Annotated in this window: 107 protein-coding genes, 3 tRNA genes, 1 other RNA gene and 1 riboswitch (2 of these 112 only partly in view); of the genes, 57 read left to right on the top strand and 54 right to left on the bottom strand. The window is 67.1% G+C overall.

Annotated features, from left to right (window positions below; all coding sequences use genetic code 11):
* The 3 genes in view from APZ15_RS09275 to APZ15_RS09265 are tightly spaced (at most 11 nt apart) and all read right to left on the bottom strand, a layout consistent with a single transcriptional unit that may run on beyond the window.
* Positions 1 to 280, bottom strand: partial view of a Rieske (2Fe-2S) protein gene (locus APZ15_RS09275; RefSeq protein ID WP_021159704.1) — the 5' portion only. It extends 122 nt beyond the left edge of the window; the window shows 280 of its 402 coding nt (coding positions 1-280); it begins with the start codon at positions 278 to 280; its stop codon lies off the left edge, out of view.
* Entirely contained in the window at positions 277 to 936 is a 660-nt protein-coding gene (locus tag APZ15_RS09270; protein WP_027788016.1) for an HAD-IA family hydrolase, read from the bottom strand. Before APZ15_RS09270 ends, APZ15_RS09275 begins: the two co-directional genes overlap by 4 nt.
* Positions 937 to 947: 11 nt before the next feature.
* On the bottom strand, positions 948 to 1,952 hold the full coding sequence (locus APZ15_RS09265; protein WP_027788017.1) for an RluA family pseudouridine synthase: 1,005 nt from the start codon (positions 1,950 to 1,952) through the stop codon (positions 948 to 950).
* 723 nt (positions 1,953 to 2,675) lie between these two features.
* Here APZ15_RS09265 and APZ15_RS09260 point away from each other — a divergent pair.
* The 6 genes from APZ15_RS09260 (at position 2,676) to APZ15_RS09235 (ending at position 9,893) form a co-directional block, all read left to right on the top strand.
* A complete protein-coding gene (locus APZ15_RS09260) occupies positions 2,676 to 5,804 on the top strand; it encodes an Rne/Rng family ribonuclease (RefSeq protein WP_027788018.1) in 3,129 nt (1,042 codons plus the stop codon).
* 131 nt (positions 5,805 to 5,935) lie between these two features.
* On the top strand, positions 5,936 to 7,048 hold the full coding sequence (gene moaA, locus APZ15_RS09255; RefSeq protein ID WP_021159709.1) for a GTP 3',8-cyclase MoaA: 1,113 nt from the start codon (positions 5,936 to 5,938) through the stop codon (positions 7,046 to 7,048).
* 26 nt (positions 7,049 to 7,074) lie between these two features.
* A complete protein-coding gene (mobA, locus tag APZ15_RS09250) occupies positions 7,075 to 7,692 on the top strand; it encodes a molybdenum cofactor guanylyltransferase MobA (protein WP_027788019.1) in 618 nt (205 codons plus the stop codon).
* 105 nt (positions 7,693 to 7,797) lie between these two features.
* Positions 7,798 to 9,096 (top strand): molybdopterin molybdotransferase MoeA, encoded by a 1,299-nt coding sequence (gene moeA / locus APZ15_RS09245; protein ID WP_027788020.1) that lies wholly within the window; start codon positions 7,798 to 7,800, stop codon positions 9,094 to 9,096.
* Between the two features lie 39 nt (positions 9,097 to 9,135).
* Positions 9,136 to 9,411, top strand: a complete 276-nt coding sequence (locus tag APZ15_RS09240) for a hypothetical protein (protein ID WP_006401288.1) — start codon at positions 9,136 to 9,138, stop codon at positions 9,409 to 9,411.
* Entirely contained in the window at positions 9,408 to 9,893 is a 486-nt protein-coding gene (locus APZ15_RS09235) for a GNAT family N-acetyltransferase (protein ID WP_027788021.1), read from the top strand. Before APZ15_RS09240 ends, APZ15_RS09235 begins: the two co-directional genes overlap by 4 nt.
* 88 nt (positions 9,894 to 9,981) lie before the next feature.
* Here APZ15_RS09235 and APZ15_RS09230 read toward each other — a convergent pair whose 3' ends face one another.
* From APZ15_RS09230 to pncB, 5 genes are all read right to left on the bottom strand, one after another.
* On the bottom strand, positions 9,982 to 11,460 hold the full coding sequence (locus tag APZ15_RS09230) for a DNA recombination protein RmuC (RefSeq protein ID WP_027788022.1): 1,479 nt from the start codon (positions 11,458 to 11,460) through the stop codon (positions 9,982 to 9,984).
* On the bottom strand, positions 11,457 to 12,446 hold the full coding sequence (locus APZ15_RS09225) for a 2-hydroxyacid dehydrogenase (RefSeq protein ID WP_021159714.1): 990 nt from the start codon (positions 12,444 to 12,446) through the stop codon (positions 11,457 to 11,459). The genes APZ15_RS09230 and APZ15_RS09225 overlap by 4 nt, the downstream gene beginning before the upstream one ends.
* Positions 12,447 to 12,527: 81 nt before the next feature.
* Positions 12,528 to 13,958, bottom strand: coding sequence for a sodium:proton antiporter (locus APZ15_RS09220; protein ID WP_027788023.1), 1,431 nt, complete (start codon positions 13,956 to 13,958; stop codon positions 12,528 to 12,530).
* Between the two features lie 43 nt (positions 13,959 to 14,001).
* Positions 14,002 to 14,664 (bottom strand): LutC/YkgG family protein, encoded by a 663-nt coding sequence (locus APZ15_RS09215; protein WP_027788024.1) that lies wholly within the window; start codon positions 14,662 to 14,664, stop codon positions 14,002 to 14,004.
* Between the two features lie 88 nt (positions 14,665 to 14,752).
* Positions 14,753 to 15,952 (bottom strand): nicotinate phosphoribosyltransferase, encoded by a 1,200-nt coding sequence (gene pncB, locus APZ15_RS09210; RefSeq protein WP_021159717.1) that lies wholly within the window; start codon positions 15,950 to 15,952, stop codon positions 14,753 to 14,755.
* A gap of 300 nt (positions 15,953 to 16,252) precedes the next feature.
* Between pncB and fdxA the strand changes: the two genes are divergently transcribed.
* From fdxA to APZ15_RS09170, 8 genes are all read left to right on the top strand, one after another.
* Complete coding sequence (gene fdxA, locus APZ15_RS09205) at positions 16,253 to 16,576, top strand: ferredoxin FdxA (RefSeq protein ID WP_011351384.1); 324 nt, start codon at positions 16,253 to 16,255, stop codon at positions 16,574 to 16,576.
* A 103-nt stretch (positions 16,577 to 16,679) separates the two neighbouring features.
* Positions 16,680 to 16,755 (top strand) — tRNA-Asn (locus APZ15_RS09200).
* 71 nt (positions 16,756 to 16,826) lie between these two features.
* A tRNA-Asn gene (locus APZ15_RS09195) sits at positions 16,827 to 16,902 on the top strand.
* A 119-nt stretch (positions 16,903 to 17,021) separates the two neighbouring features.
* Positions 17,022 to 17,507 (top strand): CreA family protein, encoded by a 486-nt coding sequence (locus APZ15_RS09190; RefSeq protein ID WP_027788025.1) that lies wholly within the window; start codon positions 17,022 to 17,024, stop codon positions 17,505 to 17,507.
* A 61-nt stretch (positions 17,508 to 17,568) separates the two neighbouring features.
* Positions 17,569 to 18,468 carry an AraC family transcriptional regulator gene (locus tag APZ15_RS09185; RefSeq protein WP_027788026.1) on the top strand — a complete coding sequence of 300 codons (900 nt, stop codon included), beginning with the start codon at positions 17,569 to 17,571 and terminating at the stop codon, positions 18,466 to 18,468.
* A gap of 122 nt (positions 18,469 to 18,590) precedes the next feature.
* Complete coding sequence (locus APZ15_RS09180) at positions 18,591 to 19,358, top strand: AzlC family ABC transporter permease (RefSeq protein ID WP_027788027.1); 768 nt, start codon at positions 18,591 to 18,593, stop codon at positions 19,356 to 19,358.
* A complete protein-coding gene (locus APZ15_RS09175; RefSeq protein WP_027788028.1) occupies positions 19,355 to 19,693 on the top strand; it encodes an AzlD domain-containing protein in 339 nt (112 codons plus the stop codon). Before APZ15_RS09180 ends, APZ15_RS09175 begins: the two co-directional genes overlap by 4 nt.
* A gap of 161 nt (positions 19,694 to 19,854) precedes the next feature.
* Positions 19,855 to 20,637 carry a DUF4088 family protein gene (locus tag APZ15_RS09170; RefSeq protein ID WP_027788029.1) on the top strand — a complete coding sequence of 261 codons (783 nt, stop codon included), beginning with the start codon at positions 19,855 to 19,857 and terminating at the stop codon, positions 20,635 to 20,637.
* Positions 20,638 to 20,760: 123 nt separating this feature from the next.
* On the opposite strand, the gene APZ15_RS09165 is transcribed toward APZ15_RS09170, so the two are convergent.
* Positions 20,761 to 21,162, bottom strand: a complete 402-nt coding sequence (locus APZ15_RS09165) for a hypothetical protein (protein WP_027788030.1) — start codon at positions 21,160 to 21,162, stop codon at positions 20,761 to 20,763.
* 269 nt (positions 21,163 to 21,431) lie between these two features.
* Between APZ15_RS09165 and APZ15_RS09160 the strand changes: the two genes are divergently transcribed.
* The 3 genes from APZ15_RS09160 (at position 21,432) to fumC (ending at position 24,723) form a co-directional block, all read left to right on the top strand.
* Positions 21,432 to 21,650: an RNA-binding S4 domain-containing protein gene (locus tag APZ15_RS09160; RefSeq protein WP_021159725.1), complete on the top strand. Its 219-nt coding sequence runs from the start codon at positions 21,432 to 21,434 to the stop codon at positions 21,648 to 21,650.
* Between the two features lie 134 nt (positions 21,651 to 21,784).
* Positions 21,785 to 23,173 (top strand): multidrug efflux MATE transporter NorM, encoded by a 1,389-nt coding sequence (norM, locus tag APZ15_RS09155; RefSeq protein WP_027788031.1) that lies wholly within the window; start codon positions 21,785 to 21,787, stop codon positions 23,171 to 23,173.
* Positions 23,174 to 23,328: 155 nt separating this feature from the next.
* Positions 23,329 to 24,723 carry a class II fumarate hydratase gene (gene fumC / locus APZ15_RS09150; RefSeq protein WP_027788032.1) on the top strand — a complete coding sequence of 465 codons (1,395 nt, stop codon included), beginning with the start codon at positions 23,329 to 23,331 and terminating at the stop codon, positions 24,721 to 24,723.
* Between the two features lie 44 nt (positions 24,724 to 24,767).
* Here fumC and APZ15_RS09145 read toward each other — a convergent pair whose 3' ends face one another.
* Both APZ15_RS09145 and APZ15_RS41705 read right to left on the bottom strand, forming a co-directional pair.
* Entirely contained in the window at positions 24,768 to 25,280 is a 513-nt protein-coding gene (locus APZ15_RS09145; RefSeq protein ID WP_012328135.1) for an acyl-CoA thioesterase, read from the bottom strand.
* A 130-nt stretch (positions 25,281 to 25,410) separates the two neighbouring features.
* Positions 25,411 to 25,551, bottom strand: a complete 141-nt coding sequence (locus tag APZ15_RS41705; protein ID WP_006753078.1) for a hypothetical protein — start codon at positions 25,549 to 25,551, stop codon at positions 25,411 to 25,413.
* A 195-nt stretch (positions 25,552 to 25,746) separates the two neighbouring features.
* On the opposite strand from APZ15_RS41705, the gene APZ15_RS09140 reads away from it, so the two are divergent.
* Both APZ15_RS09140 and APZ15_RS09135 read left to right on the top strand, forming a co-directional pair.
* On the top strand, positions 25,747 to 26,454 hold the full coding sequence (locus APZ15_RS09140) for an ArsR/SmtB family transcription factor (protein ID WP_027788033.1): 708 nt from the start codon (positions 25,747 to 25,749) through the stop codon (positions 26,452 to 26,454).
* Between the two features lie 162 nt (positions 26,455 to 26,616).
* Positions 26,617 to 29,160 (top strand): DUF6600 domain-containing protein, encoded by a 2,544-nt coding sequence (locus tag APZ15_RS09135; RefSeq protein ID WP_027788034.1) that lies wholly within the window; start codon positions 26,617 to 26,619, stop codon positions 29,158 to 29,160.
* Positions 29,161 to 29,262: 102 nt separating this feature from the next.
* Here the strand turns inward: APZ15_RS09135 and APZ15_RS09130 are convergent, their stop codons facing one another.
* Both APZ15_RS09130 and APZ15_RS09125 read right to left on the bottom strand, forming a co-directional pair.
* Positions 29,263 to 30,234 (bottom strand): thymidylate synthase, encoded by a 972-nt coding sequence (locus tag APZ15_RS09130; protein ID WP_027788035.1) that lies wholly within the window; start codon positions 30,232 to 30,234, stop codon positions 29,263 to 29,265.
* A 41-nt stretch (positions 30,235 to 30,275) separates the two neighbouring features.
* A complete protein-coding gene (locus APZ15_RS09125; protein ID WP_027788036.1) occupies positions 30,276 to 31,673 on the bottom strand; it encodes a sigma-54 dependent transcriptional regulator in 1,398 nt (465 codons plus the stop codon).
* Between the two features lie 609 nt (positions 31,674 to 32,282).
* Between APZ15_RS09125 and APZ15_RS09120 the strand changes: the two genes are divergently transcribed.
* A complete protein-coding gene (locus APZ15_RS09120; protein WP_226153262.1) occupies positions 32,283 to 32,501 on the top strand; it encodes a hypothetical protein in 219 nt (72 codons plus the stop codon).
* Between the two features lie 271 nt (positions 32,502 to 32,772).
* Positions 32,773 to 33,273: a dihydrofolate reductase gene (locus APZ15_RS09115; protein WP_027788038.1), complete on the top strand. Its 501-nt coding sequence runs from the start codon at positions 32,773 to 32,775 to the stop codon at positions 33,271 to 33,273.
* 85 nt (positions 33,274 to 33,358) lie between these two features.
* On the opposite strand, the gene pmbA is transcribed toward APZ15_RS09115, so the two are convergent.
* Complete coding sequence (gene pmbA, locus APZ15_RS09110; protein ID WP_027788039.1) at positions 33,359 to 34,729, bottom strand: metalloprotease PmbA; 1,371 nt, start codon at positions 34,727 to 34,729, stop codon at positions 33,359 to 33,361.
* Positions 34,730 to 34,856: 127 nt separating this feature from the next.
* Between pmbA and yjgA the strand changes: the two genes are divergently transcribed.
* On the top strand, positions 34,857 to 35,459 hold the full coding sequence (gene yjgA / locus APZ15_RS09105) for a ribosome biogenesis factor YjgA (protein ID WP_272481468.1): 603 nt from the start codon (positions 34,857 to 34,859) through the stop codon (positions 35,457 to 35,459).
* The gene (mog, locus tag APZ15_RS09100) at positions 35,443 to 36,057 is read left to right on the top strand and encodes a molybdopterin adenylyltransferase (RefSeq protein ID WP_027788041.1); all 615 of its coding nucleotides are present in this window, start codon (positions 35,443 to 35,445) and stop codon (positions 36,055 to 36,057) included. The genes yjgA and mog overlap by 17 nt, the downstream gene beginning before the upstream one ends.
* 34 nt (positions 36,058 to 36,091) lie before the next feature.
* Here the strand turns inward: mog and orn are convergent, their stop codons facing one another.
* On the bottom strand, positions 36,092 to 36,712 hold the full coding sequence (orn, locus tag APZ15_RS09095; protein ID WP_027788042.1) for an oligoribonuclease: 621 nt from the start codon (positions 36,710 to 36,712) through the stop codon (positions 36,092 to 36,094).
* Positions 36,713 to 36,829: 117 nt separating this feature from the next.
* Here orn and APZ15_RS09090 point away from each other — a divergent pair, with 117 nt between their 5' ends.
* From APZ15_RS09090 to APZ15_RS09080, 3 genes are all read left to right on the top strand, one after another.
* Positions 36,830 to 38,089 (top strand): M48 family metallopeptidase, encoded by a 1,260-nt coding sequence (locus tag APZ15_RS09090; RefSeq protein WP_021159737.1) that lies wholly within the window; start codon positions 36,830 to 36,832, stop codon positions 38,087 to 38,089.
* Complete coding sequence (gene rsgA, locus APZ15_RS09085; protein WP_021159738.1) at positions 38,086 to 39,027, top strand: ribosome small subunit-dependent GTPase A; 942 nt, start codon at positions 38,086 to 38,088, stop codon at positions 39,025 to 39,027. Before APZ15_RS09090 ends, rsgA begins: the two co-directional genes overlap by 4 nt.
* Before the next feature lie 67 nt (positions 39,028 to 39,094).
* The gene (locus APZ15_RS09080) at positions 39,095 to 39,412 is read left to right on the top strand and encodes a putative signal transducing protein (RefSeq protein ID WP_027788043.1); all 318 of its coding nucleotides are present in this window, start codon (positions 39,095 to 39,097) and stop codon (positions 39,410 to 39,412) included.
* Positions 39,413 to 39,478: 66 nt separating this feature from the next.
* On the opposite strand, the gene APZ15_RS09075 is transcribed toward APZ15_RS09080, so the two are convergent.
* The 6 genes from APZ15_RS09075 to rpsP form a co-directional block, all read right to left on the bottom strand.
* Positions 39,479 to 40,417, bottom strand: a complete 939-nt coding sequence (locus APZ15_RS09075) for a CobD/CbiB family protein (protein WP_021159740.1) — start codon at positions 40,415 to 40,417, stop codon at positions 39,479 to 39,481.
* Positions 40,418 to 40,537: 120 nt separating this feature from the next.
* Positions 40,538 to 41,224 carry a CoA pyrophosphatase gene (locus APZ15_RS09070; protein WP_021159741.1) on the bottom strand — a complete coding sequence of 229 codons (687 nt, stop codon included), beginning with the start codon at positions 41,222 to 41,224 and terminating at the stop codon, positions 40,538 to 40,540.
* An 87-nt stretch (positions 41,225 to 41,311) separates the two neighbouring features.
* On the bottom strand, positions 41,312 to 41,704 hold the full coding sequence (gene rplS / locus APZ15_RS09065) for a 50S ribosomal protein L19 (protein WP_006753174.1): 393 nt from the start codon (positions 41,702 to 41,704) through the stop codon (positions 41,312 to 41,314).
* Positions 41,705 to 41,837: 133 nt separating this feature from the next.
* Positions 41,838 to 42,632: a tRNA (guanosine(37)-N1)-methyltransferase TrmD gene (gene trmD / locus APZ15_RS09060; RefSeq protein ID WP_027788044.1), complete on the bottom strand. Its 795-nt coding sequence runs from the start codon at positions 42,630 to 42,632 to the stop codon at positions 41,838 to 41,840.
* 1 nt (position 42,633) lies between these two features.
* Complete coding sequence (rimM, locus tag APZ15_RS09055; RefSeq protein ID WP_027788045.1) at positions 42,634 to 43,311, bottom strand: ribosome maturation factor RimM; 678 nt, start codon at positions 43,309 to 43,311, stop codon at positions 42,634 to 42,636.
* Between the two features lie 42 nt (positions 43,312 to 43,353).
* Entirely contained in the window at positions 43,354 to 43,608 is a 255-nt protein-coding gene (gene rpsP / locus APZ15_RS09050; protein ID WP_006476550.1) for a 30S ribosomal protein S16, read from the bottom strand.
* 153 nt (positions 43,609 to 43,761) lie between these two features.
* On the opposite strand from rpsP, the gene APZ15_RS09045 reads away from it, so the two are divergent.
* Together APZ15_RS09045 and APZ15_RS09040 are read left to right on the top strand one after the other, a co-directional pair.
* A complete protein-coding gene (locus tag APZ15_RS09045; RefSeq protein ID WP_027788046.1) occupies positions 43,762 to 44,901 on the top strand; it encodes a PQQ-dependent sugar dehydrogenase in 1,140 nt (379 codons plus the stop codon).
* 109 nt (positions 44,902 to 45,010) lie between these two features.
* Positions 45,011 to 45,478, top strand: a complete 468-nt coding sequence (locus APZ15_RS09040) for an NINE protein (RefSeq protein WP_027788047.1) — start codon at positions 45,011 to 45,013, stop codon at positions 45,476 to 45,478.
* Positions 45,479 to 45,527: 49 nt separating this feature from the next.
* Here the strand turns inward: APZ15_RS09040 and APZ15_RS09035 are convergent, their stop codons facing one another.
* Both APZ15_RS09035 and APZ15_RS09030 read right to left on the bottom strand, forming a co-directional pair.
* Positions 45,528 to 46,715, bottom strand: coding sequence for a PA0069 family radical SAM protein (locus tag APZ15_RS09035; protein ID WP_027788048.1), 1,188 nt, complete (start codon positions 46,713 to 46,715; stop codon positions 45,528 to 45,530).
* Between the two features lie 90 nt (positions 46,716 to 46,805).
* Positions 46,806 to 47,294 (bottom strand): Lrp/AsnC ligand binding domain-containing protein, encoded by a 489-nt coding sequence (locus tag APZ15_RS09030; protein WP_011351353.1) that lies wholly within the window; start codon positions 47,292 to 47,294, stop codon positions 46,806 to 46,808.
* A 145-nt stretch (positions 47,295 to 47,439) separates the two neighbouring features.
* Between APZ15_RS09030 and APZ15_RS09025 the strand changes: the two genes are divergently transcribed.
* Positions 47,440 to 48,726, top strand: coding sequence for a D-amino acid dehydrogenase (locus APZ15_RS09025; RefSeq protein WP_027788049.1), 1,287 nt, complete (start codon positions 47,440 to 47,442; stop codon positions 48,724 to 48,726).
* 99 nt (positions 48,727 to 48,825) lie between these two features.
* Here APZ15_RS09025 and APZ15_RS09020 read toward each other — a convergent pair whose 3' ends face one another.
* The 6 genes from APZ15_RS09020 to APZ15_RS08995 all read right to left on the bottom strand — a co-directional run bounded on the left by APZ15_RS09020 (position 48,826) and on the right by APZ15_RS08995 (position 55,148).
* Positions 48,826 to 50,616: an acyl-CoA dehydrogenase gene (locus APZ15_RS09020; RefSeq protein ID WP_027788050.1), complete on the bottom strand. Its 1,791-nt coding sequence runs from the start codon at positions 50,614 to 50,616 to the stop codon at positions 48,826 to 48,828.
* A gap of 98 nt (positions 50,617 to 50,714) precedes the next feature.
* Positions 50,715 to 51,650, bottom strand: a complete 936-nt coding sequence (locus APZ15_RS09015; protein ID WP_027788051.1) for an electron transfer flavoprotein subunit alpha/FixB family protein — start codon at positions 51,648 to 51,650, stop codon at positions 50,715 to 50,717.
* A gap of 16 nt (positions 51,651 to 51,666) precedes the next feature.
* Positions 51,667 to 52,416: an electron transfer flavoprotein subunit beta/FixA family protein gene (locus APZ15_RS09010; protein WP_021157446.1), complete on the bottom strand. Its 750-nt coding sequence runs from the start codon at positions 52,414 to 52,416 to the stop codon at positions 51,667 to 51,669.
* Between the two features lie 228 nt (positions 52,417 to 52,644).
* On the bottom strand, positions 52,645 to 53,439 hold the full coding sequence (locus tag APZ15_RS09005) for a MetQ/NlpA family ABC transporter substrate-binding protein (RefSeq protein ID WP_027788052.1): 795 nt from the start codon (positions 53,437 to 53,439) through the stop codon (positions 52,645 to 52,647).
* 31 nt (positions 53,440 to 53,470) lie between these two features.
* A complete protein-coding gene (locus APZ15_RS09000; protein ID WP_006486982.1) occupies positions 53,471 to 54,124 on the bottom strand; it encodes a methionine ABC transporter permease in 654 nt (217 codons plus the stop codon).
* A complete protein-coding gene (locus APZ15_RS08995; protein ID WP_027788053.1) occupies positions 54,114 to 55,148 on the bottom strand; it encodes a methionine ABC transporter ATP-binding protein in 1,035 nt (344 codons plus the stop codon). The genes APZ15_RS09000 and APZ15_RS08995 overlap by 11 nt, the downstream gene beginning before the upstream one ends.
* Positions 55,149 to 55,364: 216 nt before the next feature.
* Between APZ15_RS08995 and APZ15_RS08990 the strand changes: the two genes are divergently transcribed.
* Positions 55,365 to 56,285, top strand: coding sequence for an alpha/beta hydrolase (locus APZ15_RS08990; protein ID WP_027788054.1), 921 nt, complete (start codon positions 55,365 to 55,367; stop codon positions 56,283 to 56,285).
* A gap of 27 nt (positions 56,286 to 56,312) precedes the next feature.
* Here APZ15_RS08990 and APZ15_RS08985 read toward each other — a convergent pair whose 3' ends face one another.
* The gene (locus tag APZ15_RS08985) at positions 56,313 to 57,236 is read right to left on the bottom strand and encodes a histone deacetylase family protein (RefSeq protein ID WP_021157450.1); all 924 of its coding nucleotides are present in this window, start codon (positions 57,234 to 57,236) and stop codon (positions 56,313 to 56,315) included.
* Positions 57,237 to 57,279: 43 nt separating this feature from the next.
* Between APZ15_RS08985 and mltB the strand changes: the two genes are divergently transcribed.
* Positions 57,280 to 58,623, top strand: a complete 1,344-nt coding sequence (gene mltB, locus APZ15_RS08980) for a lytic murein transglycosylase B (RefSeq protein WP_080982007.1) — start codon at positions 57,280 to 57,282, stop codon at positions 58,621 to 58,623.
* Positions 58,624 to 58,701: 78 nt separating this feature from the next.
* On the opposite strand, the gene cysM is transcribed toward mltB, so the two are convergent.
* The 16 genes from cysM to gyrA form a co-directional block, all read right to left on the bottom strand.
* Positions 58,702 to 59,604, bottom strand: a complete 903-nt coding sequence (gene cysM / locus APZ15_RS08975) for a cysteine synthase CysM (RefSeq protein WP_027788056.1) — start codon at positions 59,602 to 59,604, stop codon at positions 58,702 to 58,704.
* A 214-nt stretch (positions 59,605 to 59,818) separates the two neighbouring features.
* Positions 59,819 to 60,166 carry a ComEA family DNA-binding protein gene (locus APZ15_RS08970; protein ID WP_021157453.1) on the bottom strand — a complete coding sequence of 116 codons (348 nt, stop codon included), beginning with the start codon at positions 60,164 to 60,166 and terminating at the stop codon, positions 59,819 to 59,821.
* A 73-nt stretch (positions 60,167 to 60,239) separates the two neighbouring features.
* Positions 60,240 to 61,232, bottom strand: coding sequence for an ADP-glyceromanno-heptose 6-epimerase (gene rfaD / locus APZ15_RS08965; RefSeq protein WP_027788057.1), 993 nt, complete (start codon positions 61,230 to 61,232; stop codon positions 60,240 to 60,242).
* Positions 61,233 to 61,295: 63 nt separating this feature from the next.
* Entirely contained in the window at positions 61,296 to 62,246 is a 951-nt protein-coding gene (gene rfaE1 / locus APZ15_RS08960; protein WP_051363294.1) for a D-glycero-beta-D-manno-heptose-7-phosphate kinase, read from the bottom strand.
* Positions 62,247 to 62,253: 7 nt separating this feature from the next.
* Positions 62,254 to 63,654 carry a UDP-glucose dehydrogenase family protein gene (locus APZ15_RS08955; protein ID WP_027788058.1) on the bottom strand — a complete coding sequence of 467 codons (1,401 nt, stop codon included), beginning with the start codon at positions 63,652 to 63,654 and terminating at the stop codon, positions 62,254 to 62,256.
* 90 nt (positions 63,655 to 63,744) lie between these two features.
* Positions 63,745 to 64,917, bottom strand: a complete 1,173-nt coding sequence (lapB, locus tag APZ15_RS08950) for a lipopolysaccharide assembly protein LapB (protein ID WP_027788059.1) — start codon at positions 64,915 to 64,917, stop codon at positions 63,745 to 63,747.
* Between the two features lie 53 nt (positions 64,918 to 64,970).
* Positions 64,971 to 65,264, bottom strand: a complete 294-nt coding sequence (locus tag APZ15_RS08945; RefSeq protein WP_027788060.1) for a lipopolysaccharide assembly protein LapA domain-containing protein — start codon at positions 65,262 to 65,264, stop codon at positions 64,971 to 64,973.
* Positions 65,265 to 65,474: 210 nt separating this feature from the next.
* On the bottom strand, positions 65,475 to 65,798 hold the full coding sequence (locus APZ15_RS08940) for an integration host factor subunit beta (RefSeq protein WP_006486894.1): 324 nt from the start codon (positions 65,796 to 65,798) through the stop codon (positions 65,475 to 65,477).
* Between the two features lie 22 nt (positions 65,799 to 65,820).
* Positions 65,821 to 67,533 (bottom strand): 30S ribosomal protein S1, encoded by a 1,713-nt coding sequence (gene rpsA, locus APZ15_RS08935; protein ID WP_027788061.1) that lies wholly within the window; start codon positions 67,531 to 67,533, stop codon positions 65,821 to 65,823.
* Positions 67,534 to 67,675: 142 nt separating this feature from the next.
* Positions 67,676 to 68,362 carry a (d)CMP kinase gene (gene cmk / locus APZ15_RS08930; protein ID WP_006476573.1) on the bottom strand — a complete coding sequence of 229 codons (687 nt, stop codon included), beginning with the start codon at positions 68,360 to 68,362 and terminating at the stop codon, positions 67,676 to 67,678.
* A gap of 13 nt (positions 68,363 to 68,375) precedes the next feature.
* Entirely contained in the window at positions 68,376 to 69,680 is a 1,305-nt protein-coding gene (gene aroA, locus APZ15_RS08925) for a 3-phosphoshikimate 1-carboxyvinyltransferase (RefSeq protein ID WP_027788062.1), read from the bottom strand.
* Between the two features lie 13 nt (positions 69,681 to 69,693).
* Complete coding sequence (locus APZ15_RS08920; protein ID WP_027788063.1) at positions 69,694 to 70,620, bottom strand: prephenate dehydrogenase/arogenate dehydrogenase family protein; 927 nt, start codon at positions 70,618 to 70,620, stop codon at positions 69,694 to 69,696.
* A gap of 186 nt (positions 70,621 to 70,806) precedes the next feature.
* Positions 70,807 to 71,889, bottom strand: a complete 1,083-nt coding sequence (gene pheA / locus APZ15_RS08915) for a prephenate dehydratase (protein ID WP_027788064.1) — start codon at positions 71,887 to 71,889, stop codon at positions 70,807 to 70,809.
* A gap of 33 nt (positions 71,890 to 71,922) precedes the next feature.
* The gene (gene serC / locus APZ15_RS08910; protein WP_027788065.1) at positions 71,923 to 73,005 is read right to left on the bottom strand and encodes a 3-phosphoserine/phosphohydroxythreonine transaminase; all 1,083 of its coding nucleotides are present in this window, start codon (positions 73,003 to 73,005) and stop codon (positions 71,923 to 71,925) included.
* A 155-nt stretch (positions 73,006 to 73,160) separates the two neighbouring features.
* Entirely contained in the window at positions 73,161 to 73,760 is a 600-nt protein-coding gene (locus APZ15_RS08905) for a DUF2059 domain-containing protein (protein WP_021157463.1), read from the bottom strand.
* Between the two features lie 83 nt (positions 73,761 to 73,843).
* Positions 73,844 to 76,447: a DNA gyrase subunit A gene (gene gyrA / locus APZ15_RS08900; protein WP_027788066.1), complete on the bottom strand. Its 2,604-nt coding sequence runs from the start codon at positions 76,445 to 76,447 to the stop codon at positions 73,844 to 73,846.
* Positions 76,448 to 76,974: 527 nt separating this feature from the next.
* On the opposite strand from gyrA, the gene ompA reads away from it, so the two are divergent.
* The 4 genes from ompA to ssrA all read left to right on the top strand — a co-directional run bounded on the left by ompA (position 76,975) and on the right by ssrA (position 79,613).
* A complete protein-coding gene (gene ompA, locus APZ15_RS08895) occupies positions 76,975 to 77,643 on the top strand; it encodes an outer membrane protein OmpA (protein ID WP_021157465.1) in 669 nt (222 codons plus the stop codon).
* A gap of 154 nt (positions 77,644 to 77,797) precedes the next feature.
* Complete coding sequence (ubiG, locus tag APZ15_RS08890) at positions 77,798 to 78,496, top strand: bifunctional 2-polyprenyl-6-hydroxyphenol methylase/3-demethylubiquinol 3-O-methyltransferase UbiG (protein ID WP_027788067.1); 699 nt, start codon at positions 77,798 to 77,800, stop codon at positions 78,494 to 78,496.
* A 13-nt stretch (positions 78,497 to 78,509) separates the two neighbouring features.
* Complete coding sequence (gene gph / locus APZ15_RS08885; protein ID WP_027788068.1) at positions 78,510 to 79,226, top strand: phosphoglycolate phosphatase; 717 nt, start codon at positions 78,510 to 78,512, stop codon at positions 79,224 to 79,226.
* 17 nt (positions 79,227 to 79,243) lie between these two features.
* Positions 79,244 to 79,613, top strand: a transfer-messenger RNA (tmRNA) gene (gene ssrA / locus APZ15_RS38440).
* 269 nt (positions 79,614 to 79,882) lie between these two features.
* Here ssrA and APZ15_RS08880 read toward each other — a convergent pair.
* The 3 genes from APZ15_RS08880 to APZ15_RS08870 form a co-directional block, all read right to left on the bottom strand.
* Positions 79,883 to 80,236: a DUF4148 domain-containing protein gene (locus APZ15_RS08880; RefSeq protein WP_027788069.1), complete on the bottom strand. Its 354-nt coding sequence runs from the start codon at positions 80,234 to 80,236 to the stop codon at positions 79,883 to 79,885.
* A 379-nt stretch (positions 80,237 to 80,615) separates the two neighbouring features.
* The gene (locus tag APZ15_RS08875) at positions 80,616 to 80,885 is read right to left on the bottom strand and encodes a hypothetical protein (protein WP_027788070.1); all 270 of its coding nucleotides are present in this window, start codon (positions 80,883 to 80,885) and stop codon (positions 80,616 to 80,618) included.
* A 101-nt stretch (positions 80,886 to 80,986) separates the two neighbouring features.
* Positions 80,987 to 82,093 carry a substrate-binding domain-containing protein gene (locus tag APZ15_RS08870; protein ID WP_027788071.1) on the bottom strand — a complete coding sequence of 369 codons (1,107 nt, stop codon included), beginning with the start codon at positions 82,091 to 82,093 and terminating at the stop codon, positions 80,987 to 80,989.
* A 131-nt stretch (positions 82,094 to 82,224) separates the two neighbouring features.
* Here APZ15_RS08870 and APZ15_RS08865 point away from each other — a divergent pair, with 131 nt between their 5' ends.
* From APZ15_RS08865 to APZ15_RS08850, 4 genes are read left to right on the top strand one after another with little or no spacing between them, the layout of a single operon-like run.
* A complete protein-coding gene (locus APZ15_RS08865) occupies positions 82,225 to 82,725 on the top strand; it encodes an NAD(P)H-dependent oxidoreductase subunit E (protein WP_027788072.1) in 501 nt (166 codons plus the stop codon).
* Positions 82,722 to 84,299, top strand: a complete 1,578-nt coding sequence (locus APZ15_RS08860; protein WP_027788073.1) for a formate dehydrogenase beta subunit — start codon at positions 82,722 to 82,724, stop codon at positions 84,297 to 84,299. Before APZ15_RS08865 ends, APZ15_RS08860 begins: the two co-directional genes overlap by 4 nt.
* Positions 84,300 to 84,316: 17 nt before the next feature.
* On the top strand, positions 84,317 to 87,268 hold the full coding sequence (fdhF, locus tag APZ15_RS08855) for a formate dehydrogenase subunit alpha (RefSeq protein ID WP_027788074.1): 2,952 nt from the start codon (positions 84,317 to 84,319) through the stop codon (positions 87,266 to 87,268).
* A 7-nt stretch (positions 87,269 to 87,275) separates the two neighbouring features.
* A complete protein-coding gene (locus APZ15_RS08850; protein WP_027788075.1) occupies positions 87,276 to 87,527 on the top strand; it encodes a formate dehydrogenase subunit delta in 252 nt (83 codons plus the stop codon).
* An 8-nt stretch (positions 87,528 to 87,535) separates the two neighbouring features.
* On the opposite strand, the gene APZ15_RS08845 is transcribed toward APZ15_RS08850, so the two are convergent.
* Positions 87,536 to 89,179: an FAD-dependent monooxygenase gene (locus tag APZ15_RS08845; protein WP_027788076.1), complete on the bottom strand. Its 1,644-nt coding sequence runs from the start codon at positions 89,177 to 89,179 to the stop codon at positions 87,536 to 87,538.
* Between the two features lie 130 nt (positions 89,180 to 89,309).
* Between APZ15_RS08845 and APZ15_RS08840 the strand changes: the two genes are divergently transcribed.
* Positions 89,310 to 91,148 carry a tetratricopeptide repeat protein gene (locus APZ15_RS08840; protein WP_370448712.1) on the top strand — a complete coding sequence of 613 codons (1,839 nt, stop codon included), beginning with the start codon at positions 89,310 to 89,312 and terminating at the stop codon, positions 91,146 to 91,148.
* 90 nt (positions 91,149 to 91,238) lie between these two features.
* Here APZ15_RS08840 and tcuC read toward each other — a convergent pair whose 3' ends face one another.
* Entirely contained in the window at positions 91,239 to 92,534 is a 1,296-nt protein-coding gene (tcuC, locus tag APZ15_RS08835; protein WP_027788078.1) for an MFS transporter, read from the bottom strand.
* On the opposite strand from tcuC, the gene APZ15_RS40810 reads away from it, so the two are divergent.
* Positions 92,533 to 92,787, top strand: a complete 255-nt coding sequence (locus tag APZ15_RS40810) for a hypothetical protein (RefSeq protein ID WP_138143311.1) — start codon at positions 92,533 to 92,535, stop codon at positions 92,785 to 92,787. The two genes, tcuC and APZ15_RS40810, sit on opposite strands and share 2 nt — an antisense overlap.
* A gap of 324 nt (positions 92,788 to 93,111) precedes the next feature.
* Positions 93,112 to 93,834, top strand: a complete 723-nt coding sequence (locus APZ15_RS08830) for a hypothetical protein (RefSeq protein ID WP_226153258.1) — start codon at positions 93,112 to 93,114, stop codon at positions 93,832 to 93,834.
* Between the two features lie 79 nt (positions 93,835 to 93,913).
* Here APZ15_RS08830 and APZ15_RS08825 read toward each other — a convergent pair whose 3' ends face one another.
* Together APZ15_RS08825 and APZ15_RS08820 are read right to left on the bottom strand one after the other, a co-directional pair.
* The gene (locus tag APZ15_RS08825) at positions 93,914 to 94,606 is read right to left on the bottom strand and encodes a DUF2968 domain-containing protein (RefSeq protein WP_027788080.1); all 693 of its coding nucleotides are present in this window, start codon (positions 94,604 to 94,606) and stop codon (positions 93,914 to 93,916) included.
* Between the two features lie 115 nt (positions 94,607 to 94,721).
* Positions 94,722 to 95,909: a gamma-glutamyl-gamma-aminobutyrate hydrolase family protein gene (locus APZ15_RS08820; protein WP_027788081.1), complete on the bottom strand. Its 1,188-nt coding sequence runs from the start codon at positions 95,907 to 95,909 to the stop codon at positions 94,722 to 94,724.
* A 280-nt stretch (positions 95,910 to 96,189) separates the two neighbouring features.
* On the opposite strand from APZ15_RS08820, the gene APZ15_RS08815 reads away from it, so the two are divergent.
* From APZ15_RS08815 to APZ15_RS08785, 8 genes are all read left to right on the top strand, one after another.
* Positions 96,190 to 96,870 (top strand): GntR family transcriptional regulator, encoded by a 681-nt coding sequence (locus tag APZ15_RS08815; protein WP_027788082.1) that lies wholly within the window; start codon positions 96,190 to 96,192, stop codon positions 96,868 to 96,870.
* A 6-nt stretch (positions 96,871 to 96,876) separates the two neighbouring features.
* Positions 96,877 to 98,253 carry an amidase gene (locus APZ15_RS08810; protein ID WP_027788083.1) on the top strand — a complete coding sequence of 459 codons (1,377 nt, stop codon included), beginning with the start codon at positions 96,877 to 96,879 and terminating at the stop codon, positions 98,251 to 98,253.
* A 139-nt stretch (positions 98,254 to 98,392) separates the two neighbouring features.
* A complete protein-coding gene (locus tag APZ15_RS08805; RefSeq protein WP_027788084.1) occupies positions 98,393 to 98,905 on the top strand; it encodes a disulfide bond formation protein B in 513 nt (170 codons plus the stop codon).
* Positions 98,906 to 99,543: 638 nt separating this feature from the next.
* Positions 99,544 to 100,548 carry a xanthine dehydrogenase accessory protein XdhC gene (gene xdhC / locus APZ15_RS08800; RefSeq protein ID WP_027788085.1) on the top strand — a complete coding sequence of 335 codons (1,005 nt, stop codon included), beginning with the start codon at positions 99,544 to 99,546 and terminating at the stop codon, positions 100,546 to 100,548.
* Between the two features lie 18 nt (positions 100,549 to 100,566).
* Positions 100,567 to 101,592, top strand: coding sequence for an adenosine deaminase (locus tag APZ15_RS08795; protein WP_027788086.1), 1,026 nt, complete (start codon positions 100,567 to 100,569; stop codon positions 101,590 to 101,592).
* Between the two features lie 27 nt (positions 101,593 to 101,619).
* Entirely contained in the window at positions 101,620 to 101,967 is a 348-nt protein-coding gene (locus APZ15_RS39005; RefSeq protein ID WP_080982091.1) for a hypothetical protein, read from the top strand.
* Positions 101,964 to 103,280: a guanine deaminase gene (gene guaD / locus APZ15_RS08790; protein ID WP_027788087.1), complete on the top strand. Its 1,317-nt coding sequence runs from the start codon at positions 101,964 to 101,966 to the stop codon at positions 103,278 to 103,280. Before APZ15_RS39005 ends, guaD begins: the two co-directional genes overlap by 4 nt.
* 180 nt (positions 103,281 to 103,460) lie before the next feature.
* Positions 103,461 to 103,598, top strand: a riboswitch (yybP-ykoY riboswitch).
* Between the two features lie 78 nt (positions 103,599 to 103,676).
* The gene (locus APZ15_RS08785) at positions 103,677 to 104,249 is read left to right on the top strand and encodes a TMEM165/GDT1 family protein (protein WP_021163944.1); all 573 of its coding nucleotides are present in this window, start codon (positions 103,677 to 103,679) and stop codon (positions 104,247 to 104,249) included.
* 54 nt (positions 104,250 to 104,303) lie between these two features.
* Here APZ15_RS08785 and APZ15_RS08780 read toward each other — a convergent pair whose 3' ends face one another.
* A complete protein-coding gene (locus tag APZ15_RS08780; RefSeq protein ID WP_027788088.1) occupies positions 104,304 to 105,002 on the bottom strand; it encodes a DUF4136 domain-containing protein in 699 nt (232 codons plus the stop codon).
* Positions 105,003 to 105,189: 187 nt separating this feature from the next.
* Between APZ15_RS08780 and pepN the strand changes: the two genes are divergently transcribed.
* From pepN to APZ15_RS08745, 7 genes are all read left to right on the top strand, one after another.
* On the top strand, positions 105,190 to 107,883 hold the full coding sequence (gene pepN / locus APZ15_RS08775) for an aminopeptidase N (RefSeq protein WP_027788089.1): 2,694 nt from the start codon (positions 105,190 to 105,192) through the stop codon (positions 107,881 to 107,883).
* A gap of 279 nt (positions 107,884 to 108,162) precedes the next feature.
* Positions 108,163 to 109,176 (top strand): class 1 fructose-bisphosphatase, encoded by a 1,014-nt coding sequence (locus tag APZ15_RS08770; protein ID WP_006485729.1) that lies wholly within the window; start codon positions 108,163 to 108,165, stop codon positions 109,174 to 109,176.
* A gap of 203 nt (positions 109,177 to 109,379) precedes the next feature.
* A tRNA-Thr gene (locus APZ15_RS08765) sits at positions 109,380 to 109,455 on the top strand.
* 170 nt (positions 109,456 to 109,625) lie between these two features.
* A complete protein-coding gene (locus APZ15_RS08760) occupies positions 109,626 to 110,435 on the top strand; it encodes a helix-turn-helix transcriptional regulator (protein WP_027788090.1) in 810 nt (269 codons plus the stop codon).
* A gap of 144 nt (positions 110,436 to 110,579) precedes the next feature.
* Positions 110,580 to 112,313, top strand: coding sequence for an FAD-dependent oxidoreductase (locus APZ15_RS08755; protein ID WP_027788091.1), 1,734 nt, complete (start codon positions 110,580 to 110,582; stop codon positions 112,311 to 112,313).
* Positions 112,310 to 112,522 (top strand): hypothetical protein, encoded by a 213-nt coding sequence (locus APZ15_RS08750; protein WP_027788092.1) that lies wholly within the window; start codon positions 112,310 to 112,312, stop codon positions 112,520 to 112,522. Before APZ15_RS08755 ends, APZ15_RS08750 begins: the two co-directional genes overlap by 4 nt.
* 260 nt (positions 112,523 to 112,782) lie before the next feature.
* Positions 112,783 to 112,895, top strand: the 5' portion of a protein-coding gene (locus APZ15_RS08745; RefSeq protein ID WP_027788093.1) for a GlsB/YeaQ/YmgE family stress response membrane protein. 142 nt of this gene lie beyond the right edge of the window; 113 of the gene's 255 nt are visible here — the first part of the coding sequence; the start codon lies at positions 112,783 to 112,785; its stop codon lies off the right edge, out of view.

The following is a 112,895-nucleotide window of genomic DNA, read 5'->3' as shown; positions in this document are numbered from 1 at the left end:
GGCCGCCGACGCACTTGCCTGTGTTCGGCTCGTAGATCGCGCCATGCGTCGCGCACATCAGGTAGAGGCCCGACGATTCGAAGAACTGCCCTTCGGCCCAGTCGAGCTCCATCGGCACATGCGCGCAGCGGTTCAGGTAACCGTATGCGCGCCCCTCGTAGCGCACGAAGAACACGACGGCCTGCTCGCCGCGCAGCGTCGCGTCGACGCGCACGCCGGCACCGCCGTCGGCCAGGGCATCCGATGCGCACACACGCATCGCGTCCGGCGCCGCGCTCATGCGTGCTCCCGCAACCACGCGGCCAGCGCTTCGACGTCCGGCGCGACGAAGCGCGGCGTGAGCGCAGCCAGCGCATCGGCCGTGTGCGCGCCGTAAGCGACACCAACGCCGGCCGCCCCGGCACTCGCGGCCATCTGCAGGTCGTGCGTCGTGTCGCCGATCATCACGGTGCGAGAAAGATCCTGCCCCAGTTCCCGAGACAGCTCGTGCAGCATCGCCGGATGGGGTTTGGAGAAAGTCTCGTCCGCGCAGCGCGTCGCATCGAACAGGCTCGTCAGCTTCGACTGGTCGAGCACGCGATTCAGCCCGACCCGGCCCTTGCCGGTTGCCACCGCGAGCAGATAACCGGTGTCGCGCAGTTCGGCGAGCAGTTCGCGCACGCCGGCGAACAGCTCGATGCGCTGATCGTCGAGCAGATAGTGATAGCGGTAGCGCTCGGCGAGCCGCGAATAGTCGGACGGATCGAGGGTCGGAGCGGTAATCTGCAGCGCGTCGCGCAGGCCGAGGCCGATCACGTAGCGCGACGCCTCGTCGGACGGCGTGGGCAGGCCGAGATCGCGGCATGCGGCCTGGATGCTGTGCGCGATGTGCGCAGTCGAATCCATCAGCGTGCCGTCCCAGTCGAAGACGATCAGGTCAAATTGCTGTCGAGCCATGCGGTTCAGGTTCAGGCGGTATCGCGCAATGCGCTGAGTTGGTCGAGGAAGCGCCGGCATTCGTCCGGCAGCGGCGCATCGAACTGCAGCGCCTCGCCGGTCAGCGGGTGGGCGAGCCGCAGCCGGTGCGCATGCAGGAACATCCGTTTCAACGACGGCTGCGCATTCGCGCGCGCCAGCGCCTTGTTCAGTGCGAAATCGCCATACTTGGCGTCGCCGGCGATCGGCAGGCCGAGATGGGCGAGATGCACCCGGATCTGATGGGTCCGACCCGTTTTGAGTTCCGCTTCGACGAGCGCGTAGTCCGGCCAGCGGTCGACGAGGTTGAACACCGTATGCGACGGCAGCCCGTCGTCCTGCACGCGCACGCGGCGCTCCCCTTCCGGGGTCGAATACTTGAACAGCGGCGCCTTCACCGCGCGACGGCGACCCCAGTCGGGCTGCCATTCGCCGTGCACGCACGCGAAGTAGCGCTTGTCCATCCGGTTCTCGCGAATCTGCTCGTGCAGGCCCACCAGCGCCGTGCGCTTCTTCGCGAGCATCAGGATCCCGGACGTCTCGCGGTCGAGCCGGTGCACGAGTTCGAGGAACTTCGCACGCGGGCGCGCCTGGCGCATCTGCTCGATCACGCCGAACGCGACGCCGCTGCCACCGTGGACCGCGACCCCCGCCGGCTTGTCGATGACGAGCATCGCGTCGTCCTCGTACAGCACGTGGAAATTCGCGGGCGGCACGACGGGCGTGTCGGCGCGCGCGAGGTCCGCCGCCGCCACGCGCACGGGCGGCACGCGAACGATGTCGCCAAGGGCCAGACGGTACTGCGCGTCGATCCGGCCCTTGTTCACACGCACTTCGCCGCTGCGCAGGATCCGGTAAATATGGCTTTTGGGCACGCCTTTACAGACGCGCAACAGGAAGTTGTCGATCCGCTGACCGGCCGAGTTTTCGTCGATCTCGATCATCGATACCTGGCCGCTTGCGACCGAATTCTGGGATATTTTGCCTAACTCATTCATACTGAATATAATTTTGCCCAGCTTGACGTTGTGGGTGGCCTGACCGGCCGGCCCCGACCGAATCGGGCAAGGCGCAAGCGCAAACCGCTATTTTACTTGCGCCGGGGGTCCGCTGCTCGCCCCTAATCAAAGAGATGCAGCAAGTTGCACGCACGGCACCGCTCGCCGGCAAGGATCGCGCCCACAGGCGGATTCGGTCGGCAAGGTGCCGCGGTAACGGAAAGTTGGTTGAAAAGAATTTGATCGGCAGCCAGACGGCGCGAAGTGCGTCCGCAAGCTGCCGGTTGCGAAAATTACGGCGTTGCGCCCGATTTGGTTCCGCGAAGCGTGCGGGACTTGGCGACGTCAAACCAGGGAAGTACACCCCAAGCGGGAAAGTCGGGCTGGATTCGATACTCCCCGCTGCGGCCCAAGCCGCAGCATCTGCCGCCCGTCGGCGCGCGCGACGCATTGCGCGCGCCCGTGGCAATGCCCGGACTCAGGCTTAGCGCGCTTGTGCAGCGTGCGGTGTGTGAACGCCGTGCTTTGAAGCCGTATTCGCAGGTGCCCTACGGCCGCCGGCCCCGTCTTTCGGGGCCCAAGCGCCTCTTCAGGCAATTCTCCCCGCCATCGTTCCCGCTCCAGCGTGCTTGTGACAACACAACAAGGTGCGGCCTGCCGTCGTTCCCGCCCTCGCGACTGACAACCGCGAGGCGCCGGCAGCGGAGCCGCCTGGAGCCGTTCATGAAACGCATGCTGTTCAATGCGACGCAGCAGGAGGAGCTGCGCGTCGCCATCGTCGATGGGCAGAAGCTCATCGACATCGACATCGAAACCGCCGGGCGCGAACAGCGCAAAGGCAATATCTACAAAGGTGTCATCACCCGTATCGAGCCGTCGCTCGAAGCGTGCTTCGTCAATTACGGCGAAGACCGCCACGGGTTCCTGCCGTTCAAGGAAGTCGCCCGCCAGTATTTCAAGGAAGGCATCGACATGCGCTCCGCGCGCATCCAGGATGCGCTGCGCGAAGGCCAGGAGCTGATCGTCCAGGTCGAAAAGGAAGAGCGCGGCAACAAGGGCGCCGCCCTCACCACCTTCATCTCGCTCGCCGGCCGCTACCTGGTGCTGATGCCGAACAACCCGCGCGGCGGCGGCGTGTCGCGCCGGATCGAAGGCGACGAGCGTCAGGAACTGCGTGAAACGATGGCGCAACTGCAGATTCCGGACGGCATGAGCATGATCGCCCGTACCGCGGGCATCGGCCGCAGCGCCGAGGAACTGCAGTGGGACCTGAACTACCTGCTGCAACTGTGGCGCGCGATCGAAGCGGCGTCGCAAAGCGGCAACGCCGGCCAGCCGATGCTGATCTACCTGGAATCGAGCCTCGTGATCCGCGCGATCCGGGACTATTTCCAGCCCGATATCGGCGAAATCCTGATCGATACGAACGAGATCCACGATCAGGCCCGCGCATTCATGGATATCGTGATGCCGGACAACGTCGCGAAGGTGAAGCGCTACCACGACGACGTGCCGCTGTTCTCCCGCTTCCAGATCGAGCACCAGATCGAGACCGCGTACTCGCGTACGGTGCCGCTGCCGTCGGGCGGCGCGATCGTGATCGACCACACCGAAGCGCTCGTCGCGATCGACGTGAACTCGGCGCGCGCGACCAAGGGCGCGGACATCGAGGAAACGGCGACCCGCACGAACCTCGAAGCGGCCGACGAAGTCGCCCGCCAGCTCCGCCTGCGCGACCTCGGCGGCCTGATCGTGATCGATTTCATCGACATGGAATCGGCGAAGAGCCAGCGCGAAGTCGAGCAGCGCCTGAAAGACGCGCTCAAGCATGACCGCGCGCGCGTCCAGATGGGCAAGATCTCCCGTTTCGGCCTGATGGAACTGTCGCGCCAGCGCCTGCGTCCGGCCCTGTCGGAAGGCAGCCACGTGACCTGCCCGCGTTGTAACGGCACCGGCCACATCCGCGATACCGAATCGTCCGCGCTGCAGGTCCTGCGGATCATTCAGGAAGAAGCGATGAAGGAAAACACCGCGGCGATCCACTGCCAGGTGCCGGTCGAGGTGACCGCCTTCCTGCTCAACGAAAAGCGTCAGGAAATCAACAAGATCGAGTCGCGCTTCAAGGTCGGCATCGTGCTGATCCCGAACAAGCACCTCGATACGCCGCACTACAAGCTCGAGCGCCTGCGCCACGACGACGCACGTCTCGACGATCCGCGCGCATCCTGGAAGATGGCCGAGGAAGCGGCCCGCGAACTCGAGTCGGAAACCGGCTACAGCAAGCGCGCGGCGGAAGTGAAGCCGAAGCAGGAAGCCGCGGTCAAGGGCATCACGCCCGAGCGTCCGGCGCCGAGCCCGGCACCGCAGCGTCCGGTCGAACCCGTTGCCGCGCCCGCGCCCGTCGCGCCGGCAAGCGGCGGTTTCATCGGCTGGCTGAAGGGCCTGTTCGGTGTGGCGCCGGCTCCGGCGCCCGCACCGGTTGCCCCGGCACCGGCGAAGGAGCAGGCAGCCCGCCCGGCTCGCGGCGAACGCGCCGAGAAGTCCGAGCAACGCGGCGAACGCGGCGGCGATCGCAACCGCAACCGTCGCGGCGGCGCCCAGCAGGCACAAGGCGGACGCGACCAGGCAGCGGCAGGCCGCGGCCAGCAGCAACGCCAGGAACGCGAAGGCAAGGAAGTGCGTGAAGCACGCGAACCGCGCGAGAACCGCGAACCGCGCGAGGGCCGTGAGCCGCGTGAAGGTCGCGAGATCCGCGAAGGCCGTGAGGGTCGCGAAGGTCGCGAGGGCCGTGGCCCGCGCGAAGGCCGCGAGCCGCGTGAAAGCCGCGAACCGCGCGAGAACCGCGAACCGCGCGAGCGTGCCGAGCAGCCGGAAGGCGTCGAAGCCGCCGGCCGTGGCGAGCGCCAGGAACGTCGCGAGCGCGGCGAGCGCCGCAAGCCGACCCAGCATGCGGCTACGCTCGAAACGGTCAACCGTGGCGAAACGCATCCGGAACCGGACGCCGACAAGGCCGTCGCCGAGGCCCTGCCCGGCGCCGAGCTGGCAGCCGACGCGGAAGCCGGCGCGCGTGATGGCGAGGAACGTCGCCGTCGCCGGCGCGGCCGCCGCGGCGGTCGCCGCGAGCGCGAGGAAGACGGCGCAGTCGTCGACCACGCCGAGCAAGGCGCAGATGGCGAAGCCGCCGTGCAAGCCGTGACGCCGGAAGCACCGGCTGCTGCCGAACCGGCCCACACGGCCGCACCGGCAGTCGTCGTGGCCGCGGCTGCGGCAAGCGCCGTCGTCGCCGAAGCAGCGGTCGAGCACCACGCCGAACCGGTTGCGCCGGCCGCTGTCGAGCCGCAGCCGGCACCGGTACACGTCGAAGCGGCTCCGGTCGAACCGGCGGTTGTTGCCCACGCGGCAGAACCGGCTCCGGTCGCACCGGCCGTCGAAACGGAAGCCGGTCCGGCTCCGGTCGCGGTTTCGCCGACGGACGCGTTCGAAGTGCCGGCAGCGCCTGCCGCGGTCGAAGCACCGCAGTCCGCGCCCGTCGAGCAAGCCGCGCCGGCCGTGGCGATCGAAGCCGCTCCGGCGGCTGTCGAGCCGGCACCGGTCGAAGCTGCGCCGGTCGAGGCCGTCGCAGCACCGGCACCGGTTCCCGCACAACCGGCAGCCGCGCCCGCTTCGGCGAGCCTGGATGTCGTGCTGGAGCAGGCCGGTCTCGTCTGGGTGAACACGGACGCCGACAAGTTCGCCGCCGCGCAGGAAGCCGCGTCGCGACTCCCGCGTCCGGCTCGTGTGCCGCGCGAACGCAAGGCACTGCCGCCGGTCGATACGGCCCCGATGCAGCAGGTCGAAACGACGCATCACTGACCGGCACATCGCCCGACCAGGAAAAGCCCGCCTCCGGCGGGCTTTTTCACGTCCGCGCTGCGGGTTTCCGCCCACCGGCCCGGCCCGCCGCTTGCGGCTAAAATAGAGGCCTGGTTCGCACTTCTTTCAACATGTCCCGACGCATCATTCCTCTCGCCGACGTCAGCGGGATGCCGGACGTCTCCGGCGTCGCGCACGCCCCGGACGGCACGCTGGCCGACACGCTCGCCAGGCCGCTGCGCGACCTGCGCATTTCGGTGACGGATCGCTGCAACTTCCGCTGCGTGTACTGCATGCCGCGCGCCGTCTTCGACAAGGACTACCCGTTCCTGCCGCACAGCGCGCTGCTCACGCATGAGGAAATCGAACGCGTGGCGCGACTCTTTGTCGCACATGGCGTCGAGAAGATCCGCATCACGGGCGGCGAGCCGCTGCTGCGCAAGAATCTCGAATTCCTGATCGAGCGCCTCGCCCGCCTGACCACGCATGACGGCCGCCCGCTCGACCTGACGCTCACGACCAACGGTTCGCTGCTCGCCCGCAAGGCGCGCGCGCTGAAGGACGCCGGGCTCACGCGCGTGACGGTCAGCCTCGACGCGCTCGACGATACGCTGTTCAAGCGCATGAACGATGCCGAGTTCGCGAGCGCCGACGTGCTCGACGGCATCTTCGCCGCCCAGGCCGCGGGCCTCGCGCCTGTCAAGGTCAACATGGTCGTGAAGCGCGGCACCAATGACAGCGAGATCCTGCCGATGGCGGAGCGTTTCCGCGGTACCGGCGTGATCCTGCGCTTCATCGAGTACATGGACGTCGGTACGTCGAACGGCTGGAACATGACCGAGGTGCTGCCGTCGGCGGACGTCATCGCACGCATCGCCGAACACTTCCCGCTCGTACCGCTCGAGCCGCACACGGCGGCAGAAACCGCGCAGCGCTGGGGCTACGCGGACGGCAGCGGCGAGCTCGGCGTGATTTCGAGCGTCACGCAGGCCTTCTGCGGCGACTGCACGCGCGCGCGGCTGTCGACCGAAGGCAAGCTGTACCTGTGCCTGTTCGCGTCGACGGGCCACGACCTGCGCGCACTCGTGCGCGGCGGCGCGAGCGACGCCGAGATCGCGACCGCGATCGCCCGCATCTGGCAGGCCCGCACCGACCGTTATTCGCAGCTGCGCGGCAGCGCGTCTGCCGACACCGTGCCCGACGGCGCCGGCAAGCGTGTCGAGATGTCGTATATCGGCGGCTGACGCACGCTGCCCTCCGCCTTCTCGCGATGCCCGCTTCCACCTCTCCCTCGATCGCCGGCCTGCTGCTCGCAGGCGGGCGGGCCACGCGCATGGACGGCGTCGACAAGGGCCTGCAGTTGCTCGACGGCACGCCGCTCGCGCTGCACGTACTGCGCCGTCTCTCGCCACAGGTCGACGAAACGCTGATCAGCGCGAATCGCCATGCCGATCGTTATGCCGAACTCGGTGCGCCGTTCGACGCGCGCATCGTCGCGGACGAAACGCCCGACTTCCCCGGCCCGCTCGCGGGCCTGCTCGCCGGCATGCGGGCGGCACGCGCGCCGCTCGTCGCGTGTTCGCCATGCGATACGCCCTACCTGCCCGCCGACCTCGTCGCACGGCTGCTCGCGGCGCTCGACGCGCAGCAGGCCGACATCGCCATGGCGGTGACCGTCGACGCGCAGCAGGCGCGCTCGCCGCAGCCGACGTTCGCGCTGCTGCGCACGTCGCTGGCCGACGATCTCGCCGCCCGGCTCGCGGCCGGCGACCGCAAGGTGCGTGCGTGGTACGCACGCCACAAGACGGTCGAAGTCGAGTTTCACGACGAGCGTGCGTTTTACAATGCCAACTCCTGGCAGGAACTCGCCGCGCTGGCCCGCCGCTGACGGCACTCGCGCGGTTCCCGCCCGCCGCACGCGAAACCCGCGCCCAGGCACCCTCCTCGCGCCACCGGCCACGAACCCGATACGCCTTGCGGCGCAGTCCGACTGATGATCACGCAATCCTCGCCCGCCTCCCGAAGCGCCCCCGATTCCGATGCCCCGCTGTCGCTCGCCGACGCGCAGGCACTCGCGTGCCGCTTTGCGGTGCCCGTCGCGGCGTGCGAGGCGGTGGCGCTGCGCAATGCGCTCGACCGCGTGCTCGCGGCCGACGTGAACGCACCGTTCGACATTCCCGCGTACGACAACTCGGCGATGGACGGCTACGCGTTCGACGGCAGCACCGGCACGCACGCGGCGCCGCAAGCGGATGTCGCGCTGACGGTCGCCGGCACCGCGCTCGCCGGCCATCCGTTCGACGGCGCCGTGGCGGCCGGATCATGCGTGCGCATCATGACGGGCGCGCCGATGCCGGCCGGATGCGACACGGTGATTCCGCAGGAACGCGTGCGCGCCGACGGCGACACGATTCGCTTCGTCGCACATGACATCGCGCGCGGCGCGAACTGCCGCAAGGCCGGCGAGGATCTCGCGCGCGGCGCCTGCGCGCTCGCCGCGGGCCGCATCCTGCGACCGTCCGATCTCGGCCTGCTCGCGTCGTTCGGCATCACCGAGGTCACGGTGCGCCGGCGCGTGCGCGTCGCCGTGTTCTCCACCGGCGACGAACTGCGCGAGCCCGGCGAGCCGCTCGGCCCCGGCGCACTGTACGACAGCAATCGCGGGATGCTGATCGCGATGCTCGAACGACTGCATGTCGACGCGGTCGACCTCGGGATCGTCCGCGACGAGCCGGCCGCGCTCGAAGCCGCATTGCGCGACGCCGTCGCCGCACAGGCCGACGCGGTGATCACGTCCGGCGGCGTATCGGTCGGCGAAGCCGATTTCACGCGCGACGTGATGGCACGGCTCGGCGACGTGACGTTCGCCAGCCTCGCGCTGCGTCCCGGCCGGCCGCTCGCGTGCGGCACGCTCGCACGCGCGCCCGGTGGCACCGGTCACGCGCTGTTCTTCGGCCTGCCCGGCAATCCGGTCGCGTCCGCCGTGACGTTCTACGCGATCGTGCGCCCCGCACTGCTGACGCTGGCCGGCGCGCAGGCCCAGCCGCCGGCGATGCATACGGCACTCAGCACGCATGCGCTGAAGACGCGCCCGGGCCGCACCGACTATCTGCGCGGCATCGCGACACGCGCCGCCGACGGCCGCTGGCACGTCGCACCTGCCGGCTCGCAGAGTTCCGCGTCGCTGAGCAGCCTCTCGGCCGCCAACTGTTTCATCGTCCTGGGCCACGATACCGCGGCAGTCGACGCGGGCACCCCGGTCGACATCCTGCCGTTCGACGGCCTGATCTGAATTCCACTATCGGTATATCTCTACGGGGGCAATCCGCACATGAAGAAACAAATTTCGTCGATCGCCGCGGGGCAGACCGCAAAGGCGCTGATCCTCGTCTACCTGACGTTCAGCGTGCCGATCGTGCTGCTCGGCATTCTCGTCGCCTACGTTCGTTACGGGATGGTCGAACTGAGCACGATCCTGAGCGCGCTGCTGCTGAACGCCATCCTCGGCTTCGTGTTGCTGTGGATCGCGTGCCACGCGTACAACTGGGTCGCATCGCGCTTCGGCGGCATCGAGATCGTGCTGTCCGATCCGCCGGAGGAAGCGTGAGCGGCACACCGCTGATCCGTGCGGCGCAAGCGAGCGACGTCGGTGCGATCCTCGCGCTGATGCGCGAACTCGCCGAATTCGAGAAGCTCACGCATCTGTTCGTCGCGACCGAGGCCGACCTCGCCGACGCACTGTTCGGCGCGCGGCCTGCCGCCGAAGCACGGGTGGCCGAACACGACGGCGCGATCGTCGCGTATGCGCTGTTCTTCCACAATTACTCGACGTTCCTCGGCCGCCGCGGCCTCTATCTCGAGGATCTGTACGTGCAGCCGTCGCAACGCGGCACGGGCCTCGGCACCGCGATGCTGCGTCACCTCGCGGCCCTGGCCGTCGAACGCCGTTGCGGGCGCTTCGAATGGTCGGTTCTCGACTGGAACCAGCCTGCGATCGATTTCTACGAGAAGATGGGCGCCACCGTGCTGCCCGACTGGCGCATCGTTCGCGTGACGGGCGACGCGCTGGACACGCTCGCCGGGCATTGAGCGCATCGCGGCCGCACCGGCAGTCGCTGCATGAAAAAACGGGCGCCGCGGCGCCCGTTTTCGTTCCGGCCGGTATCGGCAACGCGCGTCACGCGTCGTCCGCATCGGCGCCGTCGCTACCTTCCGCACCGAGCAGCCCGGCCGCCGCGTCGCCCGGCAGCGCCTCGACCTGCCTCAGCTTGCGGTTCATCACGCGCGTACGCTGCTCGGCGGACTCGATCGAGCGCGTGACCGTTTCGAGCTGCGCCTTCGTGCGCGCGAGCACGTCGCCGAACTTGCCGAATTCCGTTTTTACCGCGCCGAGCACCTGCCACACCTCGCTCGACCGTTGCTCGATCGCGAGCGTGCGGAAACCCATCTGCAGGCTGTTCAACAGTGCGGTGAGCGTCGTCGGGCCGGCCACCGTCACGCGATAGTCGCGCTGCAGCAGGTCGGTCAGCCCCGGGCGACGCAGGATCTCCGCATAGAGCCCTTCGGTCGGCAGGAACAACAGCGCGAAATCGGTCGTGTGCGGCGGCGCGACGTACTTCTCGGCGATCGTGCGCGCCTCGAGCCGCACGCGCGCTTCGAGCGCGCGGGCCGCTTCCTCGACCGCCACCGCATCGGCGCGCTCCTGCGCGTCGATCAGCCGCTCGTAATCCTCGCGCGGGAATTTCGCGTCGATCGGCAGCCACACGGGCGGCGCGTCGCGCGTACCGGCATCGCGCCCCGGCAGCCGGATCGCGAACTCGACGCGCTCGCTGCTCTTCGGCACCGTCGCGACGTTCTTCGCGTATTGCTCGGGCGTCAGCATCTGCTCGAGCAGCGCCTCGAGCTGCACTTCGCCCCAGGTGCCGCGCGTCTTCACGTTGGTCAGCACTTTCTTCAGATCGCCGACGCCCGCCGCGAGCGTCTGCATCTCGCCGAGCCCGCGATGCACCTGCTCGAGCCGGTCCGACACGAGCTTGAACGATTCGCCGAGCCGCTGCTCGAGCGTCGCGTGCAGTTTCTCGTCGACGGTGCGGCGCATCTCCTCGAGCTTCGCCGCGTTGTTCGTCTCGATTTCCTTCAGCCGCTGTTCGAGCGTCGCGCGCACTTCGCCGATCCGGCGATCGTTCGCCTCGGTCAGTTGCGTGAGCTGCCGGTTCAACGTGTCGCCGAACAGCCTGAGCGCGCCCGTCTGCTCCTCGCGCGCCTGCTGCGCCTGGCGCTGCAAACTCTCGCGCATCGCGTCGAACTGCTGCGCATTGCCGGCGACGAGCTTGCCGAGCTGCTGGGCGAAGCCCTCGACCTGGTTGTTCTGCACGGTCGCCACGCTCGTCAGCTGCGCGGCGAGCGTCTGCTGAAGCTGCGCAAAACTGCCGGCCAGCTCGGTGCGCGAGCCGCGCGCGTTCTCGACGATCTCGCCGCGCAATTCGCGTTCGAGCCGCTCGACCGCGCGCGCCTGCGCGTGCGCGGCGTCCTCGATCTGGTCGCCCAGTACAGCCGTATCGTCGTGACGGCCAGTGCCACGCATGAGCGCGACGATCGCCACCGCGAGCGCGACGGCCAGCACGACGACCGCCGCAAGCAACAACGTCATCGTCATGCGCGCGGCTTCCCGATCACGTCAGGGTTGATCGGATTCGGCGGCCGCCCCGCGCGCGGCCCTTCGCCCAGCGCGGCGATCAGGTTGTCGGCGGCGAGGTTCGCCATCGCGCGGCGCGTTTTTTCGGTCGCGCTCGCGATATGCGGCGTCAGCACGACGTTCGGCACCTCGAGCAGCGCCGGATGCACCGTCGGCTCGCCTTCGTACACGTCGAGGCCGGCGGCGGCGATCGTCCCGTCGCGCAACGCGACGGCCAGCGCCGCGTCGTCGACGATCCCGCCGCGCGCGATGTTGGTCAGCGTCGCGGTGGGCTTCATCTTCGCGAGTTCGGCAGCGCCGATCGTATGGTGATTTTCCTGCGTGTACGGCAGCACGAGCACGACGTGATCGGCGCGCGCGAGCAGCGCATCCTTCGATACGTATTCGGCGTTCAGCTCGGCCTCGATCTCGGGCGCGACACGCGACCGATTGTGATAGATCACCTGCATCCCGAAGCCGCGCGCGCGGCGCGCGAGCGCCTGGCCGATGCGCCCCATTCCGATCACGCCGAGCGTCGAGCCGTAGATGTCACTGCCGAGGAACCCGTCGTAAGCCCACTTCTGCCAGTGGCCGGCGCGCAGCCAGTGCTCGGATTCGGCGATCCGGCGAGCGGCGGCCATCATCAGCGCCCAGCCGAAATCGGCGGTGGACTCGTTCAGCACGTCGGGCGTGTTGGTGCCGAGCACGTTCGCCGCGTTGAACGCAGCCATGTCGAAGTTGTTGTAGCCGACCGCCATGTTCGCCACGACGCGCAGGCGCGGCGCGGCGGCGAGCTCGGCCGCGCCGACCGGATCGCCGGCCGTCAACGCACCGTCCTTGTCGGCCAGACGCGCAGCGAGCGCGCCGGGCGCGAGTGCGTCGCCGTTGTTCCAGTCGACGTCGAAATATTGCTTGAGCCGCTCGATCACGTCCGGAAAGATCGGACGCGCGACCAGGATCTTCTGCATCGCCATCTCCGCATGCCGCGGGCGGATCGAAGCGCGCCGTGCGCCGCCGGGACCGCCCGCTCAAGGTTGAAAATCGTCAGCTTACGCCGTGAAGAAAAGCCACGACGTCAGCAGGAATACCGGTATCAGCACGACCAGCGCCCAGCCGAGATACGCGAAGAAGCTCGGCATCTTCACGCCGCGCGATTCGGCGATCGCCTTCACCATGAAGTTGGGTGCGTTGCCGATATAGCTGTTCGCGCCCATGAACACCGCGCCCGCGGAAATCGCGGCGAGCGTCGACGCGCCGGTCGTCATCAGCGACTGGGCATCGCCGCCCGCGAGGTTGAAGAACACGAGATAGGTCGGCGCGTTGTCGAGGAACGACGACAGGATGCCCGTCGCCCAGAAGTACATCGCGTCGATCGGCTTGCCGTCCGGCCCCGTGACGAGGTGGACGATCTGCGCGAACGCGCCGTCGGCGCCGGCGCGCAGGATCACGATCACCGGCGCGATCGTCACGAAGATCCCCGCGAACAGCTTCGCGACTTCCTCGATCGGCGCCCAGTTGAACGCGTTGCCCTCGCGCGCGGAGCGCGGCGTCAGCGCGAGCGACGCGAGCGTCACGCCCACGAGCGCGACGTCGCGCACGAGGTTCTGCAGCGCGACGTGCGTGCCCCATACGTCGAACGCGATGCCCGGCTTCCAGATGCCGCTCATCAGCACGAGCGCAACCACGGCCGCGAGCAGCACGAAGTTGATCTTCCCGTCGATCGACAGCGCCGCGCCGTCCGGCGTCGGGTCGAGCACGGCCGGCCGCTCCTCGCCGCCCTTCCGGTAGAAGTACGTATCGAGCACGAAGAACAGCGTCAGCAGCACCGCGCAGATGAACAGCATCGGCAGCGCGAGGTGCGTGGTCGTCCAGAAGAAGCTCACGCCGTTCAGGAAACCGAGGAACAGCGGCGGATCGCCGAGCGGCGACAGCGAGCCGCCCGCGTTCGCGACGAGGAAGATGAAGAAGATCACGACGTGCACGACGTGCTTGCGGTTGTCGTTGGCGCGCAGCAGCGGCCGGATCAGCAGCATCGCGGCGCCCGTCGTACCCATCACGCTCGCGAGCAGCGTGCCGAGCGCGAGGATCGCGGTATTGAGCTTCGGCGATCCATGCAGATTGCCGTTCACGCAGATGCCGCCCGCGACCGTATAGAGCGCGGTGAGCAGCACGATGAACGGAATGTATTCCTCGAGCAGCGCATGCACGAGCGTGCCGAACGCGGTGCCCGCACCGAACGCGAATCCGAACGGGATCAGGAACACGACCGCCCACGCGGCGGCAATCTTGCCGAAGTGGTGATGCCAGAAAACGGGGGCGACGAGCGGGAACAGTGCGATGGACAGCAGGATCCCGGCGAACGGGATACCCCAGAGGGCAGACAGCGCGGCACCGTCGAGCGTTGCGGCCGATGCAAGCGCGGGAACGGCGCCAAGCGCGATCCCCGACGCCATGCCCGCCCAGGCGGCATGTCGTTTCATGCAGAACTTCCTTGTTCGAATGGTGGTGGATGCAGCGGGCGCGTCATGCGCCCCGTACGACGATCACGTGAACGCGGTACGGGCCGTGCGCGCCCAGTACGATGGTCTGCTCGATATCGCCCGTGCGCGACGGACCCGACACGAAATTGACCGCGCGCGGCAATTCGCCGCGCTCCGCGCGGATCAGCGCAAATGCGTCTTCATGACCGGCAACGATCCGCGACGCGGGAACGATCGCGATGTGCGTTTCCGGCAGCAGGCCCGCCGACGCATAGGTGTCGGGGCCGGACAGCAGCGCCAGCGAGCCTGTTTCGGCGGTCGCGCAAAAACAGCCGGTAAGGCCGACCAGATCGCCGTCGCGCGGCTTGCGGAACTCGACCGACAGGCCTGCGCCCGCCCAGTCGAAATCGGCCAGCGTGCGCCATGCGACGGCCTGCGTCGGCAGGCCATGAGCGGACAGGTAGCGGGCCGCGGCGGCCGGCACATCGGCAAGCGCTGCGACTTCGTCGACCGTCGTCGACAGACGGGCCGCTTCGTCGACGAATGCCGCGACGAGGTCGGCCGGCGCCGGCGGGCGCGGGCCCTCCGGATGACGGGCGAGATAGTCGGCAACGCCGTCGCGCTCGGCCGCATCGGGTTCGGCCGCACGCCCCTGCGCCGCGCGAATGCGCGCGAGGATCTGGCGACGGGCAGCGGAAGTGTCCATGAACGGTCCTCGTGACGTTGGCGGGCGATACCGTCGGATTATACCGGCCGGCCCCGCCGCGACGCAGTTTTGGCCGTTCGGCCGACGCTTACTTCGACGCGCCTTCCTCGACCGGCTGCGCGATGCCGAACACCTGGCGCAGGTACGCGAGATACGCCTTGTCGTCGCACATGCTCTTGCCCGGCGTATCCGACAGTTTCGCGACCGGCTGCCCGTTGCAGCGAACCATCTTGATCACGATCTGCAGCGGCACGTAGCCGAGGTCGTTCGTGAGGTTGGTGCCGACGCCGAATGCGAGCTTGCAGCGGCCGCGGAACCGTTCGTACAACTGCATCACCTTCGGGATGTCGAGCGCATCCGAGAACACGAGCACCTTGGTGCGCGGGTCGCAGCGGTTCGCCTCGTAGTGGCGCAGCATGCGCTCGCCCCACTCGAACGGATCGCCCGAATCGTGGCGCGCGCCGTCGAACAGCTTGCAGAAGTACATGTCGAAGTCGTTCAGGAACGCGTCCATCCCGTAGACGTCCGACAGCGCGATCCCGAGGTCGCCGCGATATTCCTTCGCCCACATCTCGAAACCGTAGATCTGCGAATCGCGCAGCCGCGGGCCGAGCGCCTGGCACGCCTGCAGATACTCGTGCGCCATCGTGCCGAGCGGCGTGATGCCGTGCTTCATCGCGTACAGCACGTTGCTCGTGCCGGCGAACTGCGGGCCGAGCCCGTCGCGCAGCGTGAGGGCGACTTCCTCGTGCCACACCTTCGAGAAGCGCCGGCGCGTGCCGTAGTCGGCGATCTTGCAGTCGGCGAACTCGGGCTTCGCGCCGAGCAGCTTGATCTTCTCGCACAGCCGCTCGCGACCTTCGCGATAGTCGGGCTCGCGCTGCGTGTTGCGGAAATAGACTTCGTTGACGATCGCGAGCACCGGGATCTCGAACAGGATCGTGTGCAGCCACGGCCCCTCGATCACGATGTCGATCTCGCCGTTGCCCTTCGGCGATGGCGTGATCGAGATGTATTTCTCGTTCAGGTGGAACAGCGCGAGGAAGTCGACGAAATCGCTCTTGATGAAGCGCATGCGCCGCAGGTAGTCGAGTTCGACGTCGGTGAAGCGCAGCGAACACAGGCCGCGCACCTCGTCGCGGATCTCGTCGATGTACGGCACGAGATCGACGCCGGGCGTACGGCACCGGAAGCGGTACTCGACGTTTGCGGCAGGAAAGTGATGCAGGACGACCTGCATCATCGTGAACTTGTAGAGATCCGTGTCGAGCAGCGAAGTGATGATCATGATTACGGCACCGCCAGTATCGTGACAGGGCCCCGGCGCACCGCGCGCCGCCCGGTCTGCCGGCCATGTTACCCGAATGCGGGCCCGACCATCGCGAAACCGCCCGCCGCCCTGCCCGGCCGCGCCGCCGTACGGCACACGCGCCCCGTCGGCGAGTCCCTTCTGCGGGCCGCCATAAACTAATCACGAAACGATATAAGCCGGATAGCCGACCACGCCATGCGGGTTTTGCGCTTCAGTTACAATGCCGGTTTTGGCGCAAACGCCACCCCATATATACCGCCAAGCAGGAGCGTTTTAATGACTCACGTTGTGACCGAAGGCTGCATCAAGTGCAAATACACGGACTGCGTGGATGTGTGCCCGGTGGATTGCTTCCGTGAAGGTCCCAACTTTCTCGCCATCGATCCGGACGAGTGCATCGACTGCGCCGTGTGCGTCGCCGAGTGCCCGACCAATGCGATCTATGCCGAAGAAGACGTTCCGGGCGACCAGCAGCAGTTCACCGCGCTGAACGCCGAGCTGGCAAAGGACTGGCCGTCGATCACGAAGACCAAGCCGGCGCCGGCCGACGCGGACGAGTGGAAGGACGTGCAGGACAAACTGCACCTGCTCGAGCGCTGATCGCGCAGCGGCCGCAAAAAAATTTTTGTGCGCCGCGGCCCAAAAGTGTTGACAGGTTGATCAACGCTCCATACAATCTCGTTTCTCTGCTGTTGTTGTTTGTTCCCCGATAGCTCAGTCGGTAGAGCGCCGGACTGTTAATCCGTAGGTCCCTGGTTCGAGCCCAGGTCGGGGAGCCAAAAACGCAAAGGCCCGTTGAAAGTGGACGGGCTTTTTGCTGGTAGACAAACAAGCAGATGTACCGATTTATTCCCCGATAGCTCAGTCGGTAGAGCGCCGGACTGTTAATCCGTAGGTCCCTGGTTCGAGCCCAGGTCGGGGAGCCAAATAGCGAAAGGCCCGTCATTCGACGGGCCTTTTGTTTTTCCGGCCCGCCTTTCGGCTTTCATCGCCCGGTCGCGCGCATGCTAGAGTCTCTGTCCCGCATTCGCATCCGGTTCCGTCGATGAAGCACCGCCTCCTCCGCTCAGCACCACTCGCCCTCCTGCTTTCCGCATTCGCCGCGGCACCGCTCGCACACGCGGAGGAAGTCGGCAGCGTCAACACCCATTTCCGCGTCACGGGCTCCGATCGCGTGGTCGTCGAGGCGTATGACGATCCGGTCGTGAACGGCGTGACCTGCTACGTGTCGCGCGCGCGCACCGGCGGGATCAAGGGCACGCTCGGCGTCGCCGAGGATCCGAGCGAAGCGTCGATCGCGTGCCGGCAGGTCGGCCCGATCAGCTTCAAGGAGCCGCTCAAGCAGCAGACCGACGTGTTCAGCGAGCGCATGTCGTTCATCTTCAAGACCCTGCACGTCGTGCGCGTGGTCGACACCAAGCGCAATACGATCGTCTACCTGACCTACAGCGACCGCATCGTCAGCGGCAGCCCGAAGAACGCCGTCACCGCGGTGCCGATGCCGGCCGGCACGACGATTCCGGTCAAGTAAAGCCCGCGCCCGCCGGGCGCGCGAGCGATACACTGTCGGTTCGACCGCTCCGCGCCCGATCATGTCCGCCACCCGCCTTCCCGACTCCGCACGCTACTGGCGCACGCCGCTGCTGCCCGATGCGGATCTCGTCACGGCCACCTATCGCGACCACACGTTCGCGCCCCACTGGCACGACGCGTATACGATCCCCGTGATTCTCGAAGGCGCGGAACGCTTCACCTATCGCGGCAGCGGCCATGTCGCAGAAACCGGCACCGTGCCCGTGATCAATCCCGGCGAAGTGCATACGGGGTCGCGTGCGGCCGACGAGGGCTGGTGCTATCGCGTCAGCTACATGCCGGTCGATTTCATCCGCGAACTCACCAGCGCGATCGCCGGCCGCCCGCAGGACGCGCCGTGGTTTGCGCCCGACGTGATTCGCGACGCCGACCTGGCGGCGCGGCTCACGCTGGCGCACCGGATGATGGAGGCCGGCAGCGAGCACGCACTGCCCTCGCAGGCGCACGGGCAAGCAGCTGACGTTCCGGCGACGGGCGCACCCCGCATCTACGATCCGCTCGCCGCCGAAACGGCGATGCTCGATGCGTTGTCGACGCTGATCGTGCGCCATGCGGACGCCCTGCCGCGACCGGCGCCGCTCGCGTCGGACGAACCCCGGGTCGACGCGATGCGCGAACGGCTCGCTGCCGATCTGACGTGCACGGTGACGCTCGACGAAGTCGCGCAGGCGGCCGGCCTGTCGCCGTTCCATGCCGCGCGCCTGTTCACCCGCACGAACGGCATGCCGCCGCATGCGTGGCGCAACCAGTTGCGCCTGCAGCGCGCGCTGGCGCCGCTGCGCGCGGGCGTGCCCGTCGCCGACGTCGCGGCGGCCAGCGGCTTCGTCGACCAAAGCCACTTCACGCGGCATTTCAAACGCATGTTCGGCGTACCGCCCGGGCGCTGGCAGGCGAGCTGACGCGCGGCGTCCGGCCCGCCAGCGCGATGCCGCCGGCGCCTGCAAGCAGGCAAGCACCGGCTCGCCGTCCAAGCGCAAGAACATACAAGCCGGCTCGCCCCCCGCCCGCTATCCTCCCGTTCATGGAGGAGCACCCTTTGAACCCGACACCCGCATCGCCCGCTCGCCGCCCGTTCAACGAATGGCTCGACGGCGCGCGCGACACGATCCCGATGATGATTGGCGCCGCCCCGTTCGGCGTGATTTTCGGCACGCTCGTCGGCGGCGGCCCGCTCGCCGCGTGGCATGGCACGCTGATGTCGCTTGCCGTGTTCGCGGGCTCCGCGCAGTTCATCGCGCTCGGCCTGATCGCGGGTAGCGCAAGCTTCGTCGTCGTGCTCGCGACCACGCTGATCGTGAACCTGCGTCACCTGCTGTACAGCGCGACGCTCGCGCCCTATGTCGCGCACCTGCCGCTGCGCTGGCGCGCCACGCTCGGCGCGCTGATGACCGACGAGGTGTTCGCGGTCGCCTATGCGCATTACCGGCATTTCCCGCCCGGCGCGATCGGCCCCCACTACTTCTTCGGCTCGGGGCTCGCGATGTACCTGAACTGGCAGGTCTGGACGCTCGCGGGCATCGGTTTCGGCGCGGCGTTCCCGGGCCTGCAGTCGCTCGGCCTCGATTTCGCGATGGCGGCCACCTTCATTGCGATCGTCGTCCCGCAGCTCGGCACCCTGCGCTATTTAGCGGCGGCCGTGACGGCCGGCACGCTGGCGTACTTCTGGCAGGGCTGGCCGTACAAGCTCGGACTGCTCGGCGCCGTCGCCGCCGGCGTCGCGATCGGCGTCGCGCTCACGCTGCTGCACGAACGATCGCGTGCCGGCTCGCGCACGGAGGCCGCATCGTGAGCTACGCGCTGCTGATTCTCGGGATGGCCGTCATCACGTATGCGATCCGCTCGACGCTGTTCCTGTTCGGCGAACGGCTGGCCTTCCCGCCGCTCGTGCGGACCGCGCTCGGCTTCGTGCCCGTCACCGTGCTGACCGCGATCATCGTGCCGATGGCCGTCTCGCCGCACGGCGGCACGGCCGAGCTGACCTGGCGCAATCCGCAGCTCGTCGGCGCGCTGGCGGCCGTGCTCGTGTCGGCAGCGACCCGCCGCCCGCTCGTGACGATCGCGGCAGGGCTCGCGGTGTTCTTCTTCTGGCAAGGGGTCGTGCTGCCCCACTGGCTGCCCGCCTGAGCACACGCTCGGTCACCCGCGCTCAAGTTTCCGCCCGGCAGGCCGATATAGGAGATGAAGACCCGCCACCGGCCTCGGCGCGCACCGGTCAGTCGACGCTGCGCCCGCCCCGGTGCGCCGTGCCGGCCGCCGGCTTGCGCGGGCCGCCATCGAGACGATTCATGGGCCAGATCACCCTTTCCCTCAAGGACGACACGCTCGAGTCCCTGCGCAAGGACTACGATGCGTTCGTCCGCGTGTCGCTGAAACTCGACCCGCAGTTCGCGACGCCGTCGTTCGAGGATTTCCTGCGCGCCAAACTGCTCGACAACATGGTGCCGCTGACCGAGCACGCGGTGCAGCGGATGCTGCAGGGCGGCCAGTACGCGTGGGCCAAACGCACGCTCGACAAGGAATTCCCGGACGTCGTCGCGATCCTGATGCGACAGGCCGGCGAATTCGGCTTCGGCTTCGCGTCCCGCTCCGAATGGACCCCCGACGAACTCGCGAAGGCTTGCCGCGACTGGGCGAAGGCGATCGTCGCCGAAGCGCAGGGCGACCCGTCGCTGATCGACCCGCTCGCGTCGCAGATCAAGGGCGCGGCGCAAGACATCCAGGCACTCGAGGAACTGATGCAGACGCCGGCGTGGCGGCTCGCGGAATCGCTGCGGCAACGGGTCTACGAGGCCAAGCTCGCGTGCGAGATGAGCGTCGGCAGCACCGCGCGCGACAAGCTCGGCGAACTGCGCGGGCTGCTGCGGCTCGGGCTCGCGCACGGCTCGTTCCAGAAGCAGGAAGCGCAGCAGATCATGGAATACCTGCGGCTGCTGAAGCCGGAGATCTTCGTCGAGGAGCCGTACGACGTCTTCGCACGGCTCGCCGCGTGGCTGCGCAGCGTATTCACCCCGGCTGCCGCGCGGCCGGCACAGGGTCCGGGACAAGGGCAAGGACAGCGCCGCCCGTAACGGCACCCCCAAGCGCATCGATACACGAAAACGGCCCGGTTCGCGCAATGCGAACCGGGCCGTTGGATGACCGCCGTCGCGACGCACCGTCAGGGACGAGCGTCGCGCGGCGCCAGGCACCGCTTACTGCGTGGCGCCCTGGGCCGATGCACCGCCCTCCGCACCGACCGATGCGCCGCCTTCGGTCGCTTCGCCGGCCTTCGCCTTGGCCGAACCGACATGGCTCTTGGCCGACTTCGCGGCATGCTTCGTGTGCTTCTTGGCCGAATGGACGGCCGACGACGCCGTATCCTTCGCGCCGTCGGCTGCCGCGCCGACCGCATCGGTTGCACCGCCGGCGGCATTGCCCGACGCGTTCGCGCCCGCACTGCCCTGCATGCCGGCACCGACACCGGCCGCCGGCGTCTGCGCCTGCACGCCGGCACCGGCCGTGCCCTGCACCGCCGTGCCCGTCTGGGCAAATGCGGCCGAAGTAGCGAACGCCGTCAGCGCGGCACCGATCAGCATCGTACGAATCTTGGACATGGCAATTCTCCTCAGGAAGTTGTGAGCCCGAACCGCAGCGATGCGGTCCGTCGCTTCCCCTGCCGCAACACGCAGCAGGTACGAAAAAGACCCGCGGCGCGCCCGGCCGGTTCTCGAATCTCTCAGACTGTTACCCACCGTTTCATTTGCTGACGAGTCGCTCACAGTCCTTAACAACTGCATGCCGCGGCGGCCCGCGCTCGCGTGCCGGCCCGTGGTGCCGTATGATGCGGAGCGTTTCCTCCCGCGCCTTGCGCACCTTCTTCGTCATGCCCAACCTGGATTTCACGCTGACCGGCGAATACGTCGAGCTGCACAACCTTCTCAAGATCACCGGCCTCGCGGACAGCGGCGGCAGCGCAAAGCTGATCGTTGCGTCCGGCGCGGTGAAAGTCGACGGCGCGGTCGAACTGCGCAAGACCTGCAAGATCCGCGCGGGCCAGGTCGTCCTGCTCGGCGACACGCGCATTGCGGTGCGCGAAGCCTAGGGCCGACGGTTCCCCTGCCTGCGACATGGCCATCGGCGCGCGCGTTCGACACGGTTCGAATAAAGCCGTAAGCTAGCCGTCTCTCAAAATAAATACATATAGCGCGGGCCCGCACCCGCGCGAGCGCCCATTCCATGTCGCATTCCGGTCTTACGCGGACGGCCGCCGCGCCGCCGTCCCTGTCCAGTCATGCCGCCGATACCGCCCGCCTCGCCGCGCCGCTCGCGATCGCGCAGCTTTCGCAGATGGCGATGAGCGTCACCGACACGGTGCTGCTCGGCTCGCTCGGCCCCGACTCGCTCGCCGCGGGCGGGCTCGGCGCGAACTTCTTCTTCGTCATCGTGACCGTGCTGCAAGGCGTGCTGTCGTCGGTCAGCGTCAGCGTCGCGCACGCGCGCGGCGCCAAGGCCGACGAGCGCGTACCGCACATCTACTGGACCGGCTTCGCGCTGTCCGTGCTGCTCGCGATTCCGGCCATCATCGCGCTGTCGCTGTCCGAACCGATCCTGCTGATGTTCCACGAGCCGCCGTTGCTCGCGCATCACGTCGGCGAATACACGGGCATCCTGCGCTTCGCCGCGCTCGGCAGCCTGATCGGTGTCGGGCTGATGCGTGCATTCCTTCCGGCGATCGGTGCGGCGCGGCGGCTGCTGTGGGTGTCGATCGGCGGCGTCGGCGTCAACGCCGTGCTGAACTACGGCCTGATCCACGGCGCGTTCGGGCTGCCACGCCTCGGCTTCCTCGGTTCGGCGGTCGCGACGACGATCACGATCTGGCTCACCGCGCTCGCCCTGATCTGGCTGCTGCACGGCCGGCAGCGCTTCCGTCATTTCGTCACCGCCGCGCGCCCGAAGCTGCCCATGATGGGCGAGCTGATCGGCATCGGCTGGCCGGTGGCGATCACGTACGGGGTCGAGTCGACGCTGTTCCTCGCAACCGGCCTGACCATCGGCGTGCTCGGCGCGACGTCGCTGGCCGCGCACCAGATCGCGCTGAACGTCGCGTCGGTGGCGTTCATGGTGCCGCTCGCGATCGGCCAGGCCGCCAACGTGCGCGTCGGCTACTGGGTCGGCGCGGGGGCGCCCGTCGCCGCGCGGCACGCGGGTTTCGTCGCCCTCGGCCTCGGTGTCGCGTTCATGACGTTGTCGGGCATCGTGCTGATCGTCGCGCCGCACGCGATCGTCGGCCTGTACCTGAACCTCGACGATCCGTCGAACGCGGCCACGGTGTCGCTCGCCGCGTCGCTGCTCGGTATCGCCGCGGTGTTCCAGATCGTCGACGGCGCGCAGACCGTCGCGTCGGGCGCGCTGCGCGGCCTGAAGGACACGCGCATCCCGATGCTCGCGGCGACCCTCGGCTACTGGGGCATCGGTTTTCCGACCGGCTACTGGTTCGCGTTCCACGTGGGCCTCGGCGCCCGCGGCCTCTGGTGGGGTCTCGCGGCCGGCCTTGCCAGCGTGGCCGTGCTGATGGCGTGGCGCTTTCATCTGAAGAGCGCGTCGCTCATGACGTCGCCGCACTGAGCGCGACACGACGCGAAATCCCGGCCGGCGCTATGCTAGTCGGCTGAAGACCTCGAGACGCCGCGCCAGCGGCGCGACTGCCTCACGATACGTCTGGTTATGCCTGATGCCGCGCGACGACGCGCGGCCTTTCCCCTTTCCTGGAGGAGTGGATCATGAACGAAGCAGTTCGGATGGAACGCGATACGTTCGGCGAGATCGCCGTACCGGCCGACCGGCTCTGGGGCGCGCAGACCGAGCGCTCGCTGCAGAATTTCCGGATCTCGACCGAGAAGCAGTCGCCCGAGCTGATCCACGCGCTCGCGATCGTCAAGCGCGCCGCGGCGGCCGTGAACCAGTCGCTCGGCGTGCTGGCCGACGACAAGGCGCGCGCCATCATCGACGCGGCCGACGAGATCATCGCCGGCAAGCATCCGCGCGAATTCCCGCTCGCCGTGTGGCAGACGGGCTCCGGCACGCAGACCAACATGAACCTCAACGAGGTGATCGCGAATCGCGCGAGCGAACTGATGGGCGGCGAGCGCGGCGAAGCGCGCAAGGTTCATCCGAACGACGACGTGAACCGCGGCCAGTCGTCGAACGACGTGTTCCCGACCGCCATGCACGTCGCGGCCGCGTACGCGATCGTCAACCACCTGCTGCCGGCGCTGCGCACGCTGCGCACGACGCTCGACGCGAAGTCGAAGGCCTTCGCCGACATCGTGAAGATCGGCCGCACGCACCTGCAGGACGCCACGCCGCTCACGCTCGGCCAGGAGTTTTCCGGCTATGTCGCGCAGCTGGACCAGGGCATCCGTCACGTCGAATCGGCATTGCCGCACCTGTATGAGCTCGCGCTCGGCGGCACCGCGGTCGGCACGGGGCTGAACGCGCATCCGGAGTTCGCGGTGCGTGTCGCCGATGAAATCGGCCGGCTCGCGAAGCTGCCGTTCGTGACGGCGCCGAGCAAGTTCGAGGTGATGGCGGCCGCCGATGCGCTGGTGTTCGCGCACGGCGCGCTGAAGACGGTGGCTGCCGGCCTGATGAAGATCGCGAACGACGTCCGCTGGCTCGCGAGCGGGCCGCGCTGCGGGCTTGGCGAACTGTCGATTCCGGAAAACGAGCCGGGCAGCTCGATCATGCCGGGCAAGGTGAACCCGACGCAGTCCGAAGCCGTGACGATGCTGTGCTGCCAGGTGTTCGGCAACGACGTCGCGGTCAACGTCGGCGGCGCGAGCGGCAATTTCGAGCTGAACGTGTTCCGGCCGATGATCGCGCACAACGTGCTGCAGTCGGTGCGGCTGCTCGCCGACGGCGCGCAGAGCTTCAACGACCACTGCGCGGTGGGCATCGAGCCGAACCGCTCGCGCATCGACCTGCTGCTGAACGAATCGCTGATGCTCGTGACGGCGCTCAATCCGCACATCGGCTACGACAAGTCGGCGCAGATCGCAAAGAAGGCGCACAAGGAAGGCACGACGCTGAAGGCAGCCGCGCTCGCGCTCGGCTACCTGACCGAGGCGGAATTCGATGCGTGGGTGCGCCCCGAGCAGATGATCGGGTCGCGCTGACGGAACGACGACCGGCGGAATCGCGGGCGCGGCGCCCGCCGCGGTCAGACCGCGCCTTTCGCGACTTCTTCCGGCTTCATCTCGACGATCTTGTCGAGCGCGGCCCGCACGTCGGCCGCATATTTCGCGAGCACCTTCTGTTCGTCGGTCTCGGGCACGAACGGCGGCACCGGCACCGGGTTGCCGTTCTCGTCGACCGCGACGAACACGACGAGGCAATCGGTCGTCTGGCGCAGCACGCCGCCCTTCGGATCCCCGGCATGGACGGACACATGGATGTGCATGCTGGTGCGGCCCGTCGCAACGACGCGCGCCTTCAGCTCGACGAGATTGCCGACCAGGATCGGACGCTGGAAACGGATGTTGCCGACACTGACCGTCACGCAATAGCGGCTCGACCAGACGGCCGCGCACGCATACGCGACTTCGTCGATCCACTTCATCAGCGCGCCGCCATGCACCTTGCCGCCGAAGTTCACGGACGACGGTTCGGCGAGGAAGCGGAATACGGTTTCGGTGCGGTCGAGGGCGGCCGGTACGGGGGACGGTTGGGACATCGTGTTGGCTCCAGGCGGCAGGGGCGCTGTAATCGGCCGATTATACGTTGCACTGCGGCAACGCGTCGCGGGGCGCCCCGTGTGGCGCGGCTGTGGGGGCCGTGCCCGGCGTGCATGTGGCCGGCGCCGGTCAGCGGCGCACCGTGATGCCCTGATCGATCGTCCCGTACATCTCGAGGCTGCCGCCGCGCTCGCCGGCCGCGCCCGCACCGCCCTGCGCACAGGCCGCGCAGACGAGCGCCGCCGCCAGCAAACAGAAAATCGTCTTCATCGTTGCGTCGTGTCACGTGCGGCAGCCCGCTGCCGCCGCTTTCGGCCATTCTACGCGCGGGCCGCACGCGGCCGCGGCCCGGTTCGCCGCACCGACGCCGCCGGCGCGTCTGCATCCGACATTTCAGCCAGAACCGAAACATCGAATGCGCGCGCCCACTACACTGGAGACCATCCCGCCTGACGAGACACGACGATGACCGACCAAGACGACCACCACTTTCCGGGCCTGAGCCGCATCGGTTCGCTGATCGCCGACCCGGGACGCGCCGCGATGCTGTGGGTGCTGATGGACGGCAGCGCACGGCCGGCAGGCGAGCTGACGATGATCGCGGGGCTGTCGCCCTCCGCCGCAAGCGCCCACCTCTCGCGCTTGACCGAAGGCGGCCTGCTCGCGCTCGACGTGCGCGGCCGGCACCGCTACTACCGGATCGCATCGGCCGACATCGCGGCATCGCTCGAGGCACTCGCGAACGTCGCCCGCGCGGCCGCGCCGCATCGCGCGGCGCCGCCGCCGTCCCGCACGGTCCCGGCCGAATTGCGCTATGCGCGCACCTGCTACGACCACATGGCCGGCGAACTCGCGGTGCGCATCTTCGACGGGCTCACCGCACGCGGCTGGCTGCAGGCGGACGGCGATGCGATCGAGACCACCGAACTCGGCACGCAGGCGCTTGCGCAATGGGGCATCGACGTCGCACAGCAGCGCACGCGCCGGCGCCGCTTCGCGTGCGGATGCCTCGACTGGAGCGAGCGGCGTTCACACCTCGGCGGCGCGCTCGGCGCGGCACTGCTCGAGAGCTTCTGCGCGCACGGCTGGATCGAGCGTGCGGCACGGCCGCGCGTGCTGCGCGTCACCGTGCCCGGACAGCAGGTTTTCGACGAGTGGCTTACGTCCGCTTGACGCCCGCATTGCGTCTGCACGACAACGGCGCGCGATCGACAGGTTTTGTTACATCGCGTGCCATTCGACTTACAAAACACCGAGCATTGAAACAGGCCGAGCGGATATTGTGAACTCAACGGCACGAATCGACGCGCCGCGACAATGACGAAGACGCTCACCATGGCCACCCTGTTCACGCTCAAGCGAACCGCCCGCTGCACGCTGCTCGCGTTCGTCGCGCTTGCGGCCCTGCCCCCCGCATTCGCGCAATCGGCCGGCGCCCCTCCGTATGCGGCCGCGGCACGGCAACCGGGCGGCGACCCGCCCAGCCGTGTCGCACGGCTCAATTACCTGTCGGGCGCCGTGACGACCGAGCCGGCCGGCACCGATACGTGGTCGTATGCCGCCGTGAACCGGCCGCTGACGACCGGCGACCAGCTCTGGAACGATGCCGGCGCGCGCTCGGAACTGCATATCGGCTCGACCGCGGTGCGGCTCGGCGAGTCGACGAGCCTGTCGGTACTGAACCTCGACGACACGACGACCCAGCTGAAAGTGGGGCTCGGCACCGTATCGACTCACGTGCGCGATCTGCCGGCCGGCGGATCGTACGAAATCGACACGCCGAACCTCGCGCTCGGCATCACGGGCCCCGGCGACTATCGCGTCGACGTCGCGCCGAACGGCGCGAGCACGACGGTCACGGTGCGCAGCGGCAGCGCGACCGTCTACGGCAGCAACGGCCAGTATCCGCTGTCACCGGGGCAGCAGGTCGTGTTCACGGGCACCGACCTGCAGGTCGCGCAGCAAGCCGCCGCCCCCGGCCCCGATGCGCTCGACCGGTGGGCCGCCAGCCGCGATGCGGCCGAGGAGCGCTCGGTGTCGGCCCGCTATGTGTCCCGTGACATTCCCGGCTACCAGGATCTCGACGCGAACGGCACGTGGCGCGACACCCCGAATTACGGCCAGGTATGGGTGCCGAACGATACGCCGGCGGACTGGGCGCCGTATCACGACGGCCACTGGATCTGGCAGGCCCCGTGGGGCTGGACGTGGGTCGACGACGCGCCATGGGGTTTCGCGCCGTATCACTACGGCCGCTGGGCGTACGTGGACGATAGCTGGGCCTGGGTACCGGGCCCGCTGGCCGTCAGCCAGCCGCCGGCCTATGCACCGGCACTCGTCGCGTTCGTCGGCGGTGGCGGCGGCCCCGACTGGAGCGTCGCGCTCACGGTGGGCGGCGTCGCCGCGGCCGGCTGCGCGTGGTTCGCGCTCGGCCCGGGCGAACCGTGGCATCCGGGCTGGGGCGGCTGGAGCCCGCACTACTACGACCGCGTGAACCGCAACATCGTGGTGAACAACGTCAACGTGAACAAGACCGTGAACGTGACGAACATCACCAATATCACCAACATCAACAAGACGTACGTCAACTTCCGTGCGCCGCACGCGATCACGGCCGTACCGGCTTCCGCGTTCGTGCACGGCCAGCCTGTCGCGCACTTCTCACAGCACGTCGACCCGCAGCAATGGCGCAATGCGCATGTCACGCCGGGTACGCCGGGCATTGCGCCGGTGCGCCAGAGCTTCACCGGCGGGCTGCGCAATGCGAGCTACCGCCCGCCGGCGGCAATTGCCCAGCATCCGTACGTCGCCACGCGCAATCCCGCCGTGCCGGCCGCGTATCGCGACCAGGCCGCCGCCCACCTCGCGCAGCAAGGCGGGCGCGTGCCGGGTGCCGGCGCGCCCGTCGTGAAGACGAACGTGCCGGCCGACTATACGGCGCGTCCGGTCCGCGTACCGGGCAAACCGGGTGGCGGCGCATGGGCGATGCACAACGTGCAGCTCGTGAATCCGCACGGCCCCGTCGTGCAGCCGGCTCGCGCGCCTCGCGAGGGCCAGCCGGCCGCCTTGCAGGCCGGGCGGCCGGGAACACCGATGCCCGGCGTGCCGAATGTCGCGCGGCCCACGAACGGCGAAAACCCCGGCGCACCGCACCTCGCCAACGGCGGCATGCCGCAGGCACCCGGCAACCCGGCGCCGCATCAGGCGTTCGGGCCCGGCAACGGTGTCCCCCATCCGCCGGTAGCGAACAACCGTCCGTCCGGCATCGGCAATGCGCACGCGGCCGAGGCGCCGTCGCCCGCGTGGATGCAGCCGCACACACCGATGGAGCGCCAGCGCCCTGCTCCGCCCACTGCACTGCATGCGGCGGGACAGAATGCGCTGCCGCCCGTGCGCAGCGCGGCGATCCCGCATCCGGAGGGCGCACCGGCGCTGCAGGGCGCGCAGCCCGGCGGCCGGAACGAAACGCCGCGCGCACTGCCGCAACCACGGCTCGACAATACGGCGCAGATTCCGCAGCCGCGCCCGCGCCCCGAATTCCCGACACCGGCGCAGCATGGGCAACCGCAACCGGAGCGGGCGGCGCCCGCGCCGCAGCCGCACCCCGAATTCGCGCAACCGGCGCCGCACCACGAAGTCGCCCCGCCACGTGTGAACGAGTACCGGCCGCCGGCCCCCGCCGTGCATGACATGCCGCGCCCGCAACCGCAGGCGCCGCGCATGGAGCCGAGACCGCAACCGGCGCCACGCATGGAGCCGCGCCCGTCGATGCCCGCACCGCACATGGAACCGCGGCCGCAACCGGCGCCGCACGTCGAGGCGCCACACCCGGGCAACCCGCCGCCGCAAGGCGGCCACGAAGAGCGGCACCGCCAGTAAGCGCCGCAAACGTGAAACAAAATGGCCCGACCGGTATCAGCCGGTCGGGCCATTTTCCTGCGGGAAGCGGATCGATGCCTCCGCGCGGCCCGGGCCGCGCGATCAGACGGCCATCGGTGCGGTCAGCGGTTCGTGGTGGCGATAGCCGACGAGCGAGAAATCCGACGGCTCGATCCGGTCCAGCCACTCGGGCTCATAGACGCCCGTCTTCGCGTAATCCGGCACACGCTCGGAAATCTCGAGCCGCGGGCTGTCGTAAGGCTCACGCGTGAGCTGGCGCTGCAGCATGTCGAGCTGGTTCTCGTAGATGTGCGCGTCGCCGATGAAGTACGTGAACCAGCGCGGCGTGTAGCCGGTCAGCCGGCCGACGAGCGCCAGCAGCGCGGCCCCTTCCGTCAGGTTGAACGGCGTGCCGAGGCCGACGTCGTTGCTGCGGATGTACAGGCACAGCGAGATTTCGCGCTTCGTAGCGTTCGGCAGGAACTGGTACAGCAGATGGCACGCGGGCAACGCGATCTGGTCGAGCACGGCCGGGTTCCACGCGTGAAACAGGATGCGACGATCGGACGGGTTCTCCATGATCGTGTCCAGGCACTGGCGCAACTGGTCGATCGCCTTGTACAGCAGCACCTTCGGTGCGCCGTCTTCGTCGAAACGCGTAACGATCCGGAAGCCGCGGCGCGTCGCATCGGCGATCTGCGCGTCGGCGCCCGCGTCGAGCACTTTGTAGCCCGGCCACTGGCGCCATTGCACGCCGTACACGTCACCGAGATCGTCGACGCCCTGGCGATACGGGTTCGCAAGCCACTGGGCATTCTCGTTCGCGTTCGCGTCCCACACCTTGCAGCCGAGCGCGCGGAAATCGGCCGCGCTGCGGGAAGCGCGCAGGAAACCGACCAGTTCGCCGATCGCCGACTTGAACGCGAGCTTCTTGGTCGTCACGGCCGGGAAGCCTTGCTGCAGGTCGAAGCGCAGCATCGCGCCCGGCATGCTGATGGTGCGGATCCCCGTGCGGTTCTCCTGCCAGGTGCCGGTATCGAGAATGGTACGAACGAGATCGAGATACTGTTTCATGCGGGTTCCTTCGGCCGCGAGGGCGGCCGTACCCGCCAATTTTAGCAAGCGTGATGCGGAAGCTCCTGCAACGGCGCCGAAAACCCTGTCAGCGTGTCGCCGCGATCGCGCATGCCGTGCGCACACATCAGCCGGTAGAGCGTGACGCGCGACACGCCGAGTTCGCGCGCGGCATCCGCGAAACGGCCGCGATGGCGCAACAGCGCCTGCTCGATCGCCTGCCGTTCGGCCGCCTCACGCGCCTCCAGCAGCGACACGGGTGCGAGTGTCGCAAATTCGTTCAGTTCGAGATCGGCGGCGGTGATCATCCGCCCCTCCGACATGACGATCGCGCGGCGCACGCGATTGATCAGTTCACGCACGTTGCCCGGCCACGAATAGCCGTACAGCGACGCGACCGCATCAGGCGAAAAGCCGCGCAGGCGGCGATGTGCGTCGCCCTTGAAACGCTCGAGCATGTGGCGCGCAAGTATCTCGATATCCTTGCCGCGCGCGCGCAGCGGCGGCTCCTCGATCTTCAGCACGCACAGGCGATGGAACAGGTCCTCGCGGAACCGTCCTTCGCGCAGCGCTGCGTCCATGTCCACGTGCGTCGCACAGATCACGCGCACGTCGACGGGCACCGATACGTGGGCACCGAGCCGCTCGATCTTGCCTTCCTGCAGGAAGCGCAGCAGGCTTGCCTGGCTTTCGAGCGGCAAGTCGCCGATCTCGTCGAGAAACAGCGTGCCGCCGTTGGCGGCCTCGACGCGGCCGATCTTGCGCTGGTTCGCGCCGGTGAACGCGCCGCGCTCATAGCCGAACAGCTCGGCCTGCAGCAGCGTCGACGGGATCGCGCCGCAATTGATCGCGATGAACGGCGCGTGCGCGCGCGACGAGCGCTCATGAATCGCGACCGCCGTCAGTTCCTTGCCCGTACCCGATTCGCCGGAGATGAACACCGGTGCGTCGGTCGCCGCGACGCGGCGAATCGTCCTGAAGAGCCCGAGCATCGCATCGCAGGTTCCGACCATTTCGCCTTCGCTGCGTCCGGTGCCGACGGGCGGTGCAGCGGTTTCGGTCAGCGCGACCATGCCGTGCGCATGACCGACGGTCTCGACGATCCGCGACGTCTCGTACGGCATCGTCACGTAGTCGAAACAGTAGTCACGAATGAGATGGCGCAGCGTGGCGTCCTGCAACTGGCCGCGGCGCGTCGCCGCGATCCAGCCGATGTGCTGAATGCTCAGACAGGATTCGAGTTCGCGCAGGTCCGAGGGCTTGAAGCCCGGCGAAAAATCCAGCAGCCCGGCCGTCGCGACACCGTGCTGCACGACGCGCCGTACGTCCCGCACGGTCTCCGCGAGATCGACACGCCAGCCGCATTCGTCGAAATGGCCGCGCAACGCGTCGTTCGGCTCGCGCGAATAGTAGATCACATGCCGCTGATCGACTCCCATATGCTCACCCCGTTCCTCAACCGTCTAACGATTGCCGTGCACGTCAGTATGCGTGCGAAAGGATCGAATCGGGGCAGCCGAAGGCGGCTCGATTCGCCATGCCGATGCTCGGCAACGACAAAGCCTCGCATGATGGCGCTTATCTCGCGTCCAGTTATTTTGATCAAGATAGCTTAGTTATAGGCACTGAATACGACAATCCGATTTCAGTGCCGCGGGCGATACGGCCGAATCGCTCAGGAGGTCGATGCATGTCAATCGTCTGCACATAGCACCTGTGCAGCGATGCATGCAGTCATCGACACATGCACCGATTTTCATCCTTGAAGCGTATCGATTGAATCCGCAGTATTCCCGAGCCCCCTCGTTTCAGGCCTGAAACATTTTCAGTCGTTTTCCGACGCAACTCGCAACGCTTGCGCACGAATCGCAGTCTCGACAACGGTCGCGGCGCGATGGCATGCATTTCGCTGAATAGGGAAACCGTCGGAGACAGCGACCATGCGAAAACATCTTTTACTTTCTTTCGTGCCGATGACCATTGCGGTCGCGGCCGCCGGCCCGCCCTCGCCCGTACACGCAGACGAAAGCTCGAAGCCGGATCACGCCATGCTGCTTGCATCGAACGCGCCGGGCACGCAGCACGGCGTCGGGTTCGGCATCGTGACCGTGTCGGCGCCGCAACCGCTGCCGGCCGGCAGGACGTCGGTGACACTGTGGGACGAGATCCCCCCGCCGCCCCAGTTGCCGATGCCGCTCCCGATACCGCAGCCGGGCGACGTGCAGCACGCGATGGAAGGCACCGCACAAGGCAGTACGCACCAATGACCGTCGATCGAGCCATTTGATCAGGATGACGTATTGATCCGGGCAGGCCGGAGAGCATCGATCAGTGGCTGCATTCGCGATCTCTCGACACGAAACGGTTTTGTGCTCCGTCCCCCGGCGGGCACGCTTTTTATTCATTCCGTCGCCGCGACGCGTGGCTTCGACCGTCGCGGCGCACAGCGCCGGAAGGCGGATGCGCGCACCCGGAACCGGTGCGCGCCGCCGTTCCGGTAGAATCGGCGCCATTCCGGTTTTCCTCTCCCCGACCTTCATGACGACGTTGACCCTGATCGTCGCGCGTGCCCGCAACGGCATCATCGGCCGCGACAACCAGTTGCCCTGGAAACTTCCCGAGGATCTCGCCTTCTTCAAGCGCACGACGATGGGCGCACCGATCGTGATGGGCCGCAAGACCCACGAGTCGATCGGCCGGCCGCTGCCGGGCCGCCGCAACATCGTCGTCACGCGCGATGCGGCGCGACGCTTCGACGGCTGCGACACGGTCACGTCGCTCGCCGACGCGCTGGCGCTCGCCTCGCGCGACGGGGTGCCCGAGGCGTTCCTGATCGGTGGCGCGCAACTCTACACGGAAGGTCTCGCACTCGCCGACAAGCTGGTCGTCACCGAGATCGATGCCGACTTCGACGGTGACGCGTCGTTCCCGGCACCCGACGCCGCGCACTGGCAGGAAGTGTCGCGCGAAGCGCACCAGGCGGCCGCGCCGAACACGTTCGGCTATGCGTTCGTCGTCTACGAGCGCAAGCGCGGCTGACGCATCGCGCGCAATAAAAAAGCCCGACCGGCTCACTCACGCCGTCGGGCTTTTTTGTTTGATGGCGGCCGATGCCGCGCGCCGCTTACTGCCCGGCGATCGTCATCTGCTCGATCAGCACCGAGCCCGTTTCCTTCGTGCCGCGCACGATCGAATCGGCGCCGATCGCGACGATATGCCGGAACATTTCCTGCAACGTGCTCGCGACGGTGATTTCCTCGACCGGATACTGGATCACGCCGTTCTCGACCCAGAAACCCGCCGCGCCGCGCGAATAGTCGCCCGTCACGTAGTTCACGCCCTGCCCCATCAGCTCGGTCAGCAACAGGCCCGTGCCGAGCTTCTTCAGCATCGCGTCGAAATCGTCGCCCGGCTGCGTGTTCGAGCTGCGCAGCGCGAGGTTGTGCGAGCCGCCTGCGTTGCCGGTGGTTTGCGTGCCGAGCTTGCGCGCCGAATAGGTCGACAGGAAGTAGCCTTCGACCACGCCATCCTTGACGACGCTGCGCGCACGCGTACGCACGCCTTCCTCGTCGAACGGCGCGCTGCCCATCGCGCGCGGCACGTGCGGATCCTCGACGACCTGGATGTGCGGCGCGAACACCGGCTTGCCGAGACTGTCGACCAGGAACGACGTCTTGCGGTACAGCGCACCGCCGCTCACCGCCTGGACGAATGCGCCGAGCAGGCCGGCCGCGAGCGGCGCCTCGAACAGCACGGGCACCTTGCGGGTGTCGAGACGGCGCGCGCCCATCCGCGCAAGCGCACGCTCGGCCGCATAACGGCCCACCGCTTCGGGCGCCGCAAGATCGGTCGCGCTGCGCTTCGACGAATACCAGTCGTCGCGCTGCATGTGACGGCCGCTGCCTGCGATCGGCGCGCATGCGATGTAGTGGCGCGAGTACGGGTAGCCGGACAGGAAGCCACGCGACGTCGCGAGCACGAACTGCGAATGCTGGGCCGACACGCTCGCGCCTTCCGAATTGCGGATCTGCGGGCTGACCGCGAACGCGGCATCTTCCGCGCGACGGGCGAGTTCGACGGCCTCGTCGGCCGTCAGTGCCCACGGGTGGTACAGATCGAGGTCGCGCGGGTCGGTTTCGAGCAGCTCGGCTTCAGCGAGGCCGGCGGCCTCGTCCTCGGCCGTGAAGCGCGCGATGTTGTAGGCGGCGGCGACGGTATCCTTGATCGCGCCCGGCGAGAAATCCGACGTGCTCGCGTTGCCGCGCTTCTTGCCGATGAACACGGTCACGCCGACCATCTTGTCGCGGTTGTGCTCGATCGTTTCGACTTCGCCGCGGCGCACCGACACCGACAGGCCGTCGCCCTCGGAGATTTCGGTCGCGGCATCCGTCGCGCCGAGGGCCTTCGCATGGCGAAGGATGTCCGAGGCGATTTCCTTGAGCTGGTCCTGCGTGTGCGGGAAATAGCGCGCTTGTACGTCGAGATTGGCTGCCATCGTCTTGATATCCGGTGGCGGGCGGGCGCCCGCATGTTCAAAATGTTGCGTATCCCGCGATCATAGCAAGGTCCGGGGCCGGACACCGACAAGCTTGGCGTGTCCGCGGCGCGATACAATGCCGTCCATGACACGCAAAACCCGAATCCAGCCGATCGAGCATGCCGTCGAAGACGACGACAATGGCTACGATCGCCCCAGCAAATCCCAGTTGAAACGCGAAATGCACGCGCTGCAGGAGCTCGGCCAGGCGCTCGTCGACCTGCCGAAGGACGCCCTCAAGCGCATGCCGATGCCCGAAGATCTCGCGGACGCCGTGCGCGAAGCCCGCCGGATCACCGATCACGAAGGCAAGCGCCGCCAGCTCCAGTACGTCGGCCGCGTGATGCGCTCGCTGACCGACGACGAGACGGCCGCGCTGCGCACCGCGCTCGACGCGCAGCGCGGCGTGAACAAGGCCGCGACGGCCCGCCTTCACTGGATCGAACGCACGCGCGAACAGCTGCTCGCGAACGACGATGCGCTGACCGAATTCCTGCGCCAGCACCCTGAAGCCGATATCCAGGAAGGCCGCACGCTGATCCGCAACGCACGCAAGGAAGCGCAGCAGGGCAAGCCGCCGCGCTATTTCCGCGAGCTGTTCCAGTGGATCAAGGCCGCCGGCGGCACGTCCGATGCGGACGACGAAGCGGCGGACGACGCCGGAGACGACCATGACGACGAAGCGTAACCACCCGGACGAGCTCGTCGTCGGCCTCGTGTCGATCAGCGACCGCGCGAGCACGGGCGTCTACGAAGACAAGGGCATTCCGGCGTTGCAGGAGTGGCTCGCCGGCGCGCTCACGTCGCCGTGGCGCGCCGAAACGCGCCTGATCCAGGACGATGCGCCCACGATCTCCGCCACGCTCGCCGAGCTCGTCGACGTCGCGGGGTGCGACCTCGTGCTGACGACCGGCGGCACGGGCCCCGCGCGCCGCGACGTGACGCCCGAGGCCACGCTGGCCGTGGCGACGAAGGAAATGCCCGGGTTCGGTGAACAGATGCGGCAGATCAGCCTGAATTTCGTGCCGACCGCGATCCTGTCGCGGCAGGTCGCGGTAATCCGCGAAACGGCCCAAGCCGACCATGCGGCGCTGATCATCAACCTGCCGGGCCAGCCGAAATCGATCCGGGAAACGCTCGAAGGGTTGCGCGATGCCGACGGCAAGTCGACCGTGCCCGGCATCTTCGCCGCGGTGCCCTACTGCATCGACCTGATCGGCGGCCCGTATATCGAGACCGACGCCGCGGTGGTCGCGGCGTTCCGGCCGAAAAGCGCGCGGCGCTGAGCCTGTACCCGGCGCCGGGCGCGTGCCGGCCCGCTCAGGCGGCCGGCGCGGACTCGCCTGCCGGAGCCGACGCGGCCGGAATCAGTAAATGCTCGCGGTAGTACTTCAGCTCGTCGATCGACTCGTGGATGTCCGCGAGCGCCGTGTGCATCGCCCGCTTCTGGAACCCCTTGTAGATCGCCGGTTGCCAGCGGCGGCACAGCTCCTTGAGCGTGCTGACGTCGAGGTTGCGGTAGTGGAAGAACCGCTCGAATTCGGGCATCCAGCGCGCCATGAAGCGGCGGTCCTGGCAGATCGAGTTGCCGCACATCGGCGACTTGCCGGGCGACACGTACTGCGCGAGGAAGGCCTGCAGCTGCGCGGCGGCGTCCGCCTCGGTCACGGTCGACGCGCGCACGCGGTCGATCAGGCCCGAGCGGCCGTGCGTCGACTTGTTCCAGTCGTCCATCTTCGCGAGCGTTTCGTCGCTCTGGTGGATCGCGAACACGGGGCCTTCGACGGCGACGTCGAGCGTGGAATTGGTCACGACGACCGCGATCTCGATGATGCGGTCGTTATCCGGGTCGAGGCCCGTCATCTCCATGTCGAGCCAGACGAGGTTCAACTCGTTGCGCACGAGCGCGGGCTGGCTGGTGGAAGCGGCGGTATCGGTCATGAGTCATCCTGGAAAATGGCGGGCAGCGCGCGGCGCCGCCCGGGCGGCCGGCATCGCATCAGCGGGCCCGGTCCGCAAGAACATATAATTCTCGCATAGAACCCTTTGGCGCCTTCGATGTCACCCTTTTCGTTCACCCTGCTGTTCGCGCTCGCCGTGCTCGCGATGGTCGTCACCAAGCTGTGGCTCGCGTCGCGGCAGATCCGCTTCGTCGCCGCGCACCGCAACGGCGTCCCCGCGCAGTTCAGCGCGACCATCCCGCTGACCGCCCACCAGCGCGCGGCCGACTATACGGTCGAGCGCACCCGGCTGACGATGCTCGAGATCGTCGTCAGCGCGGCCGTGCTGGTCGGCCTCACGCTGCTCGGCGGCGTCGGCGCGCTCGACACGCTGCTCACCGGCTGGCTCGGCCGCGGCTACGGGCAGCAGGTCGCGCTCGTCGCCGCGGTGCTCGTGATCACGAGCGCGATCGACGTCCCGTTCGAGTATTACCGCCAGTTCGGAATCGAACAGCGCTTCGGCTTCAACCGGATGACCAAGCGGCTGTTCTTCACCGACATGCTGAAAAACTCGCTGCTTGGCGCCGCGCTCGGCCTGCCGCTGCTGTTCGTCGTGCTGTGGCTGATGAACCAGGCCGGCAGCCTGTGGTGGCTGTGGACCTGGATCGTCTGGGTCGCGTTCCAGATGCTCGTGCTGCTGATCTACCCGACCTTCATCGCACCGATCTTCAACAAGTTCGAACCGCTCAAGGACGACGCGCTGCGCGCGCGCATCGAGTCGCTGATGAAGCGCTGCGGCTTCGCGGCGAAGGGCCTGTTCGTGATGGACGGCAGCCGCCGCTCCGCGCACGGCAACGCGTACTTCACTGGCTTCGGCGCCTCGAAGCGGATCGTGTTCTTCGACACGCTGCTCGCGCGGCTGTCCGGCCAGGAAATCGAGGCCGTGCTCGCGCACGAACTCGGCCACTTCAAGCGCCGCCACGTGATGAAGCGAATGCTCGTGTCGTTCGTGCTGAGCCTCGTGCTGCTCGCGCTGCTCGGCTGGCTTGCGCAGCGCACGTGGTTCTACACGGGGCTCGGCGTCACGCCGTCGCTCGACACGAGCAACGCGGGCGCCGCGCTCGTGCTGTTCTTCCTCGCGATTCCCGTGTTCCTGTTCTTCGCGACGCCGTTCGGCAGCCTCACGTCGCGCAAGCACGAATTCGAGGCCGACGCATTCGCGGCCAGCCAGACCGACGCGCAGGATCTCGTCAGCGCGCTCGTGAAGCTCTATGAGGACAATGCGTCGACGCTGACGCCCGACCCTGTCTATACGGCCTTCTACTACTCGCATCCGCCCGCCTCGCAGCGGATCGACCGCCTGCTGCAGCACGCATGAGCCGGCCGACCTCCCGCAAGCCGGCCCCGCGCGCGTCGGGCGCGCAGCGTGCCGAAGGCCGCGTGATCGCGGCGCACGGGCGTCACTACATCGTCGCGCCCGACGATGGCGGCCCGATGCTGCAGTGCTTCCCGCGCGGCAAGAAGAGCGATATCGCGGTCGGCGACCGTGTCGCGTACGAACTCGCCTCGGCCGACCAGGGCGTCATCGTCGAGATCGGCGAACGGCGCAACCTGCTGTACCGTTCCGACCAGTTCAAGTCGAAGCTGTTCGCGGCCAACCTCGACCAGTTGCTGATCGTGCTCGCGACCGAGCCCTATTTCAGCGAGGACTTGCTCGGCCGCGCGCTGATTGCCGCCGAGGCGAACGAGCTGAAGCCGCTCGTCGTGCTGAACAAGATCGACGTCGAAGCCGCGCTGCCGGTCGCGCGCGAGCGCCTCGCGCCCTACCGCGCACTCGGCTACGACGTGCTCGAGCTCTCGGTGAAAGGCTCGCCCGACGACGCGCGCGCGCAACTGATGCCGCACCTCGCCGGGCATTCGACGATCCTGCTCGGCCAGTCCGGGATGGGCAAGTCGACGCTCGTGAACCTGCTCGTTCCCGACGCCGAAGCCGCCACGCGCGAGATTTCGGCCGCGCTCAACAGCGGCCGTCACACGACGACGTTCACGCGCCTCTACCCGCTGGAAGGCGGCGGCGCCCTGATCGATTCGCCGGGCTTCCAGGAATTCGGCCTCTACCACCTGACGGAAGGCCGTCTCGAGCGCGCGTTTCCGGAGTTCCGGCCGCTGCTCGCGGACTGCCGTTTCTATAATTGCCATCATCTGCACGAACCCGGCTGCGCGATTCTCGAAGCCGTCGCCGACGGCCGCATCGCGCCGACACGGCATGCGCTGTATGCGCAGCTCGTGCACGAGGCAAGCCAGATCGTCCGCTGATCGCGCGGCACGCGCGCGGCGGCCAGCCGGTGCCATGCGGGGCCGGCCCTCACCGACAGGAGCCGCGATGCGTTTCAAGGCACCCGATCTCGCGACGGCGCAGCATTGGGCCAACGTGCTCCAGGTGGCCGGCATCGGTTGCGAGCTGCATAACTGCTACGCGACAGGCGCACTCGGCGGCCTGCCTGCCGACGCGTGCACGCCCGAGCTGTGGCTCGACGACGAACGCGACGACGTGCTCGCGCGCCGGCTCCTCGATGCCGCTTCGCACGGCCCGTCGGCCGGCGCCGCGCCGTGGCGCTGCCGGCAGTGCGGGGAGGCGCTCGAGGCCCAGTTCACGGCCTGCTGGCAATGCGGCGCCGTGCGCGACCCGCGCGACGATTGACCCGCACAGCAAAAAGGCCGGCATCAAGCCGGCCTTTTGTCTTTCATCGGGCACCGCACTGCCCCGTCACGACACCCAGACGGCAAGCGTCAGCATCAGCAGCAGAATCATCCACAGGATCACCGCGCGCCAGACAAGGCCAACCGCGGATTGCAGCGTACGCGGCGTGCAATCGTCGCCGACCGTCAACGGACCGCTGTCACCGACCGCCAGCGCATCGAGGCTCGACGGTTCCGCGAGCGGCCCCGCGAGGCGTGCGCCGAGCGCGCCGCTACCGGCTGCCAGCAGGACGCCGTCGTTCGGATCGGGCCACTGGCGCGTATGGTTGCGCCACGCGTAGATCGCGTCCTCGAAGTTACCGACGATTGCAAAGCCGAGCGCGGTCAGTCGCGAGGGAATCCAGTCGATCACGAAGAACGCGCGCTGCGCGAACGTCGAAAAAGCTGCCGTGCGGTCGTCGCCCGGCGTCGACCAGCTGCGCGCGAGGTATTCGGAAATCCGGTACAGCACGGCGCCGGCCGGGCCGATCGGCAGCACGTACCAGAAGAACACGCCGAACACGTGACGATGCGATGCGACAACGGCGTGAATCAGCGTATGGCGGACGATTTCGCCGACCGGCATGTCGACCGTGTCGATACCCGTCCATTCGTGCAGGATTTCGCGCGCACGCGGCACGTCATCGTTGTTGAGCGCGAGGTGGATGTCGGTGAAGTAGTGGCTGAACTGGCGAAAGCCGAGCGTGAAATACACGACGACGACGTTCCAGATGAACGCGAGCACGAAGCTCACCTTGTATAGCAGGAAATAGATCAGCGCGACGATCAGCACCCACGGCAGCACGACCGCGAGCCATGCGAGGATGCCGTGCTTCTGCTTGCCTGCGTCGAGACCATGCGCGACGGTTTCCGCATGAAACTGGAACAGCGCGAACACCGGATTGTTCGGCGACAACGCGCGGACCTGTTCGATGATGAGGGCGAGGAGAACCGAAAAGAAAGTCATGCGTGGCGCCGTCTTCGGAGTTATGTCATTTTTTGCATAACGATAGCACAGCGTAAGCACCGGATGGCTGCCGGCGCGGTCGTGCGGCAGCCGGCCGCGCGCGCCGGCCGCCGTGCGCGCCTAGCCGGCGGCCAAGAAGCGGTACAGATTGCGCAACATGCCGGCAGTTGCGCCCCAGATGAAGTAATGCCCGCCGGGTTCGCCATTCGGATAGGGCATCGCAAAAAAACGACGCTCGCCGCCTTCCCAGCGAAACACCCGGACCTGATGGTTCGCGGGATTCATCAGGAACGCGAGCGGCACCTCGAAAATCTCGGCCACTTCGAACGTGTCGGCCTGCACGGTGAACGGCGGATGCACGAGGCCGACCACCGGCGTCACGCAGAAGCCCGTGCCGGTCAGGTAGTCGGGTAACGCGCCGAGGATCTCGACACGCTCGTCCGCCAGCCCGATCTCTTCCTTCGCCTCGCGCAACGCGGTTGCGGTCGCGTCACGATCGAACGGTTCGCGGCGACCGCCGGGGAAGCTGATCTGTCCGGCGTGGTCGTTCAGGTGGTCGGCGCGCTGGGTCAGCAGCATGGTGAGGCCGGACTCGCGGACGACGAGCGGGACGAGGACGGCCGCGCTACGCGGATCGACGCCCTCCTGCAGTCTCGCCTCGTCGGGCTCGACGCTCCACTCGAGCGTGCGCGCGAAACGGTCGCGCAGGCCGGACGGTGTCATCAGGCGGGAATCGATGGCCGGCAGGCCGGCGCCGGTGCCTTCGACCGGCAGGACTTCGGGATCGATGATGGGGCGGCGATTCAATGGGGCTCTCGTGTTTGTGTCGTATCGAGCATATTGTCGCGCCAGAATGAAAAAAGCACCCGGGTGGGTGCTTTTTCCTTACAGCTCTTACTCTTGGGAAGCTGCTGCGGCGCGATCCTTCGACACCAGCTTTTCCTTGATACGAGCCGACTTGCCCGAACGCTCGCGCAGGTAGTACAGCTTCGCACGACGCACATCACCGCGGCGCTTCACGACGATGCTTGCCAGCAGCGGCGAGTACGTCTGGAACGTACGCTCGACGCCTTCGCCCGACGAGATCTTGCGGACGATGAAATTCGAGTTCAGGCCACGGTTGCGAATAGCGATCACGACGCCTTCGTAGGCCTGAACGCGCTTGCGGTTACCTTCAACCACGTTCACGTTCACGATCACCGTATCGCCCGGGGCGAATTCGGGGATCGTCTTGCCGGCGAGCGCGCGCTCGATTTCTTCCTGCTCAAGTTTTGCGATCAGATTCATTACTGACTCCTTATGCCATCGTGTCGGCGTTGGCACCCGCCTGCTTCCAGGCCTGGCCCCGATAGAGGATGGATTCACATCAGGCGCCGCACACGCATGCACGACACCGCCAATTCCCGCCCGCGACACCGCCTCAGGAGGCGTCCTTCGCTTCGCGTGCGAGGTTCGCAAGCCACGCCTCGTCGGCCCGGCTCAACAACTTCTCGCGGCGCGCCCGGACGATCAGGTCCGGCCGCTTCCGCAACGTATTCCTCAATGCTTCCTGGCGCCGCCACCGCTCGATCTCGGCATGATGCCCACCGAGCAGTACGTCCGGCACGCGCATGCCATCGTATTCCTCGGGGCGCGTGTAGTGCGGACAATCGAGCAGGCCGTCGGCGAAACTGTCCTGCACGGCCGACAGCGAATCGTTCAGCACGCCGGGCAGCAACCGCACGACCGCATCCATCATCGCCATCGCCGGCAGTTCGCCGCCCGACAATACGAAATCGCCGAGGCTGATTTCCTCGTCGACGCAACGATCGAGCAGGCGCTGGTCGATCGCTTCATAACGGCCGCACAGCACGACAACGCCGGGTTCCTGCGCCATCCGCACCGCGCGATCGTGCGTGAGCGGTGCGCCTTGCGGCGACATCATCACGACACGCGTGCTCGCGATACCCTGTTCCGCCTGCGCCGCTTTCGCGGCATCGATCGCGGCTTCGAGCGGCCTGGCCAGCATCACCATGCCCGGACCGCCGCCGTACGGACGATCGTCGACCGTGCGGTAGTTGTCCGTCGTGAAATCACGCGGGTTCCAGGTGCGCAACCCGAAGCGCCCTTGCTTGACGGCCCGGCTGGTGATCCCCCAGTCGGTCAGTGCACGGAACATCTCGGGAAAGAGCGTGACGACGTCGAACTGCACCGCGCTCTCGGTAACCTGGTTCATTTCAGTAATCGGCTTCCCAGTCGACGACGATGCGACGCGCCGCCTGATCCACCGTTTTGACGTATACGCCGACGAACGGAATCAACCGCTCGTCGGTGGTCGGCTGACCGTCTTTGCCGGTCGCCGGATACTCGACACGCATGATCGAATGCACGCCGTTGTCGATCATCCCGCTCACCTTTCCGAGCGCCACCGATTGCTCGTTGACGACATCGAGACCGATCAGGTCGACCCAATAGAATTCGTCAGCGGCCAATGCCGGGAAATCTTCCCGGCGCACGAACACGCGAAAACCGCGCATGGCCAGCGCGGCATCGCGGTCGCTCACGCCCGCGGGTTGCGCAACGACAGTGTCGCTGTGCGTCTTCGACTGCAGGATGCGGACGGAAAGCCGTTCCGCACCGCGCTCCAGCCACCAGCGGCGCGCCTTGAGCAGCGCGTCGCCACCGCGACCGGCGTCGGCATGCGTCGCCACCTTGACCCAACCCTTCAGGCCATAGGCGTCGACCACAGCCCCGACCTCGACGGCATCGTCGGGCCAGGCTTGCGCCACTTCGAGACTGCCCTGCTCGGCAGCCTGACCGGCGTTCGCGACAACGTCGCGCTCGACCGGCTTGCGGACGAATGCGCCAAACGACGCACGCCCGCGCCTTGCATTACCGGAATCGTGACCCGCCATCAATGCACCTCACAGCCGGCACGACCGGCACACCGTGCCATGTTAGGCAGCCGGTTGCGCCTTTTGCGCTTCCTTCACGAGACGCTGGACGGTCGGCGACAGTTGCGCGCCAACGCCTTGCCAGTACGTCAGGCGATCCTGAGCGATACGCAGCGATTCGCCCTTCGTGGCGACCGGGTTGTAGAAGCCGACGCGCTCGATGAAGCGGCCGTCACGACGGTTGCGCGAATCGGTAGCAACGATGTTGTAGAACGGGCGCTTCTTCGAGCCGCCACGAGCCAGACGGATGATAACCATATGATGTCCTTCGGGAAAACCGGGTTCGAAACTACTGAAACACGCGATTATAGCCGGAAACCAGAGGTACAACAAACACTTACGCGCAAAAAATCCGCGGGCGGCCTGTCCGCCGGGCATAGAATCGTCGTGTCCGGGACGTTCCACACCGTCATGCCGCCCCTTCGCGCCGCCTCGATACGCCGCAAGCAGCACCGTTTTGCGGCGCTGCTTGCCGGCCTTGCCTGCCTCGTATCCGCAATGGCGTCAGCCGCGCCGCTGCCGGTGGGCGAACTCGTCGTGCCGCCCGGCTTCCACGTCGAAGTGCTGGCCGACGCGGTACCGACCGCGCGCGAAATGGCGTGGTCGCCACGCGGCATCCTGTATGTCGGCACGCGGGAAGGCCGCGTGCACGCGTTCGTGATGCACGAGGGCCGGATCAGCGCGCGCTACGTGATCGCTTCCGGGCTCGACATGCCCGTCGGTGTCGCCTACCGTGACGGCGCACTCTATATATCAGCCGTATCGCGCATCCTGCGGCTCGATCGCATCGACGACCGGCTCGCCACGCCGCCCGCACCCGCCGTCGTCACCGACGCGCTGCCGACCGAACACCATCACGGCTGGAAATTCATCGCGTTCGGCCCCGACGGCAAGCTGTACGTGCCGACCGGCGCACCGTGCAACGTCTGTCTCGCCGATCGCAGCCGCTACGCGATCATCGCGCGCATGAAGGCGGACGGCAGCGGGAACGAGGTTGTCGCCCGCGGCATACGCAATACGGTCGGCTTCGCATGGCACCCCGATTCGGGCGAGCTGTGGTTTACCGACAACGGGCGCGACATGATGGGCGACGACGTGCCCGACGACAAGCTGAACCGCGCACCGCGCGCGGGCCTCGACTTCGGCTTCCCGTACTGCCATGGCGGCGACACGCCCGACCCCGAATTCGGCAGCCCCGACGTTTGCCGCCGCTACGCGCCGCCCGTATTGAAACTCGGTGCACACGTCGCGGCCCTTGGCATGCGCTTCTATACAGGGCCGATGTTTCCGGCGTCGTACCGCAACAACGTGTTCATCGCCGAACACGGCTCGTGGAACCGCAGCACGAAGGTCGGCTACCGCGTGATGCGTGTTGTGGTCTCTGCGGACGGCAGCCACGCGCGCCAGACTCCGTTCGTCACGGGCTGGCTGCGGCCCGACGGCACGGTATGGGGACGCCCTGCCGACGTGCTGCCGCTGCCGGACGGCTCGCTGCTCGTCAGCGACGACTATGCGGGCGCAATCTATCGCGTGACCTATGCGGCACCTTGACGCAGCACAGGGGTGACCGGCCCCGACCGGGCATCGTAGAATGCGTGCCGGGCCGCGCGCCCGCGCCGGCCCGCCGGCCGCCCATGCCAACGACAATACGCCGCCATCCATGTCCAGCAGCACCGCACCGTCCCGCCGCTTCCGCTCCAAGACGCTCACCGCCGCCCTCGCGTTCCTGTTCGGTTCGCTCGGCGCGCACCGCTTCTATCTGTATGGCTTTCGCGACGTGTACGGCTGGGCGCACCTGCTCGCGACGATCGTCGGCATCCCGGGCTTCCTCTTGCTCGCCGCGACCCAGCGCAGCGCCGGCCTCGGCTGGTGGCTTGCGGTACCCGGCGCAATCTCGCTGCTGGCCGCCTTCCTCGCCGCGCTCGTCTACGGGCTGCGTCCCGACGAAAAATGGGACGCGCAATTCAACGCGGAGACGGGCAGGCAAAGCAAGTCGGGCTGGACCGTGATCTTCGTGGTGATCTTCTCGCTGCTGATCGGCGCGTTCCTGCTGATGACCGCGCTCGCACTGTCGTTCCAGACGTATTTCGAGTCGCAGGTCGAAGCAGCCAAGCAGATTTCGCAGTAAGCGCAACGAACGCGACGCACCGGCACCCCGCGCTGGCTTGGCGCACCGATCAGAACAGGTTCAATTGCATGTCGTCGCGCGCCTGCGTCGATCGCGTGCCGGCTGAACGTACAGCAACACGCGGCACCGGCGCTGCGGCGGCCGGCGTGCCGCGAAACTGCGACAGATCGAGAATGCCGTTCGTGCGCTCGTTCAGCCCGAGCCGCTTGACGGCCTGGCGGAAGCGCTGCCGCAGCAGGTCGGCCCAGATTCCCTCGCCCTTCATCCGTTTCGAGAAATCCGAGTCGTAGTCTTTCCCGCCGCGCATGTCGCGCACGCGGTTCATCACGCGCTCCGCGCGGTCGGGAAAATGCGCGGCCAGCCAGTTCTTGAACAGCGGCGCGACTTCCCACGGCAGCCTCAGGATGATGTAGCTCGCATGCGTCGCGCCGGCTTCCGCGCACGCCTCGAGCACACGCTCCATGTCGGGCTCGGTGACGAACGGAATCACCGGCGCAATGCTCACGCCGACCGGCACGCCCGCCTCGCTCAGCGCACGAATCGTACGCAACCGTCGCGCCGGCGTCGCCGCGCGCGGCTCGAGCGTGCGCGCAAGATCGGCGTCCAGCGTCGTGATCGTGACCGCCGCCATCACCTGCTTGCGCTCGGCCATCGGCGCGAGCAAGTCGAGATCGCGCTCGATCAGCGACGACTTCGTGATCGCCGCGAACGGCAACCCGCGATCGTGCATCACCTGAATCACGCTGCGCGTGATGCGCAAGTCGCGCTCGACCGGCTGGTAGGCGTCGGTGTTGACGCCGAGCGCGATCGGCTCCGGCACGTAGCGCTTGCGCGAAATCTCGCGCTCGAGCAACTCGGCCGCATTGACCTTCGCATAGATGCGGCTTTCGAAATCGAGCCCCGGCGACAAGCCGAGATAACTGTGCGTCGGACGCGCAAAGCAGTAGATGCACCCGTGCTCGCAACCGCGATACGGATTGAGCGATACGCTGAATGGAATATCGGGCGACTGGTTGTGCGTCAGGATGCTCTTCGCCCGCTCCTCGAATACCTGCGTGCGCAGCGGCGCGGGGAAATCGGCATCGTCCGACTCGTGTGTCCAGCCGTCGTCGACCGCTTCACGCTGGGCGATCTCGTATCGCCCCTGCAGGTTGTCGACCGCACCGCGCCCCTTGCGGGGCACGGGCGGCGCTATCGGAAATTCGTTGTCGGATCGATCGTCCATATGCCCACCCATTCGCCTGCGCCCAATACTGTACATTTATACAGTATTGGGCGCAGCGTGCCAAGGGCGGGATAAAGGGTCCGGCGGCCTGCCGCCGGTACGTCAGTCGCCCACCGCGATCGTCAGCGTCTCCTTGATTTCTTCCATCACGACATAGCTCTTCGACTGCACGGCGCCGGGCAACTGCAGCAGGATGTCGCCGAGCAGCTTGCGGTAGTCGGCCATTTCGCCGATCCGCGCCTTGATCAGGTAGTCGAAATCGCCGGACACGAGATGACACTCGAGCACCTCGTCGATCTTCATCACTTCCCGGCGGAATTGCTCGAACATGTTGCCGCCCTTGTGGCCGAGCGTGATCTCGACGAACACCAGCAGCGCGGCATCCAGCTGGTGGGGATCGACACGCGCGTGATAACCGGTGATCACGCCGTCCCGCTCCATGCGCCGCACACGCTCGATGCACGGCGTGACGGTCAGTCCGACCTGTTCCGCGAGGTCCTTCATCGCCATCCGGCCGTCGTCCTGGAGCAGTTTCAGGATGCGCCGGTCGAGCTTGTCGAGCGAGCGTACGGGCTGACGTTGCGTTCTCATTTGTTTATGCTGAAAACCTGAAAAATACGATAACAAAACCTACACATTCGACAATACCATAGCGCAAAAAACTAGATCAGCTAGAGGTTACACGGAGCCGCAGGTGCGCCCGGCCTCGATCTGGTCCCTTCCATCTGGAGCAGCTATGCGAGTCGTCATTCTGGGCAGCGGTGTGGTGGGCGTGGCAAGCGCGTATTACCTCGCGCGCGCCGGTCATGAAGTCACGGTGATCGACCGGGAGGCCGGCCCGGCGCTCGAGACGAGCTTCGCGAACGCTGGCCAGATCTCCCCCGGCTATGCCGCGCCGTGGGCCGCCCCCGGCGTGCCGCTGAAGGCCGTCAAATGGATGTTCGAGAAACACGCGCCGCTCGCGATCCGCCTCGACGGCACGCGCTTCCAGCTCCAGTGGATGTACCAGATGCTGCGCAACTGCACGGCCGAGCGCTATGCAGTCAACAAGGGCCGCATGGTTCGCCTCGCCGAATACAGCCGCGACTGCCTGCAGGCGCTGCGCGCCGATACCGGCATCCAGTACGAAGGCCGCACGGGCGGCACGCTGCAACTGTTCCGCACGCAGCAGCAACTCGACGGTGCAGCGAAGGACATCGCCGTCCTTCAGGAAGCGAACGTGCCGTTCGAACTGCTGTCGCCGGCCGACCTGAAGAATGCCGAACCGGCCCTCGCCGCCGTTTCGCACAAGCTGACGGGCGGCCTGCGCCTGCCGGGCGACGAAACGGGCGACTGCCAGCTGTTCACGACGCGCCTCGCGGCACTCGCGGAATCGCTCGGCGTGAAGTTCCGCTACAACACGCCGATCGATGCGCTCGCGATCGCGGGCGGCAAGATCGCCGGCGTGCAGTGCGGCAGCGAGACGGTGCGTGCGGACGCGTACGTCGTCGCGCTCGGCTCGTACTCGACCAGCTTCATCTCGAACCTGATGAAGATCCCCGTCTATCCGCTGAAGGGCTATTCGATCACCGCGCCGATCGTCAACGAAGCGGCCGCACCCGTGTCGACCGTGCTCGACGAAACCTACAAGATCGCGATCACGCGTTTCGACCAGCGCATCCGCGTCGGCGGCATGGCGGAAATCGTCGGCTTCGACAAGAAGCTGCGCGCCGCGCGCCGCGAAACGCTCGAAATGTGCGTGAACGACCTGTTCCCGGGCGGCGGCGATACGTCGAAGGCAACGTTCTGGACGGGCCTGCGCCCGATGACGCCGGACGGCACGCCGATCGTCGGCCGCACGCCGGTGTCGAACCTGTTCCTGAACACCGGCCACGGCACGCTCGGCTGGACGATGTCGTGCGGTTCGGGCCAACTGCTCGCGGACCTGATCTCGGGCAAGATGCCTGCGATCCAGGCTGACGACCTGTCGGTACACCGTTACCTGAAGGACGTGGCAGGCCAGACGCGCCCGGCCTACGCATAAGCCGCTGCCGCCCGCGGCAATGCGGGCCTGCTGGCCGGCATCAAAGAGAAAGGCGCCCGGGGGGCGCCTTTTTCATGACGTCGAGTGTCCCGCGAAGAATCAGAACTGGTCTTCCGTCAACGCGAGCACGCCCTCGTTGCCCTTGGTGCCGACAATCGACGCTTCGAGCGCGCCTGCCTGCACCAGCACCTGCTCCGCATAGAGCTGCGCGATCGCGATCTTCGCGCCGAAGAACGCCGGGTCGCTCGCGCGGTTCGCCTGCGCGGCCACCAGCGCACGCGCCATCTGCCATCCGCACAGCACCACGCCCGCCAGCTTCAGGTACGGCACGCTGCCCGCGAACACCGCGTTCGGGTCCTGCTTCGCGTTCGCCAGCACGTAATCCACCACCGACGACAGCGCCTTCGCACCCTTCTCCAGTTGCACCTTCATGGATGCGGCCGCCGCACCGTCCAGCTTGCCCAGCGCCGCGACAGGCTCGCCGATTTCGGCGATCAGCGCCTTCGCCACCGCGCCGCCGTCGCGCAGCGTCTTGCGGCCCACCAGGTCGTTCGCCTGGATCGCCGTCGTGCCTTCGTAGATCGCCAGGATCCGCGCATCGCGGTAATACTGCGCCGCGCCGGTTTCCTCGATGAAACCCATCCCGCCGTGCACCTGCACGCCCAGGCTCGCCACGTCGTTCACCATCTCCGTGCTCCAGCCCTTCACGACCGGCACCAGATATTCGTAGATTGCCTGATGACGCGCCCGCGTCGCCTCGTCCGAATGGCGGTGGGCAATGTCGCTGTGCGCCGCGGCCACGTACGCCAGCGAGCGCGCGCCTTCGGTCAGCGCGCGCATCGTGCCGAGCATCCGGCGCACGTCCGGGTGATGGATGATCGTCACCGACTGCTTGGCCGACCCGTCCACCGGGCGGCTCTGCACGCGCTCCTTCGCGAATTCCGCGGCCTTCTGGTACGCGCGGTCGGCCACGCCGATCCCCTGCATCCCGACGCCGAAGCGCGCCGCGTTCATCATGATGAACATGTATTCGAGGCCGCGGTTCTCTTCGCCGATCAGGTAGCCGATCGCGCCGCCGTTATCGCCATATTGCAGCACCGCCGTCGGGCTCGCCTTGATCCCGAGCTTGTGCTCGATCGACACGCAGTGCACGTCATTGCGTTCGCCCAGCGAGCCGTCCTCGTTCACCAGGAACTTCGGCACGATGAACAGCGAAATGCCCTTCACGCCTTCCGGCGCGTTCGGCGTGCGTGCCAGCACCAGGTGGACGATGTTGTCCGCCATGTCGTGCTCGCCCCACGTGATGAAGATCTTCGTGCCGAACACCTTGTACGTGCCGTCGCCCTGCGGTTCGGCGCGCGAACGCACCAGCGCAAGATCCGAGCCCGCCTGCGGCTCGGTCAGGTTCATCGTGCCGGTCCATTCGCCCGAGATCAGCTTCGGCACGTAGCGCTGCTTCTGCTCGTCGGTGCCGGCCGTCAGCAGCGCCTCGATCGCGCCGTCGGTCAGCAGCGGGCACAGCGCGAACGACAGGTTCGACGCGTTCAGCATCTCGATGCACGGCGTCGCGATCAGCTTCGGCAGCCCCTGGCCGTCGTATTCGGACGGGTGCTGCAGTCCCTGCCAGCCGCCTTCGACGAACTGGCGGAACGCTTCGCCGAAGCCCGGCGTCGCGGTCACGACACCGTCCTTCCAGCTGCTCGGATTGCGGTCGCCTTCGACGTTCAGCGGCGCCAGCACCTCGCCGCAGAACTTCGCGGACTCGTCGAGCACGGCCTGCGCCGTGTCGTAACCGGCGTCCTCGAAACCCGGCAGTTGCGCAACGGCGTCGATGCCCGCGAGTTCCTTCAGCACGAACAGCATGTCCTTGACGGGGGCGTTATAGCTCATGGTGTGTCTCCCTCTTCTCTCTTCTGTCGATGGCGAAAAAAAGGGGCGCTCGTCGCGCCCCTCTTCTCGTGTGCTTACCGCCTGAGCGTCACACTGCGTCAGCCGAGCTCGTTCACGAGCTCCGGCACGAGCGCGAACAGATCGCCGACGAGGCCGTAGTCGGCCACGCTGAAGATCGGCGCTTCCGGATCCTTGTTGATCGCGACGATCACCTTCGAATCCTTCATGCCGGCCAGATGCTGGATCGCACCCGAGATGCCGACCGCGATGTACAGCTGCGGTGCGACGATCTTGCCGGTCTGGCCGACCTGGTAGTCGTTCGGCACGTAGCCGGCGTCGACTGCCGCGCGCGATGCGCCGAGTGCCGCGCTCAACTTGTCCGCCAGCGGCTCCAGCACCTTCGTGTAGTTCTCGCCGCTGCCCAGACCGCGGCCGCCCGACACGATGATCTTCGCGCTCGTCAGCTCCGGACGGTCCAGCTTCGTCACTTCACGGCTGACGAACTGCGACTTGCCTGCGTCTGCCGCTGCTTCGATCTTCTCGACCGACGCGCTGCCGCCTTCCGCCGCCACCGGATCGAAACCGGTCGCACGCACCGTGATGACCTTGATCGGGTCGCTCGACTGCACCGTCGCGATCGCGTTGCCCGCGTAGATCGGGCGCTCGAACGTGTCGGCACTGTCAACCGCCGTGATGTCCGAGATCTGCGCGACGTCCAGCTTCGCGGCGATACGCGGCGCGATGTTCTTGCCGTAGGCCGTCGCCGGCGCGAGGATGTGCGAATAGTCCTTCGCGATGTTCAGCGCCGTCGCTTCGACGTTTTCCGCGAGACCTGCTTCGAGTTGCGGCGCGTCGGCCAGCAGCACCTTCGATACACCCGCGATCTTTGCTGCCGCGTCGGCTGCGCCTTGCGCATTGTGGCCCGCGACCAGCACGTGAATGTCACCGCCGATCTTCGCCGCCGCCGCCACCGTGTTCAGCGTCGCGGCCTTGATCGACGCGTTGTCGTGTTCTGCAATCACCAGAATCGTCATTTCTTTCCGCTCCCTCTTACAGCACCTTGGCTTCGGTCTTCAGCTTCTCGACCAGCGTCTTCACGTCCGGCACCTTCACGCCGGCTGCGCGCTTCGGCGGCTCGGCCACCTTCAGCGTCTTCAGGCGCGGCGCGACGTCCACGCCGAGGTCTTCCGGCTTCACCGTTTCCAGCGGCTTCTTCTTCGCCTTCATGATGTTCGGCAGCGTCACGTAACGCGGCTCGTTCAGGCGCAGGTCGGTCGTCACGACCGCCGGCAGCGTCAGCGACAGCGTTTCCGCGCCGCCGTCGACTTCGCGTGCGACCGTTGCCTTGCCGTCGGCGATCGTCACCTTCGATGCGAACGTCGCTTGCGGCAGGCCGGCCAGCGCGGCCAGCATCTGGCCCGTCTGGTTCGAGTCGTCGTCGATCGCCTGCTTGCCGAGGATCACCAGCTGCGGCTGTTCCTTGTCGACCAGCGCCTTCAGGATCTTCGCGACGGCCAGCGGCTCGACGCTGTCGTTCGATTCGACGAGGATCGCGCGATCCGCGCCGATCGCCAGCGCCGTGCGCAGCGTTTCCTGCGCTTGCGTGACGCCCACCGACACCGCGATCACTTCGGTCGCGACGCCCGCTTCCTTCAGGCGCACCGCTTCTTCCACCGCGATTTCGTCGAACGGGTTCATCGACATCTTCACGTTCGCAATGTCGACGCCCGTGTTGTCCGACTTCACGCGGACCTTCACGTTGTAATCGACCACTCTTTTCACTGGCACCAGGATTTTCATGCACACGCTCCAAAGTTACGAATACGACCAGAGGCCATTCTATAGCGAGGCCTCATGACTGCGCGGCCAAGCGGACCCAACCATCATGGTTGTCGAGGATACCGCTTCTTGACGACGCGCCAATGATAGCGAACGATCGTTCTATTTTAAAAGAGAAAAAACCCGGACGCAAAGCCCGGGTTTTCGATCATCGACTCTAATCTCTCCGGGCGTCCCGTTGTTCGCCCGTTACCAGGCGGCAATGACCGCTCCGCCGAACTTGCCTTCGATGAACTGCTTCACATCGGCCGAATGATAGGCCGCGATCAGTTTCGCCACCCACGGCTTGTTCCGGTCCGCCTCGCGGATCGCCAGGACGTTCGCGTACGGGCCGCTCGGCCCTTCGATCGCGATCGCGTCCTGTTTCGGTTTCAACCCCGCTTCCATCGCGTAGTTGGTATTGATCGCGGCCGCGTCGACGTCGCCGAGCGAACGCGGAATCTGCGCCGCATCAAGCTCGACGATCTTCAGCTTGCGCGGATTGTCGACGATATCGAGCGGCGTCGCCTTCAGCCCCGCGTCCGCACGCAGCTTCAACAGGCCCTGCTTCTGCAGCAACAGCAACGCACGGCCGCCGTTGGTCGGATCGTTCGGAACCGCGATGCGCGCGCCCGGCTTCAGTTCGGCCAGCGACTTCACGCGCTTCGAATAGATGCCCATCGGGAACGTGACGGTATCCGCGACCTTGATCAGCTTGTAGCCGCGATCCTTCACCTGCGCCTGCAGATACGGGTCGTGCTGGTAGCTGTTCGCATCGAGGTCGCCCGACGCGAGCGCGGCGTTCGGCTGCACGTAATCGGAGAATTCGACGATGCGGATGTCGAGGCCGCTCTTCGCCGCGACCTTCTTCACCGCCTCCATGATCTGCGCGTGCGGCCCACCCGTCACGCCCACTTTGATGGTTTCGGCCTGCGCGTGCGCACCCGCGAACAGCGCGGCTGCGCCGAGTGCCACCGCGAACTTCAGCATGAAGCGTCGTTGCATCGTCTCTCTCCCCTAACGGATCAATTTCGTCTTATTTGTGGCTCAGCCGGCGGACGAGCCAGTCGCCAAACGACTGCACGATCTGCACGAACACGATCAGGATCGCGACGACCGTCCACATCACTTCCGGCAGATAGCGCTGATAACCGTAGCGGATCCCGAGATCGCCGAGCCCGCCGCCGCCGATCGCGCCCGCCATCGCCGAATAGCCGACCAGCGACACGAACGTGATCGTCAGGCCCGCGACGACACCCGGCAGCGATTCGGGCAACAGCACCTTGAAGACGATCTGCGACGTGGTCGCGCCCATCGATTGCGCGGCCTCGATCAGCCCGCGGTCGACTTCGCGCAACGCCGTCTCGACGAGACGCGCGATGAACGGCGCGGCCGCGAGCGTCAGCGGCACGACCGCCGCGGCCGTGCCGATCGACGAACCCGTGACGAGCCGCGTAAACGGAATCACAGCGACCAGCAGGATGATGAACGGCGTCGAGCGGACGGCATTCACGATGCCGCCGAGCACGCGATTCACCGCGAGGTTCTGCAGCACGCCCTGGCGGTCGGTCAGGTAGAGCAGCACGCCGAGCGGCAGGCCGACGAGCGCGCCGACCGCCCCGGAGATGCCGACCATGATCAGCGTCTCCCAGAACGACTGCACGAACATATCGAACATCTCACTCAACATACGAAAGCTCCTCTACCACCACACCTTGTTCGCGCAGGAACGCGAGCGCCTGCCCGACCTTGCCCGGCTCGCCGCCCGCGAGCACCGCGAGCGAACCGAATGCTTGACCCTGAATCTCGTCGATCTGGCCATGCAGGATGTTGAAATCGAGTTCGTACCGACGGATCGTTTCCGACAGGATCGGCTGGTCGACACCCGAGCCCGTAAACGCCAGCCGCAGCAGATGCCCGCTGCCGGTCTTCAGCCGCTCGGCCACGCGCGCCTTCAGCGCGGGCGGCAACTCCTGCGCGATCACGTCGCCGATCAGCGCGCGCGTCACTTCGTGATGCGGCTGCAGGAACACGTCGATCACGCGGCCTTCCTCGACCACGCGCCCCGCATCGAGCACCGCGACGCGATCGCACACCTGCTTGATCACTTCCATCTGGTGCGTGATCAGCACGATCGTCAGGCCGAGTTCGCGGTTGATGCGCTTCAGCAGGTCGAGGATCGAGCGCGTGGTCTCGGGATCGAGCGCGGACGTCGCTTCGTCCGACAGCAGCACCTTCGGCTGGCTCGCGAGCGCGCGTGCGATGCCGACGCGCTGCTTCTGCCCGCCGCTGATCTGAGACGGATAGCGATCCTTCTGCGCTGACAGCCCGACGAGGTCGAGCAGCGGCAGCACCGCGGCCTCGATGTCGGCACGGCTTGCGCCGGCCAGCTCGAGCGGCAGCGCGACGTTGTCGAACACCGTGCGCGACGACAGCAGGTTGAAGTGCTGGAAGATCATGCCGATCTCGCGTCGCGCCTCGCGCAGCGCGCCAGCCGACAGCAGCGTGAGATCGAGCCCGCCGACGACGACATTGCCTTCGGTCGGCCGCGTGAGCAGGTTGATGGTGCGCACGAGCGTGCTCTTGCCGGCGCCGCTTCGGCCGATGATGCCGAACACCTCGCCCTGCGGGATCGTCAGGTTGATGTTGCGCAGCGCCTCGACCCAGCCGCCCGGCCCGGGAAATCGCTGCGAAAGATTGCGTAATTCGATCATGTAAACAAAACGGCGGCCGGCTGGCGAGTTGGCCCGCCAGTCGGCCGCCGATGCATCTGGAATAACCGTCGATTTTACCGCAAACCCCTCATTCCCCTTAATAATCGATTTCGATCTTTTCATAACCGCACGAAATTAGAGGGATGCCGCTGGCGCGCCACGACGATGCCGCGACTATGATCCGGAACACCAACCAACCGACAGGGGACACGCCAGATGACCGCCACCACCACGCCGGCCGCCGCACCTGCCACCGCCGGACCGGCGCCATCGTCCCCACCCGCGCCGACGATGGGCCGCCTGCGTACCGCCGACGGGCTCGAACTGGCGTCGTACCGCTGGCCGGCTGGCGACGGCACCGAGCCGCCGCGCGCGACGATCGCGCTCGTACATGGCCTTGCCGAACACGCGGGTCGTTATGCCGCGCTCGCCGGCCGTCTGAATGCGGCCGGCATCGAGGTGCTCGCGATCGACTTGCGCGGGCACGGCCAGTCACCCGGCAAGCGCGCCTGGGTCGAGCGCTTCGACGGCTACCTGAACGATGCGGATGCGCTGGTCGCCGAAGCCGCACGCGGCAATTCGCCGCTGTTCCTGATGGGGCACAGCATGGGCGGAGCGGTCGCGGCGCTGTACGCGATCGAACGCGCGCCGGCACGCGGCCACGCGCTGGCCGGCCTCGTGCTGTCGAGTCCGGCGCTCGCGCCGGGACGTGACGTGCCGCGCTGGATGCTTGCTGTGAGCCGCGTCATCAGCCGCATATGGCCGACCTTCCCCGCGATCAGGATCGATGCCGCGCTGCTGTCGCGCGATCCGGCCATCGTCGCAGCCAATCGCGCCGATCCGCTCGTCCATCACGGCGCGGTGCCCGCGCGCACCGGCGCGGAGATTCTCGACGCGATGGCACGCATCGAAAGCGGTCGCGGCGGGCTGCGCGTTCCGGTGCTCGTCTATCACGGCACCGAGGACAAGCTGACCGAACCCGACGGCAGCCGTGCGTTCGGTGCGCGCGTCGGCTCGCCCGATCGCACGCTGACGCTGTACGAAGGCGGCTTTCACGAAACGATGAACGATCTCGAACGCGATCGCGTGATCGACGCGCTGATCGCGTGGATTCACGCGCGGGCGCCGGCGCGCTGAGTGCGCCCGGGGCCGGTCACGCGATCGTCAGATGCCGGCCAGTACGCGCAGGTGCGCGACGACGCTGCGCCCGAGCGCAGACAGGTTGTAGCCGCCTTCGAGGCAGCTCACGATGCGCCCCTGCGCATGCCGGCGCGCCACCTCGACGATCTGCGCGGTCAACCATTCGAAATCGGCTTCGACGAGGCCGAGGTTGCCGATGTCGTCCTCGCGATGCGCATCGAAACCCGCGGACACGAACAGCATCTGCGGCTTGAACGCATCGAGGCGCGGCAGCCAGAACATGTCGACGGCTTCGCGGATCGCCATCCCGTTGCTGCGCGCGGGCATCGGCAGGTTGACCATGTTCGGCGCCTGGTGATCGACGCCCGAGAACGGGTACAGCGGATGCTGGAAGAAGCTGCACATCAGCACCCGCTCGTCGTTCGCGAATGCCGCCTCGGTGCCGTTGCCGTGATGCACGTCGAAATCGATGATCGCGACACGCTCCAGACCGTGTACGTCGAGCGCATGTCGCGCGGCGATCGCGACGTTGTTGAAGAAGCAGAAACCCATCGCACGCGCAGGCTCCGCATGGTGGCCGGGCGGACGCACGCCACAGAACGCATTCGCATAGCGGCCTTCGATCACCGCGTCGGTCGCCGCGATCGCGGCGCCGGCCGCACGCAGCGCCGCGCGCCACGTATCGCGGTTCATCAGCGTATCGGGATCGATCTCGACGTAGCCGTCGACCGGCGTCATGCTCCGGATGTAGTCGATGTGCGCCTGCGTATGCACCCGTCCCAGCGCCACCTCGCTCGCGAACGGCGCGGTTTCGTGCACGATCAGATCGTCGATGCGGCTCGCGATCAGTTGATCCTGGATCGCCGACAGGCGGGCCGGGCATTCCGGATGCCATTCCCCCATCTCGTGCAGCATGCAGTCGGGGTGCGTATAGAAAGCGGTTGCCATAAGCTGTCATCCGCGGCGCACGGTGCGCCGCAGGTCTCCATCAATGATGTCCATCGTCTGCCGCGAATTCGCCGCTAACTTACCACAACGGGGGCCTGCCACGCCCCGGCGCGCCGGATCCGTCGGGTATACTGCGCCGAACCCAATCGCCCTGTCCGCCCGCTTCGACATGAATTCCAGCAAGCCTGCCGCCCTTCTCTCCGCGCTGTTCCGTGTTCGCGTTCCGCTCGTCGCGGCCGCTGTCGTCGCGGCCCTCGGCGCCGCGCCTGCCGGCGCGCAGACGCAACCCGCGAAGCCCGCGGGCACGCTCGTCGCACAGGCCCAGCCGCAACAACCGACGCCGCAAGGCCAGACCTTCGAAGAGGAAATCGTTCCGCAGCGTTACGCGAACAACGCGAAGGTCGACGCGTTCATCGACGAGATGGTCAGCCGCAACGGCTTCGACTCCGCGAGCCTGCATGCGCTGTTCTCGCGTATCAGCTATTCGGCGACAGCGGTCAAGCTCGTGAAACCGGCCCCGTCGCCGACGGTCAAGAACTGGCGCGTCTATCGCTCGCGCTTCATCGAGCCGATCCGCATCAACGCGGGCGTGAAATTCTGGAAGGCGAACCAGGCAACGCTGCAGCGTGCATCCGAGCAATTCGGCGTGCCGCCCGAGGTGATCGTCGGCATCATCGGTGTCGAGACGATCTACGGCCGCTACATGGGCAATTTCCGCGTGCTCGACGCGCTGACGACGCTCACGTTCGACTATCCGGACACGCCGAATCGTGACAGCCGCCAGGCGACGTTCCGCAAGAACCTCGAGGATTTCCTGGTCTGGACCCGCGACAACCAGCTCGACCCGACCACCGTGCTCGGTTCGTATACGGGCGCGATCGGGATTCCGCAGTTCCTGCCGAGCAGCATCCGCGAATATGCGGTCGACTTCGACGGCACGGGCCATGTCGACCTGCGCAGCAGTCCTGTCGATGCGATCGGCAGCGTCGCGAACTACCTGAAGCAGCACGGCTGGGAAACCGACCGCCCGGTGGTCTGGCAGATCACGCCCGACACGGGCAGCCTGGGGATCGCACAAGCCGCCGCCGACGGCCAGCCCGAACCGCACTGGGCACTGTCGCAACTGCTGCGCGCGGGCATGACGCTGAACGAGCCGACGGTCAACATCACGACCGAAGCCGGCACGCCCGTGACGGTGGTCGACCTGCCGTCGCCGGGCCGCGCGACCGAATACATGCTCGGGCTCAAGAATTTCTACGTGCTGACGCGCTACAACCGCAGCTTCTTCTACGCGCTTACCGTGTACCAGCTTGGCGAGGCTGTAAAGGCGCAGATGGAAGCGAGCGGCGCACTTCAGCCGAATACCACCGATACACAGTCGCAGTAAGCACCGCCCGCCCAATGAAAAAGCGCCGCACAAGCGGCGCTTTCTTTTCGTACGCGCGCAACGCGCATCTGCTCGCGTTCAGGCAGGAAACACGCCCGTCGACAGGTAGCGGTCGCCGCGATCGCAGACGATGAACACGATCGTCGCATTCTCGACCTGACGCGCGATGCGCATCGCGACTTCGCATGCGCCGCCCGACGAAATGCCCGCGAAGATGCCTTCGACGGCCGCGAGGCGGCGCGCCATCGTTTCCGACGCAGCCTGGCTCACGCTCTCGACGCGGTCGACACGGCTGCGATCGAAGATCGTCGGCATATAGGCTTCCGGCCACTTGCGGATGCCCGGAATGCGCGAACCGTCTTCCGGCTGCGCACCGACGATCTCGATCGCCGGATTTTGCTCCTTCAGATAGCGCGACGTGCCCATGATCGTGCCCGTCGTGCCCATTGCCGACACGAAGTGCGTGACGCGCCCTTCGGTATCGCGCCAGATTTCCGGGCCCGTCGCTTCGTAGTGCGCAATCGGATTGTCGGGGTTCGCGAACTGGTCGAGGATCACGCCCTTTCCTTCGCGCTGCATCTCGTCCGCGAGATCACGTGCCAGTTCCATCCCGCCCTTCACCGGCGTCAGGATGATTTCGGCACCGTAGGCGGCCATGCTCTGGCGGCGCTCGACCGACAGGTCCTCCGGCATGATCAGCACCATCTTGTAGCCGCGGATCGCCGCTGCCATCGCGAGTGCGATACCGGTGTTGCCGCTGGTCGCCTCGATCAGCGTGTCGCCCGGCTTGATGCGCCCGCGCGCCTCGGCCTTGCTGATCATCGACAACGCCGGGCGATCCTTCACGGAACCGGCCGGATTGTTGCCTTCGAGCTTCGCGAGCACCACGTTGTTGCGCGCGCGAATCTCGTCGTCCGGCAAGCGGACCAGTTGGACGAGCGGCGTATTGCCGATCGTGTCTTCGATAGTTTTGTAAGCCATGGATATACCGTGAGTACGAGGCCGATCAATCGATCGATTGTAAACCAGCACCGCTGCTCGCGCCGGCAACCCCATTGCGGCGATGGAATACGCATGCCGTGCAACGCGTGGACGCCGCATGCGCCGTGCCCACGCAAAAAACCCGCGGCATGCCGCGGGAAGCCGTCGCAACGACGGCGACTGAAGGAGCTTGTTGTCGGCTGCGCGCGACGTGTTACTTCTGCGTGGTGGTGCGGGCAGGTGCGGCCGCAGGCTTGCCGGCGGCCGGCTTGCCCGGGGCCGGCTGCGCGGCACCCGTGCCGGCCGCACCGATCGTCAGGCCTTCCTGCTGAAGCCGCTCGACGGTATGGCCGCCCATGCCTTTCACGCGTGCGGCGAGATCCTCCGCATTCCTGAACGGACCGCGTGCGCCGCGTTCGTCGAGAATCGCCTTTGCCCGCGCCGGGCCGATACCCTTGATGCCGACGAGCGCATCCTCGTTGGCGGTGTTGACGTCGACGGCCGCCCAGGCCGAGGCGATCGTGCCGAGCATTGCCGCTGCGGCCAACCATTTTCTGATCATGTGCTGGATCTCCGATGAATACGGCCGGCGGCTGCCGACCGTGAGACCCAGTCTATCGGCGCAACGCTTCCGTTTAAACCTGGCCGGATAGCCAACGCACGTATCGGTCGACGCCTTCCTGCACGGTCAGGAACGGTGCGTCGTAACCGGCCGCGCGCAGTTTCGTCTGGTCGGCCTGCGTGAAGCACTGGTACTTGCCGCGCAGCGCATCGGGGAACGGCACGTATTCGATCAGCCCTTGCTCGACCTGCTGCGCGAGCGTCAGCGGCGGCAGGTTGTCGAGCGCGCGCAACGTATTCACGACCGTCGACGCGATATCGTTGAACGGCTGCGCACGGCCGGTCCCGAGGTTGAAGATGCCCGACTTCTCCGGATGATCGAAGAAGAACAGGTTCACCTTGGTCACGTCCTCGATCGACACGAAGTCGCGCGTCTGCTCGCCCGGTGCGTAGCCGTTGTACTCGCCGAACAGCTTCACCTTGCCTTCCGCACGGAACTGGTTGAAGTTGTGGAACGCGACCGACGCCATGCGGCCCTTGTGCGTCTCGCGCGGGCCGTACACGTTGAAATAGCGGAAGCCGGCGATCTGGCTCTGCGCGGTCGGCAGCACACGACGGACCACCTGGTCGAACAGGAACTTCGAATAGCCGTAGACATTCAGCGGCGCCTCGACGTCGCGCTCCTCGACGAATCGCGTCGAGCCGCCGTAGGTCGCCGCCGACGACGCGTACAGGAACTGCGTGCCCTGTGCGAGGCAGGTGTCGAGCAACGCGCGACTGTAGCGGAAGTTGTTGTCCATCATGTAGCGGCCGTCGGTTTCCATCGTGTCCGAGCACGCACCTTCGTGGAACACCGCGCGCACCTTGCCGAAATCGCCGCGCGCGAAACGTTCGACGAATTCCGACTTGTCCAGATAGTCGTCGATCTCGCAATCGACGAGATTCCGGAACTTGTCCGCGCGCGTCAGGTTGTCGACCGCGATGATGCGCGTCTCGCCGCGCTCGTTGAGCGCCTTGACGATGTTCGCGCCGATAAAACCGGCTGCGCCGGTGACGATGAGGGTCATGATCGTCCTGCCTGAAAAGTGCGAGCCATGCGTGCGGCGCGCTCATCGCGCCGCCGCATGCGCTCAATGAAACAGTTCGTCGTAGTCCACCGTGGCCGTGCCGAGCTTGCCGACCACGATGCCTGCCGCGCGATTCGCGAGCACGACGGCGTCGACGAGCGGCACGCCTGCACCGAGCATCGTCGCGACCGTCGCGATCACGGTATCGCCCGCGCCCGACACGTCGAACACCTCGCGCGCGAGTGCCGGTGCGTGCAGTTCGCCGGTGGCGGAAAACAGCGTCATGCCTTCTTCCGAACGCGTGAGCAGCAGCGCGTCGATGTCGAGTTCCGCGCGCAGCTTCGCGACACGTGCGCGCAGATCGTCTTCCGATTTCCACTGCCCGACCACTTCGCGCAATTCCGCGCGATTCGGCGTGATCAGCGACGCACCGCGATAGCGCGCCCAGTCGTCGCCCTTCGGGTCGACGAGGACGGACTTGCCGGCCGCGCGCGCCTTCTCGATCATCGTCGTGACGTGCGTCAGGCCGCCTTTCGCGTAATCCGACATCAGCACGACGTCGTGCTGCGGCAGCAGCGCATCGAAGCGCGCGAGCCCCGCGAGCAGCACCTCGTGCGTCGGCATGGCCTCGAAGTCGACGCGCAGCAGTTGCTGCTGGCGCGCGAGCACGCGCAGCTTGATCGTGGTCGGCAGCGCCGGGTCGCGCTCGAGATGCGGCGTCACGCCGCTGCTGCCGAGCAGTTCGACGATGCGCTCGCCGGGTTCGTCGCACCCGACGACGCACAGCAACCCGGCCTGGCCGCCGAGCGTCACGGCGTTGCGCGCGACGTTGGCCGCACCGCCGAGCCGCTCTTCCTGGCGCTGCACGTGCACGACCGGCACGGGCGCCTCGGGCGAAATGCGATCGACGTTACCGAACCAGTAACGGTCGAGCATCACGTCGCCGACGACAAGCACGCGCGAGCGCGCGAGTTGCGCACGCGGCACCGGAACGACCTCGCGGAGAGTATTCATCGTGTGATCAGCCACGGGAGGACGACTGGGGATCGACATACGGCCGGCCGATCGCGTAGTAGTCGATGCCCAGTTCGGCCATCGCATCCGGCTCGTACAGGTTGCGCCCGTCGAAGATCACCGGCGCCTTCAGTTCAGCCTTCAGGCGCGTGAAATCGGGGCTCCGGAATTCCTTCCACTCGGTCACGATCACGAGCGCGTCCGCGCCCGTCACGGCAATGTCCTGCGTGTCGACGAGATGCAGCCGCGCCAGCGCGTCCGGATCGGTACCGAAATCGAGCGCAAACACGCGCCGCGCCTCGTCGACCGCGACCGGATCGTACGCACGCACGGTCGCGCCACGTTCGAGCAGCGCGGCGATCAGGCGGCGGCTCGGCGCCTCGCGCATGTCATCGGTGTTCGGCTTGAACGCCAGGCCCCAGACCGCGAACTCGCGGCCGGTCAGGTCGGCACCGAAGCGCTGCTCGATCTTGCCGATCAGCACGTCCTTCTGCGCATGGTTGGCTGCCTCGACGGCTTCCAGGATGCGCAACGGCTGGCCGTTCTCGCCAGCCGTGCGAATCAGCGCCTGGACGTCCTTCGGGAAGCACGAGCCGCCGTAGCCGACGCCGGCGTACAGGAAGTGATAGCCGATGCGCGGATCGGAGCCGATCCCGCGGCGCACGGCCTCGATGTCGGCGCCGACCTTGTCGGCGAGATTCGACATCTCGTTCATGAACGAGATACGCGTTGCAAGCATCGCATTCGCCGCATATTTCGCGAATTCCGCCGAACGCACGTCCATGTAGATCGTGCGCTCATGGTTGCGGTTGAACGGCGCGTAGAGCTTCTTCATCTTCTCGCGCGCGATCGTGCCCGTCTCGTCGTCGTCGACGCCAATGATGATCCGGTCCGGACGCATGAAGTCCTCGACCGCGGCGCCTTCCTTCAGGAACTCCGGGTTCGACACGACCGAGAAGCGATGCGCGACGCTGCCTGCCAACCCGCGGGCGGCAAGCGCTTCGTCGACCACGCCGCGCACGCGCTGTGCGGTACCGACCGGCACCGTCGACTTGTCGACGATCACCTTGAAGCCCGTCATGTGGCGGCCGATGTTGCGCGCGGCTTCGAGCACGTACTGCAGGTCGGCCGAGCCGTCCTCGTCGGGCGGCGTGCCGACGGCGATGAACTGGATCTCGCCGTGCGCGACGCTTGCCTCGATGTCGGTCGAGAAGCGCAGGCGCCCCGCTGCGCGGTTGCGCGCGATGATGTCCAGCAGCCCAGGTTCGTGAATCGGCATCCCGCCGTTGTTCAGGATGTCGATCTTGCGCGGATCGACGTCGAGGCAGAATACGTCGTGGCCGATCTCCGCCAGGCAGGCGCCCGTGACGAGACCGACATAGCCGGTGCCGATGATGGTGATTTTCATAGATGTTCCGGTACTTCCCGGTAATTGACTAACTTGGCCGCCGGGACGAACCCCGCGGCAACCGCAGCGCGTTGGCTCCGCGTGCCGGGATCAGCCCGGCATCGCAGGATCGACGCGACGCGGCGCATAGGTTTCCCAGCCGCTGCAGCCCGGACACTGCCAGTAGAAATTGCGCGCCCGGAAACCGCAATTCTGGCACGTATACCGTGGCAAATTCTTGGTGCGCTGCTTGATCAGCGCACGCATCATTTCAAGTTCCTTACGGTGCGGCTCGTCGGCCGCCGCGATCTGCGCATCGAGCAGGTGCAGCATCCCCGACAGGTTCGGCGACTTCTCCATCTGCGTGCGCGCGAGCGTGTGCGCCGCGTCCTGGCCGCGCAAGCCCGCGATGTGCTGGTATGCGATGTCGAGCAGGTCGTTCGACGGATAGCGGTCGACATAGCCCATCAGCAGCTCGGCGCCTTCGGCGTTCTTGCCGAGCGCGACGTACGCCTTCATCAGCTTGTCGGCGACGAGCGGCAGATACGCCGGATTCTGCGCTTCGACGCGCTTCCAGTGCTCGATCGCGGCCGCGTGGTTGCCCTCGGCCGCCGCGGCGTCGCCGGAGAGGATCGTCGCGCGAACGTTCTGCGGGTTCACGGTCAACGCGAGGCGCAACTGTTCGGCAGCCGCTGCCGCGTTCTTGCGCTGCAGCGCATCCTGCGCAAGTTCGCAGTGAAACTGCGCAATTTCGACGCCGAGCGGTTTGTCGCTCATCGACTCGATGCGCTTCGCCGTATCGATCGACTTGTTCCAGTCCTTCTCGATCTCGTAGATCGTCAGCAGCGCCCGCTGCGCGCCGAGTGCGTAATCGCCGTCGGCGAGTTTGTGGAACGCCTCCTCGGCGCGATCGAGCAGGCCGGCCTTCAGGAAATCCTGGCCGAGTTCGTACAGCGCGTGATCGCGCTCGTTGACCGGCAGGTCCGTGCGGCTCAGCAGGTTCTGGTGCACGCGGATCGCGCGGTCGGTTTCGCCGCGGCGGCGAAACAGGTTGCCGAGCGCGAAGTGCAGCTCGACCGTCTCGGGATCCAGCTTGGCGACCTCGATGAACGCGTCGATCGCCTTGTCGGGTTGTTCGTTCAACAGAAAATTCAGGCCGCGGAAATACGAGCGCGGCAGGTTGGCACTCTCCGACAGGAGATTCTTAAGGTCATAGCGTGACGCCGCCCAACCGAGCGCGAACGCGACCGGAATCGCGAGCAACCACCAGAAATCCAGATCCATGCGAAATATCGAAGCAGAGACGAAAACCGCGCGATGATCGCGAGGCGTCCGTGTTAAATGACGGGCGGCATCGGCGGCTGCTCGATGACGGCCGGCGTTTCGCGTGCCGCGCGCAGATCGCGCTTCAGGCGCCCGTTCTCGAGACGCAAGCGGAAGATCGAAGGCAGCGCGGACAGCAAGCCGGCCAGCAGCCCCACGGCGAAGAACGCGAGGCCGATCAGGATCAGCGGCGCCTGCCATGAATAGCCGGCCACGAAATTCAGCGTCGCGGTTTGCGTATTGGCCAGCGCAAGCACCAGCAGCAGTACGAACACCAATACCCGGATCAGCCAGACGATAAACTTCATGAAGCCCTCTCTTTGTTGAGGTTTGCCGCGGCGCGCGACTCCCCTTCGTCGCGCCGAATCGACCCGTATTGTAAAGGAAGCGTTTCCGCGGCTGCGCACATCCTGCACGCACCCGTTGCGTCGCAATCGCCGGAAATGAAAAAAGCGCCCGCAAGGGGCGCTTTTCTTTTCAGCCTTCGCCGGATGGGTTCCGGGCAATCCGGGTGACGCTCAACGCTCGTCGTCCGGATCGTCAGCCTTCAGCGGCTCACCGGCGCGGCCGTCGACGCGTTCCCGCAATTCCTTGCCAGGCTTGAAGTGCGGCACGAACTTCTCGGGCACCTGCACTTTCTCCCCTGACTTCGGGTTGCGTCCGACGCGCGCCGGGCGACGGTTGAGGCCAAAGCTGCCGAAACCCCGAATTTCGATACGATGCCCTTTCGCCAGAGCGTCAGACATCGCATCGAGCATCGTTTTCACCGCGAAATCCGCATCCTTGAGGACAAGTTGCGGAAATCGCGATGCCAGCTGCGCGACCAACTCGGATTTGGTCATACTTCAGCAGACCTCGTGAGGCTTACTGGTTCTGGCCGTCGAGCTTCGCCTTCAGCAGCGCGCCGAGGTTGGTCGTACCGGTCGCAGCAGCGCTGGTGTCCGACTGCAGGCCGCGGATCGCTTCCTGTTGTTCAGCCGAATCCTTCGCCTTGATCGACAGGTTGATGCCGCGCGACTTGCGATCGATGTTGATCACCATCGCGTTGACCTTGTCGCCTTCCTTCAGCACGTTGCGTGCGTCTTCGACGCGATCCTGCGAGATTTCCGACGCACGCAGGTAGCCTTCGATGTCGCCCGTCAGCGTGACGACCGCACCCTTCGCATCGACCGTCTTCACGACGCCGTCGACGATCGAGCCCTTGTCGTTCATTGCAACGTAGTTGCTGAACGGGTCGCCTTCGAGCTGCTTGATGCCGAGCGAAATACGCTCCTTCTCGACGTCGATACCGAGCACGATCGCTTCGACTTCGTCGCCCTTCTTGTACTTGCGAACGGCTTCTTCGCCGGCTTCGCTCCACGACAGGTCCGACAGGTGGACCAGGCCGTCGATGCCGCCCGGCAGACCGATGAACACGCCGAAGTCGGTGATCGACTTGATTGCGCCCGTGATCTTGTCGCCCTTCTTGAAGTTGCGGCTGAAGTCATCCCACGGATTCGGCTTGCACTGCTTCATGCCGAGGCTGATACGACGACGGTCTTCGTCGATCTCGAGGACCATGACTTCGACTTCGTCGCCCAGCTGGACAACCTTCGACGGAGCAACGTTCTTGTTGGTCCAGTCCATTTCCGACACGTGGACGAGGCCTTCGATGCCCGATTCCACTTCGACGAATGCGCCGTAGTCGGTGATGTTCGTGACCTTGCCGAACAGGCGCGTGCCCGACGGGTAACGGCGCGAGATGCCTTCCCACGGATCGTCGCCCAGTTGCTTGATGCCCAGCGAGACGCGGTTCTTCTCTTGGTCGAACTTGAGGATCTTCGCGGTGACTTCCTGGCCAACCGACAGGACTTCGCTCGGGTGACGCACACGACGCCATGCGATGTCGGTGATGTGCAGCAGGCCGTCGATGCCGCCGAGGTCGACGAACGCGCCGTAGTCGGTGATGTTCTTGACCACGCCGTTGACGATCGCGCCTTCCTTCAGCGTCTCGAGCAGCTTCGCGCGCTCTTCGCCTTGGGTTGCTTCGATCACTGCACGACGCGACAGCACGACGTTGTTACGCTTGCGATCGAGCTTGATCACGCGGAACTCGAGCGTCTTGCCTTCGTACGGGGTCGTGTCCTTGACCGGACGCGTGTCGACCAGCGAACCCGGCAGGAACGCACGGATGCCGTTGACCATCACGGTCATGCCGCCCTTCACCTTGCCGGTGATCGTGCCGGTGACGAGTTCGTTGTTGTCGAGAGCCTTTTCCAGCGACAGCCACGATGCAAGGCGCTTCGCCTTGTCGCGCGACAGGATCGTGTCGCCGTAGCCGTTTTCGAGTGCGTCGATCGCGACGGACACGAAATCGCCCGACTGCACCTCAACCTCGCCCTGATCGTTCAGGAATTCCTCGATCGGAATGTAAGCCTCGGACTTCAGGCCTGCATTGACGACCACGAAGTTGTGGTCGACGCGCACGACTTCGGCGGAAATCACTTCGCCGGCGCGCATGTCTTGGCGGGTCAGCGACTCTTCGAACAGAGCCGCGAAAGATTCAGTATTCGGGGTGGAGGTTTGCAGGTCGGACATAAAAATCTGATTGTGCATGGATCGCTGTGCCACGCCGGCCGGAATGGCAGGCTGAAAGGGCCAGATCGACGACCACACGGGGTTAAGGGTTCGAAACACGCTCCGCGCTTGCGACGCGGAACACCTACTGCTACCCGCCTTCTCAGGCGGGCTGGCCGAGCGCCCGGTACCACTGCAGCACCTGGTCGACCGCTTCATCGACCGAAAGCGCCGACGTATCGAGCAGCTTGGCATCTGCCGCAGGCTTCAGCGGCGCGGCCGCGCGATTGCTGTCGCGCGCGTCACGTTCACGAAGATCCCGGAGCAAGTCATCTATATTAGCAGAAAAACCTTTTTGCATCAATTGCTTATGCCGTCTGGTCGCGCGCGCCTCGGCGCTGGCCGTCAGGAACACCTTCAACACGGCGTCCGGGAAGATCACGGTGCCCATGTCGCGCCCGTCTGCAACGAGGCCCGGCGTCTTGCGGAACGCGCGCTGACGCGCGACGAGCGCGGTGCGCACCGGCCCATGCACGGCAATCGCCGATGCGCGGTTGCCGACCGCTTCGGCACGGATGTCGTTCGACACATCGACGCCGTCGAGCTGCGCGCAGCCCTCCCGGAACGTGATGTGGAGATCGTCGATCAGCTTCACCAGCGCGTCGATGTCCTCTGCCGCGATGCCGTAGCGCACGCTCGCGAGCGCGGCGAGGCGGTACAGCGCGCCGCTGTCGAGCAGGTGGAAGCCAAGATGCGCGGCGACGAGCGCGGCGACGGTGCCCTTGCCGGAAGCAGTGGGACCGTCGATCGTGATGACGGGAGTCGGGTGAAAGGGTCGGGTCGATTTCATCGGAACAGTCGGGTCAGGCTTTGGCGAGCGCGGCGAAGCGGTCGAAATAGTCGGGGAACGTCTTGCCGACGCACTTCGGATCGTTGATCCGCACGGGCACACCGCTCAGGCTGACGAGCGAGAAACACATCGCCATCCGGTGATCGTCGTACGTGTCGATCGCCGCGTTCGGCGTGAGCTTTTCCGGCGGCGTGACGACGAGATAGTCAGGACCTTCCTCGACGATCGCGCCGACCTTGCGCAGTTCGGTCGCCATCGCCGCGATGCGGTCGGTTTCCTTCACGCGCCAGCTTGCGATGTTGCGCAGCGTGCTCGGGCCGGCGGCGAACAGCGCCGCGACCGCGATCGTCATCGCCGCATCGGGAATCAGGTTGAAATCCATGTCGATCGGCTCGAGCTTGCCGTGGTCGTGGCCGATGCCGCGCACTTCGATCCAGTCGTCGCCCATCGTCACGTTCGCGCCCATCTGCATCAGCGCGTTCGCAAAGCCGACGTCGCCCTGGATGCTCGCACGCCCCACGCCCTCGACACGCAGCGGCCCGCCGCCGAGCGCGCCGGCCGCGAGGAAATACGACGCCGACGACGCGTCGCCCTCGACCATGATCTGCCCCGGCGATTTGTAGCGAACCCCGGCCGGCACGACGAAGCGCTGCCAGCCGTCGCGCTCGACGGTCACGCCGAAGCGCTCCATCAGCCGGATCGTGATGTCGATGTACGGCTTCGAGATCAGCTCGCCGTCGATCTCGACGACAATCCGGCCGTCCTTCGCCTTCACGAGCGGCAGCGTCATCAGGAGCGCCGTGAGGAACTGGCTCGACACGTCGCCGCGCACGCGGATCGGCGCATCGACCGAGATCGTCGCGGGTTTGATCCGCAGCGGCGGGAAGCCTTCGTTCAGCTCGTAGTCGATCTGCGCGCCGATCTGGCGCAGGCCGTCGACGAGATCGCCGATCGGCCGCTCGTGCATGCGCGGCACGCCGTGCACGCGATAGTCGCCGCCGTTCACCGCGAGCGCGGCGGTCAGCGGCCGCACGGCCGTGCCCGCGTTGCCGAGGAACAGGTCGGCCGTCTTCGCGGTGAATGCGCCGCGCGTGCCCGTGACGACACAGGTATCGCCGTCGCGCGCGAGCTTCACGCCGAGCTTGCCGAGTGCGTCGAGCATCACGCGCGTGTCGTCGGAGTCGAGCAGGTTGGTGATCGTCGTTTCGCCTTCGGCCAGCGCCGCGAGCAGCAGCACGCGGTTCGAAATGCTCTTCGAGCCGGGCAGGCGCACGGTGCCCGATGCGCTGGAGTACGGGCCGAGATCGAGATAGTCCATGGGAATCGTCCTGTTATTTCTTGACCGGTTCGGCAGCGGGCGCGCCGCCGCGCTCCTGCCATGCCTTGCGCGCGGCGCGCGAACGCGTGAACACGGCTTCGAGCGCCGCGCCGTCGCCGGCGTCGATCGCCGCGCGCAGCCGCGTGAGCACGCGCGTATAGCCGTCGAGCTCGTCGAGCAGCGCCGCGCGATTCGCGACGCACACGTCGCGCCACATCTCCGGGCTCGACGCCGCGATGCGCGTGAAATCGCGGAAACCGCCCGCCGCGTACGAGAATTTAAGTTCCGCGTCGGCCTCGCCGAGGATCTGCTCGACGAGCGCGAACGACAGCACGTGCGGCAAATGGCTGATCGACGCAAACACGCGATCGTGCTGCTCCGTGCTCATCGTGCGCACGTCGGCGCCGGTCGCGCGCCACATCGCGTCGATCCGCGCGACGGATTCGGGCGCATTCTCCGGCAGCGGGCACAGCACCACGTTGCGACCGACGTACAGATCCGGCAACGCGGCCTCGACGCCGCTCGACTCGCGACCGGCAATCGGATGCCCCGGCACGAACTGCGCGATGCGTGCGCCGAGCGCGTCTCGCGCGGCCGCGACGACATCGGACTTGGTGCTGCCGGCATCGGTGACGATCGTCGCCGCTTCAAGCCACGGCGCGATGCGCTTGAGCAACGGGCCCGTTTGCGCAACGGGTGCCGCCAGCAGCACGAGATCGGCGCCCGCCAGCGCGTCGCGCAATTGCGCGTCATCGTCGAGTGCCGCCGCGCGATCGATCACGCCGAGCGCGAGCGCGCGCTCGACCGACGCACGCGAACGCCCCACGCCGACGACCTCGCCCGCACCGCCCGGCGCGCGTTCGCGCAGCGCGCGGGCTAGCGATCCGCCGATCAGGCCGACGCCGAAAATGACCAGTTTGTTGAATGCAAAGCCTGACACGACAAGAGCCAAGTTACGCGCGCGGAACGACGCCCCGCATGCGGAATTCCAGATTCCGGGCAACGGGCCCGCACCCGGCGCAACCTGCGCCGGACGCGGGCCGAACCCGCCTTCGGCAGCGCCAACCGGCCTGCCCTGCCTGCCTCGCCGCAACGCCTGCCCGAGCAGGCGACGGGCCGCCGCGCATCAGCGTGCGCGCGGATACGAACCGAGTATCTTCAGGAACGCGGCCTTCTGGCCGAGTTCCGCGAGCGCGGCCGCCACCGCCGCATCGTCCCGGTGCCCTTCGATATCGATGTAGAAGTAGTACTCCCACGTGCCGACGCGCGCCGGGCGCGACTCGAAGCGCGTCATCGACACGCCGTGCCGCGCGAGCGGCTCGAGCAGCTTGAACACGGCGCCCGGCTCGTTCTTCACCGACACGATCAGCGACGTCTGGTCGTGACCGCTTTGCCCGGCCGGCTGCTTGCCGACGATGACGAAGCGCGTGCGGTTGTGCGGATCGTCCTGAATCAGCGAGAACGCGATCTGCAATCCGTAGTGCGCGGCCGCACGGTCGCCCGCGATCGCCGCGACGGTCGGATCGGCCGCCGCGAGACGCGCGGCCTCCGCGTTGCTCGCCACGGCTTGCCGCTCGAGCTGCGGCGCATTCGCCGCGAGCCACTGCTGGCATTGCGCAAGCGCCTGCGCATGCGCGCAGACGCGCTTCACGCCGTCGAGCGTGCCGCCCTGCGTCAGCAGGTTGTGATGGATCGGCAGCGCGAGCTCACCGCTGATCAGCAATTGCGTCTGCAGCAGCAGGTCGAGCGTGCGCGACACGGCGCCTTCGGTCGAATTCTCGACCGGCGCGATGCCGTACGCAGTAGCCCCGGCCTCGACCGAGCGGAATACTTCGTCGATCGACGGGCACGGCAGCCCTTCGATCGACTGGCCGAAATACTCGAGCATCGCCTGCTCGCTGTACGTGCCGACCGGCCCGAGGAACGCGACGTGGATCGTCTGCTCGAGCGCGCGGCTCGCGGCCATGATCTCGCGCCAGATGGCGCTGATGTGCTCGCTCGCGAGCGGCCCCGCGCTCATATCCTGCAACCGCGCGATCACCTGCAGCTCGCGCTCCGGCCGGAACACCGGCGCGTTGAAATGCTTCTTGACCTCGCCCACCTCCAGCGCCACCGCGGCGCGCTGGTTCAGGAGCGCGATCAGCTGCGCATCGATCGCGTCGATGCGATCGCGCAGCGGTTTCAGGCGGGAATTCAGTTCGTCGTCCATGCGTTTTGCCGTGCTGTTTGAACAGCGCCGCCGTCAGGCGCCGCGCTGCTCGAAGTCCTTCATGTACTCGACGAGCGCTTTCACGCCCTCGAGCGGCACCGCGTTGTAGATCGACGCCCGCATACCGCCGACGGACTTGTGGCCCTTCAGCTGCAGCAGCCCGCGCGCCTTTGCGCCGGCAAGGAAGTCTTCGTTGCGCGTTTCGTCGGCCAGGAAAAACGGCACGTTCATTCGCGAACGTGCTGCCGGCTCGACCTTGTTCAGATAGAAACTGCTCGCATCGATCGTGTCGTAGAGCAGCTTCGCCTTTTCGATATTGCGGGCCTCGATCGCCTCGAGACCGCCCTGCCGCTTCAGCCACTGGAATACCAGACCCGCGATGTAGATCGCGTAGGTGGGCGGCGTGTTGTACAGCGAGTTGTTCGCGGCGATGGTCTTCCATTCGAACGCGGACGGGCAGATCGACAGCGAGCGGTCGAGCAGGTCCTCGCGCACGATCACGAGCGTCACACCGGCCATCCCGATGTTCTTCTGCGCACCGCCGAACAGCACACCGTACTTCGCGACGTCCATCGGACGCGACAGGATATGCGACGAGACATCCGCGACCAGCGGCACGTCGCCGAGATCGGGAATCTCGAACGTCTCGACGCCGTCGATCGTCTCGTTGGTGCACAGATGCACGTAGGCCGGATCGTCCGACAGTTGCCATTCGGCGCGCGCGGGCGCACGCGTGAAGCCGTTTTCCGTCTTGCCGGTTGCGGCGAGATGCGGCGTGCCGTATTTCTTCGCTTCGCTGAACGATTTCTGCGACCACGAGCCCGTCACGACGAAGTCGGCCGTCTTGCGCGAGCCGAGCAGGTTCATCGGCACGATCGCGTTTTCGGCAATACCGCCGCCCTGCAGGAACAGGATCCGGTGGCTTGCCGGCACGCCGAGCAGGTCGCGCAGGTCGGTCAGCGCGGCCTCGTGGATCGACATGAACTCCTTGCCGCGATGGCTCATCTCCATCACGCTCATACCGCTGCCGTGCCAGTCGAGCATTTCGTCGGCGGCTTGCCGCAGCACTTCCTCGGGCATCGCCGCAGGGCCGGCGGAGAAATTAAAGACGCGCATCGTGAAAACCTCGGAGGGACGCGACCGGCTCGCCGCCGGCAGAACGCGCCAGAAAAGAAATGGCCGCTTGCGCTCGCGCGCAAACGGCCATTATCGCACTGTCGTCAGGCTCCCGCCAAACCCGGCCGAACGGCCGGTGGCGTGCCCGGACGGCTTTACTTGCCCGGCTTGACTGCTGCGACTTCCTTGTCAGCCTGCGTACGCGTTGCCTGGATCGCTTGCGGCATGTACTTCTGCATCAGGCCGTTGACCACGTCGCGACCGACCTGATCCTGAACCTGGATGAACTTGCGGCCCGTCGGGCTCTTGTAGAACGTCGTCAGATCCTTGATCTCCGACGTGCTGTAGTACTTCGCGTAGGCGTCGTACTGAGCCGACATCGCGTCGTTCTGGAACTGTTGCGTACCGAACACCTTGCCTGCGCCGTCGACCAGCTTCGGCACCGCGTTCTTCTGCAGCGTCGGAACGGCAGCTTGCTTCTGCTTGTCGTTCAGCGTCTTGTTTTCCGACAGCGCGTCCGACAGGATTGCCGGCACGAGTTGCTTGGCCTGCATTTCGGCGCTGTTGCCGATTGCCGACACGAGCTTCGGCGCGTCGATCGCGTCGAGCAGATCCTTGATCGCAGCCTTCTTGTCGGCGTCGATCGGCGCAGCTGCCGCGGCAGGCGCCGGTGCGGAATTCGACAGCGCTTGCGCCATCGCGAACGTCGGCACCAGTGCAGCCAGCAGGACCAGTTGCTTGAATTGCTTTTGCATCATCACTCCCTTTTGGAAATATGAATGGTTGCTCGCCGGCCGCGGCGCTTCACGCCCGCGGCGGCCAGAGTCTCATCCGTTCTTCAGGCTTCGCCGTCCGACGCCTCGTCGGCCTCGCCATCGCCCTCTTCAGCCTCCGCGATCTGCTGCAGGCCGGAGAGCTTGGTACCCTCATCGAGACTGATGAGTGTAACACCTTGCGTGGCACGCCCCATCTCGCGAATCTCCGAGACACGGGTGCGAATCAACACGCCGGCCGTCGTGATCAGCATGATCTGATCTTCGGCGTCGACGAGCGTTGCAGCCACGACCTTGCCGTTACGCTCCGACGTCTGGATCGCGATCATACCCTTCGTGCCGCGGCCGTGACGCGTGTACTCGGTGATCGGCGTACGCTTGCCGTAGCCGTTCTCGGTCGCGGTGAGCACCGTCTGCTCCTCGCTGCCGGCAACCAGCATCGCGATGACCTGCTGCCCGTCCTCGAGCTGCATGCCGCGCACGCCTCGTGCTTCACGCCCCATCGGACGCACGTCGTTCTCGTCGAAGCGCACGGCCTTGCCGGAATCGGAGAACAGCATCACGTCGTGCGCACCGTCGGTGATCGACGCGCCGATCAGGTAGTCGCCCTCGTCGAGGCCGACCGCGATGATGCCCTTCTTCATCGGACGGCTGAATGCCTCGAGCGGCGTCTTCTTCACGGTACCGAGCGACGTCGCCATGAAGATGAACTTGTCGGCCGAGAACTCCTTGACCGGCAGCACGACGTTGATCTTCTCGCCTTCCTGCAGCGGGAACATGTTGACGATCGGGCGGCCGCGCGAGTTCCGCGAACCCTGCGGCACTTCATAGACCTTGACCCAGTACACGCGGCCGCGGTTCGAGAAGCACAGGATGTAGTCGTGCGTGTTCGCGATGAACAGCGTCTCGATCCAGTCGTCTTCCTTCATCTGCGTCGCCTGCTTGCCGCGGCCGCCGCGCTTCTGCGCGCGGTACTCGGACAGCGGCTGCGACTTCACGTAGCCCGCGTGCGACATCGTGACGACCATGTCCTGCGGCGTGATCAGATCCTCGGTGTTCAGCTCGGTCGCGTTCAGCTCGATCTTCGAGCGGCGCGCGTCGCCGAATTCGGCCTTCACCGAGGTCAGCTCCTCGCCGATCATCGTCGTGATCCGCTCGGGGCGTGCGAGGATGTCCAGCAGGTCGGCGATCTGCGCCATCACTTCGCGGTACTCGCCGATGATCTTGTCCTGCTCGAGGCCGGTCAGGCGCTGCAGGCGCATCTGCAGGATTTCCTGGGCCTGCGTGTCGGACAGGCGGTACAGCCCGTCGCTCTGCATGCCGAACGCCGGGTTCAGGCCTTCCGGGCGGTACGCGGAGCGGCCGCCGGCCGCCGCGTTCTCGCTCTCGGCGCGCGTGAGCATCTCGCGCACGAGCGACGAATCCCACGGCTTCGCCATCAACTCCGCCTTCGCGATCGGCGGCGTCGGCGCTGCCTTGATGATCGCGATGAACTCGTCGATGTTGGCGAGCGCGACCGCGAGACCTTCGAGCACATGGCCACGTTCACGGGCCTTGCGCAGTTCGTAGATCGTGCGGCGCGTCAGCACTTCGCGTCGGTGCGACAGGAAGCACTGCAGGATTTCCTTCAGGTTCAGCAGCTTCGGCTGGCCGTCGACCAGCGCGACCATGTTCATGCCGAACGTATCCTGGAGCTGCGTCGCCTTGTACAGGTTGTTCAGCACCACTTCCGGCACTTCACCGCGCTTGAGCTCGATCACGACGCGCATGCCGCTCTTGTCGGACTCGTCGCGGATGTCGGAGATGCCTTCGAGCTTCTTCTCGTTGACGAGTTCGGCGATCCGCTCGAGCAGCGAGCGTTTGTTCACCTGGTACGGCAGCTCGTCGACGATGATCGCCATCCGCTGGCCGCGGTCGATCTCCTCGAAGTGCGTGGCCGCGCGCATCACGACGCGACCGCGCCCGGTGCGGTAGCCGTCACGCACGCCGGCGACGCCGTAGATGATGCCGGCCGTCGGGAAATCCGGCGCCGGGATGATCTCGATCAGCTCGTCGATCGTCGCTTCCGGGTTACCCAGCAGATGCTGGCACGCGTCGACGACTTCGTTCAGGTTGTGCGGCGGGATGTTGGTCGCCATACCGACCGCGATGCCCGACGAGCCGTTGATCAGCAGGTTCGGGATGCGCGACGGCAGGACCGACGGCTGCATTTCGTTGCCGTCGTAGTTCGGCTCGAAATCGACCGTTTCCTTGTCGATGTCGGCGAGCAGCTCGTGACCGATCTTCGCCATGCGAATTTCGGTGTAACGCATCGCCGCGGCATTGTCGCCGTCGATCGAGCCGAAGTTGCCTTGCCCGTCGATCAGCATGTAGCGCAGCGAGAAGTCCTGCGCCATCCGCACGATCGTGTCGTACACCGCGGTGTCGCCGTGAGGATGGTACTTACCGATCACGTCACCGACGATACGCGCCGACTTCTTGTACGCGCGGTTCCAGTCGTTGTTCAGTTCGTGCATCGCGAACAACACGCGCCGATGCACGGGCTTCAAGCCATCGCGGACATCCGGGAGGGCACGTCCGACGATCACGCTCATCGCGTAATCGAGATACGAACGGCGCATTTCCTCCTCTAGGGAGGTGGGCAGGGTCTCTTTGGCGAATTGATCCATGTATCCGTATCGTTTCGGAGCGAAGACGGCGAACGCCTTTCGCGTGGGCGCTGCATGCGCAACGCAACGCGAGATTCTAACATGCGCCCATCAGCCGCCAATTCGCCGCCCCCTCTATATATAAATAGCGAAAATCGCGGCCACGTCGATTCGACCGAAATCGCACGCGACTCGACGCCGCCGGCGATCCCCTCACACTTGTTTCATGCGCACGAGTAAACAACCACGCACATTCGCGCAATTTCGCCGACACACTCTTGACAATCTCTAAAAGTTGCGGCAGGGCGGTGTTGCGCATGCACCACAAAGTTGAAGCGATCTTAGGGTGGGGAGGATTTTTTTTCGTAGGAAGGGAACGATATGGCAAAATGCCAACGCACTGAAAGTTAGACGCTGCTCGAAGTCTACACAGAGCGGTGCCGCGTTTTTTGTGCCGCACCAATGTTATACTTCGAGCAATGTATGACTTGTCACCGTCAACAGGCTCGCAGTAAACCTGCGGTAATCTCAATTTCGAGAGGAGAAATATGAATAAACTTTCAAAGCTCGCGTTCATTGCAGCTACCGCAGTTATGGCTGCATCCGCTTCGGCACAGTCGGTGCCGGCGTCGCGTCAAGCCGTCAATGACAACTGGGTGAACGGCACGGGCGAATGGGTGTGGATGAACGGCACGAACGAGCTCTGCTGGCGCGATGCGTTCTGGACGCCGGCCACCGCCAACGCGAAGTGCGATGGCGCACTGGTCGCCCAGGCACCGCAGCCGCCGGTCGCTCCGGTCGCTCCGGCTATCTCGAGCCAGAAGATCACGTATCAAGCTGACGCACTGTTCGACTTCGACAAGGCAACGCTCAAGCCGCTGGGCAAGCAAAAGCTGGACGAACTGGCTTCGAAGATCGAAGGCATGAACACGGAAGTGGTCGTCGCAACGGGCTACACGGACCGCATCGGTTCGGACAAGTACAACGACCGTCTGTCGCTGCGCCGTGCGCAAGCCGTGAAGTCGTACCTGGTCAGCAAGGGTGTGCCGGCCAACAAGATCTACACGGAAGGCAAGGGCAAGCGCAACCCGGTCACGACGGGCTGCAACCAGAAGAACCGCAAGCAACTCATCGCCTGCCTCGCACCGGATCGCCGCGTGGAAGTCGAAGTGGTTGGTACGCAAGAAGTCCAGAAGACGACCGTTCCGGCAAACTAAGCCGCGGTTTTCGACTGCTTCAAAGCCCCGCCCCGGCGGGGCTTTTTCTTTGACGCCCGTCCAGGCGCCTGCCGCTTCGCCGCTCGTCCGCTTCTTATATACTCGGGGCTGACGAATCGCAGTACCGCCCTCCTCTCGTAGCCCGTTTGCCGACATGACCAACGCCGATCCGCACGAACTCCAGAAATTCAGCGACCTCGCCCATCGGTGGTGGGATCCGAACGCCGAATTCAAGCCGCTGCACGACCTGAACCCGGTCCGCCTCGGCTGGATCGATGCGCATGCGCACCTCGCCGGCAAGCGTGCACTCGACGTCGGCTGCGGCGGCGGCATCCTGTCCGAATCGATGGCCGGACTCGGCGCACAGGTGAAAGGTATCGACCTGTCGACCGAAGCGCTCGGCGTCGCCGACCTGCACAGCCTCGAAAGCGGCATCACTGTCGACTATGAAGCCATCGCAGCGGAAGCGATCGCCGCGCGTGAACCGGGCACCTATGATGTCGTCACGTGCATGGAGATGCTCGAGCACGTGCCGTCTCCCGGCGATGTCGTCGCCGCGTGCGCGACGCTCGTGAAGCCGGGTGGCTGGGTGTTCTTCTCGACGCTGAACCGCAACCTGAAGGCCTACCTGTTCGCCGTGATCGGCGCGGAGTACATCGCGCAAATGCTGCCGAAGGGCACGCACGACTACGCGCGCTTCATCCGCCCGTCGGAACTGGCCGGCTTCGTGCGTGCGACGGATCTGCACATCGTGGAGATCAAGGGCATCACGTATCACCCGATCGGCAAGCGCTTCGCGCTGTCGAACGACACCGACATCAACTACCTCGTCGCGTGCCGCCGCGGCGCGTGACCCTCCACCCCGCATGACGACTCCCCTCTCGACCGCGCGGGCTGCACTCGACGAACCGCGCCTGCTGCACTGCGATGCCGTGCTGTTCGACCTGGACGGCACGCTCGCCGACACGGCCCCCGATCTCGCGGCGGCCGTCAACAAGATGCAACGCGTGCGCGACCTGCCCGAAACACCGCTCGACGTGCTGCGGCCGCTGGCCTCGGCCGGCGCGCGGGGCCTGCTCGGCGGCGCGTTCGGCATCGATCCGCACACGCCCGGTTACGAGGCGATGCGCGACGAGTTCCTGGCCAACTACGCGACGGATCTGTGTGTGCATACGACGCTGTTCCCCGGCATCGGCGACGTGCTCGACGAACTCGATGCACGCGGTGTGCGCTGGGGGATCGTTACGAACAAGGTGATGCGGCTCACGGCGCCGCTCGTCGAGTTGCTCGGTCTCGCGCCACGCGCGGCCTGCGTCGTCGGGGGCGACACAACGCCGCACCCGAAGCCGCATCCGGCCCCGCTGCTGCATGCGGCCGACCAGTTGACGCTCGCGCCCGCACGCATCGTCTACGTCGGCGACGATCTGCGCGACATTCAGGCCGGCAGCGCCGCCGGCATGGCGACGATCGCGGCCGCGTACGGCTACTGCGGCGACGGCGCCGCACCGGCCGACTGGCAAGCGCAACATCTCGTCGACACGACACTGCAACTGCGCGAACTGCTGCGCGATGTTGGGCTATAATGGTCGATCTTATCCGCGGGGGCGACCTGGTTTCGACAGGGGTTGTGAAGCGGCTAGGGCATGTCGAGGACCCGTCACCTCGTTAATCAATGGGAAAATCGTAACTGCAAACGACGATACGTTCGCACTGGCAGCCTAAGGGCCGCCGTCCTCTGCCTAGTTCACTGACGGGCTAGTGTCGCAAGACCGGTAGCAATACCGCCAGAGGTCATTTACGTCAGTTAAGCCCTGTCGGCGTCGCGACGCCAGGGTCGAAAACCTAGCGAATCGCCGTAGTGCAGCGTGTTCGTCCGCGTCGCTGCGGTTAAATCAAATGACTGAACTAAACATGTAGAACTAGTCGTGGAGCGCTTCTGGACGCGGGTTCGATTCCCGCCGCCTCCACCAAATTCCGCGCTCGTCGCACGAACCCCGCATGACGCAAGTCTGCGGGGTTTTTTGTTGCCGCCGAAACGCATGCCCCCTTCCCCTTCCGAAAAAGCGCCCAGCCACGGACGGGCCGGGCGGAATGCCACCGGTATTCCGGCGACAGGAGGTGACGGATGTCCTGCCGCGCCCGCACAATCATCGATCGCGCCAGGCGGCGGCCGGCCCGGGTGCCGCAGTGCCGGACGCGTCGTCGCACCAGCACTCACGCACACCGGGCGATGTGCGGCTTAGCTGCCGCGATACAGCGACTTCATTTCTTCAGCGGTGGCCGGGCGCACGCCCATTGCACGCGAACCCGACGCCGAAGCACCCTGCGCCTGTGCACCGTAACCGCTGGCGTCGGCGCCTTGCGCTTGCGCCATCGCGCTGCGCTGTTGCTCGGCAACACGCGCCGTTGCGGCCTGGATCGCTTCCGGATAATGCGGATCTTCGCCGCGAGCGGAGTTGTAACCTGCCTGCTGCAACTGGACCAGTTCGGCGCGAACCTGCGCGCGGGTGATCGTCGAACCCGACTGGGCAAACGACACGACCGGGGCAACGAGAGCGGCAGCAACGACAACAGCTTGAACGAGCGACTTCATGATGACCTACCTCCAGATTTGTCTGTGTTCGCGGTGAACACCTTGTTCATCGCTGACAACCCGAAGTTTATGTAGGCGGATGCTTAAGAATAAGGCAGGTTTCTGGAAGACATCCTTCCTGATTTACGGGTTAACCCTATCCCTCCCCCATCAGGCCGACGATGCGCGCATGCAGGCATCGCCCGACACCGAATCGCATGAAGATTCCGCCGGAAAGCAAAAGCCCGCGAAGCGGCAACACTTCGCGGGGCTCGACAGAACCGGAATCCCACGGGACTCCGGCAGTCGCCGGTCAACCGGCCAGGCCAGTACGTGGACGCAACGCCCGTCAAGCGAACCGGCGCCGCATGACCCTTGCGGACGTACTCCGTCCGCCCGGTTACTGGCTATCCATCGGACACTTCAGGTTGCAGCCGTTCGGATCGCCCAGGTCGCCCTTACGGCGCAAGGCCGACTTCTTGCCGCTCTGGTATTTCTGCGACGGCGTCGACGCTGCGAACGGCATCTGCGGATGCTCGTTCAGGCGAAACTGTTCGCTCAGGATACCGCCAGGCACACCGGGGGAATTCTGCGCGAGCGCGAACGGCGAAACAGCGGCCAGCAGCCCCGCGGTCAACGCTGCCGCGGCGAGGGGAACGGAAAATTTCATGGCGGGATGACGCTTGAACGGCGTACTTGTTGGAACGTTGGTCAAGCGGCAAGCGTAGCGCAAATCCCCCGCTGCTGCAGCGCGGTTCGATCGCGCGCGCGTTACCGCGAATTGCCGCCCGGCACGCTCGCGCCGTCGCCGCCGGCCAGCCCCGTCGCGATGCTCGTCAACGTTCCGCACGCAGCCGGATCGTAGCCGTCGAGATGCGCGACGCGCTCGACGAAGCGCGCGTCGCGCAGCAGCGCCAGTACGCCGGCAAGCGGCCGCGCGTCGAGCCGCGCGCGTTCGCACGCGAAGTAATAGTCCTCGTCGACGACCGGGATGAAATCGAGCCCGAAATGATGGGCGGCAGGTTCGACGCCGAAGCCGAGATCGGCCATCCCGCTCGCGACGAACGCCGCGATCGCCGAATGCGTGAGCTCGGCCGACGCGTAGCCGTCGATGCGCTCGGGATCAATGCCGATCGCGCGCAGCGCGAGGTCCAGCAGCATGCGCGTGCCCGACCCCGGCTGGCGGTTGACGAAGCGGATGTCATTGCGCGCGAGATCCGCGAGGCCGCGAACCTGCTTCGGGTTGCCGCGCGGGACGAACAGCCCCTGCTGGCGCCGAGTCAGGTGGATCAGCACATGGCGCGTATCGTCGAGCCACGGCCGGTAGATTTGCGCGCACTGCGCACGAAACGCACCGCGCGGCAGATGGAAGCCCGCCAGGTCGCACTCGCCGCGGGCAAGCGCCTGCACGGCCTCGACGCTCTCGCGATACTTGATGTCGACAGCCGCCTGCGCATCGACGAGCGCGGATACGAGCGTCGCGACCGCGTAGCCGTGCGACGCATGAATGCGCACGGCGCCGTCGCGCTGCGCGAGCCGCCGGTTCAGGTCGCTCGCCACCTCGGCCGCCAGCGTCCGCAGGTTACCGTCGAGCCGGCTGCGCGCGAGGCGCTGCGCATCGACGACCGCCTGCCCGAGCGCCGACAGCGTCGAGCCCTTGCCGCGCGCGGTTTCGATCAGTTCCCCGCCGATGCACGCCTCCAGCGCGCGCAGCATGCCCCACGCGTGCCGGTAGGACAGCCCTTTCGCGTGCGCGGCCTGCGCGATGCTGCCCGTGTCGGCCACGAGTTCCAGCAACGGCGCGACATCCGACAGGCTGGCCGCACGGCCTTCCGTGTCGCGTACGGTCAGATACGCGTCGCATTCGATTCGAACCAATTATGCACTCCGATTTCCTATTGCGACCGCCAAATCTTCCGCTTATCGTTGTTCAAAATCAATCAGAACGAAGTCGAAGTGCGCACTATATGAATTTGGAGCGCATATGAGACTTTGGAGGAGCACAACCGATGTCCCCGAATTCCGAAGCGCCCGACGCGCTCGTCGAGCGCCATGCGCGCGCCGGCCGGTCGCTCGTGGCGATCCTGCACGCGATCCAGGACGACGCGGGCTACGTGCCGCCGGGCTGCGTCGCGCCGCTCGCCAGGGCGCTCAACCTGTCGCGCGCGGAAGTGCACGGCGTACTGACTTACTACCACCACTTCCGCACCGCGCCGCCCGCCCGCGTGACGATCCAGATGTGCCGTGCCGAAGCGTGCCGCAGCATGGGCTGCGAAGCGCTGGCCGCGCATGCGGAAGCCCGCACGGGTTGCCGGTTCGACGCGGCGCACGGCGATGTCGCGAACGCGCATGCGCCCGGAGACGTCGCGCTCGAATCGGTCTACTGCCTCGGACTGTGTGCGCAATCGCCGTCGCTGACGGTCAACGGCGTGCTGCACGCGAAGGTCACGCCGGAGAAATTCGACGCGCTGCTTGCCGAGGCGGTCGCCCATACCCCGGAGGCCGCATGACGACCCGCATCTACGTTCCGCGCGATTCGTCCGCACTGGCACTCGGCGCCGACGCGCTCGCCGCCGCCATCACGGCGGAAGCGCAGCGGCGCGGCGTCGCCGTCGAGCTGGTCCGCAACGGTTCGCGCGGGCTGCTGTGGCTCGAGCCGCTCGTCGAGGTCGGCACGGCCGCCGGCCGCGTCGGTTATGCGAACCTGTCGGCCGCCGACGTGCCGGCCCTGTTCGACGCAAACTGGCTCGACGGCGGCACGCATCCGAGCGGTGTCGGCCTCGTCGACGCATTGCCCTATCTCGCGCGCCAGCAACGCCTCACGTTCGCACGCATCGGCCTGACCGATCCGCTGTCGATCGACGACTACCTGCAATACGAAGGCCTCGCCGGCCTGAAGAACGCGCTCGCGCTCGACGGCGATGCCGCGTGCGAAACGCTGATCGAATCGGGGTTGCGCGGCCGCGGCGGTGCCGCGTTCCCGGCCGGCATCAAATGGCGCACGGTCCGGCAAGCCAGCGCCACGCAGAAATACATCGTCTGCAATGCAGACGAAGGCGATTCGGGCACGTTCTCCGACCGCCTGCTGATGGAGTGCGATCCGTACTGCCTGATCGAAGGGATGATCATCGCGGGCGTCGCGACCGGCGCGACGGTCGGCTACATCTACGTGCGCAGCGAATACCCGCATGCAATCGCCACGCTCGAAGCCGCGATCGTCCGTGCACGCGAAGCCGGCTGGCTCGGCGAGCACGTGCTCGGCTCCGCGCATGCGTTCGAGCTGCACGTCGCGAAAGGCGCGGGCTCGTACGTGTGCGGCGAGGAAACGGCACTGCTCGAATCGCTCGAAGGCAAGCGCGGCGTCGTGCGGGCGAAACCGCCGCTGCCCGCGCTCGCGGGCCTGTACGGCCAGCCGACCGTCATCAACAACGTGATCACGCTCGCGACGGCGCCCGTGATCTTCGCGCGCGGCGCCGCGTTCTATCGCGACTACGGGATGGGCCGCTCACGCGGCACGCTGCCGTTCCAGCTCGCGGGCAACATCCGCCACGGCGGCCTCGTCGAGCTCGCGTTCGGCGTCACGCTGCGCGAGCTGCTGTTCGATTTCGGCGGCGGCACGGCAAGCGGACGGCCCGCGCGCGCCGCCCAGGTCGGCGGCCCGCTCGGCACCTACCTGCCCGACCAACAGTGGGATGTGCCGCTCGACTACGAAGCGTACACGGCGATCGGCGCGGTCGTCGGGCACGGCGGCATCGTGCTCCACGACGATACGTCGAACCTCGCCGAGCTGGCCGAATACGCGATGAAGTTCTGCGCGATCGAGTCGTGCGGCAAGTGCACGCCGTGCCGGATCGGTTCGACACGTGGCGTCGAGACGATCGCGCGCATCCGCCACGGCGACACGTCGGAGCGGCAGGTCACGCTGCTGCGCGACCTGTGCGACACGATGCTGGCCGGTTCGCTGTGCGCAATGGGCGGCATGACACCCTACCCGGTGCTGTCCGCGCTCGACCATTTCCCCGAAGATTTCGGGCTCGCCGCCGGCAAGGATGCCGCGTCGGGTCCGGTCAAGGCTGCGGCCTGACCCAGAAGGAGCCCTGCATGTCCCTCGACACGAACAACGTCCGCCAAGGCGGCTGCGGCTCGGGCCAATGCGCGTGCAAGAGCGCCGCGCAAGCGCGTGCCCGCGATCCGTTCGACGATACCGACTACGGCACGCCGCAACGGCATGCCGATACCGACGTCACGCTCGAAATCGACGGCCAGCCGATCACCGTGCCGGCCGGCACGTCGGTGATGCGCGCGGCGATCGAAGCCGGCGTCAACGTCCCGAAGCTCTGCGCGACCGATTCGCTCGAACCGTTCGGCTCGTGCCGGCTGTGCCTCGTCGAGATCGAAGGCCGGCGAGGTTATCCCGCCTCGTGCACGACGCCGGCCGAAGCGGGCATGAAGGTGCGCACGCAGTCGGACCGGCTGCAGTCGCTGCGTCGCAACGTGATGGAGCTGTACATCTCCGACCATCCGCTCGACTGCCTCACCTGCCCCGCCAACGGCGACTGCGAGTTGCAGGACATGGCGGGCGTCGTCGGGCTGCGCGAAGTGCGCTACGGCTTCGACGGCGCGAATCACCTGAAAGACCGCAAGGACGAGTCGAACCCGTACTTCACGTACGACCCGTCGAAGTGCATCGTCTGCAACCGCTGCGTACGCGCCTGCGAGGAAACGCAAGGCACGTTCGCGCTGACGATCGCCGCACGCGGCTTCGAATCGCGCGTCGCCGCGGGCGAAAGCGAATCGTTCATGGCGTCGGAATGCGTATCGTGCGGCGCATGCGTCGCCGCCTGCCCGACCGCCACGCTGCAGGAAAAAACGGTCGTGCAACTCGGCCAGGCGGAACACTCCGTCGTCACGACCTGCGCGTACTGCGGCGTCGGCTGCTCGTTCAAGGCCGAGATGAAGGGCACGCAGGTCGTGCGCATGACGCCGCACAAGAACGGCCTCGCGAACGAAGGCCATGCGTGCGTGAAGGGACGCTTCGCATGGGGCTACGCGACGCACAAGGACCGCATCACGAAGCCGATGATCCGCGAGAAGATCACCGACCCGTGGCGCGAAGTCAGCTGGGACGAAGCGCTCACCTACGCGGCAACGCAATTCCGCAAGCTGCAGCAGAAGTACGGCCGCGACTCGATCGGCGGCATCACGTCGTCGCGCTGCACGAACGAGGAAACCTACCTCGTGCAGAAACTGGTGCGCGCCGCATTCGGCAACAACAACGTCGACACCTGCGCACGCGTGTGCCACTCGCCGACGGGCTACGGCCTCAAGACGACGCTCGGCGAATCGGCCGGCACGCAGACGTTCGCGTCGGTCGGCCAGGCCGACGTGATCGTCGTGATGGGCGCGAACCCGACCGACGGGCACCCGGTGTTCGGCTCGCGGCTGAAGCGGCGTGTGCGCGAAGGTGCGAAGCTGATCGTGATCGACCCGCGCCGCATCGACGTCGTCGACGGCCCGCACGTGAAGGCCACCCACCATCTGCAGCTGCGCCCCGGCACCAACGTCGCGATCGTCAACGCACTCGCGCACGTGATCGTCACCGAAGGGCTCGTCGACGACGCGTTCGTCGCCGAGCGCTGCGAGACGCGCGCATTCGAACAGTGGCGCGAATTCGTATCGCGTGCCGACAACTCTCCCGAGGCGACCGCCGACGTGACGGGCGTGCCGGCGGAACGGGTCCGTGAAGCCGCGCGCCTCTATGCGACGGGCGGCAATGCCGCGATCTACTACGGGCTGGGCGTGACCGAGCACGCGCAGGGCTCGACGACGGTGATGGGCATCACGAACCTCGCGATGGCGACCGGCAACGTCGGCCGCGAAGGCGTCGGCGTCAATCCACTGCGCGGCCAGAACAACGTGCAGGGTTCGTGCGACATGGGCTCGTTCCCGCACGAGCTGCCCGGCTACCGGCACATCAGCGACACGATCGTGCGCACGCAGTTCGAACAGGCGTGGTCGGCCACGCTGCAACCCGAACCGGGGCTGCGCATCCCGAACATGTTCGACGCGGCGCTCGACGGCAGCTTCAAGGGGCTCTACTGCCAGGGCGAGGACATCGTCCAGTCTGACCCGAATACGCAGCACGTCGCGGCCGCACTGTCGGCCATGGAATGCATCGTCGTGCAGGACATCTTCCTGAACGAGACCGCGAAATACGCGCACGTGCTGCTGCCCGGCTCGTCGTTCCTCGAGAAGGACGGCACGTTCACGAACGCGGAACGCCGCATCTCGCGCGTGCGCAAGGTGATGCCGCCGCTCGCGGGCTACGCGGACTGGGAAGTTACCCTGATGCTGTCGCGCGCGCTCGGCTACGAGATGGACTATGCGCATCCGTCGGAAATCATGGACGAGATCGCGCGACTCACGCCGACGTTCTCGGGCGTGTCGTACGCGAAGCTCGACGCGCTCGGCAGCATCCAGTGGCCGTGCAACGAGCACGCACCGGAAGGCACGCCGACAATGCACATCGACGCATTCGTGCGCGGCAAGGGCAAGTTCGTGATCACGCAGTTCATCGCGTCGCCGGAGAAGGTCACGCAGCGTTATCCGCTGATCCTGACGACGGGTCGCATCCTGTCGCAATACAACGTCGGCGCACAGACGCGCCGCACCGAGAACGTCCGCTGGCACGAGGAGGATCGCCTCGAGATCCATCCGCACGACGCGCAGGATCGCGGGATCCGCAGCGGCGACTGGGTCGGCATCGAGTCGCGCGCGGGGCAGACGGTGCTGCGCGCGCTCGTGACCGAACGCATGCAGCCGGGCGTCGTCTATACGACGTTCCACTTCCCCGAATCGGGTGCGAACGTGATCACGACGGACAGCTCGGACTGGGCGACGAACTGCCCCGAGTACAAGGTGACGGCCGTCCAGGTGCTGCCCGTCGCGCAGCCGTCCGACTGGCAGAAAGCCTACGCACGCTTCAACGCCGAGCAGCTCGATCTGCTCGAGCGCCGTGCGGCCGCGACCGCCGGCGTGACCACGGGCAAGTGAGGAAGCGATGGACAACGGACACCTGATCGACATGGCCAACCAGATCGGCGCATTCTTCGAATCGATGCCCGATCGCGACGAAGCGCTGGCCGGTATCGCCGACCATATCCGGCGCTTCTGGGAGCCGCGGATGCGCCGCGCGCTTCTCGCGGCGCTCGACGATCCGTCATGCGAGGCCGCGCAACGCGCGGCACCGATCGTGCGCGACGCGATCGCCGCGCACCGCGCGTCCCTCGTGCCTGCCGCGGCAAAGGCCTGACCGCCCCGCTACGCGGGCCGCGACATGCCCGCGAACCAGCTTTCGCAGTGACGCAGCAACGCGTTCGCGTCGGTCGCCGTGCGCCCGCGCGCGGCCACGTAACCGTCGGGCCGGAGCAGGTAAAACGACGGCCGTGAGCGGCCGTATTCCTGCGCAAGCCCGGCATCCCCGCCTTCGGCATCGGTGACGCGCCAGACGCGCACCGCGTCCGGCATGATCCGTTCGAGCCCCTGCGCGAGCACCTGCGCATCGGCCGGTATCGGCGGCAACGCGCCGGCGTCGACGTCCGGCGGCTCTTCCAGCAGCAGCAACGTGAAGCTCGCCGGATCGTGCAGGTCGTATAGCCGCGCCGTGCCGGGCGCCTGACCGAGCGGCCCGTCGACCACGCGCACGTATGCATCGGGTGCCCGCTCACCTGCGCGCGGCCCGCCGTCAAGCACGCGCTCCAGCGTGAGCGGGCTCTTCCGGTACTGCACGCCGAGTTCGCTGACCGTACGCCGCACCGCGTCGCGCATCGGCCCGAACGACGCCAGCAGCGGCACGACATGATCGCGCAGCAGCTTCATCGCGCCGCGCTCGGCTTCGACGACCTGCGTGACGAAACCGGTCTGCCGCAACACGTCGCGCTCGATCGGATGACGTTCCGCGTGATACGTGTCGAGAAGCCGTTCGGGCGTGCCCGCGCCGAGCACGCGCGCGAGCTTCCAGCCAAGATTGAACGCTTCCTGGATGCCGGTGTTCATGCCCTGCGCCCCGGCCGGGCTGTGGACGTGCGCGGCGTCGCCCGCGAAGAACACGCGGCCGTGACGCAGCCGGTCGACCATCCGGCTGTGCAGGTGAAAATAGGACGACCACGCGAGATCGCTCGGCGAGATCGACGCGCCGGCACGGGCACGCACGATCGCGTCGCATTCCGCGAGCGACGGGACCGGCGCATCGGACGACGCGTCGCTGCCGGGCGGCCGGTCGGCCACGAGCCGGTAACGGCCGCCCCCCATCGGAAACAGGCCGGCCATGCCTTCGGGTGTCGCGAACAGGTGGATCTCTTCGTCCGGCCAGTCGGGTATCGCCGCGAAATCGGCGAGCAGGAACGTCTGCTCGAACGCCTGCCCGGTGAAGCCCAGGCCGAGCAGATGCCTGACCGTGCTGTGCGCGCCGTCGGCGGCGATCAGGTACGACGGCGCGAACGATTCGTCACGACCGTCGGCGCGGCGGATCGACACGTCGAGCGACGCGCCGCCCGCATCGCATGCGGTCAGCGTCGCGCCGCGCTCGACCGTCACGCCGAGCCGGGCCAGATGCTCGGCGAGCAGGCGCTCGGTGACGGTCTGGTCGAGAAACAGCAGGTACGGATAGCGCGTGTGCAGCGGATCGAAATCGAGCCGCGCGATCACGCGGCCGTCGGCATGGAGCGCGGCTGCATGCGCACGATGGCCGAGCGCGAGAAACGGTTCGACCGCGCGGTGCTGCTCCAGCAGTTCGAGCGTGCGCGCCTGGATGCCGATCGCGCGCGAATGCGGCGCGGGCGCGGCAAGCCGATCGATGATGCGCACCGGCACGCGGGCTCGCGCGAGGCTCATCGCCGCGGCAAGGCCGGTCGGCCCCGCACCGACGATCAGCACGGGCAGGATATCGGGCAGTGTGTCAGCCATGAGAACCTCGATGACACGCGATCCTGCAAGTCTACGCCGCTCCACGTGACGGGGCCATATGCCGATCGGCCGACGCGCGGCGGCGCCGCGCGGTGTGGGAAAATACGCCCTTTCCGTCAGTTTTCGCGTCATGGATACCGCATTCGACCGAGCGTATGCCGCACACCGCGCGGGCCGCCTCGCCGAGGCCGAGCACGGCTATCGCAACGCGCTCGCCTCCGATCCCGCCAACGCCGACGCGCTGCATCTGTTCGGCGTGCTGCGGCACCAGCAGGGCCAGCACGCCGAGGCGGCCGACCTCGTCGGCCGCGCCGTCGCGCTGCGTCCGGACGATGCCGCGCTGCAGCTCAATCTCGGCAACGCGCTGAAGGCGCTCGGCCGGCTCGACGAAGCGGTCGACCGCTTTCGCAACGCGCTGACGCTCGCGCCCGAATTTCCGCTCGCGCACTACAACCTCGGCAACGCGTATGCGGCGCTGCAGCGCCACGACGATGCGATCGACGCATTCGGCCGCGCGCTGCGGCTCACGCCCGACGATGCATCGATCCACAACAATCTCGGCAACGCGCTGAACGCGCTCGGCCGCCACGACGATGCGCTCGCCGCGTTCCATCGCGCGCTCGAGTTGCGGCCGGGGCATGCGGGGGCGCACAACAACCTCGCGATGGCGCTGAACGCGATGGGCCGCGCCGACGATGCGATCGCGCACTTCCAGGCCGCGATCGCCGCGCAGCCGCGCTTCGTCGCCGCGCACTTCAATCTCGGCAACACGTTCGACGCGGTCGGCCGGCATGCCGAGGCGGCCGCCGCGTTCGAAGCCGCGCTCGCGCTGCATCCGCCGTTTCCGCTCGCGCTGTTCGGGCTCGCGAACGCACTGAGCGCGCAGGCGCGCCACCGCGACGCGCTGCCCTTCTACGAGCGAGCGGTCGGTCTCGATCCGTCGTTCAGCCTGGCCTGGCTGAACCTCGGCAACGCACATCACGCGCTCGGTGCGCACGAGATGGCGCTGCGCGCGTTCGACCAGGCGCTGCGTGTCGCCCCCGATCTCACGCTGGCACGGCTGCACCGCGCGGTCACGCTGCTGACGCTCGGCGACTTCACGCGCGGCCTGCCCGCCTATGAAGCGCGCCACGACACGCCGGGCGCGACGCCGCTCGGCACGCTGCCGCGCTGGCAAGGCGAACCGATTGCGTCGCGTACGCTGCTGATCCGCGCGGAACAGGGCTTCGGCGACACCCTGCAGTTCGTCCGCTTCGTGCCGCTCGCCCGCGCGCGCTGCGCGCGCGTCGTGCTCGAAGTCCAGCCGGAACTCGTTACGCTGCTGGCGCCGGCGGCCGCGCGCTGGCGCGTGACCCTCGTCGCACAGGGCACCGCGAAACCGCCCGCCGCGGATGTCGCCTGCACGCTGATGAGCTTGCCGTTCCTGCTCGGGCTTCAGGCGGAGGACATCGTCGCGGGCTCGCGCTACCTCGACGCCCCCGACGGCGCCGGCAGGCGCTTTCGCGGCTCGCTCGGCGGGCAGTCGAAGCGCAAGTTCGGCCTTGCATGGTCGGGGCGCCGGCAGGCGCAGGAAAACCGCTCGATGCCGTTCGACACGCTCGCGCCGCTGCTCGCGCTGCCGGATATCGACTGGATCGTGCTGCAACCCGCACTCGACGAGGACGAACGCGCGCGCGTCGACGCGCATCCGCGCGTGCACCGGTTCGACGGCCGGTTGAACGACTTTGCCGACACAGCCGCGCTGATCGAACGGCTCGACGGCGTCGTCACGATCGATACCGCGGTCGCGCATCTCGCCGGCGCGCTCGGCAAGCCACTGTGGGTCATGCTGCCGTTCGCGCCCGACTGGCGCTGGTTCACCGGCGACGACTGCCCGTGGTATCCGCAGGCCAGGCTCGCCCGCCAGCCCGCACCGGGGCAATGGCTCGACGTGGCGACAGCAGTCGCCGGCATGCTGCGCGAAGCCTGAACGCGGACGAAAAAAGGGAGCGCCGTTTACCCGGGCTCCCTTTGTCCATGCGACGCGCGCGGCCGGCGCCGCGCGACATGTGCTTGCCCGTCAGGCCGCCTTGTACTGGTTGCGAGCCTCGGGCGTGCGATACAGCACGAGTGTCGCGATCAGCCCGCAAATCGCGGCAACGCTCAGCCACAGCCCCGGCGCGGCCTTGTTGCCGGTCTGATGAATCAGCAGCGTCGAGATCGCGGGCGTGAAGCCGCCGATCGTCGTCGCCAGGCTGTATGCCAGCGAGAAACCGGCCGTGCGCACGTCGGCCGGCATCACTTCGGTCAGCGCGACGACCATTGCGCCGTTATACGACGCATACAGGAATGACAGCCACAGCTCGACCGCGAGCAGCCGCAGGAACGACGGATCGCCGACGAGCCACAGCACGGCCGGGTAAGCCGACAGCAGCGTCAGCACGGTAAACGCAATCAGCACCGGGCGGCGACCGATGCGGTCGGACAACGCACCGGACAGCGGCAGCCACACGAGATTGGAAATCCCCACGCAGACGGTCACGACGAGCGCGTCGAGCGACGACAGGTGCAGCACTTCCTTGCCGAACGTCGGCGTATAGGCGGTAATCATGTAGAACGACACCGTCGTCATGATCACCATCCCCATGCCCGCCACCACGACGTCCCAGTTGTCGAGCATCGAACGCATGATCTCGCCCATCGTCGGACGATGACGCTTCGCGAGGAACTCGTCGGTCTCCTTCAGCGAACGCCGGATCAGGAACAGGAACGGCACGATCAGGCAGCCGATCAGGAACGGAATGCGCCACCCCCACGCGGTCATCTCCTCGACCGGCAGCGCACGGTTGAGCAGCACGCCGACGAACGCGGCGAACACCACGGCCACCTGCTGGCTGCCCGATTGCCACGACGTATAGAACCCCTTGTGGCCCTTCGTCGCGATCTCCGACAGGTAGACCGACACGCCGCCGAGTTCGACGCCCGCCGAAAAGCCCTGCAGCAGCCGGCCGAGCAGCACGAGCACCGGCGCGAGCACGCCGATCGTCGCGTAGCCGGGTATCGCGGCCACCGTGAGCGTGCCGAGCGCCATCAGCCCGAGTGTCAGGATCAGCCCCTTGCGCCGGCCGTGGTGGTCGATGTACGCACCGAGCACGATCGCGCCGACCGGGCGCATCAGGAAGCCCGCGCCGAACACCGACAGCGACAGCATCAGCGACGCGAATGCGTTGCCGCTCGGAAAGTAGGTTTTCGCGATGGCCGACGCGTAATAGCCGTAGACCATGAAGTCGTACATTTCCAGGAAGTTGCCGCTGACGACGCGGAACACGGTGCGGAATTTCGATTCCTGCGTGATGGCGTGTGACGCTGTGGACATGTTTTTCTCGCTCAGCTCGGATGGCGCGAATCCGCGCCGCATGGATCCGACGACGCGCGCGGCGCCGGGCCGGCGCGCACGGGCATCGCTGCCCGCCGGCGGCGCGCCGCGCGACGACGCGCGCGCCGGCATGGTTCGCGCATCATGCCACGCCAACCCGACATTTGCCTTGTGCCGCCGCGACCGTTGCCATTGCCGTCGCGGCACTCTTCTCGTACGAGTCGCCCAGAATCGGAAGAAAAAATCGGATTGATCTGATCGACCTGCTCTCGCCGCCTGACCACAATGTCACGATTTGCGACGACATTTCCGCGCCGCGGCCGGCACGGTTGCCCGTGTCGCACGGCGTACCGCCCTCATGACCCCATCGCCACTCGTCCCCGTCGAAGGCGCACTCGCCCGCCCTCGCGTCACGCCGCTCGATATCGCTCCGTCGTTCGGCCGCGAATGGACCTTTCGCGGCGCGCCCGGTGCACGGCCCGACAGGCACTGTCTCGCCACGCTGACGACATCCTGCATCGACGTAGACCGGCCGCACAGCGCATGCCGCTGGCAGCCGCGGTCCGTGGCGTTATCGATGCCGGTTTCGGCTGGCGCGCCGGTCGTGCCGGCCGGCGTTGCCGGCGCGCGCATCCGCCGCTCTCACGACCGGCGTGCGCGGTATGCGATCTGCTGGAGCATCGGCGCGCTCGGCATCATCGGCTGGCTGATCGCCGCATATGAACCGCCCGCGGGCTTCGGGCCCACATACGCGATTCAAGCGGCCGGCAGCGTGCCGGATCACGCTACATCGTGGTCCGGCACCGTGCAGGTCGCGACGGTACAGCCGGGTACGTCGACGAGCACGCCACCGCAGCGCACGATGGCCGCGCCTGTCGCGACAACGGCCGAAGCGCCGCAGGTCATGCACCACGTCGCGCGCCGTCCGGCACCGCTTCGTCCCGACGCAACGTCCAACGTGCCGCCCACGGCCGTTGCATCGTCACTCCGTTCGAACGACAAACGCGGCGCGACGGCAGCACCGGCCCGGCCCGCGACCCCGTCGCGGCTGGCCGCGCGCCCACCGGTCCGGAGCAGCGCGGTTGCCCCACGCGCACATGATCAGTTCGCCCCCGCGTCGCCCGCAATCGCCGAACCACGCGACTCGCTCGACGATCCGCTCACGCTGATCGCAATGGCAAGCGCGCTGCGCGCTACCCAACCCGAGCGCCCATCGCACACGCCCGCCGCCGGTTTCGACTGGACGGCACAACTGTCCCACCGCCGCCTGACCGATACGCCGGACGCGTTCGCGCGCTGACGGCCGCACCATGAAAAAAACCCGGCGAAGCGCGCTTCGCCGGGTTTTGCCCGTCTCTCACCGTCCGTCCGACGAATCGCTACTTGTGTGCCGGCAGCCCCGTCTCGGTCTGCTTCTCGAGTTGCCGCACCTGCTCCTGCAGATCACGCAACTGCATCTGCGCGGCCCGCTTCTCGACCTGCAGCGCCTGTGCCTGCTCCTGCGCCGAACGCTGCCGTTGCGCGACTTCGGCCTGCTGGCTACGCGCAACGCTCAGGTCGGCCTGCAACTGCTGCGCACGGTTCGCCTGCAGCGCGATCACGCGCTCGAGAAACGCTTTCTGCGCCTCCAGCTCGGTACGACGGATCTCGATATCGGCGAGTTGTACGGTCTGCTGAACGAAGTTCGCGTACACCATCTCCGCGCGGCTCTTCTCCTGCGACCGGATCACACGCCACAGGTGCTTGTCCTGGAACAGCGCGACGTAGTAGGTCATCTCGCGCGGATCGAACATCAGGCTCGCACCGTAGCTGCCGTTGTACGTCGTGCGCATTTCGACGATCCGGCCATCGTGCAGCATCTGCGTCAGCTCGGCGACGTTGCCTTGCGCGGATGCATCCGTCGCCACCGTGGCGGACGCCGCCGCGTCGCCGCGCAGGCTCGTGACCGCCGGGCGCGTACCGGCGGCCGGCGCGGTCGCGTCGGCGGACCAGGCCGTGCCTGCTTGCGTGCAGGCAGCCAGCGCAACGATCCACGTTGCGCATCGTGCAGGGGAGAAATTTCGGAAAACCAACGTCGGACTCCGGCGAACGAATCGGAACTCGCGATTATCGTTCAAAACGAAATGGCCGCATCTCGAATTTATCGGGATGCGGCCGGCCTTCGTACGACGCGAAGAAAGTGGCTGGCTACAGGCGGGTTTCGCGCGCCGCGCGCAGGAACGCATCGAGCAGCGGCGTGCAGTCGAGCAGCTCCGAGCCGCCGGCGCGATGGAACTCGGGGTGCCACTGCACGCCGACGACGAACGGCGAACGCCGATGACGAATGCCCTCGATGATCCCGTCGCCCGCCGACACGGCCTCGATGTTCAGATCACGGCCGAGATCGCGGATCGCCTGATGGTGAATCGAGTTGACGATCGCCTCGCTGCGCCCGGGGAACATGCTCGCGAGCGTCGACGAATCGGGAAAGCGGATCGCGTGTCGATGCTGGTCGTAATGCTCGCTCACGTGCGCATTCGCGGTGGGCACGTCGGTGGCGATGTCCTGGTACAGCGAGCCGCCGAACGCGACGTTGATCAACTGGCAGCCGCGGCACACGCCGAGGACGGGTTTGCCGGATTCGACGAACTCGTGCAGCAGCTCGAGTTCGTACATGTCGCGCACGCGATCGCCCGGCCATTCGGGGCGGGCGTCGGACGCGGCGTAGGTTTGCGGCGACACGTCGGCGCCGCCCTGCAGCAGCAGCCCGTCGAGATGCTTCGCGTAGTCGCGCAGGCGGATGTTGCTCGGGTGAATCATGCCCTGGTGGCCGACGGTCGGAATCATGAACACGAGCACGTCGCGCGACATCACCCAGTGCGCGATCGATTCCTCGAGATACTGCAGTGTCTTGCCCCGCAGCCCCTTCGCACCCGGTTCCGGATGGAAGATCCGCGCCGACACGCCGATGCGCAGCGTGCGCTGGGTGATGCGCTGGCCAGCGCGGTCGAACAGCCGGCGCGCGCGCGCGGCCACGATCCGGCCGAACACCGACCACGGCGTGTCGCTCTGCTTCAGGTAGGCCGGCGGCGCATTCTGCGCGCTCGCCGGCGGCGGCCGCGGCGTGTCGAAGTCGGGCTGCGCGCCGAACCCCGGCGGCGGCGCGCCATGCTTCGGCGGCGTGGCAACAGCGCCATCGATGGCGGTGCCCGTTGCACCGGGCGCACCCGGCTCGGACGCCGCAGTGACCGGCGACGCGCCGTCCGCGGCGACGTTCTGCGCGGCGGCCTGGGCTGCCGGCGCATCGGGCGCTTTCGCCGGATCGGTACGGGGGGAATCGGAAGAAACGGAGGAGGTGCCGGGCAGACCGGCCGGGGAAGGCGTGTTTTCGCTCATGACGATGGTCTGGTACGTCGCTCACGCGTATGGATAAACGAGGATTCATTATGCGTCAGCGCACGATCGCGCGGCAAACCTGCAACATCCTGTCGATATTGTTGCAAGTCGGCGGCAAACTGCGCCGGCAAGCGCCCCCGTCCCTCGCGCCGGCAAGCCGGTGCACCGCCGCCGGTACTGGACACCAGTGATATATCACAATAATATCCAGGCATCGTCCACGCTTCCCGATCGCCCGCGCCATGATCGCGCCCCGCCCGGCCGCCGCGCCACACCCCGCATGAATGCCCTGACCGACGTCACCCGCGACCGCCCCGCCGCACCGGCGGCCAGCCTCGCCGACCGCGCTTATGCGCTGATCCAGCGCGACATCATCACGATGCGCCTGAAGCCCGGCGCCGCACTCAACGAAGCCGACCTCGTCGCCCGCACCGGGATCGGCCGCACGCCGGTGCACCAGGCCGTCCATCGGCTCGTGCTCGAAGGGCTGCTGTCCGTGATGCCGCGCAAGGGATTGATGGTGCAGCCGCTGTCGCTCGACGACATCGTCGCGGTGATCGACGTGCGGCGCATCAACGAAGCGCACTGCGCGGAACTCGCCGCGCGCCATGCGACGCCCGACGATCTCGCGCGCCTGGCCGCGCTGCTCGACGAAGGACAGGCGTGCGTCGACACGCACGACGTCGAGGGCATGATGGAACTCGACCGCGCGTTCCACCAGGCGATCGCCGCGGCCGCGCGCAATGCGGTTCTCGCCGAGATCCTGCGCGCGCTGCACGAACGCTCGCTGCGCTTCTGGTTCGTCACGCTGTCCGAACCCCACCATCTCGCCGACGTCCAGCACGAGCATCGCGAACTGTTCGACCGGCTGTCCGCGCGCGATGCCGCCGGCGCACGCGCGGCCGTCGAAAACCATATCGACTCGTTCCGCTCCACGCTTCTTCAACATCTTCGCCCCTGAGCCGCCATGACCACTTTCACGCCCTTTCCCCCGCTCGCCCAGCTCGCCGCCGATCTCGCCGCCGGCCGGACCACGAGCCGCGCGCTCGTCGACACCGCGCTCGACCGGATCGCCGATCCGTCGGGCCAGGGTGCGGTCGTCTTCACCGAAGTCGATGCCGACAACGCGCGTGCCGCCGCCGACGCGCACGACCGGCTGCGCGCCGCGGGCACCGTGCTGTCGCCACTCGCGGGCATTCCCGTGTCGGTCAAGGACCTGTTCGACGTCGCGGGCCAGGTGACGCGCGCGGGTTCGCGCGTGCTCGACGGCGCGCCGGCCGCGCGCACCGATGCGGTCGCCGTCGCCCGGCTCAAGCGGGCGGGCGCGGTGCTGGTCGGCCGCACCAACATGAGCGAGTTCGCGTTCTCGGGGCTCGGGCTGAATCCACACTTCGGCCACCCGCGCTCGCCGTACCACCGCGACGTGCCGGGCGACGCACGGATTTCCGGCGGCTCGTCGTCCGGCGCGGCCGCGTCCGTCGCCGACGGGATGGCCGCCGTCGCGCTCGGCACCGACACGGGCGGCTCGATCCGCATTCCGGCCGCGCTGTGCGGGCTGACGGGATTCAAGCCGACCGCGAGCCGGATCCCGACACAAGGCGGCGTACCGCTGTCGACGACGCTCGACTCGTTCGGCCCGATCGGCCTGACGGTCGCCTGCTGCGCGCTCGTCGACCGGATGCTCGCGGGCCTCGAACCGCACGTGCCGGCCGCCCGGCCGCTCGAGGGCGTACGGCTCGGCGTGCTGACGAACTACGTGACGGACGGTGTCGATGCCGACGTCGCGGCCGCGCTCGACGCCGCGCTCAAGCATCTCGAAGCCGCCGGCGCGATCGTCACGGAAGTGCGCTTCCCGGCGCTCGACCGGCTGCCGGACGTCAACCGCTTCGGCTTCTCGCCGATCGAGGCCTACGCATGGCATCGCCCGCTGCTCGCTCGGCATCGCGACCAGTACGACCCGCGCGTGCTCACGCGCATCCTGAAGGGCGAACCCGCGAGCGCGGCCGACTATCTCGACCTGCTCGCCGCGCGCACCGCGATGCTCGACGAAGCCGCGCACACGGTCTGGGCGCGCTTCGATGCGCTCGTCGCGCCGACGGTGCCGGTCGTGCCGCCGCGCATCGCCGACCTCGAAACGGACGACGCCGCGTTCACGCGCACCAACGCGCTGATCCTGCGCAACCCGAGCGCGTTCAACTTCCTCGACGCGTGTGCGCTGTCGCTGCCGTGCCATCCGCGCGACGCGGCGCCGGTCGGCCTGATGCTCGCGGCCGCACCGCATCGCGACGACGCGCTGCTCGCGATCGGCCAGGCCGTCGAGGCCGTGCTCAATACGATCCGCTGAACGCAGCCAGCCGAGCGCCGGCGGACAGACGCGCGGTGCGGCAGGTTGCCGCACGCGCGCTGTCAGTTTCGTGCCAGACCGTTCGCGCTAAAATCGCGCGATTGTTTTCCGGACCGACCCCACGAGGAACCCCGCCGACATGAACGACTACACGCTCGCAATCCGCCGCGAACGCCGCCTGCTGATGCTGCTCGGCTGGGTGTGCATCGCCCTGCTGGCCGGTGCGCTCTACCTGCAGTACGTGAAGAACGAAGATCCCTGCCCGCTGTGCATCATCCAGCGCTACTTCTTCTGCGCGATCGGGATCTTCGCGTTCCTGGCCGCCGGGATCCGCAACTGGCGCGTCATCTGGGTGCTCGAGCTGCTGATCGCGATCGCCGCGGCCGGCGGCGTCGGCACGGCCGCCCGCCATCTGTCGATCCAGATGAATCCGGGCTTCAGCTGCGGCTTCGACACGCTGCAGCCGATCGTCGACAGCCTGCCGCCCGCGCAGTGGTTCCCCGGCATGTTCAAGGTCGCCGGGCTGTGCGAGACCGTCTACCCGCCGATCTTCGGCATCCTGCTGCCCGGCTGGGCGCTGATCGGCTTCGCCGCGATCCTGGTTGCCGTCGTCGCGAGCCTCTGGCGCCATCGTCGCAAGCTCGCGGCCTGACCGGCCGGTTTCGCACCGGCCTGCGCGCGGCCCGCTCACCCGGGCCACACGCCGCCAGCCGGCAAGCCCGGCACCGGAGCACTCTCCGAACCGGCCCGGCCGGTCGCCCCTGACCGGCCGTACCCGGGCGGCCCCGCGTAAACACCTACCTCGCCGCCACCCGGATAGCCGGGCGAACGCGCATCGCGCGACTTCCGCGCCCAGCCCCGCCACGCCTGCGTTTTGGCCCGATGTGCACGCATCGGCGCCCCGATCCCGGGCGGCGGGCCTATGATCGACATGATCGCCTCCTGATAGCCCGGATCACCGCCCCGCGATGTTCCCGCCGCCGTGCGGTGCTATCTTCGGGGCTGGATGGCGATCTACGTGCGCGAGGCCAGGCGGTCTCACCACCCCTGCGTAACGCGCGCCCGATCCGCAATGTCGACTGGATTCATCATGACAACGCAAACCATCCGCATCCGTCACCCTCATGGCGTCCGCGCATCCGGCGGTGCCGTCCGCGCGCACTGTCGCCGCGCCGCCGCACCGCATTCGCCGTGCGGCCGGCCCGCCCCGCCCCCGTCCGTCATCGTTGCCGCCACGCTCGCCAGCCCGCGCCGCGTGTCGTGCCGCGTCGTTTCGCAAGGGGTGTGCTGATGGAAGCCTGGCTCGGCGATCTGCAGCAACTGCTCGCGCACGGCGAAGCGGCCGTGCTCGTGACGGTCGCGCACACCGACGGCTCCGCGCCGCGCGAAGCCGGCACCAAGATGCTCGTCACGCGCGACACGGCCCGCCATACGATCGGCGGCGGTCATCTGGAATGGAAGGCGATCGAGATCGCGCGGCATCTGCTGAAGGACGGCGCGCACGTGCCGCACGCGCGCCGGCTCGAACGGCTCGCGCTCGGCCCGAGTCTCGGCCAGTGCTGCGGCGGCGCCGTGGTGCTCGCGTTCGAGCGGCTCGACGTCGGCGATCTCGGCTGGATCATGTCGCTCGCGAAGCGTGTCGCGGCCGGCGCCGCGACCGTGCGTAGCGTATCATTCGGCCCCTCGCCGGGCGCGCCGTTGTTGAGCGAGCCCGAATCGGAAGCCGCGCGTGCCGACTGCCTGCTGTGGGAAACCGGCGGCGTGTCGCTGATGACCGAAACGATCGCGCCATATGCGTTCCCCGTCGTGCTGTTCGGCGCCGGGCACATCGGCACCGCGCTCGTGAAGGTGCTGGCGACGCTGCCGTGCCAGGTGCGCTGGATCGACGGGCCCGATGCGGTGTTCCCGCCGGCCGACGCGCTCGCCGGCATCGGCAACCTCGCGATCGAGGCGGCCGCTGCCCCGGCCGACGCCGTCGACACGGCGCCGCCGCAGTCCTACTTCGTCGTGATGACGCACGACCACGCACTCGATTTCGTGCTGGCCGAGCGCATCCTGCGACGCGGCGACTATGCATACTTCGGGATGACCGGCTCGCACGCCAAACGCGTGCAGTTCGATCATCGCCTCGCGGCGATCGGCATCGACCCGGCCCAGGTCGCGCGGATGCGCTGCCCGATCGGTGTCGAAGGCATCATCGACAAGGCGCCCGAAGTGATCGCGATCTCGGTGGCTGCGCAATTGCTGCAGGCCGTCGAAGCGAACGCGGCCGCGCAGGCTTCCCCTACCTACTGACCGACCAAGAACGACGCCATGACCCCGACATTCAAGGACAAGATTGCCCGCGCGCCGAAAGCGGAGCTGCACATCCACATCGAAGGCTCGCTCGAGCCCGAGCTGATCTTCGCGCTCGCGCAGCGCAACGGCGTGAAGCTCGCGTACGACTCGATCGACGCGCTGCGCGCCGCCTACGCGTTCACCGACCTGCAGTCGTTCCTCGACATCTATTACGCCGGCGCGAGCGTGCTGCTGACCGAGCAGGATTTCTACGACATGACGGCCGCGTACTGCGAACGCGCGCTCGCCGACAACGTCGTCCACACCGAACTGTTCTTCGATCCGCAAACGCACACCGAACGCGGCGTGCCGATCGAGACGGTAGTCGCGGGCATCGAGCGCGCACTCGCCGATTACGAGCAGCGCGGGCTGTCGAGCAAGCTGATTCTGTGCTTCCTGCGCCACCTGTCCGAAGAGGACGCGCTCGCGACGTTCGAATCCGCGCTGCCGCTGTTCGAGCGCTATCGCCATCGCCTGATCGGCGTGGGCCTCGACTCGTCCGAACTCGGCCATCCGCCGACGAAGTTCGCGCGCGTGTTCGACAAGGCACGCGCGCTCGGGCTGAAGCTCGTCGCACATGCGGGCGAGGAAGGCCCGCCCGCGTACATCTACGAGGCGCTCGACGTGCTGAAGGTCGACCGGATCGACCACGGCGTGCGCAGCATCGAGGACGCGGCCCTGGTCGAGCGTCTCGCCAAGACTCGCACGGCACTGACCGTCTGCCCGCTGTCGAACCTCAAGCTGTGCGTGTTCGACGACATGGCGAAACACACGCTGAAGGCGCTGCTCGATCGCGGCGTCGCGGTGACGATCAACTCCGACGATCCGGCCTATTTCGGCGGCTACGTCAATGAAAACTACTTCGCGACGGCCGAAGGGCTGCAACTCACGGATGCCGAAGTCCATGCGGTGATCCGCAACGGCTTCGAGGCATCGTTCATCGAACCGGCGCAGCGCGACGCACTGTACGCGCGCCTCGACGCGTACTGGCAGGCCGCCTGACGGCCCGCATCGAGGAACGCCAGACAGATGAAACACGGCAACGGCATCCGCTTCGCAACCACCGGCCCGGCATCGCGCCGGAACGGCCGCGTGCGTGCCCGCGCGGCGAGCGCGCCATTCGTCGTCGCCCGCCCGTGCTTGCCGTCGCGGTTCGCCGCTGCGTTCGCTGCCGCTCCGGTCGCGAACGCAGCGGCTGCGAGGCCCGCCGGCAACCACTCGCCGGCGGCTTCGGCCGCCACGTTCGCCCGCGCAATCGCCTCCGGTCGTGCCGCACGCAGCATGCCGCTACCGCTCGCGAAACGCCGTCCCGCCGCCCTCCGGCGTCGATCGCTTTCTTCTGTTCGCCTTACCTTGATGCAGGACCATTTGTCATGACGCAAACCGCTTTCCGTTCCCAGCTGCTGACTTTCAACGGCGACCCGGCGCAATCGAGCCAGGCCGCGAACTACGAGACCGACGGCCTCCTGATCGTCGACGACGGCAAAGTCGTCGCGGCCGGCCCGTACGCGCAGCTCGCCGCGACGCTCGCGCGCGACGCGATCGTCCACGACCTGCGCGACAAGCTGATCGTGCCCGGCTTCATCGACACGCACATCCACTATCCGCAGACGGACATGATCGCGTCGCCGGCGCCGGGCCTGCTGCCGTGGCTGGACAAGTACACGTTCCCGACCGAGCGCCAGTTCGGCGATCCCGAGCATGCGCGCGAGGTGGCCGACTTCTTCGTCGACGAACTGCTCGCCTGCGGCACGACGAGCGCGCTCGTCTACTGCACGGTGCACAAGCAGTCGGCCGATGCGCTGTTCGCGGCGAGCGACGCGCGCGACCTGCGGATGATCGCGGGCAAGGTGCTGATGGATCGCAACTGCCCCGAATTCCTGCGCGATACCGCGCAATCCGGTTATGACGACAGCGCCGAGCTGATCGGCCGCTGGCACGGCAAGGGCCGCCAGATGTACGCGCTCACGCCGCGTTTCGCGCCGACGTCGACCGAAGCGCAGCTCGAGGCGTGCAGCGAACTCGCGCGCCGCCATCCGGACGTGTTCGTACAGAGCCACGTCGCGGAGAACGTCGACGAGGTGAAATGGGTGGCCGAGCTGTTCCCCGGCCATCGCAGCTATCTCGACATCTACGACCGCTACGGGCTGCTGCGCCCGCGCGCGGTGTACGGCCACTGCATCCACCTCGACGACGAGGACCGCCGCCGGATGGCCGAGACGCGCACCGTCGTCGCGCACTGCCCGACGTCGAACTTCTTCCTCGGCAGCGGGCTGTTCGATTTCGACAAGGCCGGTGAACACGACGTGCCCGTCACGCTCGCGACCGACGTCGGCGGCGGCACGTCGTTCTCGATGCTGCAGACGATGAACGAAGCGCACAAGGTCGCGCGGCTGTCGGGCCACCATCTGACCGCGACCCGGATGTTCTGGCTCGCGACGGCCGGCGCCGCGCAGGCGCTCGACCTCGCCGACACGGTCGGCACGCTCAAGCCGCGCACCGAGGCCGACTTCGTCGTGCTCGATCCGCAGGCCACGCCGCTGCTCGCGCGCCGGACGAAGCGCGCGGATTCGCTCGAGGAACTGCTGTTCGCGTTCGCGCTGCTCGGCGACGACCGCGCGGTGTACCGCACCTATGCGGCCGGCGAACTCGTCCACGAGCGCGGGGCGGCGCGCCGCCCCGCCGCGTAACGGCGTTCCGGGGGGTGTCCCGGCAGGCGCGGGCGTCGGCCGCCGCGTCTGCCTGCGGGGCGGCTGCCCGTCTGCCGGGCCTGCCGTACGGCCGGAGCTTGCCGAACGCCAATCCCCGCCCGGACACCAGGCACCGCACCGCTCGACCGCTTTCCCGCGCGCGACACGCCGTGCTAGAATTCGCCGCTCATTGGGGAGTAGCCGCTCCGCTCGATGTCCCGCGCCCCCGGCGCGCATCGTGACGGAGGCGTCCGTCAACAGACTTGGCCTTGCGGCCATGGCGGGCGCAGCCACCTAGGCCTGGCGAGACCGATGGTTCACAGTGCGCCGCATCAGGGCCCGGCGCGCCGTGGATCGTCGCTCGCACGCACAACACCGGCCCGTGGAACCCCATACGTGTCTCAAGCCTTCCTGATCTCCACCGGCGCCGTCGCCCTCGCTGAAATCGGCGACAAGACCCAGTTGCTTTCCCTCGTCCTGGCCGCGCGCTATCGCAAGCCGGTGCCGATCATTCTCGGCGTGCTCGTCGCGACGCTCGTGAACCACGGTTTCGCCGGCGCGCTCGGCGAATGGCTCGGCGCGCTGGTCACGCCGTCGATCATGCGCTGGGCGCTCGCGTTCTCGTTCATCGCGATGGGGTTGTGGATCCTCGTGCCGGACAAGCTCGACGCCGACGAGGCCAATGCCAACCGCTCGCGGCTCGGCGTGTTCGGTGCGACCCTCGTCGCGTTCTTCCTCGCGGAAATGGGCGACAAGACGCAGATCGCGACCGTCGCGCTGGCCGCGCGCTTCCAGGACTACATCGGTGTCGTGGCCGGCACGACGTTCGGGATGATGCTCGCGAACGTGCCCGCGATCCTGCTCGGCGACCGTTTCGCGCACCGCCTGCCGACGAAGCTCGTGCACGGCATCGCGGCCGTGCTGTTCGTCGTGCTCGGCGCGCTGGCGCTGCTGGGCGTCGGGGTCTGACGGGGAAGAAAACGGCAGGCGCGGCCGGACGGCCGCGCCGAGGCTGATGCCGCGTTACTTGGCGGCGGCGCCCGAAGCGGGCGCAGCCGGCACCGCGCGCTCGTTGGCGGCCGGTGCCGCCGGGCCGCCGCGCTTGTCGACCGGCAGCCGGACCGAGCGGACCGCGCCGTTCGACAGCGGGAAATCGGCGAGCGCGCTGCGCGCGAGGAACGGCATCGCGTACAGCAGCGTGCCGTTGTCGCCGGTCGTGCGCGCGGACACGTTGTAGACCTCCTTGCCCGTCGCGCGCTCGGTGATGCGGATGCCGAGCGTGTAGTCGAACACCTGGTACGTCTGCGCGACATAACCGGCCGGCATCGGCCCCCAGGGCCCCCACGGGCCCCACGGCCCGCGCCGCCAGTACGGCCCCGGCCCGACGAACCACGGATCGTAATAAACGGGCTGCGGCACCGTCACGAGATCGCTGCCGACCGCATAGGTCAGCCCGACGAGATAGCGCGCCTGCGCCTGCGGCACCTGCCGGAACGCATACGTGGACAGCTCGTTCGCGACGATCGGCTCGTAGGTCGACTGCTCGATGCTGTTCTTCTGCGCGTCGGTGCGGGTGAACGCATAGGTGCGTGTCGCGTCGCTGCCGCTCCAGTCGGAGAAGGCCGTGACCTGGGTCGTCACGTAGCTGGTGCAGCCGGTCAGCAGCGCCACGCACAGCACCGCCGCCCAGCCCGCACTGCGTTGAATCCATTCGCGTTTCATGTTGATCCTCTTCGATCCGTCACCCGTTCGTCGCACCGCGCGAACCGTAACGGGATGCCGATAATACGCGGACTCCCGGAACCGGTAAAAAGTTCGCCCGGCACGCAGCCGCAAGCCTTTGTACAATGGCCCGGTTCGCCCGGCCCGTGCCACGGGCCCGTCCCCCACTCCACCGATCTCGACGACCATGTCCGACAACGCTTCCTCCACCGTGATCCGCCGCGCCGACTACACGCCGCCGGCCTTTCTCATCGATGCCGTTGCGCTCGAATTCGATCTCGCGCCGGCCCGTACGATCGTCAGGAATACGATGCGCGTGCGCCGCAACCCGGACGCCGCGCCCGCGCCGCACCTGGAGCTGATGGGCGAAGCGCTCGAATTCGTCGGCGCACGGCTGGACGGCGCGCCGCATGGCGCCGTGCGCGCGCACGAGCACGGGCTGACCGTCGAGAACGTCCCCGATGCATTCGAGCTGACGCTCGAAAGCGCATGCGCGCCCGACCAGAATACGACGCTGTCGGGTCTCTATGTATCGAGCGGCAACTTCTTCACGCAGTGCGAAGCCGAAGGCTTTCGCCGCATCACCTACTTCCTCGATCGCCCGGACGTCATGGCGTCGTACACGGTGACGCTGCGCGCCGACAAGGCCGCCTACCCGGTGCTGCTGTCGAACGGCAACCTCGTCGATTCCGGCGACCTGCCCGACGGCCGCCACTTCGCGAAGTGGGAAGACCCGTTCCGCAAGCCGAGCTACCTGTTCGCACTGGTCGCCGGCAAGCTCGTCGCGATCGAGGAGAAGATCACGACCGGCTCGGGCAAGGAAAAGCTGCTGCAGGTGTGGGTCGAGCCGGCCGATCTCGACAAGACGCGTCACGCGATGGATTCGCTGATCCATTCGATCCGCTGGGACGAGAAGCGCTTCGGCCTCGAGCTCGATCTCGACCGCTTCATGATCGTCGCGGTCGGCGACTTCAACATGGGCGCGATGGAAAACAAGGGGCTCAACATCTTCAACACGAAGTACGTGCTGGCGAACCCCGAGACCGCGACCGACACCGACTTCGCGAACATCGAATCGGTAGTCGGCCACGAGTACTTCCACAACTGGACCGGCAACCGCGTGACCTGCCGCGACTGGTTCCAGCTGAGCCTGAAGGAAGGCCTGACGGTGTTCCGCGATCAGGAATTCTCGGCCGACATGGCCGCGGGCGACGCCGTCGAATCGGCGGCCCGCGCGGTCAAGCGCATCGAGGACGTGCGCGTGCTGCGCCAGCTGCAATTCGCCGAGGATGCCGGCCCGATGGCGCACCCGGTGCGCCCGGAGAGCTACGTCGAGATCAACAACTTCTACACGATGACCGTCTACGAGAAGGGCTCGGAAGTCGTGCGGATGTACCAGACGCTGTTCGGCCGCGACGGCTTCCGCAAGGGGATGGACCTGTATTTCAAGCGCCACGACGGGCACGCCGTGACCTGCGACGACTTCCGCCATGCGATGGCCGACGCGAACGGGCGTGACCTCGCGCAGTTCGAGCGCTGGTACAGCCAGGCCGGCACGCCGCGCGTGTCGGTGCGCACCGCGTACGACACGGCCGCGCGCCGCTATACCGTCACGCTCGCGCAGGGCTACGGCGACGCGTCGCCGGCCGCGCGCGAAACGCAGCAAGGGCCGCTGCTGATCCCGTTCGCGATCGGCCTGATCGGCCGCGACGGCCGCGACCTGCCGCTGCGCCTCGACGGCGAAGCCGCCGCGGCGGGCACGACGCGCGTGCTCGACTTCACCGACACCGAACAGACCTTCACGTTCGTCGACGTTCCGGAACAACCGCTGCCGTCACTGCTGCGCAACTTCTCGTCGCCGGTGATCGTCGAGTACGACTACAGCGACGACGACCTCGCATTCCTGCTCGCGCACGACAGCGATCCGTTCAACCGCTGGGAAGCCGGCCAGCGCCTCGCGACGCGCGCGCTGCTGACGCTCGCCTCGCGTGCCGCCGCGAACGAGCCGCTGACGCTCGGCGAGAACTTCGTTGCCGCCTTCCGCCGCGTGCTGACCGACGCGACGCTGTCGCCCGCGTTCCGCGAACTCGCGCTGACGCTGCCGTCGGAAACCTACCTCGCCGACCAGATGGCGGAAGCCGATCCGGCCGCCGTGCATCGCGCGCGCCAGTTCGTGCGCCGCCAGCTCGCCACCGCGCTGCGCGCCGAATGGCTCGCCGCATACGAGCAGCACCAGACGCCCGGCGCCTACGAACCGACGCCCGAGGCCTCCGGCCGCCGCGCGCTGAAGAACCTCGCGCTCGCGTATCTCGCCGAACTCGAGGATCCGGCCGATGCCGTGCGCCTCGCGACCGCGCAATACGACGCGGCGAACAACATGACCGATCGCGCGGCCGCACTCGGCGCGCTGCTGTCCGCCGCGGCCGCCGGCGCGAACGAACCGGCCGAGCACGCGCTCGACGATTTCTACCGCCGCTTCGAGAAGGAAGCGCTCGTGATCGACAAATGGTTCGCGATGCAGGCCGCGCAACGCGGTACGCCCGCGCAGCCGACGCTCGCGAAGGTTCGCAAGCTGCTCGCGCACCCCGCGTTCAACCTGAAGAATCCGAATCGCGCACGTTCGCTGATCTTCAGCTTCTGCGCGGCCAACCCCGCGCAATTCCACGCGGCGGACGGCTCGGGTTATGCATTCTGGACCGAACAGGTGCTCGCGCTCGACGCGATCAATCCGCAGGTCGCGGCGCGCCTCGCCCGCTCGCTCGAACTGTGGCGCCGCTTCACGCCCGCGCTGCGCGACCGGATGCGCGAAGCGCTCGAGCAGGTCGCCGCCGGCGCGAAATCGCGCGATGTGCGCGAGATCGTCGAGAAGGCGCTCGCGTAACGCAATTCTCCGCATCGCTCACACGCGAAACAGCCGGTGCCGCCCATGGCGGCACCGGCTTTTTTACTGCATGAATACTGCCGGCCCCGGACACAGTCGCGGGGTCTGACCGCGCCGCTTGCCGCCGCTGCATGGCGCGTCCCGTGCATCGTCGCTGCCGGAAACCGGGCCGATCCGGCCGCCCGGCCATGTAACCGGACGAAAAAAGCCGGCGGCACGGGAGGCGCGGCGGGTAAAATTGCGGCCATTCAAGGATTCTTTGGCCTTCTGGAGTCTGTCATGTCCATTGCCCGCCGCACCACGCTGTCGAAGTTCCTGATCGAACAGCAACGTGAGACCAACAACCTCCCCGCCGACCTGCGCCTGCTGATCGAAGTCGTCGCACGCGCGTGCAAGGCGATCAGCTACAACGTGTCGAAGGGCGCGCTCGGCGAGGCGCTCGGCACCGCCGGCAGCGAGAACGTCCAGGGCGAAGTGCAGAAGAAGCTCGACATCCTGTCGAACGAGATCCTGCTCGACGCGAACGAATGGGGCGGCAACCTCGCCGCGATGGCATCGGAAGAAATGGAAACCTTCTTCCCGATCCCGGCGAACTACCCGCGCGGCGAATACCTGCTCGTGTTCGATCCGCTCGACGGTTCGTCGAACATCGACGTGAACGTGTCGATCGGCACGATCTTCTCGGTGCTGCGCTGCCCGGACGGCAAGCAGGCAACCGAGGAATCGTTCCTGCAGCCGGGCACGCAGCAGGTCGCGGCCGGCTACGCCGTGTACGGCCCGCAGACGGTGTTCGTGCTGACGACCGGCAACGGCGTGAACTGCTTCACGCTCGACCGCGAAGTCGGCTCGTGGGTGCTCACGCAGAGCAACATGCAGATCCCGGCCGACACGCGCGAATACGCGATCAACGCATCGAACGCGCGCCACTGGTACGACCCGGTCAAGCGCTACGTCGACGAACTGAACGCCGGCAAGGACGGCCCGCGCGGCGACAACTTCAACATGCGCTGGATCGCCTCGATGGTCGCCGACGTGCACCGGATCCTGAACCGCGGCGGCATCTTCATGTACCCGGCCGACAAGCGCACGCCCGATCGTCCGGGCAAGCTGCGCCTGATGTACGAAGCGAACCCGATGTCGTTCATCGTCGAACAAGCGGGCGGCGCCGCGACGACGGGCACGCAACGCATCATGGAAGTCCAGCCGACGGGCCTGCACCAGCGCGTGCCCGTGTTCCTTGGCTCGAAGAACGAAGTCGAGCGCGTGACCGGCTATCACGACGAAGCAAAATAATTGCACTGCAGCACTAGACGGAGGTGCGATGCGCAAGTACAATCGCGCCTCTTGATGTGGCCCTGACCGGTCGCATCACAGTGAAGTGAAAGCGGGAAGTCCGCCGGATCGATGGTTTCGCGAAGCAGCAGCAAGCTGAAAAAAATTTCGCAAAACCTATTGCCAAGATCCCGGAAATCACCATATAATTTCATTTCTCTGCTGCCGGTGTAGCTCAGTTGGTAGAGCAGCGCATTCGTAATGCGAAGGTCGTAGGTTCGACTCCTATCTCCGGCACCAAGACATAAAGGCCTGACAAGCATCGCTTGTCAGGCCTTTTCTCTTTTCCGGCGCCGAAATCGTGCGCCCGCCCTCTCGCCTCACCCAGTCCGCTTGCGGGCATCCCCGGACTCCCGTATCACGCGCCGACGACTACAATCGCCGGACACTCCACCCTCGTCCCCTTCTTCATGCGCACCTGGCGTCTCGAGCGAGCGAATCTCGCCGCGCAGCTGGACGTGTCCCGCGCGACGCGCCTCGTCGCCGCGATCGGCGGCAACGAGCCGAACGCATTCGCGGCCGAAATCCTGAAGCTGTTCGACGACGCGCTGTCCATCACGCAGTGCACGATCTTCGCGTACGAGTTCGGCAATCGCCCGCGCACGATGTCGGTCGCCGATCATCGCGGAGGCCGCTACCTGCGCGATCTCGCCGACACCTACGCACGACATTTCTACGCACTCGACGGCAACCAGCAGATCGTGTCGACCGCCCATCTCGGCACACGCCGCCACGATCTGCTGCTGCACCAGCAGGCCGGCGACGAGATCGATCACGAAGCGTATCGTGCCGCGTGCTACCGTGGCCCCGACGTATCCGACCGGCTGGCGCTGCTGATGCAGCCCGGCGATGCGACGTGGCTGTCGATCAACCTGTACCGCGCGCATCGCAGCGGCGCATTCCAGCCGCGCGAGATCGCCGCGATCGAAGCGCTCGCGCCGCTGATCGCGCAGGCCGCAAGGCATCACTACGCGCTCGCCGGTGCCGCGCAGATCGGTATCCCGCAACGGATGCTCGCGCGACTGCGCCATGCATGCCCCGATTTGTCCAAGCGCGAGCTCGACGTGCTGCGCGGCGTACTCGACGGCCAGACCGCGCACGAGATCGGCGAGACGATCGGCGTGAAGGCATCGAGTGTCGTCACCTACCAGAAGCGCGCGTACCGGCGTCTCGGCATCTCGAGCCAGCGCGAGCTGTTTGCGCTGTGCATGCAGCCGTGAAACGTCGCGGCCTGCGTTGAGCCCCTCGCTGTACCCGAATTGGGGACAACCGACGCACGACCGGCTTCCATACTGTCCCGACCTGTTGCGCGCATCTTTGCGTCGATGCGTGCACGTCGAGCCGGACAACCCTGGAAGCCAACGATGGATATCGACTTCAAGCCCTACCCGTTCGTCGCCGAGCGCCATCCCGCGCATCTGCCGGCCTGCGACGACGGTGTCGATACGCACCGGCATCGCGTTGCGATCGTCGGTGGCGGCCCCGTCGGCCTGGCCGTCGCGCTCGGCCTTGCGAACCACGGCATCCGCAGCGTGCTGATCGAGGCCGACGACGCAGTCTGCCACGGCAGCCGCGCCATCTGCATCTCGCGGCGCAGCCTCGAGATCATCGAGCGGCTCGGTGCGCTCGACGACTTCCTGCGCAAGGGGCTGCCGTGGACCGGCGGGCGCAGCTTCTACCGTCGCGACGAAGTGCTGCATTTCACGATGCCGCAGGACGCAAACCAGAAGCTGCCGCCGATGGTGAATCTCGCGCAGTATCACATCGAGCAGTTCCTGCTCGACGCCGCGCTGCGCCGCCGCGAACTCATCGAGATCCGCTGGCAGACGAGAGTCACCGGTGTGACCCGGCAACCGGACGGCGTGCGACTCGACGTCGACACGCCGCTCGGCGGCTACGCACTCGACGCCGACCGGGTCGTCGCGTGCGACGGCGGGCGCAGCACGATGCGCGACGCGCTCGGCCTGTCGCTCCGCGGCACGAGCTACGAGGGCCGCTACGTGATCGTCGACATCGCGCTCGAAAGCGACCGGCCGACCGAACGACTGGCGTACTTCGACCCGTCGTCGAACCCGGGCTCGACGGTGCTCGTTCACAAGCAGCCCGACAACGTGTGGCGGATCGACTATCAGTTGCGCGACGATGAGGATGCCGAAGCCGCCGTGAAGCCGGAAAACGTGATCCCGCGCGTGCAGAACCTGCTCGACATGATGGGCGAGCGCGGCGACTGGTCGCCGATCTGGATCACGATCTACAAGGCGAATGCACTGACACTCGAACGCTATCGACACGGTCGCGTGCTGTTCTGCGGCGACGCTGCGCACCTCGTGCCGATCTTCGGCGTGCGCGGCGCGAACTCGGGCATCGACGATGCCGACAACCTGGCATGGAAACTCGCGTACGTGACGCACGGACTCGCATCGGACACGTTGCTCGACAGCTACTCGGACGAACGCGTGTTCGCGACGCACGAGAACCTCCGCTACGGCACCAAGAGCACCGAGTTCATGGCGCCGCCGTCGTTCGCGTTCGAACTGATGCGCAAGGCCGTGCTGTCGCTCGCGGTCCGGCATCCCACGCTGCGCTCGCTGATCAATCCGCGCCAGACGACGGCCATCGCGTATGCGACGTCGTCGCTCAACGCGGCCGAACACGACACGTTTTCGGCCGGCCCCGCGCCCGGCACGGTGCTCGCCGAATGCCCGCTGATGCTGTACACGGCACACGGCAGCGACGTGCGCCGCGGCCACCTGACCGACCTCGTCGCTCCGCGCTTCACCGCATTCTGCTTCACCGCCGACGGCGCGCCCGAGGCGACGCTGGCCGATCTCGAACGGCGCCTGCAGGCTGCGCGGATGCCGTTCGCGCTCGTCACGCTCGCACGGCATGCGGCGCCACGGCAACCGGCCTGCGGCGGCCATGACGTCGACGGCCGGCTGTTCGACATGTACGGCGCGCGCGACGGCACCGTCTATCTCGTGCGTCCGGACGGTCACGTACTCGGCCGCTGGCACGACGCGCGCGCCGGCGACGTGGCCGCCGCACTCGAACGCGCACTCCATCCTTGCGCATCGACCGATCCTCAGGAGACCGCATGATGACGGATACCGAACGCGACACCCTCTACACCGACCTGTGCCGCACGATGACGCGGATCGGTGAAGCCGATGCATCGCTCTTTCTCGCCCGCTTCGCACTGCTGTCGATCGAGGCGATCGGCGACACCGCGACCGTCGCACGGCTGATTGCCGACGCAAGCGACGGATTGCCCTCTGCGGGCATGCAGGCTTCGACGCTCGGACGATGACGCTCACGGCCGACCGGCTTCACCGGCAGTCATTCCTTACAGATTCATTTCGCCGCGCATCGCCCGTGCGCCAGCCTCGCCGTATGCAGACGAATTCCCTGGAAAATCCGGTTACGGGTGCATAACATTACTTAACGATTCCGACCCGTCTATCGCGTTACATTGCGTGGGCGGCGCGGCGGGTCGCAATGCCGCCTTCATTCAGCTTGCGGCGACAGCCGACGTCCGGTCATTCGACACAACACAAGGAGAGGACCACCATGACTCATGGCTTGATTATGTGGCTCATCATCGGCGCGATCGCCGGCTGGCTTGCCGGCTTGCTCGTCAAGGGCGGCGGCTTCGGGCTGATCGTCGACATCATCGTCGGGAT

The sequence above is a fragment of the Burkholderia cepacia ATCC 25416 genome (assembly GCF_001411495.1).
GTDB lineage: Bacteria > Pseudomonadota > Gammaproteobacteria > Burkholderiales > Burkholderiaceae > Burkholderia > Burkholderia cepacia.
Note: the sequence above shows the minus strand (reverse complement) of the source record. Positions and strands in the feature narration are given on the sequence as shown.

Coding starts and splice junctions, on each gene's coding strand:
- APZ15_RS09270 (WP_027788016.1), bottom strand. CDS start 936: ATGGCTCGACAGCAATTTGACCTGATCGTCTTCGACTGGGACGGCACG.
- APZ15_RS09265 (WP_027788017.1), bottom strand. CDS start 1,952: ATGAATGAGTTAGGCAAAATATCCCAGAATTCGGTCGCAAGCGGCCAG.
- APZ15_RS09260 (WP_027788018.1), top strand. CDS start 2,676: ATGAAACGCATGCTGTTCAATGCGACGCAGCAGGAGGAGCTGCGCGTC.
- moaA (WP_021159709.1), top strand. CDS start 5,936: ATGTCCCGACGCATCATTCCTCTCGCCGACGTCAGCGGGATGCCGGAC.
- mobA (WP_027788019.1), top strand. CDS start 7,075: ATGCCCGCTTCCACCTCTCCCTCGATCGCCGGCCTGCTGCTCGCAGGC.
- moeA (WP_027788020.1), top strand. CDS start 7,798: ATGATCACGCAATCCTCGCCCGCCTCCCGAAGCGCCCCCGATTCCGAT.
- APZ15_RS09240 (WP_006401288.1), top strand. CDS start 9,136: ATGAAGAAACAAATTTCGTCGATCGCCGCGGGGCAGACCGCAAAGGCG.
- APZ15_RS09230 (WP_027788022.1), bottom strand. CDS start 11,460: ATGACGATGACGTTGTTGCTTGCGGCGGTCGTCGTGCTGGCCGTCGCG.
- APZ15_RS09225 (WP_021159714.1), bottom strand. CDS start 12,446: ATGCAGAAGATCCTGGTCGCGCGTCCGATCTTTCCGGACGTGATCGAG.
- APZ15_RS09220 (WP_027788023.1), bottom strand. CDS start 13,958: ATGAAACGACATGCCGCCTGGGCGGGCATGGCGTCGGGGATCGCGCTT.
- APZ15_RS09215 (WP_027788024.1), bottom strand. CDS start 14,664: ATGGACACTTCCGCTGCCCGTCGCCAGATCCTCGCGCGCATTCGCGCG.
- pncB (WP_021159717.1), bottom strand. CDS start 15,952: ATGATCATCACTTCGCTGCTCGACACGGATCTCTACAAGTTCACGATG.
- fdxA (WP_011351384.1), top strand. CDS start 16,253: ATGACTCACGTTGTGACCGAAGGCTGCATCAAGTGCAAATACACGGAC.
- APZ15_RS09190 (WP_027788025.1), top strand. CDS start 17,022: ATGAAGCACCGCCTCCTCCGCTCAGCACCACTCGCCCTCCTGCTTTCC.
- APZ15_RS09185 (WP_027788026.1), top strand. CDS start 17,569: ATGTCCGCCACCCGCCTTCCCGACTCCGCACGCTACTGGCGCACGCCG.
- APZ15_RS09180 (WP_027788027.1), top strand. CDS start 18,591: ATGGAGGAGCACCCTTTGAACCCGACACCCGCATCGCCCGCTCGCCGC.
- APZ15_RS09170 (WP_027788029.1), top strand. CDS start 19,855: ATGGGCCAGATCACCCTTTCCCTCAAGGACGACACGCTCGAGTCCCTG.
- APZ15_RS09165 (WP_027788030.1), bottom strand. CDS start 21,162: ATGTCCAAGATTCGTACGATGCTGATCGGTGCCGCGCTGACGGCGTTC.
- APZ15_RS09160 (WP_021159725.1), top strand. CDS start 21,432: ATGCCCAACCTGGATTTCACGCTGACCGGCGAATACGTCGAGCTGCAC.
- norM (WP_027788031.1), top strand. CDS start 21,785: ATGTCGCATTCCGGTCTTACGCGGACGGCCGCCGCGCCGCCGTCCCTG.
- fumC (WP_027788032.1), top strand. CDS start 23,329: ATGAACGAAGCAGTTCGGATGGAACGCGATACGTTCGGCGAGATCGCC.
- APZ15_RS09145 (WP_012328135.1), bottom strand. CDS start 25,280: ATGTCCCAACCGTCCCCCGTACCGGCCGCCCTCGACCGCACCGAAACC.
- APZ15_RS41705 (WP_006753078.1), bottom strand. CDS start 25,551: ATGAAGACGATTTTCTGTTTGCTGGCGGCGGCGCTCGTCTGCGCGGCC.
- APZ15_RS09140 (WP_027788033.1), top strand. CDS start 25,747: ATGACCGACCAAGACGACCACCACTTTCCGGGCCTGAGCCGCATCGGT.
- APZ15_RS09135 (WP_027788034.1), top strand. CDS start 26,617: ATGGCCACCCTGTTCACGCTCAAGCGAACCGCCCGCTGCACGCTGCTC.
- APZ15_RS09130 (WP_027788035.1), bottom strand. CDS start 30,234: ATGAAACAGTATCTCGATCTCGTTCGTACCATTCTCGATACCGGCACC.
- APZ15_RS09125 (WP_027788036.1), bottom strand. CDS start 31,673: ATGGGAGTCGATCAGCGGCATGTGATCTACTATTCGCGCGAGCCGAAC.
- APZ15_RS09120 (WP_226153262.1), top strand. CDS start 32,283: ATGCTGCTTGCATCGAACGCGCCGGGCACGCAGCACGGCGTCGGGTTC.
- APZ15_RS09115 (WP_027788038.1), top strand. CDS start 32,773: ATGACGACGTTGACCCTGATCGTCGCGCGTGCCCGCAACGGCATCATC.
- pmbA (WP_027788039.1), bottom strand. CDS start 34,729: ATGGCAGCCAATCTCGACGTACAAGCGCGCTATTTCCCGCACACGCAG.
- yjgA (WP_272481468.1), top strand. CDS start 34,857: ATGACACGCAAAACCCGAATCCAGCCGATCGAGCATGCCGTCGAAGAC.
- mog (WP_027788041.1), top strand. CDS start 35,443: ATGACGACGAAGCGTAACCACCCGGACGAGCTCGTCGTCGGCCTCGTG.
- orn (WP_027788042.1), bottom strand. CDS start 36,712: ATGACCGATACCGCCGCTTCCACCAGCCAGCCCGCGCTCGTGCGCAAC.
- APZ15_RS09090 (WP_021159737.1), top strand. CDS start 36,830: ATGTCACCCTTTTCGTTCACCCTGCTGTTCGCGCTCGCCGTGCTCGCG.
- rsgA (WP_021159738.1), top strand. CDS start 38,086: ATGAGCCGGCCGACCTCCCGCAAGCCGGCCCCGCGCGCGTCGGGCGCG.
- APZ15_RS09080 (WP_027788043.1), top strand. CDS start 39,095: ATGCGTTTCAAGGCACCCGATCTCGCGACGGCGCAGCATTGGGCCAAC.
- APZ15_RS09075 (WP_021159740.1), bottom strand. CDS start 40,417: ATGACTTTCTTTTCGGTTCTCCTCGCCCTCATCATCGAACAGGTCCGC.
- rplS (WP_006753174.1), bottom strand. CDS start 41,704: ATGAATCTGATCGCAAAACTTGAGCAGGAAGAAATCGAGCGCGCGCTC.
- trmD (WP_027788044.1), bottom strand. CDS start 42,632: ATGAACCAGGTTACCGAGAGCGCGGTGCAGTTCGACGTCGTCACGCTC.
- rimM (WP_027788045.1), bottom strand. CDS start 43,311: ATGGCGGGTCACGATTCCGGTAATGCAAGGCGCGGGCGTGCGTCGTTT.
- rpsP (WP_006476550.1), bottom strand. CDS start 43,608: ATGGTTATCATCCGTCTGGCTCGTGGCGGCTCGAAGAAGCGCCCGTTC.
- APZ15_RS09045 (WP_027788046.1), top strand. CDS start 43,762: ATGCCGCCCCTTCGCGCCGCCTCGATACGCCGCAAGCAGCACCGTTTT.
- APZ15_RS09040 (WP_027788047.1), top strand. CDS start 45,011: ATGTCCAGCAGCACCGCACCGTCCCGCCGCTTCCGCTCCAAGACGCTC.
- APZ15_RS09035 (WP_027788048.1), bottom strand. CDS start 46,715: ATGGGTGGGCATATGGACGATCGATCCGACAACGAATTTCCGATAGCG.
- APZ15_RS09030 (WP_011351353.1), bottom strand. CDS start 47,294: ATGAGAACGCAACGTCAGCCCGTACGCTCGCTCGACAAGCTCGACCGG.
- APZ15_RS09025 (WP_027788049.1), top strand. CDS start 47,440: ATGCGAGTCGTCATTCTGGGCAGCGGTGTGGTGGGCGTGGCAAGCGCG.
- APZ15_RS09020 (WP_027788050.1), bottom strand. CDS start 50,616: ATGAGCTATAACGCCCCCGTCAAGGACATGCTGTTCGTGCTGAAGGAA.
- APZ15_RS09015 (WP_027788051.1), bottom strand. CDS start 51,650: ATGACGATTCTGGTGATTGCAGAACACGACAACGCGTCGATCAAGGCC.
- APZ15_RS09010 (WP_021157446.1), bottom strand. CDS start 52,416: ATGAAAATCCTGGTGCCAGTGAAAAGAGTGGTCGATTACAACGTGAAG.
- APZ15_RS09005 (WP_027788052.1), bottom strand. CDS start 53,439: ATGCAACGACGCTTCATGCTGAAGTTCGCGGTGGCACTCGGCGCAGCC.
- APZ15_RS09000 (WP_006486982.1), bottom strand. CDS start 54,124: ATGTTGAGTGAGATGTTCGATATGTTCGTGCAGTCGTTCTGGGAGACG.
- APZ15_RS08995 (WP_027788053.1), bottom strand. CDS start 55,148: ATGATCGAATTACGCAATCTTTCGCAGCGATTTCCCGGGCCGGGCGGC.
- APZ15_RS08990 (WP_027788054.1), top strand. CDS start 55,365: ATGACCGCCACCACCACGCCGGCCGCCGCACCTGCCACCGCCGGACCG.
- APZ15_RS08985 (WP_021157450.1), bottom strand. CDS start 57,236: ATGGCAACCGCTTTCTATACGCACCCCGACTGCATGCTGCACGAGATG.
- mltB (WP_080982007.1), top strand. CDS start 57,280: ATGATGTCCATCGTCTGCCGCGAATTCGCCGCTAACTTACCACAACGG.
- cysM (WP_027788056.1), bottom strand. CDS start 59,604: ATGGCTTACAAAACTATCGAAGACACGATCGGCAATACGCCGCTCGTC.
- APZ15_RS08970 (WP_021157453.1), bottom strand. CDS start 60,166: ATGATCAGAAAATGGTTGGCCGCAGCGGCAATGCTCGGCACGATCGCC.
- rfaD (WP_027788057.1), bottom strand. CDS start 61,232: ATGACCCTCATCGTCACCGGCGCAGCCGGTTTTATCGGCGCGAACATC.
- rfaE1 (WP_051363294.1), bottom strand. CDS start 62,246: ATGAATACTCTCCGCGAGGTCGTTCCGGTGCCGCGTGCGCAACTCGCG.
- APZ15_RS08955 (WP_027788058.1), bottom strand. CDS start 63,654: ATGAAAATCACCATCATCGGCACCGGCTATGTCGGTCTCGTCACGGGC.
- lapB (WP_027788059.1), bottom strand. CDS start 64,917: ATGGATCTGGATTTCTGGTGGTTGCTCGCGATTCCGGTCGCGTTCGCG.
- APZ15_RS08945 (WP_027788060.1), bottom strand. CDS start 65,264: ATGAAGTTTATCGTCTGGCTGATCCGGGTATTGGTGTTCGTACTGCTG.
- APZ15_RS08940 (WP_006486894.1), bottom strand. CDS start 65,798: ATGACCAAATCCGAGTTGGTCGCGCAGCTGGCATCGCGATTTCCGCAA.
- rpsA (WP_027788061.1), bottom strand. CDS start 67,533: ATGTCCGACCTGCAAACCTCCACCCCGAATACTGAATCTTTCGCGGCT.
- cmk (WP_006476573.1), bottom strand. CDS start 68,362: ATGAAATCGACCCGACCCTTTCACCCGACTCCCGTCATCACGATCGAC.
- aroA (WP_027788062.1), bottom strand. CDS start 69,680: ATGGACTATCTCGATCTCGGCCCGTACTCCAGCGCATCGGGCACCGTG.
- pheA (WP_027788064.1), bottom strand. CDS start 71,889: ATGGACGACGAACTGAATTCCCGCCTGAAACCGCTGCGCGATCGCATC.
- serC (WP_027788065.1), bottom strand. CDS start 73,005: ATGCGCGTCTTTAATTTCTCCGCCGGCCCTGCGGCGATGCCCGAGGAA.
- APZ15_RS08905 (WP_021157463.1), bottom strand. CDS start 73,760: ATGCAAAAGCAATTCAAGCAACTGGTCCTGCTGGCTGCACTGGTGCCG.
- gyrA (WP_027788066.1), bottom strand. CDS start 76,447: ATGGATCAATTCGCCAAAGAGACCCTGCCCACCTCCCTAGAGGAGGAA.
- ompA (WP_021157465.1), top strand. CDS start 76,975: ATGAATAAACTTTCAAAGCTCGCGTTCATTGCAGCTACCGCAGTTATG.
- ubiG (WP_027788067.1), top strand. CDS start 77,798: ATGACCAACGCCGATCCGCACGAACTCCAGAAATTCAGCGACCTCGCC.
- gph (WP_027788068.1), top strand. CDS start 78,510: ATGACGACTCCCCTCTCGACCGCGCGGGCTGCACTCGACGAACCGCGC.
- APZ15_RS08880 (WP_027788069.1), bottom strand. CDS start 80,236: ATGAAGTCGCTCGTTCAAGCTGTTGTCGTTGCTGCCGCTCTCGTTGCC.
- APZ15_RS08875 (WP_027788070.1), bottom strand. CDS start 80,885: ATGAAATTTTCCGTTCCCCTCGCCGCGGCAGCGTTGACCGCGGGGCTG.
- APZ15_RS08865 (WP_027788072.1), top strand. CDS start 82,225: ATGTCCCCGAATTCCGAAGCGCCCGACGCGCTCGTCGAGCGCCATGCG.
- APZ15_RS08860 (WP_027788073.1), top strand. CDS start 82,722: ATGACGACCCGCATCTACGTTCCGCGCGATTCGTCCGCACTGGCACTC.
- fdhF (WP_027788074.1), top strand. CDS start 84,317: ATGTCCCTCGACACGAACAACGTCCGCCAAGGCGGCTGCGGCTCGGGC.
- APZ15_RS08850 (WP_027788075.1), top strand. CDS start 87,276: ATGGACAACGGACACCTGATCGACATGGCCAACCAGATCGGCGCATTC.
- APZ15_RS08845 (WP_027788076.1), bottom strand. CDS start 89,179: ATGGCTGACACACTGCCCGATATCCTGCCCGTGCTGATCGTCGGTGCG.
- APZ15_RS08840 (WP_370448712.1), top strand. CDS start 89,310: ATGGATACCGCATTCGACCGAGCGTATGCCGCACACCGCGCGGGCCGC.
- APZ15_RS40810 (WP_138143311.1), top strand. CDS start 92,533: ATGTTTTTCTCGCTCAGCTCGGATGGCGCGAATCCGCGCCGCATGGAT.
- tcuC (WP_027788078.1), bottom strand. CDS start 92,534: ATGTCCACAGCGTCACACGCCATCACGCAGGAATCGAAATTCCGCACC.
- APZ15_RS08830 (WP_226153258.1), top strand. CDS start 93,112: ATGCCGGTTTCGGCTGGCGCGCCGGTCGTGCCGGCCGGCGTTGCCGGC.
- APZ15_RS08820 (WP_027788081.1), bottom strand. CDS start 95,909: ATGAGCGAAAACACGCCTTCCCCGGCCGGTCTGCCCGGCACCTCCTCC.
- APZ15_RS08815 (WP_027788082.1), top strand. CDS start 96,190: ATGAATGCCCTGACCGACGTCACCCGCGACCGCCCCGCCGCACCGGCG.
- APZ15_RS08810 (WP_027788083.1), top strand. CDS start 96,877: ATGACCACTTTCACGCCCTTTCCCCCGCTCGCCCAGCTCGCCGCCGAT.
- APZ15_RS08805 (WP_027788084.1), top strand. CDS start 98,393: ATGAACGACTACACGCTCGCAATCCGCCGCGAACGCCGCCTGCTGATG.
- xdhC (WP_027788085.1), top strand. CDS start 99,544: ATGGAAGCCTGGCTCGGCGATCTGCAGCAACTGCTCGCGCACGGCGAA.
- APZ15_RS08795 (WP_027788086.1), top strand. CDS start 100,567: ATGACCCCGACATTCAAGGACAAGATTGCCCGCGCGCCGAAAGCGGAG.
- APZ15_RS39005 (WP_080982091.1), top strand. CDS start 101,620: ATGAAACACGGCAACGGCATCCGCTTCGCAACCACCGGCCCGGCATCG.
- guaD (WP_027788087.1), top strand. CDS start 101,964: ATGACGCAAACCGCTTTCCGTTCCCAGCTGCTGACTTTCAACGGCGAC.
- APZ15_RS08780 (WP_027788088.1), bottom strand. CDS start 105,002: ATGAAACGCGAATGGATTCAACGCAGTGCGGGCTGGGCGGCGGTGCTG.
- pepN (WP_027788089.1), top strand. CDS start 105,190: ATGTCCGACAACGCTTCCTCCACCGTGATCCGCCGCGCCGACTACACG.
- APZ15_RS08770 (WP_006485729.1), top strand. CDS start 108,163: ATGTCCATTGCCCGCCGCACCACGCTGTCGAAGTTCCTGATCGAACAG.
- APZ15_RS08760 (WP_027788090.1), top strand. CDS start 109,626: ATGCGCACCTGGCGTCTCGAGCGAGCGAATCTCGCCGCGCAGCTGGAC.
- APZ15_RS08755 (WP_027788091.1), top strand. CDS start 110,580: ATGGATATCGACTTCAAGCCCTACCCGTTCGTCGCCGAGCGCCATCCC.
- APZ15_RS08750 (WP_027788092.1), top strand. CDS start 112,310: ATGATGACGGATACCGAACGCGACACCCTCTACACCGACCTGTGCCGC.